We start from the raw sequence: 115,343 nt of genomic DNA on the forward strand, positions 1-115,343 counted from the left end.
TCTAGTACAATATGAGCAAGAAAGGTCTGATGCTTCTGTTCAATAGCTGTTATTCGATCACGAGTTTCCTTTTTTAATAAGAGTTCCATGCTTGCCAAGGCAGCTGCGCAGGCCAAAGGATTAGCTGTAAAGGAGTGACCATGGTAGAGAGCCTTTTTTTTATCATCGGCATAAAAAGCATCATAAATAATCGAGGAGCAAGTGGTCAGGCCTAAAGGCATGGTACCACCCGTAAGTCCTTTTGAAAAGCACATCACATCCGGATATTCGGTTAGGTGATCTGCCGCAAATAATTTACCCGTGCGCCCAAAACCGACAAAGATCTCATCTTGAATCATTAGAATACCTTTTTGACGGCAATAGTTCATGAGCATATTTAGATCTTCAGCTTTATGCATCAGCATGCCAGCCGCCCCTTGTATCAAAGGTTCGTAGATGAAACATGCGATGTCGTCAACATACTGGTCGATTTCTTCGAATAAGGATGCTATATTGTCGTGGGTCGGTATATCGATAAAAATAACATCAAAAAGAAGATGCCCAAATGGTTCGGTCCATACCCCACGTGCACTCACCGACATGGCACCAAATGTATCACCATGATAAGCATTTTGAAAGGCTAGGATTTTTGATTTCTTATGCCCCTTGTTCGCGTGGTATTGTACACACATTTTAAGTGCGACCTCCACAGCTGTCGATCCATTATCCGTGTAGAATACTTTTTCTTGATTGCTCGGAAGGAGCTTTAATAAATTTTCGGCTAGCTGTATGGCTGGTTCATGTGTAAATCCTGCAAATATCACCTGTTCAAGGGTATTGAGCTGGCGGTACACGCGGTCTGCTATGTAAGGATGGGCGTGACCATGTAGCGTCACCCACCAAGAGGAGACAGCATCGATATAGCGCTTGCCCTCGTTGTCATAGAGGTAAGTTCCTTCAGCGCGCACGATAGGTACGATCGCTGATGCCCCTTTCATTTGTGTATAAGGATGCCAATTTACTTTTTGATCCCGTGCTCTTAAATCGTCGTGCATGATCCCTCCTTGATTCCTTTGGCTAGGGGCTGGAGTCCCAATGTCTGGAACATCTTCATATCCTGAGATACACCGGGGTTGGGAGTCACCAATAATGTTTCTTGTTCACCAGTAAAAATAGAATTTGCTCCAGCCATAAAACACCATGCCTGTTCGGTTTCACTCATCTCAACGCGCCCTGCACTGAGTCTTACCATAGCCTTAGGCATGACGATACGGGCCGTCGCAATCATTCTGACCATATCCCAGATGTCGACCTTTGGATTATTTTCTAAAGGAGTGCCCTTTACTCGAGCTAGTGCATTGACAGGGACGGATTCAGGATGCTTGGGCATTGTTGCTAAGGTTAATAGCATAGAGATGCGGTCTTTGTGAGATTCTCCTAATCCAATGATGCCGCCAGAACAAACGGTGATGCCCGCTTTGCGGACATGGTTGATGGTATTGATCCGATTGTCAAATGAACGGGTCGAAATAATCTCGTCATAATAGTGTTCTGAGGTGTCCAAATTGTGATTATAAGCATATAAACCCGCTTCTTGTAGACGTATTGCTTGCTGTTCGGTCAACATCCCTAATGTACAGCACACTTCTAGCCCCAGTGCATTGACTCCCTTTACCATATCAATAATTCTGTCAAAATCACGGTTGTCACGCACTTCTCTCCAGGCAGCGGCCATGCAAAATCGAGTGGAGCCATTCTTTTTTGCCTTTTTAGCATGATCGATTACGGTTTCTGTCGGTAAGAGCGCCTGTACATGGATGTCAGTATGGTAGCGCGCCGCTTGACCACAATAGGAGCAGTCTTCAGGGCAGCCTCCGGTCTTGACAGACAGTAAGGTGCACACTTGTACTTCTGCAGGATTGTGAAATTCTCGGTGCACCGTAGCGGCTTGGTATATAAGCTCCATGAGGGGCTGATCATAGATTTGCTGTATTTCTTCTTTGGTCCAGTTGTTTCTGATCTTTGTTTTCATATTGTATTCGTTTGTGTTAAAGAGTTAAACCATGGGCAAGATTGCTGATGGCTTGTGCCGTTATTGCGCTTAAATGCGGTATATGGATCACCCGAGTATCGGATGGTATGTGCTGGCTAATCACCTTTTTTGAATCGGGGTCGATGCCACCATTAAATAGGATATATTTCAAATGCAGGTTTCGTTGTTTTATGGCATTGATTGATAGCAAGGTATGATTGATGCAACCGAGATAGTCTTTGACTACTAGGGCAACAGGAACTGCAAATGATTGTATTAAATCAATCATAAAATGGTTATCATTAATCGGGACAAACAAGCCTCCGGCACCTTCTATGACCAGATGATTGTCTGTTGTCGGGACTTCAAAGTCCGCTAGAGCAATGCTGACCGCTTCTAGTGCTGCCGACTTATGTGGTGATGCTGCAAGCTTTAGTTTATACCGTTCGCTGTGGATGACCACATCGCCTTGTAGCAGATCATAGATGCGCATACTGTCTGTTGCATGCAGTTCTCCAGATTGAATAGGTTTCCAATAGTCCGCTTTCAAATATTGTGTCAATACAGCAGCACATATTGTTTTCCCGATTTCTGTCCCGATTCCGGTGATAAATAGTTGTTCTTTCATAGCTATTTAAAATGTTATTTTTCTTTTACTAAAAATAATAGTAACATGTTGTTTTGCTCACTTCACAGCGATAGGTTTTCTTGTATAAGAGATGCCAGCAATCGGATATCTTCTTTCGTATTAAACGTATGAAGGCATATCCTCAGACGTTCTTGTCCCAATTTTACTGTTGGAGAAAAAACCGCGTAGGTCTGTAGGCCTTTGTGCAATAGGACGTCTCTTAATTGCAAGAGTTGCTCATTATTTTTTACCGCAAGTGCTTGAATAGGACTTTCTTTTGCAGATAGAATCGGGAGACCCTGTGATCGAAAAAACTGAATATTTTGTTGCAGCTGATCATCTAAAGATGGATGATTAAGGATATACTGATATCCCATTTTTAGCTGCATCCACGTCAGATCTGTTGGTGCTGTACTGTATATAAATGGTGAACCAAAATTGATCAAATAGGATTTGACGATAGCTTTACATAGTACCGCAGCTCCATGACATCCCATTGCTTTGCCATAAGTAACAAGAGTCGCGAAAACGTTGTTTTGTAAATCCGATCGATGAACCAATCCATACCCAAATACTCCAAAAGCGTGTGCTTCATCGACGATTAAAGAAGCACCATATTTTTCAGTCAACTGTATTATTTCTTTCAGCGGAGCGAAATCGCCTTCCATAGAATACAGGCTTTCAATAGCGACGTAGCAGATACCTTGGGTACGTTTGAGTTTATCTTCGAGATCTTGAAGATTATTGTGTTTGAATTTCCACTTTGTTGCGGTAGACATCATACATCCATCGTGTACAGATCGATGGATATACTCATCGACAATCACGGTTTCTCCTTTTTGTGGTAGGCATGAAAATAAAGTTAGATTTGCGATATAGCCCGATGGAAATAGTAGCGCGGACTCTGCGTGATGAGTTTGGGCAAGAAAATCCTCTGTTTCAAGTGCGACTTGGGTATGACCGCTGATGAGTCTAGATCCCGTGCTTCCGCCAATCAAAGTATGATCGTCTTGTATTGCTTGCAAAACTTCTGCATGGAACTCTTGGTTACGGGCCATACCCAGATAGTCATTGCTATAAAAGTCAGTTGCCTTAGCACGAGCTTTGAGCGCTCTTAAAAATCCTGATTCGGATCTTTGCATCAATCGGGTCGCCAATAAACGATACATCTTCTCTGTTTAATTGATGTACGATCCAATCGCCGAAATCCATTCTTTATACAAGCCTTGCTCTATAGCCTGTATATCCTCGGCATAGCGTTCCCAATTGGGCGAAAACAGTTGAAGCTGAGCAGTCATTTCTTCCAGATGCCCTTCTTCTTCGAGAATGATAGATTTTACCATTACTTTGCTTTGCTCTAGGTCGAGTGTATGTTGATAGATGGGATAAAGTTGATCAGCACGAACCTCAATAGCGTAAGTCACAAAGAGGTAAGCCGCATGCTTAAGCGCTGGTCCGCAGAGATTAAAAGTATCTTTGAGGTAACGGCAAGATTTAATATCCAACTGATGTAGGTATTGTCTGGTATATCTTGGAGCAATGAGATACTTGTCGTCATAAGTCTTGCACATATCGTTACTTAATTTTCCAATCTGTTTTTTCAGATAGTACGCATGCCGGTGTTCTTCAGCGGCATGTTTGAGCTGAATAATATCTACTTTTGTGGAGTGTTCACATTGTGATATTTTTCTAGCACCGGCATTTTCCATAAATGATAGTGTGTTCAACCACTTTGCGTGCAGTTGATCTTGTTGGACAATATGTCGGATTACTTGGTGAATATCCATAGCCTTAATTTTGAGACAAAGGTATTGCCCTAGTAAACACGTATCATGTGCCAGTTTTAATTTTTCAGCTAGTCCGGATGAAAAGCTTATTAAATTTGTTAAGAATCGAAGTTTTTTATTTTTTGTGTTATTTAATTCTGATAGTGAGTCGATTATGTCATTCAATGATCACGTGGATTCCTGCCAATTTTGCTTTGTATTTGATCTTTTCCATGAGGCCGTAGTAGCTCCAATTACGCAGTAGGAAGTCATCCTCTTTGGCTAATCGTTCTTTGTTAGATTGATTGACCAAGAGCAAGGTACCTGCTTGCGATTTGATACATATATCAATAAGTCTACGGCTGTACAGGTGTAGTCTACTATCGACATAGTTTTTTTCTTTTTCATGATAATGATCGAGACTTTTGAGTTTTCTTTTTCTTCCATTTCCACCCTTATTATAGGTGGAAGCTTTCTGTAGGCGATATCTAGCAGCCTGTATCGCTATACGTCGGTATAGAAACTCCTCTTTTGAGCCGATCTGATAGTTGTCTCTATCAATAGCCACTGAAATCGGATGTTCGATGGATAATGATGCTTCGGCGATGATATGTTTGTTTAGTGTATGTTCTTTATTGGGTATTTCTAGTGCGAGGAGTATAAATATCTTGCCTTTTACGATTTTAATGGAACTTGCACAGATTTTGAGTTGGCCGATCAATGCGCGTTGCAGAAGTACGCGTTTATCGGTTCTATCTTTTCCTAAATAAGTGCGGAATGGGATTTTAAAGAGATTCAGTTTAAAATCTCGGCTATGCTCATCATGACTTAATTTAAGTGACCGAGAAGAAAAGGGAATAGGCATATCTTTCTTATAATTGCGCAGGGAACGCTGTCCTTTCCAATATGCTAAGCGGTCAGATTGAAAATTTTTTATCAGAGAAGTATTCACCTTCGATAATATATCAGTAGGAATCTGTCCTTTAAAATAGCTTGAGAGCAGTCGGTATGTGGTATTCATACGTGACGTGTTTAGTATTCCCTCCCCATCAGTACTGCTATCGGTTAATGTTACTTTAACATCTGTTTTGAGGTAGATCAGATCTTTTATATTTTCTTGTACATATTGATGCGTAAGCACTAGATTTGCTCCCCGATACACAATATCTTGCCATTCGTATAATTTTTTGAAATATTCACTACGTTTTTCTTTATCATCGCAGTCGATAAAAATTTGAATTTTGCGAGTTAATATAGTCGTTTCACTGGCCATAATCCTTTACTTTAAGCAATTTGTTTACTAGGTTTTATTTTACTGTGCGCTTCTACAAATAACTTTTTAACGGTCGTAGGATCTAATTGTAGCTGTTGTGATATTTGCTCGAAAGACAACTGTAGTTCATAGCGCATGTGAAATATCTCGAATTGTTCATCCGTAAAATTTCCTTGCGCTATCATCTTTGGATTTTTGCTCACCTGACCTATTTTTTGATTACTGTTTAAGATCGCACGTAGCGTTCCAATTGTTTTTTCCACCTGCATATTGACTTCATAGTCCGATATGCCACCCAGATAATAAGCTATTCGTTCATAATTGAAGCTGTATTGTAGGCAAAGTTTAATGAAGAGCTGCTGTTCGATATTTAATGAAGGCAACAGGGTGTATATTTTATGTAGTTTATCCTTATTCTCATCCTCTAGTCTTTCCACATCGATCAAGTCTTCGACACACTCTTCTTTCGGCTCATATTCGTCCCTAAACTCTTGTTGATTTTTGAATGCATCTAGCTGTAAAAGACTTCTGTGAAAACGATTTCTAGACTTGTTGTAGTATGCATGGACTGCCATGCGAATCTGAGTTTTTAGAAAGTTGAAAATATCTGCTTCGCTATGTACATTTTCGCGAAATAGCCACAAGCGCAAGAAAGCTTCCTGGGTGATACTCTCTGCAATGCATGTATCCTGTATTGCACGGTTGGCTCTGCGGTAGCAATAAGGATAGAAGTGCTGGTAGAAAAAGTTAAGTCCCTTCTCTATGCCATTGTTCAGATAAGTAATTTGAATTTTGGTATTTTTTTTAATGTAAAGTTTGTTCATATTTCGATCTCTAATTGGTTGAAGATTAAAAAAAAACGTAGTCAGCTCCTATTTCGGTGGATTTTTTTATGGGTCGAAGCAGGACAAGTTGAGTGATTTATGAATGGGCAAATTGGTATTGAAGTGAAAAATGGGAATCTGATTTTTTTTAAAGGGCTGCTATTCTTTTTAAAGTCCTTTTAATTTTGAAAGGTCAACAAAAGGCTACTTAACTCAAAATTCAATGTTGTAATGACAGGCTATATAGCTATGAAAAGTCAAGCTTATATATCGCTATATTAAAACTTAAAGAAATAATTTAAGTCTTTTTTTAGGTCTTTAGTGAGTGGCTATTGCCCTCACCCTACGGCTGTACAAGCAACCTCCATACATGTTTTATAAAAATTAGATCAGGATATCTAATCGCTAACTTTCTCACCATACAATTTATATCGCTCAATCGTAGACTATATCTTCAAGCACGATCAGGGTTAGCGGTAACAGGTAAGGGCATGTGCTCTAGCCCTACCTTGCTACCGTGCTCAATTAACCCTAAAGAGTTAAGTTCGCAATATTCTTAATTAATCTTTGGTAAACCTGCAATTTTCCGGTGAGCTGCTACGATAGGAATATCTCCTCATCAGACCAGCTCCATACTCGATAAGTATAAAAGTCCTTTGTTGTATATACCAGTGAGCCTATAATTTTAACAAACATAGCAGGGTTTTATTAAAATATAGTTAGGGTACTTGATGAGGCGATTAAACACTCACCCTGCGGCTATACAAGTCGCCTCGATGCCTATGCTGTATGAGTTTGCAGACATAGGACATGTCGTTCTTCATGGTAGATGAATGTGTCATATTAAGGTGTCAAGTATAAAAATATGTCGCGCCAATATGTAATAGTAATCAATAATGAATGAGATTATTAATGCAATTATATAATGGTTGTGATAGTTTAAGTTTCATCATTAATTAAACTTAAACATAATTGTGTATCGCTTCAAAATTTGGGGTCATAAACAAGACCAATATGAGTAGACCCTAATTATATGTTTACCAATGCAATTTTGGAAAACATAAAATAGGATCAAAATCCATGATCATCTCATCTAGATGTGGCCAGTAGCTTTAACTATTGGAGTATATAACTCATGAATGGACCTGTTTAATTTTAAAGTATTTAGTGAGTGGTCATGCCCTCACCTTACGGCTCCACAAGAAGCCTCGATCTTTCAATACCAGTATGTCAAAGAACTTGCAAATGGAATCGGTCAATTTGGTAGAAAAATAACATCAGTTGTTTTTTACACAAACAAGCACATTTCCTTATTCTTACATTCTAACGCGATCGCTTAAGGATTATAATTGGTAAAGTAGTCCATAATATAGATCGGTTACTTATCTTTTTTTAATATCATCATATATTTATTCAAATTGCTGATGATGCTTGATATCGATACAAATATAATAGTAATTGGATTATTGAGCAAATAAAATTACACTTTTATTTATATTTTATTTGCGCAAATAATTATTCTATTTGTTACGTGTCAAGTAATAATGAAAATACAATTATAGATATTGGGATCCGGTTTCGTAAACGAAGAGATGATTTGCGCTACTCTCAACGAGATGTCGCACATATGACCGGACTTACTATCAATACCATTGCTGCGGTTGAAAAAGGAAAGGGTACAACCATCTTCAATTTCTTATCGATCTGCCGTGCCTTAAAGATTCAACCTAAATCAATTTTTGAAAAAGAAATAGATTTAAAACCCTTATATGATATTGAGCCAGAATCTAAACGGCGCATTGAAACAACACAAAAGCTAGATGATTTGGTTTATAATTCTGACTTTTTTGACACCCGAAGACGTGTCTCGGAAGTATTGGCCAAACTGAAATCGGATAAAAATGACAGTAATAAGTTTTCTGTTTACCTAACAGAATATTGTAAGCATGATGTGTTAGAATATGAAAAAGTAGGCAACTTTAAGCTGTATATAAAAAAACTAAAATAAGGGTAATCAAACTCCGATCTCAAGCTAGATCCATGCATTTTGTTCTACTATCTATCCAGCCATTTTTTAAAATCATTGACTTTTTCTCGGCTCACGATCATATCCGTTTGTTGATCATGATGTAAATAAACACGTAGTCTTGAATTGCTGTGAATGGCGATTTCTTTAATATGTTTGATATTGATCAACTGGCTGCGATTGATCCGGAAGAAGAGATTGGGATCTACGAGCTGCTCGATCTGATCTAAGCTTAGGTCTAATAAATAATCGTGCTGATCCGAGCAACGACAATAAGTCCCTTTGTTCGCACTATAAAAGCAACTGATCATGTTTGTTTCAATCATTTTAATTGAAGCGCCTATCTTGATCGTAAAACGCTCTTTATAGTGCTTGACCTCATTGGTCAATAGTGATTTTATCTGAGCAAAATCAAAGGTCGGACGAGACTGAAATTGTTGTAAGAACTTATTGAAAGCAAATACCAGTTCCTCATCGATAATGGGTTTTAATAGATAATCAATACTATTGAGCTTGAAAGCCTTGAGCACAAATTCATCATATGCCGTTGTGAAAATCAATGCTGAATCAACAGTTTGCCCTTCAAATATTTCAAAAGATAGCCCATCTGATAGTTGGATATCCATCAAAATTAGGTCTGGATGAACATGCGTTGCAAACCATTCTTTCGCTTCTTTAACAGTATGTAACATGGTCTGGACGGTATAACCCATTTTTTCGATCTTTCGTTTCAGTAAACGTGCAGATGGTAATTCGTCCTCAATAATGATGATGTTCATGATGCTTTATTTTCTTTTTTTATCAATGGGAGTCCTACAATAAAATGATCAGTAGTTTTGGTTACCGTTACTGGATGCTTGGTCAATAGTGCATATCGCTCTTTAATATTCTTCAGCCCTATTCCCATACCGTTTATACTTTCTTTTTCTTGCAAATTGTTTTGGATGATAAGCCTGTCGTATTCTTTAAAAATGTGGATATGCAATTGGTTATGAAGACTAAGGCTGTTGTGCTTGATCGCATTTTCAATTAAAAGCTGTAAGGCCAAGGGTACGACTTGTTCATCCTGCTGGATATCTCCATCAGCAATATGAATCTCCAGCGATCCTTCAAAGCGGATCGCCAAGAGATTTAAAAATATGCGTGCGAAACTGATTTCTTGACTGGCCTCTACAAGGCTTTTGTCTTTTTGTTCCAGTACATAACGGTATACTCTCGATAAGGAAGTCGTAAAATTAACCGCTTTTTGCGGATCTTCTTCGATTAAACTTGTGAGTACATTCAGACTGTTGAATAAGAAATGAGGGTCTAGCTGATTTTTTAAAGATTCAAATTGAGCATTGGCAGACTTGGTGAGTGCGGTCTGTTTCCTGAGCTGACTCTCTTTATAAGCTTTATAAAAATAGAAACTGAATATTAAAAGAGAAACAATAATACTGATCAGAGTCATATTAAAATAAGTCCCAATATGTTGTTTGGCTACAAAATCTAGTAAAGACTGATCGACTGCGATTTTGATGATAGCAAATCTGATGATAAAAACAACGATCGGGGTCAGTACTGCAGTTGCTGGTATAAACAATAATATTCTTTTCACATAATGTGAATTTTGTGGAAATACTTGACAGACCTGACGGTATAAAAAGGTATTTATAAGATAAAGGAAAAAACCAGTTAAGAATCCTGATAACATACCTTTGGATAAGACAAAAGATCTTAAATCGAAATTAGGATCAGAAGCAAAGTTAACAGCGGTAATGACAACACTAATGATGAGCGTAATGAGCAGGGCATTTATGCAAAGTGTTTTAAAAGGTTTCATCTTTTCCTATTTTACTGACCGCAGTTCTGAACAATCTGCTCCGCTCTTTCTTTACCCCATGCTGGAGCAAAAGGAAGTGCTGGTTTATGAGTCTCAAACAAATCTAATGCTTTCTTCACAGCTTCACACTCTTTGCTGATATCTTGTTTAAAATATTTTTTGCTTCCGATCTGAAACTCCGCAAGTCCTAATACCGCACGGGGATTGTTGGGATCCAATTGAATTGCCTTTTCATACAAAGCGTAGATGGTCGGTGCTAAGGTCTTGGATTTTGTCATTGGATCTGTCGTCAATTCTGCAACCAGGTTCATTGCTTTTAAAGTCAGCCATTCCGAATTATTGTCTTGGCTGCTTTTGTTAAGGATGATTTTGGCGTTTTGGATCAGTTTTAATTTTTCCTCCGGATCTCTTATGGAAAAGGCAGTAGTTGTCCCGATGAGTGCTTGATAATAAAGTGGAATCCAATTATCAGGCTCCGCTTGTGCAATCCGTTCAAATTGTGCTGCTGCTTCGGTTGTATTTCCAGATTTCCATAGTGCTAAGCCTTGGGACATTCCTTTCTCATAAGGGGACTGTGCATAGGTGGCGACTGAGAATAGGGCAATAAATGCAATGATTAAAGTTTTCATATTGATATTGTTTTATACTATCAAATTTCATTATTTATCTAAATGCCAACAATTTTAATGTGCTCAATTGTTGTATTTATGGGACGAACTGTCGATTATAAGTTGTCTAGTTGATTTTCTTTTTTATTTGAAGATAGGGTCCAGAAAAATCCAACAAAAACAAATCGCTTGGTACTAGGGGTGATCGCAATACGATTGTATATACCTTGCTGATTTGGCTGATCGGCATATTGATATCCGTAGATCGGACTACTGCCCAGTAGATTATTGACAGATAAGTGAATGATCTTTTGTTGCGATATAAGATAGGACCAGCTGGCAGAGAGTGTATTGTAGGCGTCTGTCTTGCGCTGTGTGTAAGACGGGAGATTAGGATCATGGTAGCTCCTTCCAGAAAGATAATTGTTTGTTAAACTGACTTGAGAGTGCAGGGCATTGATCCAATATTTTGCTACTACCGATAGGGTGTGTTTGAATACATAGGAAGGGGTGACGGAAAATGGAGCATCAGTTTCATTACGTTTGGAGTCCGTGTAAGCATAGGATATCCAATATTGTAAGTTTTTGATCGACCTATTATCTCTGAAAAACAGATCCATACCCTGCGCATACCCTGTCCCTGTATTGGTAAATATACTGCTGCTATTGATGCGCGGGGTATCGTACTTGATCAGGTGATCGTATGTTTTTCTGTATGCCTCAACACGGACTGTCCTTCCTTTTTTTTCGTAATAATAATTGAGGATGTAATGATGCGCTTGTTGCCATTTTATTTGCTTATCGTATATGAGCATCTCCTGTGGCCCCTGTTGATGAAAATCACCATAAGCAAAAGAAAGCTGGTTGTAAGGATCGATGAGGTAGCCTAAAGAAAATCGCGGCTCCAAGAGAAAGGGTTCAGCAGTGCTTGAAGTCCCCCGAATACCTAATTTTGCAATGAGGTTGTTATTCATGGCATAGGTGGTTTCAGTGTAAAGAGCAGCTATAGAAGAGGTGGAGGAGGCTTCTTTGCGTATACCTGGGCTTGTAAAATCCTGTGTAAAATCAGTATAGAAATAGTCTATCCCAAAGATGCTTTTTAACCGGTTGTTCCATGATTTTGTGAACTTTTCTTTCACATGGACAGCGATCTCTTGATGTGGCATACCCATGCTGTCTGCTTGTAGTTTTTCATTTAGATAACCGATACCCATACCTGATTGCAAGTCCCATCCGCCACCGAGATTTTGCTGGTAATCGGTATTGAAATAACTGTTGTATGCCCTCTTTTTGATCGCTATAGGATGAGTATAGTTGCTATTTTTCTGATATAAGCCCATATCTTCAAAATTGAACGAAGCATAGGAGCTGATAAATCCAGCTTTTAATTTTTGACGATAGATGAGTTCTCCAGAAGCGTTTTCATAGGGTTTAGTCCAATCAATGTTGGGTGTGATGATTTTACTGTAAGGCTTGAGGTTGGTGTAAGAAGTATTGAAAGTAAGGGATTTTGTTTTCCAGTTTTGTGTATTACTCAGACCTGCCCCAACAGAAGAGATGGAAATCTCAGTTTTGTTGGGTTCGATTTGATTCGCTGTATTGAGAATCAGTACACTGGAAAGGGCATTTCCATATTCAGCAGAGTAGCCTCCGGTAGAGAAATTGATCCCTTTAAAAAGAAACGGTGAGAATCTTCCTCTTACAGGAACATCATTGGGAGAAGACGTATAAGGCTGCGGTACTCGAATACCATTGATGTAGGTCTGTGTCTCTGCTGCACTTCCCCCATGAACCATCAATCTTCCATTTTCTCCTGCTACCTGTGCGCCGGGAAGTGTCGCTAATGCTCCAAAAATATTACCCATACTCCCTGCCGTAGTGACAATATCCAACGGGGTCATCACGGTGTTTTTGCCCTTATCTCCAGCCTGCAATAGACCCGCTTGGATAACCACTTCATCCAATTGCTTTGCTTGCTCTTGGAGTTGTATCTGCAGGGGCTTGTTTTGCGCGAGATCGAAGGGTATCGATTTAGATTCACGGCCTATTGCAGTAATTTTTAAAAGTTGATTTCCAACTTCGTACGTCATAAATGAAAAATTACCGAGGGAGTCTGTTGTGCCTCCATCATATGTCCCTACAATGAAAATATTGGCGTACTGCACCGCCTTTTTATTGCCGTCTGTGACGTTTCCATTGATTTTTATTTGACCGGAGACTTTTATAGAACAAAATAGGATGATGGATAGGATGTACTTCATGTTTTTTCTAATTTGACCTGAAAATGTGAAGCTTTAGCCAGCGGAACAAATAAGATTGGATCAGTTGTTGGATTATGGTGATGAGCTGTTTATTGGTGGATATGAACGGAATTTGGTCAGATTGTCATGTTAATTGTATTCACTAAAACTGGTTGTACTTATTTGACTGGTTTTTTTTATTTTTTTGTTTGATATAAAAAAAATCTAAGTTACATTTGAATATAGACATGACTTTGTAGCTCAGCTGGTAGAGCAATTGACTCTTAATCAATGGGTCGAGGGTTCGAGCCCCTCCGAGGTCACTTGATATAGAAAAGCTTTTCCATTTGGAGAAGCTTTTTTTATAGGACATAATTGAAGGAATCAAACCTGAAAACAAACATAAAGGTTTTTGCATTTTGCTAGAAGACTATAGGTTTGGTTGAATCTGATCATTGTAGTACTCGTCCAAGACACTTTTATAAATTTTTATTAAATTTATAATTTTAAATCAAACCTACAACTTTCTTAATTAAGTATGAAGAAGCTAATCTGTTTTACATTACTATTTATTTTGGTATGTTCCACTTATGCTCAAAACCAAGTCAAAGAAGAGTCTATCCGCTTATTTTTTAATGAACTCAAGGCAGCATCAGATGGAGCGAAACAATTATGGAATCAAGATCTGTACGGTCCTACCCTATTGATTGATCCCAGTACCCGAAAAATATATGCAAATGAATCGGATAACATGGGCACTCTAGCGCCCAAGGACAGTATTTATATTGGAATCCTACCTCAGGATGTAAATTTTTCCAACACGGCATTGGACTGGAACGGTAAACGTTGGGCGATGATCATGCTGCCTTTGCCAGAAAATAGAGACGACCGTATCAATCTGCTTGCTCATGAGTCGTTTCATCGGATACAGCCTGATCTGGGATTTGCACTGCACAATGCAGATAATAAGCATCTTGATGAGATGGAAGGAAGGATAAGCCTTCGACTTGAAATGGAGGCTTTGAAAAAGGCACTTCGTTCATCAGATCAAGATGAAATACGAAAACACTTGACCAATGCTCTGATTTTTAGGAAATATCGTTACAAACAATTTGCAGAAGGTGCAGTAAATGAAAATCTGCTTGAGATGAATGAGGGAATTGCGGAGTATACAGGAATAATTGTGACCAGTAGACAGGATGAACAAACAAAATCCTATTTAATTAATGGTATGGAGCGTTTACTGAAAAACCGAACTTTTGTGCGCTCATTTGCCTATCAAACTATTCCTTCTTATGGCTACATACTTTATAAAAAGGATCATGAATGGAATAAGCAGATTAACGCTAATACAGATTTAACAGCCTTTTTTATCAAAAAATTCGAACTTAAAATCCCAAATCCAACACAACAGATTTTCAAAAAATTAGCAACAGCTTATAATGGGAAGATCATCTTTGAAGAAGAGACAACTAGAGACATCGAAAACAAGCGAGTAGTAAAAGCGTACAAAGAAAAATTTGTCGAATCGCCTCATTTTGAAATAAAGTTTGAAAGTATGAATTACTCTTTTGACCCCAGGACCATTATTCCTATTGGAGCATATGGGACTTACTATCCTACAACTCGAATCACAGATAATTGGGGTATCCTTACTGTTGAAAAAGGAGGATTGATCAGTGCTGACTGGGGAAAAATTTCACTTTCTATTCCAATTTCGATTGATAAGAATCTAATAAAAGGAGATGGATGGATGCTTGAACTCCATGATCAATATACTGTTGAGGCGGATGAACAAAAAAGAAATTATTATCTGAAAAAAAACGTCCAAAAATAAGTTTTAAGATCCATTTTAATTCAGCATGTACCATTTCAAATGAAACACTTACCTATTGATTCGTATGATACAATCAAAAGTATGGGGTCAAAAATTGTATCCTGAATCGTTTTTTAAGTAATTTTTTCCGCTTCTTCTATTTTTCGGTAAGTAGATCGCTGTAGGTGGTACAAAAATTTTAAAATGATATGTTGTTTTTGTGACTCAAGAAAAACGTTTTTAGATATTAATTGTTCTGATGATATTGATTAATGTTTATACTTCGTATTTTAGCTACATGAATATAAAAAGATTGACCATCATTTTTATTGGATTATTATCATGTTTTGGAGTATTTGCGCAAAATAACCCATTACCAGCGCATAATAATTGGATATTTGGACCATCGGTAGGTTATCAGTACCAAAGTGGAAGTTTCTTGAAGGCATCTGCTTGGGGATTATTTGCACCGAATGAGACACAATATATGAAAATTGATGCAGGTGCAAATTTTACTTGGATGGGAGGAAAGACAACCGTTATCCCTGAATTGGGATTTACTTATTATGTCAATGACTTTATCTTACTCCCTTTTGTAAAAGCTGAATTGACACCCTATACGGTAACTCCGAAGGTTGGAATCAGCATTTTCTCTCTGCTTGACTTTGGTGTAGGCTATGGTTTTGATTATAATACAAAAAAAGATTTTAAGCAGATTAAAGGTGTCAATTTATCTTTAGGTGTCAATATTCCCTTAAACTTTCATCTTTATTAGGCTTGATTATGAAGAATTTTGTCATTAAAGTAATTTGTATTGCTTTATTCAGTATTGGCCTGCAGGCAAGGGCACAGGAGACTTTATATGGTCCTACGTTGAGTTACCAATACCAAAAAGGAAGTGCTATAAAAACAGGAGGTTATTTTGCTTTTGCCTTTTTAGGTGAAAATATTTTGAAAACAGATGTAACGGCTAATTTCACCTGGACCCAAAGTAAGTTTGCTGTAATTCCCGAACTAGCTTTTTCCTTCTATCCCCAATCTTGGGTCGTTGCACCCTTTGTGCGAACAGAAATCACTCCGTATACCATAACTCCAAAGGTGGGGATTTCGTTGGCGACTATTTTAGATCTGGATTTTGGATATGGATTTGCTACGGCTGATAAGCAAGACTACCGTCCAATAAAGGGATTTACAGCTTCTCTACGTTTTAACATTCCACTCAACTACAAACTCAATATGTAGTTTTCCGTTTATCCACGATGACGGATAAACTTGTCATGATCGCGATCAATATGCTGAGCGATTTGTATTTTAAAGTGAGCGATTAAATAATGAAAGATTTTAGAAATCTGCACCAATCGACCGGTCGGCTGATTCACCATCATCAAAAAGATTATCTTTTTTTTGGAGGGACAGCATATTTAGGGTTGTTGGTCAATGAAGCCTATATTGATATGTATAAGGAGGGCTTATCCAGATACGGATTAAATAACGGAACCTCTCGTAATAACAACATACAACTTGATATTTTTGATGTAGCGGAACATCGTGCAGCGAGTCGATTTGGTTTTGAGGCTGCCCTTTTGGTATCCAGTGGTTATTTGGCAGCGCAGTTGGCCGTAAAATCTCTTTCCTCTGTAGGAAAACTTATTTATGCACCCCATACTCATCCTGCACTGTGGCTAGATACAAATCCGCAAGTGGTGGGAAATATGGATTCTTGGCTTATTCAAACGGTACAACAGATCAATAATGCAGTTGATGATCAACAATTTGTGATTGTTAGTAACTCCATGGATAATTTGACTCCAGAACATTATGATTTCAGCCCTTTGTTGACAATAAATCCCGATAAAAAAGTGATTTTGTTAGTCGACGACTCACACGGAATTGGGGTGGTGCGTGCCAACAGAACTTCTACTGATCTATCTATATTTGAGGGTTCGGCCATTGAGGTTGTGGTTGTTGCTTCATTGGCAAAGGGTTTGGGTACGGACGCAGGAATGATTTTGTCGTCCAATAAATGGATGCAAAGATTTCGGAAATCACCCTTTTTTACTGGGGCCTCCCCTGCTTCTCCTGCTTCGATGTATGCATTTACGCATTCGCAAGATATTTACATGGACGCATTCGAAAAACTGCATCAGAATATAGATTTTTTTGCCAATTTAATAGGCGATCGTCTGAGCCATATCCCTAATTTTGCTGTTTTTAGCTCTACTGAACCTGAGTTATATGAAAAATTGGTGCAAAATGGATTTCTGATCTCTAGTTTTCCATATCCTTTGGAAACAGACCCTCCTTTGAATAGAATTGTCTTAAGCAGCTTACATCAGGAGGAAGATTTGAAAAAATTAGCCCAGATAATATGTGCTTAAAAATAAAGTCATCGGCTTATCATTTGTTTCACGTGGAATGATAAAAATAAAATTAAAGGTTTGATATTCAGTAATAAAGTGTATTTTTGTGATTCTTTGAAAAATGAGTTTAGCGATGTAAAATGGCTAAGCTGTTGTAAATGATCTCCTTTAGAATAATTTTAAAATAAAAAAAATGGTTAAATTATTTCCAAACGTCATTTTAAAGAGATACTTTTGCAACCCCAAAGTACATTGGGTTAAAGGTTGAGAAATAAATAATTACAGTAAAATTGATATGACTAAAGCAGAAATTATTGCAGAAATCTCTAACAAAACTGGCTTAGAGAAGGTAGATGTTCAAGAAACCGTAGAGGCATTCTTCAAAGTGGTTAAAAACGCAATGGTGGGTGGAGAAAATGTATACGTAAGAGGTTTTGGTAGCTTTGTTGTTAAAAAAAGAGCTGAAAAAACTGCTAGAAACATTTCTAAAAATACAGCGATCATCATCCCTGAACATTTCGTTCCTAGCTTCAAACCAGCAAAAGTATTTGTTGAGAAAGTAAAAAACGGCAATAAATAATCTTAAAAACAGATTAAAATGGCAAAAACCAAACAGATTATAGTAGTAGGCGTGGTTGCAGCATTAGTTGCGGTACTATTTGCACAACCTATCAAAGGTTTGGTAAACGAGAAGGAGGAATCTGCTGAAAAACAGCAACCTTCTTCTGAAATCAATTTGGAGAACATATCGTTAATGACAAAACAAGGATTAGATGCAAATTTAATCAAAGATATTTCCGATATTGAGACCCAAATTACAAAGTCATCTGGAGAAGAGAAAGTTTCTTTACTTCAAAAGTTGGCCGTAAAGTGGGACGATCTGGCTAAACCGGCACCTCAAGGGTTCATTTACGAAGAAATGGCTAAAATTTCTCCGAAATATGAATACTGGTTGAAAGCAGGGAATTCATATCGTACTGCTTACACAAATTTACAAGACTCTACTTTAGCTCAAGCTTTGACGCAAAATGCAATTCGTTCATACGAAGCTGCTTTGAAATTAAATGCTGCTAGTTTAGAAGCGAAAACAGGATTGGGAGCTGCAATGGTCTCGGGTACAAATAACCCAATGGCTGGAATTGCTTTACTTCGTGAAGTGGTTCAGGCAGATCCAAAAAATGTAGAAGCAAACAAAACTTTGGGATTGTTTTCATTACAATCTCGCCAGTTTGATAAAGCGATTGATCGTTTCAAAACAGTTATTGAATTGAAACCAGATGCGGAATCTTACTTTTATTTAGCCACAGGCTATGAAAATATTGGGATGAAAAGTGAGGCGGTTGCTGCTTTTAAACAAAGTAAACAATTAGCTGCTGACCCTTCCCTTTCACAATTTATCGATCGTAAGATCGCTGAGTTGAGTAAGTAATTAATTTAGTTTATAATCATTTAAAAAAAATTAGCTATGCCAAGCGGAAAAAAAAGAAAAAGACACAAAATGGCTACTCACAAACGTAAGAAACGTTTAAGAAAAAATAGACACAAGAAAAAATAGTCTTTCTTGTATAAGACTCCGATAGTATATTGCTGCATGAAAATAACGCAATTTTAGTATGGAAGTTTGATAATCTACACGTAATTTATTGCGTGTAGATTGTTTTTTTTTATAAAAAACGTTCTTTAAGGTTTAATCAGATACAATAGAATTAGCAGGGTGTGCTAATCTGTATCGTAAATATGTAGCTGTTGGTAAAGGAATTAATTATTGATTCTACTCCTGAAAAAGGAGTTACTATTGCTTTGCTACAAGATAAGCAGCTTGTTGAACTAAATAGGGAAACGGTTAACAATAATTTTTCAGTTGGAGATATTTATCTTGGGCGAATCAAAAAAATTATGCCGGGATTAAATGCAGCATTTGTAGACGTAGGTTACGAAAAAGATGCTTTTCTCCACTATTTGGACTTAGGTCCTCAGGTTCAATCTTTGCTAAAACTTACTCGGATAGTAAAGAATGGCAGTTATCAAGAGAAACTGCTAAATAGTCTAAAACTTGAAAAGGACATCGATAAGGCTGGTAAGATATCGGATATCTTAAGCAAAAACATGCTTTTACCAGTTCAAATCGCAAAAGAACCAATATCAACAAAAGGACCTCGATTGAGCTCCGATCTATCTATTGCAGGTAGATTTGTCGTACTGGTACCTTTTTCAAGCGCGGTTTCCATATCCAAGCGAATCAAAGGAAGTAATGAGCGTACACGTCTCAAGAAGATTGTCGAAGGAATAAAACCTCCAAACTTTGGAGTTATTATCCGTACGGTATCCGAAGGAAAAGGTGTAGATGAATTACAGAAGGATTTACTGGATTTAATCTCTAAGTGGGAAATATTTACCAAGCGACTTCGGACAGCTGAACCTCCTCAAAAAGTATTGGGCGAAATGGATAGAGCTTCTACCATCTTGCGCGATCTATTGACAGATGAATTTACACATATTCATGTAAATGACCCTGTGATATATGAAGAGACAAAATCTTATGTCCAAGACATCTCTCCTGATTTAGAAAAAATTGTAAAACTTTATAAACATAAAGAACCAATTTTTGACCATTTTGGCGTAGAGAAACAAATCAAAGCTGCTTTTGGAAAAACTGTTACACTACAAGGTGGTGCTTATCTCGTAATCGAGCATACTGAAGCACTTCACGTCGTTGATGTCAACAGTGGTAATCGTTCTGCTAATAAAGAGAACCAAGAGGATAATGCGCTCCTGGTTAATATGGAAGCTGCAAAAGAAATTGCGCGTCAATTGCGCTTAAGAGATATGGGAGGGATCGTTGTTATCGATTTTATCGATATGCATAAACCTACTCATCGTAAAGAGTTATACAGCTTTTTGAAAGATTGTATGGCAACGGATCGCGCCAGACACACTATACTACCTCCAAGTAAATTTGGACTAGTACAGATTACGCGTCAACGTGTCAGGCCAGAAATGAATATCGTTACAAACGAGAAATGTCCCGCTTGTGATGGTACTGGTGAAATCCGATCAAGTATTGTCCTGATGGACGATATTGAAAATAATTTAAGTTTTATTCTTCAAGAACAAAACGAAAAAGGAATATCACTATGTGTACATCCTTATATTGCCGCTTTTATTAAATCGGGCTTTATTTCAAAAAGAATAAAATGGTTTTTGAAGTTTCAAAAATGGATCAAAGTTGTTCCTGTTACTTCATATTATTTAACGGAATTCCACTTCTTTAATGCTAAAGACGAGGAAATAAAGTTATAATCGAAAGAAATTAAAAAGGGTTGATCCACAAGGTCAACCCTTTTTCTATTCATAACAATTAGAATACTAATCTATCCAATTGATCGTAATACCATCTTTTTCCATTTTGCGGAAATAAGTCATCTGCCGTTTGGCATATCGATGTATTTCTGTCTCCAATTTCTTATAAAAATCAGCATAGTTTAACTCGCCCAAAAGATATTTAGACACATACTTATATTCTAGACCGTAATATTGGAGTTCTGCATGACTAACACCTGAAACTAATAATCCTTCGACCTCTGCTATTAGTCCATCCTGTATACGCTGTTTTAGGCGGTTGGATATTTTCTCCCTTCTTAACATGACATCCGGATTTAATCCAATAACCAATGAATCAAGATTTTTATTGTTCATGGGCGCTAATGAATGATGTTTAAGCCATTCTAGAACTTCTATGCCGCGTATGATTCTTTTTTTTGTTGATAGATCTAGATAAAGATCTGGTGGTTTTTGATATTTAGATAATCGGGTAAGCAGTTCTTCGTGATCAAATTGATATAATGCTTCTTTAAATCCAGGTTGACTTGGTATTTGAGCATATTTGTTGCCTTGAAGGACACTTTGGATATAAAGTCCAGTGCCGCCGCATAAAATAATACGCTTGCCCTGAGACAACAGAGATTCATAAACGCGTTGAAAATCTTCAATAAACTGTCCTAAATGATATTTTTCTCCAGGATCGCATATATTAATAAGATGATGTGGAATATCGCCATATTCGGAAAGATCTTTACCAGTTCCGATATCCATACGGCAGTATACCTGACGAGAGTCTGCACTAATGATTTCAGCATTTAATTCTTTCGCTATTTTGACCGCTAAAGCTGTCTTTCCAGAAGCTGTAGGACCTAAAATAACAATAACCTTCTCCTTAGGCACTGTGGAAAGAGCCAGAGGAGAAAGTAATGTTTGTTGTTTATCTATCACACAACAAATTTAGTCCATTTTTCAGAACCATTATTGTTATTGACAACATTTTCTATAAAAGCCATACCTCGTACACCTTCATGCACCTGAGGGAAATCTTGCATTTCTGCAGTTGGCGTATTGCCTTCCAATTTTGCAGAAACTGTTTGAGCAAAATTACGGTAAATATTACCAAACGATTCTAGCAGTCCTTCCGGATGTCCTGCTGGGATACGGGTATTGTGACCTGTAAATGAACTCAATTGATTTGGACTATTATAGCTATTTCCTGTACGGAATACTTGACGAGGTTCGCCTAACATTTTTATGGTTAAGTTATTAGGGTCTTCATTTGCCCATTCCAAACCGCCATGCTCACCATAGATACGGATTCTTAATGCATTCTCTTCTCCGGCAGCAATCTGTGATGCCCAAAGCATGCCTTTAGCCCCATCTTCAAAACGTAATAAAACAGAACCGTCATCATCCAAATGTCTACCTTCAACGAAAGTAGTCAAGTCAGCACATAATTCAGTGATTTTTAATCCTGAAATGTATTCTGCAAGGTGAGCAGCATGTACGCCGATATCACCCATTGCTAACGATTTTCCTGATTTTGCAGGATCAGCGCGCCATGCAGCACCAGCATTTCCTTCGCGCTCTGTCAGTTTACTCAACCATCCTTGAGGATATTCGACAACGATTTTACGAATCTTACCGAAATGACCAGCCTTTACCATAGCTTTCGCTTGTTTTACCATTGGGTATCCCGAGTAAGTATGGGTTAAGCAAAGTGTTTTATTTGTGCTTTTTACAATTTCTTCCAAAGATTTTGCTTCCTCTAACGTCAGCGTCATTGGTTTTTCAATAACGACATTGAATCCATTCTCTAAAGCCATCTTAGCTGGCGGATAGTGCATGAAATTTGGGGTAACGATCGTTAGGAAATCCATACGTTCTCCTTCAGGAAGTTGACTTTCTTTTAAAATCATCTCCTCATAATTTGCATAACAACGGTTTTCTGGAATGAATAAATCTTCTGCAGACTGTTTGTTGATTTCAGGATTGATACTGAATGAACCACATACAAGTTCGATTTTACCATCCATATTTGCTGCAATACGGTGTACGGCGCCAATGAAAGCATCATTGCCACCTCCGACCATACCCATTCGTAGTTTTCTCTTCATGTGATATATTTTAATTTTTTCTGTTTAGATTAATTGACAAGATACAAAAAATGATTTTATTTTATAAATAGAATCATCTTAAGGCTACCTAAATTTTCCTTCAAATAGCCATTTGGAAATTCCTTTTGTAAATTTTGGTATTGTTCGTTATCACGAATTAAAATTCTAGAGGTACCGTTTACCCAGAATTTGAGCGGATCAAGTTCAGATTTTTTGACGAACCCAATTTTTTCCAATGTCGACTCTTGACTCCAGTCTTTATCGGTGTATGTCATAATATCTTGTGGTTCGAAATCAGTGACAAAAGCTTTGATTAATTTGCTGATCCCTCCTACTACATTATAACCAAGTTTATTGCAAAAACGTATTAATTCAAATGAACGATAATTTTCAATTTGTAATTCAGGCATCTTCCGCCCCCCACTAAATACAGCTAAGGAAATAAGTTCACCATCTAAAAATAAACCATAGCGATATTTTCCAGGCATTGCTCCTTGTAGGTGATTTTCTTCTAAAAATACGATCGTATTTTTCTTATCTACTCGAGCAACAACAGTTTTTCGAGCATAAGCTTTTTTTTGATGAAGTGCTAAAGCAAGAATTCGTTTTACAATGATATCATATTTACTGTGCAACATATCTTCATCTATATGAACTATTTTTTCATTTTGATCGCAAATTCTTTTTGTGATATTTGACCTATATAGATGAATGACAAATGGAAGATCCCCGCCTGTTATTTTGGTAAATGAAGGCGATTTTTGGGATATTACAAGTTCAGAGTCGAAGTTCTTTTGTAGTATATCACAAAAGCTTGCTAATATTTGATGGTATGGATCTGTCATTTCGAATAACAAAAATATGATTTATTGCAAACAAAGTGTGGTTTTCGATTGAATTTTAATGCTTACCTTTGTTCTTCAAAAAAAATAAAAGTATGAAACTTCCAATTGTGGCTTACGGAGATCCAGTATTACGTAAGGTAGCAGATGAAATAGATGAGGATTATCCAAACTTGAAGCAATTGATTGCTGATATGTTTGAAACCATGTATGCAGCAAATGGTGTTGGGCTGGCTGCCCCACAGGTAGGTTTGCCTATTCGTCTTTTTGTAATCGATGCAACTCCATTTGCAGAAGATGTTGAAGAAGAGAAAGAGATATTGCGCTCTTTTAAAAAGGTATTTATCAATCCGATCATGGTTGAAGAAACAGGTGAAAAATGGGCTTTTAGCGAAGGTTGTTTAAGCATTCCTGATATTAATGAAGAGGTGATGAGACATCCGAATATTAAGATTAATTATTTGGATGAGAATTTTGAGGAACATGAGATTGACTTGACTGGTTTAGCGGCACGTGTTGTACAGCATGAATATGATCATATCGAAGGTAAATTGTTTACTGATAAATTGTCAACGTTAAAGAAAACAATGTTGAAAGGTAAATTGGATACCATTTCTAAAGGTATGATTCGTGTAGGATATAAAATGAAATTCCCTCTCCAAAAGAAAAAGCGCTAACTCTATTAACGCTTTTTCTTTTATTCTCTAGTTTTATTTATCCACCGACTATGGGAAGAGAGAATTTATATTTGACAGCTAAGATGCGCACTACAAATACTAAAAGTGCACTCAGAAATGCATTTATGCTTTCATTTACACCAAAAAAAGGTAGCGTCACAAAAAGAATTGCTCCCGATAGGCAAGCTGTCGCGTATATTTCTTTTCTAAAAATTAGCGGATTTTCATTCATCAGTGTATCTCGTATCACTCCTCCCATTACGGCTGAAAACATCCCTAATATGACTGCTGCAATCGTAGAGCTTTCGTAAGTTAATGACTTTTGTACACCAACGATGGTAAAAAAGGCAATACCCATAGCATCAAAAAGGGTCAAAGTTCGAGAAAATTTATCGAGTTGATCATTGAGTATAGCAGAAAGAAATACGCCTATTAATATAGCAATTAAGTAATTGCCATCATCAACCCAAATAGGTCGAAGGTTTAGAAAAACATCTCTTAAAGACCCTCCTCCTATAGCGGTAACGAAACCGGTAAAGGTTGCTCCGAAAATATCAATTTTTCTACGATTTGCGGCCATAGCTCCTGAAATAGCAAAAAGCATCGTACCTAATAAATCAGTATAATATATATAATCGGTGCCTGTCATTTATCCGCATTGAATGATTTAACTATTTGTCTGTAAAGTTATGATTTTTTATAAAAAAAATATGTTTGTCATATTATAGTCGATTTGCCAATTAAGTTACTAATAATCAGTATGGTATAGCTGTATTGATTTCATGTTCTATACTTTCTCTTTCTCTACTCATCTATAAGGCACGCGATATCTGATTATTTATCGAGTTAATACATCTGTTATACTCTATTGGGGAGTAATTATATCTATAATAGGAAAAAGGTATTGCGGTCTTCTACAAAATTATATCAAATGATATAGGGATTCCTCCCTTAGAAGTAATACCAACTACATATCAAATTCTGACCAACTTCGTATTTAATACCGGTATAGTAGGGGGATAACAGGGGGTTTATAGGGGGTTAGTAGGGGTATACCCCTACTAACCCCCTATAAACCCTAAGTAATGTCTGGTGTATTCCCCATTTAATAGTGAAGTTGGTATCTAGTTGGTCAGAATTTGTCTTTAAGATCTGGTATATATTGTAAAGTAACGGAGGGATCGAGTGATGTGACGCATTAACCAAGTAACGAAGTGATGAAGTGACGAAGCTAAAACAGTAACGAAGTGACACATTAATTAAGTAACATAGTGATGTAGTAACCTAGTAACGCAGTAACCGAGTGATCAAGTGACCAAGTAACGGAGTGACGAAGTAACCGAGTAACGCAGTACTTGTATGATGATCCCATACCAATCAACAATGTGATCCATAGCAAAAGCTAATCCATATCCGACCCAGCATGATCATCAGGCGGCATCCAGATAAATTATCGGTCACATTTCTAGCCCTTTACCGTGTCGCGGTAAACTATTTCCGGAAAACATTAGGAAGTGAAGGATAAAAGTTCCTATCTTTGCACCACTCCGCAAGGGAGGAACGTCCGATCCGAGAGGGGAAGCACTGAAAAAAGAAGGGTTTAATTTAGTTTAAACGCAGAAACGAAAGGAAAACAAAAAAATAAATTTTCACATTTATTTTGGAGATACCAAAAAGATTTCTACCTTTGCAGTCCCAACGGAAACGAAGGGAAAACAAACAAGACCGATACCGGCGCAATGCCGACATCATATAAAGCCGAAGCGAGATGCGGGAGCGAAGAAAGTTCTTTAAAAATATAATCATGTAACGTAACGAGTAGTGTTGAGAAACAACGAAAGTTAAAAAAATCAACCTGTTCAATTTTAGAATTAGAAATAAAATACAAGACAATTCTATTTATTATAAATAGTCTTGATCTTACACTTCATTTTACAATGGAGAGTTTGATCCTGGCTCAGGATGAACGCTAGCGGCAGGCCTAATACATGCAAGTCGGACGGGATTCAGGGAGTAGCTTGCTACAAACTGATGAGAGTGGCGCACGGGTGCGTAACGCGTGAGCAACCTACCCATATCAGGGGGATAGCCTCTCGAAAGAGAGATTAACACCGCATAACATCATTTACCGGCATCGGATTATGATCAAATATTTATAGGATATGGATGGGCTCGCGTGACATTAGCTAGTTGGAGGGGTAACGGCCCACCAAGGCTACGATGTCTAGGGGCTCTGAGAGGAGAATCCCCCACACTGGTACTGAGACACGGACCAGACTCCTACGGGAGGCAGCAGTAAGGAATATTGGTCAATGGAGGGAACTCTGAACCAGCCATGCCGCGTGCAGGATGACTGCCCTATGGGTTGTAAACTGCTTTTGTCAGGGAATAAACCTTTCCACGTGTGGGAAGCTGAATGTACCTGAAGAATAAGGATCGGCTAACTCCGTGCCAGCAGCCGCGGTAATACGGAGGATCCAAGCGTTATCCGGATTTATTGGGTTTAAAGGGTGCGTAGGCGGTCCTATAAGTCAGTGGTGAAAGACGGCAGCTTAACTGTCGCAGTGCCTTTGATACTGTAGGACTTGAATCTATTTGAAGTGGGCGGAATAAGACAAGTAGCGGTGAAATGCATAGATATGTCTTAGAACTCCGATTGCGAAGGCAGCTCACTAAGTTAGTATTGACGCTGATGCACGAAAGCGTGGGGATCAAACAGGATTAGATACCCTGGTAGTCCACGCCCTAAACGATGATAACTCGATGTTTGCGATACACAGTAAGCGTCCAAGCGAAAGCGTTAAGTTATCCACCTGGGGAGTACGGTCGCAAGATTGAAACTCAAAGGAATTGACGGGGGCCCGCACAAGCGGAGGAGCATGTGGTTTAATTCGATGATACGCGAGGAACCTTACCCGGGCTTGAAAGTTAGTGAATGATCCAGAGACGGATCAGTCCTTCGGGACACGAAACTAGGTGCTGCATGGCTGTCGTCAGCTCGTGCCGTGAGGTGTTGGGTTAAGTCCCGCAACGAGCGCAACCCCTATGTTTAGTTGCCAGCACATTAAGGTGGGGACTCTAAACAGACTGCCAGCGTAAGCTGTGAGGAAGGTGGGGACGACGTCAAGTCATCATGGCCCTTACGTCCGGGGCTACACACGTGCTACAATGGATGGTACAGCGGGCAGCTACATAGCAATATGGTGCTAATCTCTAAAAGCCATTCACAGTTCGGATTGAGGTCTGCAACTCGACCTCATGAAGTTGGATTCGCTAGTAATCGCGTATCAGCAATGACGCGGTGAATACGTTCCCGGGCCTTGTACACACCGCCCGTCAAGCCATGAAAGTTGGGGGTACCTAAAGCATGTAACCGCAAGGAGCGTGTTAGGGTAAAACCGATAATTGGGGCTAAGTCGTAACAAGGTAGCCGTACCGGAAGGTGCGGCTGGAATACCTCCTTTCTAGAGCATTCAGGATTGAAGCTCGTTACGTACACACATGGTTTATATAAGAAACAAACAAGAGACAAAACATTTGAAGAAATGTGCCCATCCCTGATTGGATGGTCCAGAGAGATAGAAAGATAAGCTAGTCCCGTAGCTCAGTTGGTTAGAGCACTACACTGATAATGTAGGGGTCAGCAGTTCAAATCTGCTCGGGACTACCAAAAATACACGGGGAATTAGCTCAGCTGGCTAGAGCACCTGCCTTGCACGCAGGGGGTCATCGGTTCGACTCCGATATTCTCCACAGGTTTGCCCGGACGCTAAGATACTGCGTTCATATACAGGCATACAAAGAGTTCTTTGACATATTGAAAGAAAAAAAATTACAAGAGAAGACAACAGTAGAGACAATACTGTGGTGTGTCTGATGTATTATGAAGACCCTCGGTCAAGGCCGAACGGATTAATGCGTAGCACCATGGTTATATATATCAAAAAGCAACCCATAGTAGCAAAAGGGCTATGAGGTGAAGAAAGTAAATAAGGGCACACGGGGGATGCCTAGGCTCTCAGAGGCGATGAAGGACGTGATAAGCTGCGATAAGCTTCGGGGATTAGCAAATGTGAGATTGATCCGAAGATTTCCGAATGGGGCAACCTAGCATACTGAAGGTATGCTGTAAAATACGCGAACGCGCTGAACTGAAACATCTAAGTAGGCGTAGGAGAAGAAAATAATAATGATTTCCCAAGTAGTGGCGAGCGAACGGGAAAGAGCCCAAACCAACTTTGTTACGGCATGGTTGGGGTTGTAGGGCTGCGAAGTGGCATTAGCAAACAGAAGTGGAATGGGATGGGAAGCCCAGCGATACACGGTGATAGCCCTGTACACGTATAGAATGCTAGCCTAGCAGTACCCTGAGTACCGCGGGGTCGGAGACGCCCTGTGGGAATCTGTCAGCACCATCTGATAAGGCTAAATACTCCTGAGAGACCGATAGTGAACTAGTACCGTGAGGGAAAGGTGAAAAGAACCTCGAACAGAGGAGTGAAAAGAACCTGAAACCGTGTGCTTACAAGCGGTCGGAGCTGGCAGGTCCAGTGACGGCGTGCCTTTTGCATAATGAGCCTACGAGTTACTCTTGTCTGGCAAGGTTAAGTGGTTCAGCCACGTATCCGAAGCGAAAGCGAGTCTTAATAGGGCGCATAGTCAGATGAGGTAGACGCGAAACCTTGTGATCTACCCTTGGGCAGGTTGAAGTTGCAGTAACATGTAATGGAGGACCGAACCGATAAACGTTGAAAAGTTTCCGGATGACCTGAGGGTAGGGGTGAAAGGCTAATCAAACTGGGAAATAGCTCGTACTCCCCGAAATGTTTTTAGGAACAGCGTCGGCATGGAGTCTTATAGAGGTAGAGCTACCGATTGGGTGCGGGGGAGTCAAATCCTACCAAATCCAGACGAACTCCGAATGCTATAAGATATGGCCGGCAGTGAGGCTTTGGGTGCTAAGGTCCAAGGCCGAGAGGGAAAGAACCCAGACCATCAGCTAAGGTCCCTAAATATACGCTAAGTTGAACTAACGAGGTCCGATTGCCTAGACAGCTAGGATGTTGGCTTGGAAGCAGCCATTCATTTAAAGAGTGCGTAACAGCTCACTAGTCGAGCGATCGGGCGTGGATAATAAACGGGCATCAAGTGTATTACCGAAGCTATGGATTCATACTGAAATATGTATGTCTGGTAGGGGAGCATTCTATTTACGGCGAAGCGGTCTGGTAATGGTCCGTGGAGTGGATAGAAAAGCAAATGTAGGCATAAGTAACGATAAGGCGGGTGAGAAACCCGCCCACCGAAAGACTAAGGTTTCCTGATCAACGCTAATCGGATCAGGGTTAGTCGGGGCCTAAGGCGCATCCGAAGGGAGTAAGCCGATGGACAACTGGTTAATATTCCAGTACTTTTTATAACTGCGATGTGGTGACGGAGTAGTGACACTGCCGCGAACTGACGGAATAGTTCGTTAAAAGGCGTAGGTATAGGGACGGTAGGCAAATCCGCCGACCCTGCTGAAACCCAATAGTACAGCAAAGCTTCGGCGGCGCTGATAGAGCAGGTAAACAGACTTCCAAGAAAACCCGCTAAGCTTCAGGTTATAAAAACCCGTACCGTAAACCGACACAGGTAGTCGAGGAGAGAATCCTAAGGTGCTCGAGTGAATCATGGCTAAGGAACTCGGCAAAATGGCCCTGTAACTTCGGGAGAAGGGGCGCTTCCTCCAGCAATGGAGAAGCCGCAGTGAAAAGGCCCAGGCGACTGTTTAACAAAAACATATGGCTTTGCAAAATCGAAAGATGAAGTATAAGGCCTGACACCTGCCCGGTGCTGGAAGGTTAAGAGGGGATGTCATCGCAAGAGAAGCATTGAATCGAAGCCCCAGTAAACGGCGGCCGTAACTATAACGGTCCTAAGGTAGCGAAATTCCTTGTCGGGTAAGTTCCGACCTGCACGAATGGTGTAACGATCTGGGCGCTGTCTCAGCCATGAGCTCGGTGAAATTGTGGTATCGGTGAAGACGCCGATTACCCGCAACGGGACGGAAAGACCCCATGCACCTTCACTATAGCTTAACATTGGAATTGGGTACAGGATGTGTAGGATAGGCGGGAGATGTTGAAGTGGCTTCGCCAGGAGTCATGGAATCAACCTTGAAATACCGCCCTTTCTGTATTCGGTTTCTAACTCGGTTATGCCGAGGACATTGTTTGGTGGGTAGTTTGACTGGGGTGGTCGCCTCCAAAAAGGTAACGGAGGCTTTCAAAGGTAAGCTCAGTACGCTTGGTAACCGTACGCGGAGTGCAATGGCATAAGCTTGCTTGACTGTGAGACCAACAAGTCGAACAGGGTCGAAAGACGGACATAGTGATCCGGTGGTTCTGTATGGAAGGGCCATCGCTCAAAGGATAAAAGGTACGCTGGGGATAACAGGCTGATCTCCCCCAAGAGCTCATATCGACGGGGAGGTTTGGCACCTCGATGTCGGCTCGTCACATCCTGGGGCTGGAGAAGGTCCCAAGGGTTGGGCTGTTCGCCCATTAAAGTGGCACGCGAGCTGGGTTCAGAACGTCGCGAGACAGTTCGGTCCCTATCTGTTGTGGGCGTTGGAAGTTTGAGTGGATCTGTCCTTAGTACGAGAGGACCGGGATGGACTGACCGCTGGTAAACCAGTTATGCCGCCAGGTGTACGGCTGGGTAGCTACGTCGGGAATAGATAAGCGCTGAAAGCATCTAAGTGCGAAACTAGCCACGAGATGAGACTTCCTTATAGGGCCGTAGTAGACTACTACGTTGATAGGTTGCAGGTGTAAAGGTAGAGATATCATAGCTGAGCAATACTAATCACCCGAAGCTTTCTCAAGCAACGCAGACACTGTTGTCTTCCTCTTTTAGTTTTTCTTTCAATTGTCTATAGATTAGTATGTTGGATGGGATATTGTATATTTCATTCTTATGACTAATAAAAACATTTTAGGTGCCTATATCGGCGGTGTCTACCTCTTCCCATTCCGAACAGAGCAGTCAAGCCCGCCAGAGCCGATGGTATTGCCGTAACAGGTGGGAGAGTAGGTCGGTGCCTTTTTTTATACAGAAGCCCTTGCTAAACAGCAGGGGCTTTTTTGTGCGCTAAACTTTTTCTGTCTTTCGGAAGCAGCATATCCCAATAGCGCTGCTTCCGGAACCATGCCGATGCAGCTCCATCTCCCCCCTTTCCATATGTCCATGCCTTTGTCTGTGGAACTGTTTCTGATAAAGCTTACTTGCTATAGGATCAGTTTCGCTTCTAAGTTTTGTGGCAATCTGATATCAGATGTTGATATTTTGCTGTTAACGGATAGGATATAGGAATAGATGTGTTATCACTTATTGGGAAATTGATCTAAATTCATTATTCTCCTATATGATTTTATAAATTGCAGCTCTTCTAGTCTGCTCTAATCTGATATTACTTGAGCATATCATCGATTATTCTCTCAATAACTTCTTATGAAGACACCCTGGCGTTTATGATGAGATCTGATCATAGGGTTTGTATAGCTATCATGATTATATTATCTTGCTTCATATCGTCTATTATTTCCTCAATAATTTTAATTTGCAGGGAGAGTGTCGTAAGTAAATGGATTTTCGACTCCTTTATTGAATTGATTATCTTGTTCTATTTTTATTCAAGTTGTAAGATGCTCTTCAAGTATTATGAAATTAATTATTTGCATTCTTAATTTTAACTTTTTGCAATAGATTTACTGATTTCACTTATTGATTTTCCTCGTAGATTGGGCTGGTATTATATACGAATCATTTCCTTATTCTAGTAAAATAAAACCGATTTTAGCAATTTAAAGGGTCATTATCCTAGTTTTTAGTCGATAGTTTGCTGCTAAATTTTTATTAATAAAAATTTATTTCTCAGTTAATCAGTGATTTATTGTTTAAAGTGAAAAATAAATTTGACTTTATTAATTTTCGATGTATATTTGCATCACAGTAAAACAAAAAGGTGATACCTTTTCGGGGTGTAGCGTAGCCCGGTATCGCGCCACATTTGGGATGTGGAGGTCGTAGGTTCGAATCCTGCCACCCCGACAAAAAAGCTCTAACTTTAGTTAGAGCTTTTTTTTGTGTCTTTATTTTATACTTTCAATATGATGAAAAGCTTTGCGTAATCTATTTTCGATATAGTTGCTTTCTTCAAATTCTGTTGGAGCGTTGAATAGTTTGGAACCCATCCCTACAGCAGATACTCCAGCTTGAAACCATTCCGTCAGGTTTTGTTCTTCTAAGGATACTCCTCCGGTAGGCATAAACTTGAGTGATGGAAATAAAGGTTTAATTCCCTTTAAAAAATTTGATCCTAGTGCATCCCCTGGAAAAAGCTTTACTAGCGGGGCTCCTAGTTCTTCGGCAAGTGCAATTTCTGTAGGCGTCATACAACCGGGGATCCAAAGAATATGATGTTTTAATGTAACTTCCGCTATTTCTGGTTTAACAATGGGGCTAACAATAAATTCTGCTCCTATATCTAGGAAATCGAGGGCTTGTTGTTTTGTCTTAATTGTTCCAATTCCTAACTTTAAATCTTGGAAATGTTGATCTCGGTAGTTTAATAGTTGTTTGAAATTGTTAAAAGCTTCTGGACCTCTGTTAACGAATTCGAAAACACGTATCCCTCCGCTGTAACACGACTTTAAAATCTGGATACATTGATCGATATCGTCATGATAGTAAACGGGGATAATGGGAGAACTTTCAATCTTGGATAGGATAGTCTGCATGTTAATTATGATAAGTTGATGAAATCACCTTTGTTGAACAGTTTTTTAAAGCCTAGTTGAGTGGCTGTGTCAATAATTTCTTGTGAAGATTTATTTTCATATATAGCTGCAATTAAGCCTGCCATAAATGCATCTCCACTACCAATTCGATCGATGAGGGTATTTGTTTCTAAGATATCGCTTATTTTATTTTCTGATGGATTGTGATAAGTACCATAGAATAAATTATGATTGGCATTATCCATAAATCGAAAAGTATTAGCAACGTGCTTACATTTCGGATATTTTTCAAATATCTCTTGAGCAACTACACGAGCATAATCGAAATATTGGTCCACTGATGTTGAACGGGAAAATTGATCATTGATCGATGTTCCAAGCATTTTATTTTCAGCCCAGATATTGCCCATAATCACATCGCAATATGAAACTAAATGTGGCATAATGTCAAGAGGTTGTTTTCCATATTGCCATAATCTACTTCTATAATTTAGATCAACGGATATGGTTATTTTCTTTTCATGTGCCATTTTTAATGCTGTTAACATGAGATCTGCTAATTCGCTATTTAGTGCCGGCGTTAGGGCTGTCCAATGAAACCAGGAGCAATCCTTAAATAGATCATCCCAATCGATATCACCAGCTTTTAAAGTGGAAAAAGAGGAATGATTTCGATCATATATTACTTCTCCACTTGTTAAACCATTTGCTGATTGTAAAATGTAAGAACCTAAACGTTCCCCTCCAAATATAAATTTGGAGGTATTGACATTACGTTGATTCAAGATGTTCAGTATTTCTTTAGTTAGCGCGTGCTCAGGTGCAGCTGACACATAAGCACTAGGAATCGATAATGATGCTAGAGCAACCGCTACGTTGGCTTCAGAACCACCAGGATAAGCGTATACAACAGATTGGTCGGTATTAAAAAAATGTTGATCCTTTGCTTGCAGTCTATATAGAATCTCTCCAAAACAAAGGACTTTGTTATTATCCATAAGTTATAAGTTTATAGTTCTAAAGTAGTGTAAATAATTGTATTTATATAAGATTTATGCCCATAATTTCGAAAACGTTTTAGTAAATAAAGTTTTAAGGAAGTTTCTTTCATAATTAATTATTTCCTAAAATTGGTAACTTTAAATCTAACAATTATAAAATGGGGATATTGGATACATTTTCTTTAAGGAATCACGTCGTTGTGGTTACAGGTGCTACTGGTGTACTTGGGAAAGCTTTTGTAGATGCTTTAGCTGAAGCGGGTGCTAAGATTGCAGTACTTGGACGCAATACAGAAAAACTGCAAGAGCGGGTTGAAGCTATTGAAGCAAAAGGTGCTGAAGCTTTGGCGATACAAGTGGATGTGTTAAATGAGGAGGATGTGATAAGAGCCAAGGATGAAATATTGGCAAGATGGGGTACTATTAACGGTTTAGTAAATGCCGCTGGTGGTAATATTCCAGGCGCAACTATTCAACCAGATCAAAATCTTTTTGATCATGATGTTAAAGATACATTAAAAGCAATTGAGCTTAATTTATATGGTACAATTATACCGACACATATTTTTGGACGTGTGATTGCAGAATCGGGTAAAGGTTCTATTATTAATATTTCTTCTTTGGCTGCCAGTAGACCAATAACTAGAGTTTTAGGTTATACCGTTGCCAAACATGGTGTCGATGGATATACCAAATGGATGTCCGTTGAACTGGCTTTGCGTTATGGAGATAAAGTGCGCGTCAATGCGATCGCCCCTGGTGTCTTTTTAACGGAGCAAAATCGAAATTTATTAATGGATTCAAACGGTGCGTATTCTGATCGTGCTCAAAAGTTTATTAATGGAATGCCATTTCAAAGATTAGGGGAGCCAGATGAATTAAAAGGAACTTTAGTTTACCTCTTAAGTGATGCTTCGGCTTTAGTGACTGGTGAAACAATCTTTGTTGATGGTGGTTTTAATTCATGGTGTGGTGTTTAATAAATAGAGATGAATAAACTTGAACAAACTTGGAGATGGTATGGGCCGAATGATCCCGTTTCTTTAGTCGACATAAAACAGGCTGGTGCTACAGGTATTGTAACGGCATTACATCATATTCCACATGGTGAGATTTGGCCAGTAGCAGATATTTTAGAACGTAAAAGTGTGATTGAGGAGGCTGGATTAGTCTGGTCGGTTGTAGAGAGTCTACCTGTTCATGAGGCAATAAAAACTGCGAATCAAGAGGCTGCATACTACATGCGCAATTACATTCAGTCACTGGAAAACCTGGCGAAATGTGGAATCCAAATTATAACCTACAATTTCATGCCGGTTTTAGATTGGACGAGGACACAATTAGATCTATTGATGAAGGATGGATCCAAAGCGTTATATTTTGATTGGATAGATCTAGCCGTATTTGATATTTATATTTTAAAGCGTGTGGATGCCAGAAGGGATTATTCGGATGAAATATTAGCCGAGGTGGAACGAAAATTTGCTTCGTATTCGCCATCTGATTTAAACGCATTAACTCAAGTTGTTTTAATGGGAATTCCTGGAGAAAAAGATCTTACACTTGAAGATTTAAATAATAGCATTGCTATATATAGTGAGATTGGTCGAGAAGGTTTATTGCGCAATTTATTACATTTCTTGTCGTCAATCGCTGAAGTTTGTGAAAGTAGCGGAATAAAAATGACCATTCATCCTGATGATCCTCCATATGCAATTTTAGGTCTTCCACGAATTGTGAGTAATCAATCCGACTTGGAGGCCATCTTGGCAGGTGTTAATAAGCCTTTTAATGGAGTGTGTTTTTGCACGGGATCTCTTGGTGCAAGCCAGTCAAATGATGTCGTATCGATATTGGACAGGGTTAAAGACCGGGTTTATTTCGCTCACCTAAGAAATGTGAAAAAGGATCGTATGGGCAGTTTCTATGAAGCAGATCATTTGGATGGAGATGTCAATATGCATGCTATTATGCAGATTTTGGCTGCTGAAAATCAGAAACGGATTCGACCAATTCCGTTTAGACCTGATCATGGTCACCAAATGTTAGATGATTTAAATAAAGTAACTAATCCAGGGTATTCTGCTATAGGACGCTTAAGAGGGCTTGCAGAGCTTCGAGGTTTAGAATATGGGATTTTAGGTGAATAAAAAGAGAAGCATGTCGAACTTTATTAATGATAACTTTATTTTGCAATCGGATATCGCGCAACAACTCTATCATAATTATGCTAAAGACCTTCCGATTATAGATTACCATAATCATCTTCCTCCTGATCAAATATGCAGTAACCACCAGTTTGAAAATTTGACCCAAATTTGGTTATATGGCGATCATTATAAATGGCGAGCAATGCGAACTTTGGGAATTGAGGAGAAATATATTACTGGACAAGCTTCAGATTTTGAGAAATTTCAAAAATGGTCAGAAGTAGTTCCTCAAACAGTGAGAAACCCTTTGTATCATTGGACGCATATGGAACTTAATAATCCATTTGGTATCCATGAATTGTTAAACCCGTCTAATGCAAAGGATATTTATGCGCAAACGAAAGAGCAGCTCAAAGGTGCTAACTTCAGTACACAAAATTTGCTGACTCGATTTAATGTGGAAATGGTGGGGACAACGGATGATCCCATTGATCATCTAATCTTTCATAAGACATTAAATGCAAACGATGACTTTAAGACAAAGGTTGTCCCGACGTTTCGTCCGGATCAAGTGTTTCAATTATCAAAAGGAGATAAATTTCGATCCTATCTTCAAAAATTGTCGGACAGTTCTGGTACCCAGATATACCACATCGATTCCTTGCTCGAAGCGCTAGAACAGCGGATCAATTATTTTGACGCTTTAGGCTGTGTAGCTTCCGATCATGGATTGAAATACTTGCCAAAGAAGGGTAGCTTTAAGTTGACAGAAGTAAATGCTGTGTTTGTCGATGTACTCCATGGAGATGATACAAGGGCTTTGGAGTTTGAAGATAGCTTTACTTTTTATGTTTTGAATGAATTGTGTAAAAAATATCATGATAAACAATGGGCGCAGCAGTTCCACCTGGGACCGTTGCGTGATACAAATAGGGGAAAATTAGCTGTTTTGGGTGCTGATACGGGATATGATTCGATTGGAGACTTTAAGCAAGCGGAACGAATGGCAGATTTTTTTAATGATCTCGATACAACAGACCAGTTGGCAAAGACGATTATTTATAATATCAATCCTGCCGATAATGCTGTATTTGGTACCATGATCGGTAATTTTCAGGGAGAGGGTATAAGAGGAAAAATTCAATTTGGTTCAGGCTGGTGGTATCAAGATCAGCTGGATGGGATGACGCAACAAATCAATGCGCTTTCTAATTATGGCTTGATAAGTTGTTTTATAGGTATGCTGACAGATTCGAGAAGTTTCTTGTCTTATTCTAGACATGAATATTTTAGAAGGTTGCTCGCTAATATCTTTGCTGAAGATATTTTAAAAGGCTACTTACCTCATGATATTGATATGATCGGAAAAATTGTTGCTGATATCTCTTATTATAATGCTGCTGAATATTTTAAAAAGTAGTGTACTAATTTGTTTTAAGATCAAGCTAATAGGCTTGATCTTCTTATTTCTATTGTATTTTCCAATTCGATTGTTTCAAAATCAGTATAGTGCGGATGCTTGATTAGGTATATTAGTTTTTTCATGGCAGTATGACCGATTTCGCTAGCGGGTTGTTTAATTCTGCTTAATGCAGGGTTTAAAGAGTCTGGAATGGAAATATTGGAAAATCCAATTACGGCTATTTCTTCAGGAACTCTAATATTAAGTTCTGCTAATATTCCTAGTGTTCGCGTCGTGATGACATCGGTAGCTCCAAATATGGCATTTAATTTATGTTCAGCATTTAAAGTTTTTTGAATCGCACTTTTTATTTGTTTGTCCAGTATTTCTGTATCTTGGATATTGCATTCAATAAAATAATAAGGTTTTAATGGAATTTCAAATTCTCGTAATGCTTCTTTATATCCATTAAGTCTATCTTTTGATACCCCCAGTTGATGTCCAGTAATATGAAGGATATTGGTGCGGCCTTGTTCTAATAGATGTTTAGTAGCTTGATATGCCCCATCAAAATTATTCACTCCAACTTTATCTGTTTTTAATTGATTGACGGTCCTATCGAAGATAACGACAGGTTTTTGATTCTCTTGCAATTCCTTTAATAGATTTATATTTGATGTTTCGCTTACAGGAGAGATTAAGAGTCCGTCGATACCTCTGGAGTTTAATACTTCAATGCAAGATTTTTCCACAAGTACATCTTCCCTACTCTGCATAATGATGATATCATAGCCCGTTTCTATTGAAGCCTTTTGAATCCCATCTAATATTTCAGCGATAAAGGTGTTGTTTATAGCACATACAATAACTCCAATGGTATTGGTTTTGCCAATTTTTAGACTTTGAGCCACTTTATTGACGCTAAAATTCATCTCAGCAGCATAGTCCTGAACCATCTTTTTGGTTTTTTCACTTATTTCGTAACTATCGGATAATGCTTTGGAGACCGTGGAGATTGAAATATTGAGTGCTTTAGAGATATCTTTGAGGGTAGTCTTGGCCATTGTGCTTACTATTTTGGTTATTATGTATAGATAAAGGTATTTATAAATCTGAGATTAACCTAAATATTGTATCAATAGGTGAGGTTCTTTTTAGCTAGGATCAATCATTTTTTATTGATTATATCTTTAATGATAAATCAATCACACAATGTTACAGCAAGTTAAGATAATATGAACAAATAAGACAGAAAACATTAGGAAGTGAAGGATAAAAGTTCCTATCTTTGCACCACTCCGCAAGGGAGGAACGGCTGATCCGAGAGGGGAAGCACTGAAAAAAGAAGGGTTTAATTTAGTTTAAACGCAGAAACTTAAGGAAAACAAAAAAATAAATTTTCACATTTATTTTGGAGATACCAAAAAGATTTCTACCTTTGCAGTCCCAACGGAAACGAAGGGAAAACAAACAAGACCGATACCGGCGCAATGCCGACATCATATAAAGCCGAAGCGAGATGCGGGAGCGAAGAAAGTTCTTTAAAAATATAATCATGTAACGTAACGAGTAGTGTTGAGAAACAACGAAAGTTAAAAAAATCAACCTGTTCAATTTTAGAATTAGAAATAAAATACAAGACAATTCTATTTATTATAAATAGTCTTGATCTTACACTTCATTTTACAATGGAGAGTTTGATCCTGGCTCAGGATGAACGCTAGCGGCAGGCCTAATACATGCAAGTCGGACGGGATTGAAATTAAAGCTTGCTTTAATTTCATGAGAGTGGCGCACGGGTGCGTAACGCGTGAGCAACCTACCCATATCAGGGGGATAGCCTCTCGAAAGAGAGATTAACACCGCATAACATCATTTACCGGCATCGGATTATGATCAAATATTTATAGGATATGGATGGGCTCGCGTGACATTAGCTAGTTGGAGGGGTAACGGCCCACCAAGGCTACGATGTCTAGGGGCTCTGAGAGGAGAATCCCCCACACTGGTACTGAGACACGGACCAGACTCCTACGGGAGGCAGCAGTAAGGAATATTGGTCAATGGAGGGAACTCTGAACCAGCCATGCCGCGTGCAGGATGACTGCCCTATGGGTTGTAAACTGCTTTTGTCAGGGAATAAACCTTTCCACGTGTGGGAAGCTGAATGTACCTGAAGAATAAGGATCGGCTAACTCCGTGCCAGCAGCCGCGGTAATACGGAGGATCCAAGCGTTATCCGGATTTATTGGGTTTAAAGGGTGCGTAGGCGGTCCTATAAGTCAGTGGTGAAAGACGGCAGCTTAACTGTCGCAGTGCCTTTGATACTGTAGGACTTGAATCTATTTGAAGTGGGCGGAATAAGACAAGTAGCGGTGAAATGCATAGATATGTCTTAGAACTCCGATTGCGAAGGCAGCTCACTAAGTTAGTATTGACGCTGATGCACGAAAGCGTGGGGATCAAACAGGATTAGATACCCTGGTAGTCCACGCCCTAAACGATGATAACTCGATGTTTGCGATACACAGTAAGCGTCCAAGCGAAAGCGTTAAGTTATCCACCTGGGGAGTACGGTCGCAAGATTGAAACTCAAAGGAATTGACGGGGGCCCGCACAAGCGGAGGAGCATGTGGTTTAATTCGATGATACGCGAGGAACCTTACCCGGGCTTGAAAGTTAGTGAATGATCCAGAGACGGATCAGTCCTTCGGGACACGAAACTAGGTGCTGCATGGCTGTCGTCAGCTCGTGCCGTGAGGTGTTGGGTTAAGTCCCGCAACGAGCGCAACCCCTATGTTTAGTTGCCAGCACATTAAGGTGGGGACTCTAAACAGACTGCCAGCGTAAGCTGTGAGGAAGGTGGGGACGACGTCAAGTCATCATGGCCCTTACGTCCGGGGCTACACACGTGCTACAATGGATGGTACAGCGGGCAGCTACATAGCAATATGGTGCTAATCTCTAAAAGCCATTCACAGTTCGGATTGAGGTCTGCAACTCGACCTCATGAAGTTGGATTCGCTAGTAATCGCGTATCAGCAATGACGCGGTGAATACGTTCCCGGGCCTTGTACACACCGCCCGTCAAGCCATGAAAGTTGGGGGTACCTAAAGCATGTAACCGCAAGGAGCGTGTTAGGGTAAAACCGATAATTGGGGCTAAGTCGTAACAAGGTAGCCGTACCGGAAGGTGCGGCTGGAATACCTCCTTTCTAGAGCATTCAGGATTGAAGCTCGTTACGTACACACATGGTTTATATAAGAAACAAACAAGAGACAAAACATTTGAAGAAATGTGCCCATCCCTGATTGGATGGTCCAGAGAGATAGAAAGATAAGCTAGTCCCGTAGCTCAGTTGGTTAGAGCACTACACTGATAATGTAGGGGTCAGCAGTTCAAATCTGCTCGGGACTACCAAAAATACACGGGGAATTAGCTCAGCTGGCTAGAGCACCTGCCTTGCACGCAGGGGGTCATCGGTTCGACTCCGATATTCTCCACAGGTTTGCCCGGACGCTAAGATACTGCGTTCATATACAGGCATACAAAGAGTTCTTTGACATATTGAAAGAAAAAAAATTACAAGAGAAGACAACAGTAGAGACAATACTGTGGTGTGTCTGATGTATTATGAAGACCCTCGGTCAAGGCCGAACGGATTAATGCGTAGCACCATGGTTATATATATCAAAAAGCAACCCATAGTAGCAAAAGGGCTATGAGGTGAAGAAAGTAAATAAGGGCACACGGGGGATGCCTAGGCTCTCAGAGGCGATGAAGGACGTGATAAGCTGCGATAAGCTTCGGGGATTAGCAAATGTGAGTTTGATCCGAAGATTTCCGAATGGGGCAACCTAGCATACTGAAGGTATGCTGTAAAATACGCGAACGCGCTGAACTGAAACATCTAAGTAGGCGTAGGAGAAGAAAATAATAATGATTTCCCAAGTAGTGGCGAGCGAACGGGAAAGAGCCCAAACCAACTTTGTTACGGCATGGTTGGGGTTGTAGGGCTGCGAAGTGGCATTAGCAAACAGAAGTGGAATGGGATGGGAAGCCCAGCGATACACGGTGATAGCCCTGTACACGTATAGAATGCTAGCCTAGCAGTACCCTGAGTACCGCGGGGTCGGAGACGCCCTGTGGGAATCTGTCAGCACCATCTGATAAGGCTAAATACTCCTGAGAGACCGATAGTGAACTAGTACCGTGAGGGAAAGGTGAAAAGAACCTCGAACAGAGGAGTGAAAAGAACCTGAAACCGTGTGCTTACAAGCGGTCGGAGCTGGCAGGTCCAGTGACGGCGTGCCTTTTGCATAATGAGCCTACGAGTTACTCTTGTCTGGCAAGGTTAAGTGGTTCAGCCACGTATCCGAAGCGAAAGCGAGTCTTAATAGGGCGCATAGTCAGATGAGGTAGACGCGAAACCTTGTGATCTACCCTTGGGCAGGTTGAAGTTGCAGTAACATGTAATGGAGGACCGAACCGATAAACGTTGAAAAGTTTCCGGATGACCTGAGGGTAGGGGTGAAAGGCTAATCAAACTGGGAAATAGCTCGTACTCCCCGAAATGTTTTTAGGAACAGCGTCGGCATGGAGTCTTATAGAGGTAGAGCTACCGATTGGGTGCGGGGGAGTCAAATCCTACCAAATCCAGACGAACTCCGAATGCTATAAGATATGGCCGGCAGTGAGGCTTTGGGTGCTAAGGTCCAAGGCCGAGAGGGAAAGAACCCAGACCATCAGCTAAGGTCCCTAAATATACGCTAAGTTGAACTAACGAGGTCCGATTGCCTAGACAGCTAGGATGTTGGCTTGGAAGCAGCCATTCATTTAAAGAGTGCGTAACAGCTCACTAGTCGAGCGATCGGGCGTGGATAATAAACGGGCATCAAGTGTATTACCGAAGCTATGGATTCATACTGAAATATGTATGTCTGGTAGGGGAGCATTCTATTTACGGCGAAGCGGTCTGGTAATGGTCCGTGGAGTGGATAGAAAAGCAAATGTAGGCATAAGTAACGATAAGGCGGGTGAGAAACCCGCCCACCGAAAGACTAAGGTTTCCTGATCAACGCTAATCGGATCAGGGTTAGTCGGGGCCTAAGGCGCATCCGAAGGGAGTAAGCCGATGGACAACTGGTTAATATTCCAGTACTTTTTATAACTGCGATGTGGTGACGGAGTAGTGACACTGCCGCGAACTGACGGAATAGTTCGTTAAAAGGCGTAGGTATAGGGACGGTAGGCAAATCCGCCGACCCTGCTGAAACCCAATAGTACAGCAAAGCTTCGGCGGCGCTGATAGAGCAGGTAAACAGACTTCCAAGAAAACCCGCTAAGCTTCAGGTTATAAAAACCCGTACCGTAAACCGACACAGGTAGTCGAGGAGAGAATCCTAAGGTGCTCGAGTGAATCATGGCTAAGGAACTCGGCAAAATGGCCCTGTAACTTCGGGAGAAGGGGCGCTTCCTCCAGCAATGGAGAAGCCGCAGTGAAAAGGCCCAGGCGACTGTTTAACAAAAACATATGGCTTTGCAAAATCGAAAGATGAAGTATAAGGCCTGACACCTGCCCGGTGCTGGAAGGTTAAGAGGGGATGTCATCGCAAGAGAAGCATTGAATCGAAGCCCCAGTAAACGGCGGCCGTAACTATAACGGTCCTAAGGTAGCGAAATTCCTTGTCGGGTAAGTTCCGACCTGCACGAATGGTGTAACGATCTGGGCGCTGTCTCAGCCATGAGCTCGGTGAAATTGTGGTATCGGTGAAGACGCCGATTACCCGCAACGGGACGGAAAGACCCCATGCACCTTCACTATAGCTTAACATTGGAATTGGGTACAGGATGTGTAGGATAGGCGGGAGATGTTGAAGTGGCTTCGCCAGGAGTCATGGAATCAACCTTGAAATACCGCCCTTTCTGTATTCGGTTTCTAACTCGGTTATGCCGAGGACATTGTTTGGTGGGTAGTTTGACTGGGGTGGTCGCCTCCAAAAAGGTAACGGAGGCTTTCAAAGGTAAGCTCAGTACGCTTGGTAACCGTACGCGGAGTGCAATGGCATAAGCTTGCTTGACTGTGAGACCAACAAGTCGAACAGGGTCGAAAGACGGACATAGTGATCCGGTGGTTCTGTATGGAAGGGCCATCGCTCAAAGGATAAAAGGTACGCTGGGGATAACAGGCTGATCTCCCCCAAGAGCTCATATCGACGGGGAGGTTTGGCACCTCGATGTCGGCTCGTCACATCCTGGGGCTGGAGAAGGTCCCAAGGGTTGGGCTGTTCGCCCATTAAAGTGGCACGCGAGCTGGGTTCAGAACGTCGCGAGACAGTTCGGTCCCTATCTGTTGTGGGCGTTGGAAGTTTGAGTGGATCTGTCCTTAGTACGAGAGGACCGGGATGGACTGACCGCTGGTAAACCAGTTATGCCGCCAGGTGTACGGCTGGGTAGCTACGTCGGGAATAGATAAGCGCTGAAAGCATCTAAGTGCGAAACTAGCCACGAGATGAGACTTCCTTATAGGGCCGTAGTAGACTACTACGTTGATAGGTTGCAGGTGTAAAGGTAGAGATATCATAGCTGAGCAATACTAATCACCCGAAGCTTTCTCAAGCAACGCAGACACTGTTGTCTTCCTCTTTTAGTTTTTCTTTCAATTGTCTATAGATTAGTATGTTGGATGGGATATTGTATATTTCATTCTTATGACTAATAAAAACATTTTAGGTGCCTATATCGGCGGTGTCTACCTCTTCCCATTCCGAACAGAGCAGTCAAGCCCGCCAGAGCCGATGGTATTGCCGTAACAGGTGGGAGAGTAGGTCGGTGCCTTTTTTTATACAAATAGCCTTGTTGAAAGGCTATTTGCTTTTAAATCTGATTTGTTTATATCAACATTGTTGATTCAAAATATTTTAGGTGTCTATATCGGCGGTGTCTACCTCTTCCCATTCCGAACAGAGCAGTCAAGCCCGCCAGAGCCGATGGTATTGCCGTAACAGGTGGGAGAGTAGGTCGATGCCTTTTTTTATACGAAACCACTAGCACATAATGCTAGTGGTTTTTTGTTTTATTACACTTTTCTGAACGGTAATCTAAACCGTATCTTTTATAATAATCATATTTATTCTGTTATTATCATAACAATATTACGAAAATCTACTTTTTTAGTCGTTTAATTTTTATAAACTTGAATATTGAAATGCATTTACGCATTTTGACATGCTATACTCGATTATGAAAATTAAATATATTGTCATTGCGCTATTAGTACTTGTATTTGGATACTTGATTTGGCAACGAATTGCGACCAATAAGGAAAAGGAGGCTACTCCTAATGCAGGAAAAGGAAAGACCGGTGATATGGCTGTATATGGTACAGTTATCTTTGCTGAATCATTTGCTGATAACCTTAATCTTACAGGAACAATAGAACCGGATGAACAGGTTGAGATTCGCTCGGAAGTTTCGGGTCTGATCGATCAATTGAATTTTTCTGAGGGTAGTCGCGTCAATAAGGGGGCTGTATTGGTCAAGATTGTAGCGGCTGATTTATTGGCGCAACTGGAACAGGCTAAAACGAGGACTCAATTGACATCTGAAAATGAAAGAAGAGCAAAATTGTTATTAGAGAAAGAGGCGATCAGCCAAGAAGAGTATGATATCGCTAGTGCTGATTATAGAACAGCAAAGTCTCAAATAGCTTTTATTGAAGCTCAGTTATCTAAAACCTATATTCGTGCTCCTTTTTCTGGTACAATCGGTCTAAGATCAGTATCGAAAGGGGCATATATCACACCAACATCTCCAATTGCAAAACTGGTCAAATCTGACCGTGTTAAACTTTCTTTTGCTATTCCAGAAAAGTATGTGAATAGAGTGTCTGTAGGTCAACGAATTTCTTTTAAAATTCCGGAATCTAAGGAAACTTTTGAGGCTAAAGTTTTTGCAATAGATCCATCTGTTGATTTAACGACTAGAACTTTATTGATCAAAGCTATCGCGGAAAATACACAAAATAAATTTGTACCTGGTGTATTTGTGAATGTTATATTGCCACTGGAAAGTATTGACGATGCATTAATGGTTCCGTCGGAAGCCTTGATACCGATCCAGAATGGTAAAAAAGTTTTTGTTGTCAAAGAGGGTAAAGCAAGAGAAGTGATTGTCGAGACGGGAGGAAGAACTAAGGATAAGGTGAATGTGTTGTCGGGTTTAATGAACGGTGACACTGTTTTGACTACAGGAGTAATGTCGCTTAAGAACGATGTTAAAGTGAAGGTTACATTACGTTAGTTGTTTTTTTATGAGTTTGTCTACAACAAGTATTAAGCGTCCCGTTTTAACGATTGTATTAAATTTGATGCTCATCTTATTTGGTATCATTGGTTATACTTATCTGGGTGTTCGTGAATTTCCATCCATCGATCCTGCTCAGATATCGGTGAGAACAAGCTATGCTGGAGCAAATGCTGATATTATCGAATCACAGATAACTGAACCCTTAGAAAAAGCGATTAATTCTATTGATGGTATTCGAAATATTTCGTCTTCGAGTAATCAAGGTACGAGTAATATAACAGTTGAGTTTAATTTAGGCAAGAATTTAGAGGAAGCGGCCAATGATGTGCGTGACAAAGTCTCTCAGGCAGTGAGAAGCTTACCTCAAGATATTGATGCTCCTCCTGTGGTATCGAAAGCTGATGCCGATTCGGAACCCATCATTACGATGACTGTTCAAAGTTCTGAGAAGAATATTTTGGAATTATCGGATTATGCCGAGAATACCATTTCACAGAGGCTTCAAACAATCCCAGGTGTCAGTTCTGTCCAGATATGGGGGCAAAAGAAATACGCTATGCGATTATGGTTGGATCCCGTAAAATTAAATTCATATGGCGTCACCGTATTGGATGTGAGATCTGCTCTAAACCTTCAAAATGTTGAACTACCCTCAGGAAAATTGACAGGCTCTAATACGGAATTGACAGTAAAGACTATCGGAAATTTAGCTTCAGAGGATGAGTTTAATGATATCATCATAAAATCTACAGGAAATAGTATCATTCGGCTAAGTGATGTCGGAAAGGCTGCTCTGGAGGCTGAGAATTTTGAAACGAAAATGTCGGATTCGGGACTGCCCATGTTGAGTATGGCGGTCATTCCACAGCCGGGTACGAATTATTTAGAAATTGCGAAGAATTTCTATAAAGAATTTGATCAATTGAAAAAGGATCTCCCTGAGGATATTGTGATGAAAATAGCACTTGATAATACATTATTTGTCAAACGTGCTGTTCTGGAAGTGGCCGAAACATTACTAATTTCTGTTGTTTTGGTTGTGTTAATTATCTTCTTATTTTTTCGAAATTGGTCTATTGCATTTCGACCACTAATTGACATTCCAGTATCTTTGATTGCAACATTCTTTGTGATGTATCTTTGTGGATTTTCCATCAATGTATTAACATTATTGGCGATTGTACTGGCAACAGGTCTAGTGGTAGATGATGGAATTGTGGTAACAGAGAATATATTTAAAAAGGTAGAAGAGGGGATGTCTCCTATTCAAGCAGCAATAAAAGGATCTAATGAAATTTTCTTTGCTGTGATATCCATTTCAATTACACTTGCAGCAGTGTTTTTACCTGTTGTCTTTTTAGAAGGATTTGTAGGACGGCTCTTTCGAGAGTTTGGGATAGTTATAGGGGCAGCTGTACTTATTTCGGCTTTTGTTTCCTTAACATTGACACCGATGTTAAATGCTTATCTGATGAAAGGTGGTGAACAGAAAAAGACTAAGTTTTATGATAAAACGGAACCTTATTTTGTTGCATTAACGGATGGATATGCCAATTCTTTGGTCAAATTCTTGAAAAAGCAATGGTTAAGTTACCCCATCATATTAGCTTGTTTTGCGCTTATCTACTTATTCTTTAATTTATTACCCAAAGAGACAGCTCCTTATGATGACCGTAGTTACTTAACTATGCGTGTTACCGCTCCGGAAGGTGTATCATACGATTATATGGATCGTTTTATGACTGAATTAACGACATTGGTAAATGATTCGGTTCCTGAAAAAGATGTCAGTTTGGTTATTACTTCTCCTGGATTTGGATCTGCTGCGGCTAACAGTGGTATTATACGCCTTGGTTTAGTGCAGCAAGAAGATCGAAGCAGAACTCAAGCTGAAATTGCCCGTGATTTATCTCGATTGACGCGTTCTTCTTCGGAAGCTAAGGTCTCTATTATGGAACAGCCAACGATTTCAGTAAATCGAAGAGGTGGACTACCTGTACAATATATTATACAGGCGCCAAATTTTCAAAAATTGGAAGAAAAGATTCCTGAATTTATGGATGCTGTGAATGATGATCCTACTTTTTCGATCACTGATGTTAATTTGAAATTTAATAAACCCGAAGTATATGTGAATATAGATCGGGAAAAGGCCTTGAGTTTAGGTGTTTCTATTTTGGACGTTGCACAGACGCTGCAGATGTCTCTTTCAGGGCAGCGATTTGGTTATTTTATGATGAATGGCCGACAATACCAAGTGATAGGTCAGTTTGATAAAAAAGATACAAGTACACCATTGGATCTTGCTTCTATATTCGTTAAGAATAAAGATGGTGAGTTAATTCAATTGGATAATATTGTAAAGATTGAGGAGCAGAGCAGTCCGCCGCAGTTGTACCATAATAATCGTTATATGTCTGCTACTGTCTCTGCCGGTTTAGCACCAGGAAAGAGTTTAGGTGAGGGAATAGAAGCGATGGATCGTATTAAATCGAAAGTGCTAGATGAAACTTTTACAACAGATTTAGGTGGTGAATCAAGAGATTTTAGGGAGAGTGGCTCTAATACTATGTTTGCTTTTGGTTTAGCCCTTTTATTGATATATTTAATTCTGGCTGCACAATTTGAAAGTTTTATAGATCCTTTTGTTATTATTATTACTGTACCGCTTGCTGTTGCTGGCGCACTATTTTCGCTGTGGTTATTTGGACAATCTTGGAATATCTTTAGTCAGATTGGAACAATTATGTTAATTGGATTGGTAACAAAAAATGGTATTTTAATTGTGGAATTTGCAAATCAGTTACGTGAGGAAGGTAAATCTAAATATGAGGCTATTATTGAGGCTTCTGCTGGAAGATTGCGTCCGATCTTGATGACTTCATTAGCAATTGCACTTGGGGCCTTACCGATCGCGTTATCTCTTGGTGCGGCTTCTACAAGTCGTATAGGAATGGGAGTTGTGATCGTAGGAGGAACATTGTTTTCGCTTGTATTGACTTTATTTGTTATTCCTGCGATCTATTTAATGTGGTCTAGAATAAAGAAGCATAATCCTGAACTGTCGAATATTGAAGATTAATATGAATAAGATTTATTATTTATTAGCCCTGTTGTTGATCCCAATGAGCACTGCTTTTTCGCAAGATGTACTGACTGCTCAAGAGGCAGTAACTATCGCTATGGAAAATAATTTCGATATATTGCTTACAAAAAAGGATGTAATCATAGCGAAAGAAAATGCGACATATGGAAATGCAGGGATCTTACCCAACCTTACAGCAAATTTTACTCAAAATAATAGTAGCCAAAATTCTAAACAAACACAGATTACAGGTGAAGTTAGAGAATTGGAAAATGCAAAGAACAATAGCATGAATTATGGGGTTAGTCTAGGCTGGACCATTTTTGATGGATTTGGAATGTTTGCGCGATATGAAAAATTAAATCAATTGAAATCAAGGAGTGATCTGGAGTTGAAATCTGTTATTTTAACAACGGTGGGTGATGTGTTAAACATGTATTATACGATCGTTTTAGAAGAGAATTTATTGCATACGATAGATTCTTCTATCGCCATTTCTAACGATCGTTTAAAAACAGCTGAAAACCGTTTTCAAATTGGAAAGGCTTCAAAACTGGAAGTCTTGAATGTTCAGGTAAACTTAAATGAAGATCAATCCTTGAGGTTAAAAAAACTGGAAACAATTGCTAATTTGAAAACGGAGTTAAACCGATTAATGGCAAGGGATTTAACAATAGATTTTGATGTTGAATATCAATTTCAGTTTAATGAAAATTTGCAAATCAATGCCTTATTACAAGAAGCCAGCGATCAAAATATCGATCTTCAATTGATCAAATTGGATAAACGCTTAGCCGAATTGGAACAAAAGGATGTCCGTTCAAAACGACTACCGGTGGTTAGACTCAATTCAGGATATAACTTTTCTTCATCAGAATCGAGTTTAGGGTTTGTTTCTCAATCTAACGCTAGAGGTTTGACTTATGGTGTAACTGCATCTTTGAATATTTTTGATGGATTTAATCAACGAAGGAGTGAACGTGTCGCTAAGCAAATGGTAGAAAAAGCTTCTATACAAATTGAAAGATCGAAAGAGCTTATCAATGCGACTATTTTGAAAGCATATCAAAGTTATATGACCAATATAAGCTTAACGAAATTGGAAGAGCGAAATGAGAAAATCGCTAAACAAAATTTAAATATAACTTTAGATAAATATAAGATAGGTACGATCAGCGCCGTTGAATTTAGAGACGCTCAGGAAAACTATGTCAATGCCGTGAGTAGGCTAAAGGAGGCTAATTACCAAGCAAAGCTTTCTGAGATAGGTCTAAAAGAACTTGTTGGCAACTTAGACTTGTAAGATTTAACAAGGGCACTAAGAGCCTAAAAGGCTGCTTAGCGTCCATCTTCGGTATAGAAGTCTAGGAGAGAACTCATATAAGGATCGTCCCAGCCATCTACGATATCAGCATAGTCTTCTTCTGGTATGTTAGTATGGTTAATTTCAATGGAAGTTCCCTTCTTGTGGTCATGTAGCTTGATCGTCACTATAGATTCGGAATCCTGCTCACCAAAATACCATTGTTGAACAATTTTCTTATTCGGGTCTAATTCGATAAATTTTCCTGTAATGGCACCATCCCACATCGAAAATTCGCCGCCGACAACTGGATTGATTTCTACTAAGTCTCCTGTCCAAAGACGTATGGTAATGTCGGTCGTCAAAGCTAAGTAGATCTCTTCGGGCTCTGCAGGTATTATGTAATATTTTTTGAAATCTTTCATATGAACAAAAATACATTTATTATAATTGAGAGTATCAATCTATTTTAATCTTTTCTGTACTGATAGAGAAATGAAAAAACAAAATGGGAGCCTGATCGAGTAAGACAAGTTTTTTGTAGAGTCTATTATGGATCGTATATCAGCAATAATCACTGTTAAGGAGCTGCTACGAGAACTATTTACTAGCTATAATCCCAATGGAGCAATGGAGGATAGGACTAATTTGAACTTAAAATGGGATGATGTACGATAAGTTGACAAATATCTTTTGCCACTTCTTCTTTTGATTTTAAGGTATATTCCTGAATATGTTCAGAGCGATCGATCACTGTTACTTTATTTGTATCTGTGGCAAAACCAGCGCCTTTATCTTGCATGGAATTGAGAACGATCAGATCTAAATTTTTACGGATTAATTTGCTTTTTGCATTTTCAACTTCATGATCAGTTTCAAGTGCAAAACCGATTAAAAGTTGCTTTTCCGTCTTTCTTTTTCCAACAGTTGCTAAAATATCCGTTGTTTTTTTGAGTGATATAGAAAATTGATCTTCTTTCTTTTTAATTTTTTGAGTTGCGACTTCAATGGGAGTGTAGTCAGCAACTGCTGCGCTCATAACAATTATATCGGACTGAATGAAATATTGCTCAACAGCTTCAAGCATTTCTTGAGCAGAGGTAATTAATATGCGATGCACATTCTTTGGTGTCTTCAAAGCAGTTGGACCACTAATTAAGGTTACATGTGCTCCCAATTCTGAAAGTTGTTTTGCTAATGCATATCCCATCTTGCCACTGGAATGATTTCCGATGAATCTGACAGGGTCGATCGCCTCATGGGTTGGTCCAGCAGTTACTAAAGCCTGTCTGCCGATTAAAGGTAAATCAATGGAGAGGTTTTTTGTAATAAAATGAAGTATTTCTTCGGGCTCGGCAAGTCTTCCTTCTCCAATTAACCCGCTCGCTAGTTCTCCATTTCCAGGATGAATTAATGTGTTTCCATAAGACTGAAGTAGTCGAATGTTATTTTGAGTCGAAGGATGTTTCCACATGTCTAGGTCCATTGCGGGAGCAATAAAAACAGGACATTTAGCTGATAAATAGACTGCCGTTAATAAGCTGTTGCAGATACCATTTGCTAATTTTCCAATGGTATTAGCTGTGGCAGGAGCTACAAGTATAAGGTCAGCTTTTAGTCCGATATGGACATGATTATTCCATTCCCCAGTTTTAGGGTCGAAATAATCGATTAAAACGGGGTTATTTGAAAGTGTTGACAATGTGAGCGGGGTGATAAATTCTGCCGCCTCTTTTGTCATTATGATTTGAACATTTGCTTTTTCTTTGACTAATAATCTTGTCAGATGTGCAATTTTGTATGCGGCAATACTGCCGCATACAGCAATTACAATATTTTTATCAGCTAAGCTCATATCCATTTAGATAAGGCAAGTTATTCTTGCTCTTTTGCAGGATTTCTGAAATAAATCTTATCGTGTAAGAATTCGTCAATTGCAATAAGAGTAGCTTTTGGCATACGCTCATAGTGTTTTGAGATTTCAATTTGCTCACGGTTTTCGAATACCTCTTCTAAGTTATCATTGTTAGTAGCAAATTCTGCAAGTTTGCCATTCAATTCTTCTTTGATGTCAACCGAAATTTGATTAGCACGTTTGCTGATCACTACGATTGACTCATAAATATTGTCAGTAACGATGTCTAATTGTCTTAAATCACGTGTTACAGTTGAAGTTGCTACAGTGCTGTTATTTTTTTGACTCATTGTTTTGGGTATTATCTTTATTATCTTTATTATCTTTTTTTTCTCTCGCGGCTTTTCTTTCTTTCTCTTGCTCTGCGATTGCTTTATTTACTGTTGCCATATAGGCTGTAGCAGCTTTCATTTTCTTTTCAGCATTATCGCGAATGGATTCTGCTTCTTTCAAATATTTACTATTTGGAAATGCCATTGCCAATGAACGATAATAATCAATCACTTCAGCATAGCGATCTGCCTGTTTAAAAGGTGTACTTTGATTGGCAAAATTATACTGAGACTTTAGCGTAAGGTACTCAATTTCTTCCGCATATTTAGTATCTGGATATTCTTTCAATACATTTTGTAATGCGATTACTGCAGCTCTATAATCATCATTTAATCCCATGTCATAGAGAAGCTTAGCATTTGAAAAGGCTTTAAATTCCAATTTATCACGAAGCTTTTGAATTAAATCACCAGCTTCTTTTGCTCTATCTGACTCTGGATACAAGTTGACAAATAATTGTAATGCATCAATTGCTTTTCTTGTATTTTCTTGATCTAAACTAGATCTAGGAGAATCGAGGTAATAACAATAAGCAGACATAAAACGGCATTCTTCAGCTCTTGGACTATTCGGATAAACATCTGCGAAGTCTTTGAAATGATAGCGTGCTGATGTGTAGTCTTTCAGTCTGTAGTTTGCAAAAGCTGTGAAATAATAGAGATTCTCTGCTTCTGCTTGTCCTCTAAATTTACTTCTCAAATCTTCAAACAATATTAAAGCTTTGCTATATTTCTTATTTTCGTATAATTTGACTGCCTCTTCGTATTTCTGAGCGATGTTATTGCTTGCGCGCAACTTCTCAAATTTACTCTTACAGCTACTGAATGATACCAATAACAAAATTCCGGCACATAAAGCCGCTATACGCCTATTTAAAAACATTTTACAAAGATAAGTGAATTTGTAATACTAATCAATTAAATTTTTATGTTGCAATATAGTGCATTAATGAATGCTAAACAACGAAATACTTTCATATTAACTTTTTTTAACCTCTAGCTAAAGCGCAATTATTATTGTCATTTTCATGTTTAAAAACGATATGAATCGATTTGTCATCATTTCATTTTGGTAAATTTTGATTATATTTACATTCAAATTGTTAAAGTATGACATTAAAAGAAAGAGTTGAGCAGGCATTGGATACGATTAGACCTTATTTGGAAACTGATGGTGGCGATGTTAGTGTGGAAGAAATCACAGCAGATAATGTTGTTCGTCTAAAATTATTGGGCGCATGTGCTTCATGCTCGATGAGTATTATGACTTTTAAAGCGGGCTTAGAGCAAGCGATTAAGAAAGCTGTTCCTGAAATTACAGCGGTAGAGGCGATCAATATTACCGACATCAATGATCCTAATGCTACCTTACCAACGCCTAAAGCCTTATAATTGACGGCTTTAATTAACACAATTTAACAACAGTATTACTGTTTAAATCTTAGATTTGTGCTATGAAATTCAACTATCACTTTATTCTTGTTACATTTTTTATTTTTCTGGGATATGTTTCTTATTCCCAAGAACGTAAAATATTGCAGTTTAGTGGTATTGTACAAACAGTGAGCTCGGGCCTTCCTGTAGGGTATACGACAATTACGAATGAAAGCTTTCGGAATGAAACCTACATGGCTAATAATGAAGGCTTTTTCTCTTTTGTGGCGCATGTGGGGGATACGATCCGTTTTACTTCAGTAGGTTATGAAACCTATCAATATGTTATTCCTAATGTAGAGGGCGATCGACTCTCTACTGCTATCGTGATGACTAATCTCATTATTGAATTGCCAATGGTGACTCCTTATCCTTGGGCTAGTATTGAAGAATTTAATATCGCATTTATGAATTTGGAAGTCAATTCGGATAACGTGATTCGTGCCAAACGAAATATGTCTAAAGAATCAATTGATGCGATGGCTGCTATGATGCCGAGAACTGCTGATGAAATGCACAGCTATAATGTGAATGAAAATCATCGTGGAATGACTAATAAGGTTATCAATCAACGATACGCCAATCCATTATTAAATCCTTTTGCATGGGGAAGCTTGATTCAACAGATTTCTAAAGGAAAAAAAGGTAGTAAAAGCTCAAATTTTTAATCTGTCGCTTCCAATTTATTTAATTCCGATACACTTATTTTAGATGAAAAATAGGCAATCAGTCCTGCTATGCCGGTAATGGTAAAGAATACAATAATAAAATCGCTTAAACGCAATGCAATAGGGTAGCTGTCGATTAACATATTGGCTCCTTCTTCTACTTTTATTATGCCATAATGGATCTGTAAAAAGCAGAATATATAGCCAATTACTAATCCGGTTACGCAACCGATTAAAGAAATCATTAATCCTTCATAAAAAAATATTTTCTGAATCATAGAATTGTCTGCACCTATGTTCTTTAAAATAGTCATGTCTTCTTTTTTGTCAAGTACGAGCATGGTTAATGATCCTACAATATTAAATAGTGCAATGATGCTAATTAATGTGAGTATAAAAAAAACTGCCCAACGTTCTACTCGTACATTTTTATAAAGAGTTGGATTTTGTTCCTCTCTATTTTTCACAATAAAATCATCACCGAGTTGTGTTTGGAGATTATCTTTGAATGTTTCCAAGTTTGTTTTGTCTTTCACATAAAATTCAATCGCAGAAATACGATTAAATTCGCCTAAGACTTCTTGGGCAAAAGAGATCGGCGTGACTACTAAATTATCAAAATCTTGTTGATTTTTAAATATTCCGGTTGGTTGAATGGATCTTATATTAAATTCGTCCGCAGGATTTGCGCTATTTTTGATACCTTTCCGTGGTGAATATATGTCGATTCGACTTAGGCCTGTGTGTATTGAAACACCTAAGTTTGCTTGTACCCCTGCTCCAATTACAGCATAAGGAGTACTATCTTGCATCAGGTTGTAATCTCCATTACTGATCAAGCTATCCTTGGCCTGATGGTCGATCGAATTGCCTTCTATACCTTTTATCGTGCCAATATATTGTCGATTTTCATACTGGAGCAATACCTTTTCTTGTAGTACTTCCGTATAATTGATTACGTTTGTATCTTTTTTTAGTGCCTGAATACCGGGATGATTGGGGTCGAATAATTTACCTTGTCTTGGTTCTATTTTTATTTCTGGGGCAAATTGGCTAGACATGGATAATATTAAATTTTCCATGCCATTGAATGATGATAAAAGGATTATTAAAGCTGCACTACTTACTAAAACTCCTACGATACTGATACCTGAAATAATGTTTATTGCATTGACTGATTTTTTTGAAAACAAATATCGCTTTGCAAATAGATAAGGTAAATTCATTATTATTATGCTCTAATATATGGATTGTTCACTTTTTCCGATCCGACTGTTGTGGTTGGTCCATGTCCTGGGTAAACGGTGACCTCATTCGGAAGGGTATAAATTTTTTCTTTTATATTTTTAAGGAGTAGTTCGTGATTACCTCCTGGCAGGTCTGTTCTCCCTATACTGTTTTTAAACAATACATCTCCACCAATAAGGAATTGTTGTTTTTCATGATAGAAGCATAGGTGTGCTGGCGAATGACCGGGTGCAAATATCAATTTTAACTCATCGTTTCCTATTTTTATAATACCTTCTTCGCCAAGAAAGGTTTCTGCGATAGGGGAGATCTCGTATCTGAATCCCATTTGGGGTGCATAGTTTTGCACTTCAATCAAAACAGACAGTTCTCCCTCATGAAATTGAGGGTATAGAGCGTATTGATCAAATATAAATCTATTGCCCAGAACGTGATCAATATGACAGTGTGTATTTAATAAGATTTTGGGAATTAAACCATTTTGCTCTATGAAATCTGTTAATAGTTTTTCATCAGCCTGACCATACATTCCCGGGTCTATTATGGCACAATTGCGGTGCTCATCATAGAGTACGTAGGTATTTTCTTGGTATGGATTAAAGGTGAAAGTCTTAATATGTAACATAATTTTTTAAAGTAATTTCATGATCAAAATAGTATTTTTAGCGGGGCTGAGTGAAGGTATTATACGTGCTGCAAAATCATCACAGTTCATTCCAAATTTCCCAATTTTTTTCTGCTTGTAGTACTAACATCTCTAATCCATTTTTGATCTTAGCGCCGTTATTTTTGCCATTTTTAAGGAATGTTGTTTCTGGGGGATTATACACTAAATCATATAACAGATGCTTATTACCAATATGATCATATGGAATATCCGGTGCATCTTCGATATTTGGGAAGGTCCCCACCGGAGAACAATTGATAATGATATAATATTCATTTAATATGTGAGCATCAAGTTCGCTATAGGTCAGGTTTGTTTCTGTTTTTGATCTACTGACAACTTTGTAGGAGATATCCAAGGCATTTAATGCATATTCAACAGCTTTTGCGGCACCACCATTTCCTAGAATTAATGCTTTTTTATGATGGTCATCTAATAAGGGTTTTAATGACTCCATAAAGCCAAACACATCCGTATTGAATCCCTTTAAAAAAGGTCCAGAAGCTGTATGTTTAATTTGTATACAATTTACTGCTTGAATAGCTTGTGCTTCTGGCGATAGCTCTTGAAGATACGGAAGCACATTGATTTTATGTGGAATGGTAACATTCACACCATAGAAATCCGAATCCTTAAATATTTTTTCAAATTCCTGAATATCTGCTATACTATAGAGATCATAATTAACGTCTGTAATATGTTCTTTATCAAATTTCTCTAAATAGTATTTTTTAGAGAAGGAGTGTCCTAAAGGGAAACCGATGAGTCCTAACTTTTTCATTTACTTAGGAGAATATTTTTTAATGATTTCTGAAATGATATGATTCCCCTGTAATTGAGGTAGATAATCAAAAAGGATATAATGCTTTTCAGGATCTGTTGCAAGACCCAATTCTAAGAAGACGATTGCATCATTGTATTTACCGTTTGCAAACAAATAGGCTACCATTCTGAAATATAGTTCTGCAGCCTCTGGATTATTAGTGATAGCTTCAGATACAATTTCAATGGCTTCATCGACTTTATCTTGTTCGAAGAATATAGATGAATAGTCCAGCCAGGCGTCAATATCTAAGGGGTTCAATTCAACCACTTTGGCATATGCCTCTTCTGCTAGATCGATTTGTTTTAATTTATATCTTGCGTCGGCAATTGCAAACCAGTAATCTGGATTTGAATCATCTAACTCCAGTGCTTTCTTATAAAAGTGTAACGATTCAAAGTGGCGTTCTTCAAAATCAAGAGTTACACCAATGCCAAACCAGGCATCCGCCAGGTCGCCATCCATTTTGACTGCTTTTTTATAAAAAACACGAGCTTCTTCCATTTGCTCCAGTTTTTCTAAGCATTCTCCGATAGCACAATAGGTGTCAGCACTTGGTTTTTCATATTCAAATGTTTGCTTATAGACTTCCAATGCTTCTTGATAGCGATCAAGATTGACCAATGCATTTCCTTTGTTGAAATATGCAGATGAAAAATTTTCTTTGATTAAAATAGCGTAATCATAAGCATCTATCGCTTCCGGGTATTTGGACAATTTGTGATAAGCATTGCCTAAATTGTACCAAGCATAATAGGAATAGGGTTCCGAATCAATATATTTTTTATAAAACTCGACACTTTCTTCTTGTCTGTCCAGAATATCATAGCAATAGGCAAGTTCATACAAAGCTTCTTGGTTATCCATATTGAGCTCAAGCGTTTTTTTAAGATAATAAATCGCTTTTTCGAAATCTGCTTCACCTTGATAGACGACACTGATGTGAAAGTAGATCTCATCTTTATTATCGGACAAACTCAATGCTTGAAATAATTGTTCTTTTGCTTCTTTAAATTGTCCTTTGGCACCATAGACACCTCCTCTAATAAAGAATATATCTCCTTCAGATGGTTCTAATAACTCCGCTTTTGAAAGTGCGTTTAATGCTTTTTCGAATTGTTGGGTGGCAGAATATAACTGTGCTTGTTTTAATAAAAATGTCACATCAAAGGGGTGCTGATTAATGGCATAATCTGCAACCTGTAAGGCTTTAATAGGATCATTTTTTTCAATGTAATAATCAATAATTCCTTCAAATGCTTTAGAGTCAAAGAAGTATTGATCTTCATTTCTTATCATTTCTTCATAACGATCAACCGAGGTTTTTCTTTCCTCAGGAGATTCAAAATCAAATTCCTCTTCCATCATCCTTGTATAATCTATCAGTAACTCAACTTAGTTGAAAGTAGTGATTTTTAATAACTATGTCTAATTAATTTACAAATAAAATTAATTATTACTTAGCAAAGATACGGATTAAAGTGGGCAAAATAAAAAAGCCGATTCTTGCGAATCGGCTTTCTAAAATTATATGTTATATATAATTATTTTTTGATCTCAACACGACGGTTTTGAACACGACCTTCTTCAGTTGCATTAGATGCTACTGGATTAGCCTCACCGTAACCGTTAGCTGTAATTTTAGAAGAAGCAACACCAGCGTTAACTAAGTATTGTTTTACTGCATTAGCACGGTCTTTAGATAAAGAAAGGTTATATGCTTCAGAACCTTCAGCAGATGCATAACCATCTAAAGTAACAGATGAATTGTTATCACGTACTTCTTTAGCAACTTTGTCTAAAGTAGCATATGATTGAGTTTTCAATACTGAGCTATCAAATTCGAATTGAATTGGAGCAACATAACCGTTTGAAGAAGTTACATTGTTAACAACTGGCTCAGGGAATTTGATTTGACGACCAGATCCATCAACTACTGCACCTGCAGGAGAGTTAGGCTCTTTATCGAATTTATCAGAAACACCGTCACCATCAGAATCAGTATTTAATGCACTAACAGTACTTTCTAATGTAGATACACGTTGTTTTAATGCTTCAACTTCGTTACGTAATGAAGGATCTTTCAATTCATCATACATTGTAGCAACTGGGTTAGCAAAAGTCAAGTTTTGTTTGTCTCTTGAACCTAAAGTGAATTCTAAACCACCGTATACATTAGAGAATTTACCTTTAACATCAGAACGACCTGGGCCGAATAACATGTTGTCATCAGTAAAGTTCATTGTGTAACCTAAGTTTAAAGCAACAACTTCAGATAATTTGAATTTTGCACCAACTCCTACTGGAACGTAAGCAGCTAATTTAAAATCTCTATCTCCAACTTTGTCACGATCTCCGAAGATTTCTTCACCCCATTTACCTTTGTTAGAGAATGAAGTACCTGTGAAATCATTGTTTGCATATTGAACAGGGTTACTTGCCATAACACCTAAACCAACTTTAGCATAGAAATTAACTGAGTTTTCTCTTCTCAAGAAATCGATAGTACCTAATTGGAATACACCATTTAAGCTAGCTGCCCAGTTTACTTCAGTTTCTGCAGATTTTGCACCAGCAGCAAGCCATTTAGTACTTTCAACAGCATTATTTTTGTTGAAAGTTTTGATTTTGCCACGGTTACCTTCTAATTCTAAACCGAATAGGTGAGAGAATTGTTTACGAACTGTTAATCCGTAGTACTCACCTACTTTATTTTGGAAGTAACCAACTTTTTGACCGAAGTTATTAGATCCACCGACCAAAGCATTAGGGGTAGTGATACCACCTTGAACACCGATTGACCAAGTTCTGTATTGTGATCTTCCACCAAATACAGTTTGAGCTTGTGCTACATCAGCAAAGCCTAAAGCGGCAACTAAGGAAGCAGCAACAGCTGTTTTTTTAATTGTAGAATAGTTCATACTCTTGTTTTTAAGGTTATTATTAAATTTTAATTGTTCTAATTTGTATGTGATCTTTTGAAATGGAAACACGGTTTGGAATAATCAAACACCGTGCCGAAATTAAAAAAGCATCAATTGTTTTAATTCTAACTAGAAGAAAAACGTATTTTTCTTTGTTTTATTGCAAAGCAGTAAAACAAAAATCCGGACGAATCTACCAAATTTTTGTTTTACTTTATATTTTTTTTGTAAAATAGTGTAAATTATTACAATATGTAGTGTATAATAAACAATGTGATTGCACCAAGCAATGCAGATACAGGAATAGTTAATACCCAAGCCCATAATAGACTGATCGTAACTCCCCATCTTACTGCTGAAACGCGTTTAACAATACCCACCCCTATGATAGAACCTGTGATGGTATGTGTGGTCGAAGCAGGAATACCAAAATGCTCTGTTAGACCTAATGTTAGGGCACCAGCTGTCTCTGCAGCAACACCCTCCAAAGGGGTAACTTTCGTAATTTTAGTTCCCATCGTTTTCACAATTTTCCATCCTCCACTCATCGTTCCTAAAGAGATGGCCAAATAACAGGTCAATGGAATCCATTCCGGCATGTGCTCAGTATTGGGTAAATACCCCCCTGCTACCATCGCTACTAGGATAATACCCATCACTTTTTGTGCATCATTACCTCCATGAGCAAAACTTAATGCTGCTGAAGAAACCAATTGTAATACCTTAAACCACTTTTCTGCAACTGCAGGTCGGGAGTTTTTAGCGATATTGATAATAATGAGGGTGATAATAATGGATATGAGCATCCCAATAATGGGGGCGAGTACAATAAATGCAATGATTTTTAGAGTTGCATCAATATTGATGGCATGGATCGGATCTCCACCTATGATGAAAGCGTAAGCCATTCCTGATCCGGCAAACCCACCGATTAGAGTATGTGAAGAACTTGACGGTACACCGTAGTACCATGTGAATAGATTCCAGCCTATCGCAGCTAATAAACCTGCAAAAATGACTTCTAATGTAATATATTCTTCTAATACAGTTTTTGCAACTGTATTGGCCACTTTATGGTCTGTAAAGTAAAAGTAAGCAGCGAAATTGAAAATCGCAGCCCACAAAACAGCCATAAAAGGAGTTAATACTTTTGTTGAAACGACGGTAGCAATTGAGTTGGCAGCATCATGAAAACCATTAATGTAGTCAAAAGCAATCGCTAGTATAATTACAACAATTAATAATGTTGACATCATAATATGAATGTGTTAATGTGTTAAAATCGCGATTATGCGTTTTTAACCAATATGCTTTCTAATACGTTTGCTACGTCTTCACATTTGTCTGTAGCGTCTTCCATTGCCGATAATACTTCTTTATGTTTGATCAAAGTAATGGCATCTTTTTCAAATTCGAATAAATCAGCGACTGCTTTATCAAAGATATAATCAGCTTTATTTTCAACGCTATTGATACGAACACATGAATCTGTAATATTGCGGATGTTTTTAAGATCTTTTAATTCGAAAATTGCTTTTGCTACATGATCTGTTGCCTCAACGATTAAATCAGCCATTTCAATCATAGGTTCTGTCGCCTTTTGTACTTTATAAAGATCCATTTTGTTAGAAGCTCCATTTATAAAATCTGCAACATCATCCAATGAACTTGCTAATGCGTGAATATCTTCACGATCAAATGGAGTAATGAAATTTTTACCAAGCTCGAGGTGAATTTGGTGTGTAATATTGTCTCCTTTATGTTCTAGATCTTCGATTTTACGAACGATTTCTTTACGTTTTTCCGCGTCGCTTGCGTTAACGGCTTCTTTTAGTAATTTTGACATTTCTATCAAATTACTACCTGCTTGTTCAAATAAAGGGAAAAACTTTTTATCCTTAGGAACGAAATACTGAAAAATGCTATTTAAAGACATATCATTATTAATTATTTTTTGCGAAATTACTAAGTTAATGTTAAGTTAATGTTAAGTTTTGTGGAATGTTAAGTCGTACATCCTTGATATTATGTTTGAGAAACTTTTTCAAGGGTAAACCCAAAAGTTGTCCCGATGCCTTCTGTACTTCTTACATTTACATTTTGTTGGTGTGCTTCTATAATATGTTTGACTATTGATAAACCTAGCCCAGAACCTCCAATGCCCCTTGATCTACTTTTATCGATCCTATAAAAACGTTCAAAGACGCGGCTTAAATTTTTCTCCTCAATACCATATCCGTCATCTGTTATTTCTACTAATACCTGCTCGAATAGGGGAAAAATACGGATTTGACTTTTTCCGCCATTTTTCCCATACTTGATCGAGTTTTCAATTAAGTTGACAAGAACTTGACTGATTTTGTGCTTATCCGCCTTTACCCAATAGGGGGTACCCGGTTTTATTTTTAATTGAATTTCAATATTATTCGATTTGGCTTTATCATCCAAGGATTCCTTAGTTTCTTTAATTAGTTCTACAATATCAAACTTTTCAATATTTAAAACCATTTTTCCGGATTCTAGTTTTGATATTTCATCTAAATCTTGGATGAGATAGTTTAAGCGATCCACATTTTTAGATGCTTTATTGAGAAAAGTTTTGGCCATCTCCAGATCTTCTTCCATAAGGCCATCTTGTAAAGTTTCTATATAGCCTTGAATCGAAAAAAGCGGGGTCTTAAATTCATGAGAAACATTAGACAAGAATTCTCTTCTAAATTTTTCCTGTGATTTTAATTGTTCTATTTCTATTTTTTTTGCTTTCGCCCAAGCTTTTACTTCATTTTCAGCATCTCCTATTGGGTCTGCAGTCACATGCTCACCTAGTGCATCCTTAAGATCTTTTCCTAATTTAAGGTTATGTATAAGCTTGTACATCGTATTTATTCTTTTATAAATATAGCGTTCAAATACGAAGTTGAACATCAGAAAACTGACAAGGGTAGCGATAATAAAAATAATTAGAAAGGACTTCCAATCCGAATGGTAGTAAAAACTAACGGCAGAAATAGCCAAACCAACGGCTAATGAACAATTTAAAACGAGTTGTCTAAAATTCATGTATATAATAAAAAAGGCTTTGGTAAAATACCAAAGCCTAAGTTAGTTATTACTTGTTAATAAATTATTAAAATTTTCCGATGATGGTCTTACCTCCGACTACCTTATCACCAATATTAACATGGATTTCTGTGCCCAAAGGTAAGAATAGATCAACACGGGAACCGAATTTGATAAACCCAAATTCTGCCCCTTGTGCAACTTGATCATTTTCTTTTATATACCATACAATACGACGTGCTAATGCGCCTGCAATTTGTCTAAAAAGTACTTCTACACCATTGGCGTTTTTTACGACTACTGTCGTTCTTTCATTATCTGTGGATGATTTTGGATGCCATGCAACCAAAAACTTGCCAGGATGATATTTGAAATAGGTCACAATACCACTAATTGGATTACGATTAACATGTACATTAATAGGTGACATGAAAATAGAAACTTGTAACCTTCTGTCATGGAAATATTCATTTTCTTCCGTTTCTTCTATCACGACAACTTTTCCGTCAGCAGGACATAAAATCGTTCCTTCGTCGATAACAATTTGTTTTGTTGGACTACGGAAAAATTGAACGATTGTGATAAAAAGAAATGCTGAAAGGATATAAATAATCCATTTAATAACTTCAGGAGCATCATAATAGTCCGCAATTGCATTTATAATAAATATTACTAAAATAGTAATAGCCAGACTTGTATATCCTTCTTTGTGAAATTTCATGCCTATAATTTTTTTGCAAATATAATCAAATAGTCTTATTGTCCTTTTTCTCGATGAATTATTATTGGTAGTACAGTAATTTTTCCCTCAGAATTCGTATATATTTTACCGGTTACGGTCAGGATATCTACAACTGGCATACCGTTTTCTAATGATGGATAATAAAAGCTAATATTACTTAATAATGGTTTAAGCACATTATTGATCGCGTCTGATGAGGTTAACTTAATAAAATTTATTTTTGATGGTGTTCCAGATTTATCTAGCTTGATTTTATACTCAAACGTATCTTCTATAAATCCTTCTGAATCCATCTGGTTTAATGCACTCGTTAATTCTAAACTTGTAAACATGTTGAAATTAGAAAAATCATCAAAGTTACAGGCTTTAAAGGTCAATGACTCAGCTCTAAAAAATGTATCATACGGAATTATCCCAAATTTTGTTTTGCGGTATGAATTGTCAAAATAGTAATCGTTTCCTATGAGTAAGTTTCCATCCTGATATTTTTCTGTTGCGATTAGTGTTTCTTTGTCTCCTTTATTATAACCTAGTATTTGCCAATTGCCATCCTGTTTGCCATTGCGTATTTTTCCTTTTGCTACATAAAAATCAAATCCATACTGGTTGTAACCTTCAAACGGAATTGAAAATGAGTAGGTTCCTTCGCCATCTTTTATTTTCTGCGTGCCATTAGGTAACCAAAAGTCTTTTATATAGATGATGCTATCGGTGTACAATAGTGTCATTGCCAACTGGTTACTTGGGTAACGATGTTTGACTTCTCCTTTTGGCACATCTGCTATAAAATTAGCTTCCCATTTTAATGTGCCATTAGGGTGATAGGCTTTGAAAGGCCCATCTTTTATTCCATTTGTATAAACTCCTTCTAGAATTAAACGACCATAATTGTTGAAGTCTTTAAAAATACCATCAAATTTTTGTGTTTTCGGATTTAAAGGGACAACACGTTCAATGGACTTGAATTCACAAAATTTGTCGGAAAGAAAATAGTTCTTATCAAAGAAAAAACGAAAAGTATTATTCTCGACTTTTTCATAGTAAGTTGCTTTTTCTTGTCCTATAACCATGTTAACGATTTGAAAGTAAGCTATTAAGATAAACAGAAGTTTTCTCATAATTATCCTTGATATAGTTATTTAATGTGCTTCTAACCAATTTTTACCTTGTCCTATTTCTACGACTAGTGGGATCTCTGTTTTTATGGCGCCAGTCATTTTTGTTTGGATGATCTCTTTAAAAATGGATACTTCATTTTCAGGGACATCAAAAACAAGCTCATCATGCACCTGCATAATCATTTTACCTAATAGTCCTTGCTCTTCAATTTCTTTTTGAATACCGAGCATGGCAATTTTGATCAAATCTGCCGCCGAACCTTGAATAGGAGCATTAATGGCATTTCGCTCTGCAAACCCCCTTACGGTCATATTTGCTGAATTGATATCTCTTAGATAACGTCTTCTTTTGAGGATTGTTTCGACATAACCGTTTTCTTTTGCAAACTCTAAAACTTCACTCATGTATTTTTTGATCCCTGCATATTGAATAAAATATTGATCAATAATTTCTGCGGCTTCTTTGCGTGGAATAGCAAGACTCTGCGATAGACCAAATGCCGACTGTCCGTAGATTATACCAAAATTTACTGCTTTTGCATTTCTACGCTGATCTGATGTTACTTCTTCTAGCTCGAGCCCATAAACTCGGGCAGCTGTCGCACGGTGAATGTCATGCCCAGAAGTAAATGCTTCCATCATATTGGGATCTTTACTCAATTCGGCAATAAGGCGTAACTCGATCTGAGAATAATCGGCAGATAATATGACATTGTTTTCATGACGAGGGATGAATGCTTTTCTTACTTCGCGACCGCGCTCTGTTCGAATCGGTATATTTTGTAAATTGGGATTTGTTGAACTTAAACGACCAGTAGCTGCTACAGCTTGATTGTATGAAGTGTGGATGAGTCCTGTATCGGGATTGATCAATTCTGGAAGCGCATCTACGTAAGTCGATTTTAATTTCTGTAGCTGTCTAAAACTCAATATATCTTGGACAATATCTGATTTATAAGCTAATGCTAATAAAACATCTTCTCCTGTTTTGTATTGCCCCGTTTTTGTCTTTTTTGCCTTAGGATCTAATTTTAATTTATCAAAAAGAACTTCACCCAACTGTTTAGGTGACGCGATATTAAAATTTACTCCTGCTTTTTCGTAAATGGTCTGTTCTAATAATCGAATGTCTGTTTCCAGATTTTTTGAGAATTGTTGCAAAGCGTCAATATCGATGCGGACACCATTTCTTTCTATTTCTGCTAAAACGTACACCAATGGGAACTCGACCTCATTGGCAAGGCCTAGTGTATTTGTTTCCTCTAAGAGTGGTTTAAAGATTTCTTTAAGTTGTAGGGTAATATCAGCATCTTCGGAAGCATATTCTTTAATTAAATCAAGTTCAACATCTCTCATATTTCCTTGTTTTTTACCTTTGCTTCCTATCAACTCTGTGATGGATAGTGGTTTGTAGTTTAGGTAGTTCTCTGCCAATACATCCATGCCATGCCTTGTATCTGGATCGATTAAATAATGGGCAAGCATGGTATCAAAAATAGGACCTTTGACAGCAACTTGGTATCGAGCTAATAATAAAATATCGTATTTTATATTTTGACCAATTTTTTCAATTTGATCATTTTCCAATATGGGTTTGAAAATATTGATCACTTCTTGTGCCTGTTGTCTATCTGCTGGTGTGGGTATATAATAGGCTTTTCCCTTTTCAAAAGAGAATGATAACCCTACAATATCAGCAAGGTTGGCATCTAAGCCTGTAGATTCTGTATCAAAGCAAAAGCTTGTTCGTGTCGATAATTGTGCTGCTAGCGCTTCTTGTTTCTCTTTTGTGTTGACTAAAATATATTCGTGTGGCGTATTTTCCAGGTTGTTCACAGGGCCTGCGTAGTTCTCTTCTTCGATCATTTGAACATCTTGTGGTAAGGAAAATAAGTCCATTTGTCCAGTTGTAGTCTTTGAACTTTCTGTACTATTGGCCATCTCTCCAAATACCCGTTTCCCAAGTGTTCTAAATTCCAATTCGATGAATAGGGGCTCAAGTATATCTTTATTGGGTTCTTCTATTAATAATTTTTCTTCTTCGAGTTCTACTGGAACATCCAATAATATCGTGGCCAATTTTTTTGAAATTAAGCCCTGCTCAGCATAATTTTCGACGTTTTCACGTTGTTTGCCTTTTAATTTGTCTGCATTGGCAATAATATTCTCTATTGAACCAAATTCCTGAATCAATTTTTTGGCTGTTTTTTCACCAATTCCAGGTATTCCTGGTATATTATCAACAGCATCTCCCCAGAGTCCTAAAATATCAATGACTTGGTTGACATCCGATACTTCCCATTTTTCAAGAATTTCTTTTACACCTTGTATTTCCGCTCCATTCCCCATACGAGCTGGCTTGTATATAAAAATATTTTCTGAAACGAGTTGACCAAAATCTTTATCTGGAGTCATGCAATATACAGTAAAGCCATTTTTTTCGGCTTTTTTCGCTAGGGTTCCGATGATATCATCTGCTTCGTAACCATCTTTCGTAATGATGGGAATATTGAAACCTGTGATCAATTTGAAAATATAGGGTATGGATGCCGAAAGATCTTCTGGCATTTTCTCACGATGGGCCTTATATGCTTCAAACTCAATATGCCTAGCTGTTGGTGCTTCGGTATCAAAAACTACGGCTAAATGTGATGGTTTTTGATTTTTTAATATTTCCAATAATGTGTTTGTAAATCCCATTATTGCACCTGTATTTAAGCCATTTGAGGTAATACGAGGTGTTTTGCTTAATGCAAAATAGGCTCTATAAATAAGGGCCATTCCATCTAGAAGAAATAGTTTTTTCACGAATTCTAATTTTAAGGTGTCTCTTACAAAGGTAATAAAAACGATAAACCTTAAGTTTAATAAATTTTTCCGATTTTTGTTGGATGATATATGCACAAAAGAAACTTTTATGAGAGGACTAGTAACAAAATCTACGGGTAGTTGGTATCAGGTATTGGGTGAAGATGAGCAACGTTATGACTGTCGTATAAAAGGAAAATTTCGTACAAAAGGGATTAAAAGCACCAATCCTGTCGCTGTTGGTGATTGGGTTCATTTTGAAGTGGAGCCTGATCTTGAAAGTGCTGTCATTAATGAATTAGAACCTAGACGTAATTATATCATTCGTAAATCTGTCAACTTATCAAAGCAAACACAGATCATTGGTGCTAATTTAGATCAAGCTTTTTTGGTTGTAACATTAGCATCTCCGCCTACATCACTTGGTTTTATCGATCGTTTTTTGGTTACCACAGAAGCATATAGCATTCCTGCAGTTTTGATTTTTAATAAATTGGATTTATTTAGTGAAGACGGATTAGCTATTTTACAAGATTATAAAAGTATCTATGAACATATTGGCTATCCATGTTATGAAGTGTCGGCACTGAATGGGATGAATATAGATCAGTTAAAAGACCTTCTGAAAGATAAGACGACACTAATTTCAGGACATTCTGGTGTAGGTAAATCAACTTTAATTAATGCGATTGTGCCTGAATATGCTGTTAAGACAGGAGACATTTCGGATTGGTCTGATAAAGGGAAGCATACGACAACATTTGCTGAAATGTATGATCTCCCATTTGGTGGAAAACTTATTGATACGCCAGGTATTCGCGAATTGGGTATTGTAGACATTGAAAAGCAAGAGTTATCTCACTTTTTTCCTGAAATGCGTGATCTGATGAATCAATGCCGATTTGACAATTGTAGACATGTCAACGAACCGGGATGTGTGGTTATGGAGGCGGTTGAAGCTGGTGAGATCGAATCATCCCGTTATGATAGCTATCTCAGTATCTATCATAACGAGAATAATCGGATGTAATATTAATTTTTTGAAATAAAATCTTGTAAATAAGTACATTCTCGGACTGCTGTTTGATAAAAAACAGTCTTTTGATATTGATTTTTTAGTTGATGAAAGTATTTGTTTTGGATTGCAAATTGATAAAATGGATTGTCATGACTACTTTCGTAATAGGTCCATCGCATATCATCTTTTAATTCAAATTCTTTTTGCTCACATTTTGCTAACATAAATGTACACTTCGCTTTGAATTCGGGAGTTGAACCCAACTCTCGGGCTTTTAAGTACCATTCTTTGGCAGTTTTAGTTTGTGTGTAGTTTCGTTCCCAATATTGACTTGGTCTGGCATTATTGTCATACGATGACCACTGGTAAGATACGAGAGACCATGCATTGCCGTAAGTACTTGTTTGGTAAATGCCATTTGCTAAATGAAAATAATAATCTGCTTTTTTACTATTATTTTTTTCTTCATTTATTAAAGACTGGAACTTTAACATACGTGCTGCGTACTCGAGTTTAGTCATACCAGAAGTTCCAATTCTTTTTGGATAGTCATTGATCGTCGTAATAAATGGATCTGGAGCTATTGTCTGGTCTGTATACCAATTGCTATATTCTTTGGATTTATATGTACCAGGTAGTCTTTTTAATGTTTTTACAGCATTCTTAAAATCTAATTCTCTCAAATAGGCGGTACCGATCAATTCGGTTAAATAATTCTTATTTATTTTTTTGATATCTTCTAGTAAAAATTGAACCATTTTTGATGGTTTATCAGGCGTTAAAATATATTCCTGAATTCTTAACAATATTTGTGGAGTTAAATTGTCTTGCCAAAACTGGATAGTGCTATATTGCATATTATTTTCAAGTGTATCATTCACATGACCATAGTGATAAAAAGTATCACCTTTTACTGCAGCCAGGCTTGCTAGAGCAGTATCTCCTTTAATCAGATATTGATTGACAACGATATTTTGTATGATATTTTTAGCAATGAGGCTGTAAGAGCTATTTTCAAATGCATTCCAATAACTTGGATTTTCAGATTTATTTTCTTTACGTGCCTTTTCTTGTAGCCACTTTAAGGTTGAGATCAACTGATTTTCATTTAATGTTTTATTCGCTTCCCAGTCTTTCAGTTGGGTTAACATATCTGTTATTCGTAATTGATCTTTAAGATTTTCATTCAGAGATTTAATGTCTACCTTTTTGATGTAGTTCTTTGCTAAATCATTTTCTGCATTAAGCCAGCTTAAATAAGCTGCTGTGATTAATCCTAATTGTGGTTGAACATATTTTTTATCTTTATAGAGTGAGATAGCAAGTGCTCTAACATCTTGGAGGTGTTTTTGAATATCTTGTGTTTGTCCATCATTATACCCATTTGTGCTACTGCGACCTAGTGTATTGGGTTTGATGAAATAGTTTTCAATTTTATTGACTTCGCGCGTTAGGAGTACAGCATTAATCGTATTTGCTGGGTCTAGTTGATAACAGTTTTTAAGATATGTTAAGTTGATATTGCTGTTATTAAAACCAATAATTGCATTGATATTGAACTTGTCGGCTTTAGTTTTTGCATGTGCTAATATTTCGGAGTCTGTAGTCTGAATATAATGGAAGTTGTTATAAGCTAATATTCTTCTTTCGGGTGATTGTGTAAAAACTTTAGAAAATAAGAAAGCTGCTTTTGCTGGATCGCCATTTTTTCTGGTAGCGCCGGCATAATTAGATAGAGCCCATCCTAGGATAGGAGATTTTGACTTTGAGCGTGCTATGTATTTCTCATAAACCATCATACTTTTTTCATATTCTTTTGCAAAAAGAAATAACCTTGCAGCCTGATATGCATAGCGCAGTGCGATGAAGTGATTGTCTTTGTCGTTAGAAATTTTACTTTCAGCTTCTACTGCAAATTGATTTATTTTATCAAAATTACGTTCATCTGGACTCCATGGATCCTGAGCTATATTAGTAATAGGTTCTTGATCTTTTGTAAAGATGAAATAATCCCATTCCGACTTATTTTTTGGAAGTAGTAAGCTCTGAACAAAGGTGTTATTTTGTAGCGAATCAGGTAGATTTTTTAAGGCATCATTTTTTTTAAAAATCTGTATTGTTTCTGCGTTGTATTGATACATAAGAGCGTACACATCCTCACTTTTGACCTGGCTGCCAAGGTGATCAATCCAGTCTGCCACGTTGACCATCGCTTCAGAAATAGGTTCTTGTTCGGTATAGAGAAATTGATAAGGGATAAATTGAAAGGCTGAATAGCTATTGTCCTCCAAATTGGGGAGAAAATAGGTTTTTTGATTGTCGTATGGATCCATCTCAGGACCGCAAGCGATATTAATCGCAATCTCACTGAAATATAGGGAAAGTGTTGTGCTAAAAAGCAGCAATGACTTCTTGTAAATCTGCATAACTATAATTGGATATTACTTCTGGTGCTAAATGATAAAATATAATTCTGTTCTCTTTTCCTTGAAGTTCTTTCTTTAAAAATTTTGCTGTCGCTATCAATTGCTCTTTAGTAACAAATTCATGACGGATCACATCTCCTTTTTTAAGATTGGCTTTTTGTAGATCTTGGTTTAGAATATATAATTCAGTTTTTGGATTTCTTGTAAAAAGGCCATTATCCTGAAAATCTGATTGGTCAATATACTTGGATATTCCGATGTACTGTTGATCACGGAACGCGACATACCAATCAAAAAGTGGTAAAGCGATGTCTAATTGTAACGGATAGTTTTTTAATGTACCACTTAAATAGGTTGTTAAATCCTGCTGATTTAAAATGGAGTTATGATCACCAAATTGTCTCAAGTTGCCCATATTATAGCACATAAGTGTTGCTTTTTTAACAGGAGGGACACCATTTGTTTGAATATTTTTCACTTGGTGGAGTCGCAAAGTTGATGTTACTGTCACTTCATTTAGTTCTGGAATTGTTTGTAAGAATTCGAGTAAATAAAAAAATTTATCTCTTGAACTTTTTGTCCAATCACAGTCTATTTGGAGTTCCTTGAACGCGTCTTTTCCTCCTTGCTTTACTTTTGCAGCTATAAAAGGTATCATTTTATGGGCAAGTCCTCTTATCTCTAGACTATCGAGCTCTGTAAATATTCTTTGGTTAATAAATACTACTGGAATAAGCTCCTGATTTTGATCCACAGTTTGTTCAAAAGAAATAGGTGATATGGGTGTGGGTTCAATTCCATTATCTGTAAAATCAATATCCATAACACGTACGAACAGGGCATCGGATTTCAACTCTTGGACTATTTTTTGAGATATGGTGTCAGGTTTATAAATTGTTTTCCAGTAATAAAATCCTACAGGATGCTCTTTTTTTTGACAGGAAATGAGTAATATTATGCTAAATGCAGCGCATAAGAATATTTTTATTTTGGGAAATGCCATGGATTTTTTCTTCATGAATGAATCGTTATGAATATGATTTTATTGAAAATCAAACAAAAGTATCGATAAGTTGTTTTGTTTAAGTTTAAAATAACCAAATAATTTACACTAAGATAAGGAGAGCATTTTAATGAAGACAGTTTGGAAATGGGTTATCGGCATCGTTGTGACGCTGTTAATAATGCTTGGCGGTGTCGTTTGGTATTTTAGTGTACACTGGAAGCCTCTATTGGACCAAAAATTTAAAGAACTTGTGGTCGCTTCAACAGATAGCTTGTATACTGTTGATTATGATGATTTAGATATTAATCTGGCTTTAGGAAATGTTACGGTTAGTAATCTTGTGCTTAGGGCAGATAGTAATGTGTATAGACAATTAGAGAGTGTTAAAAAAGCGCCGGATAATCGCTTTCAAATCGAAGTGAGTAAATTAAAATTTCGAAATTTCTCGATTAAAGATATGCTCATGAATAAGGAGCTTTATCTCAAAAATGTTGTATTGGATACGCCAATTATCCATATGATCAATGAATATCACTCATACAATGATACTGCATCTACCGAAGTCAAAAAACCGTTATATGATAAAATTAAAAATACCTTAAAAAGAATTCAAATATCTGGAATAGCATTGAATGGGGTTAATTTTAAATATTCTCAACTCCAAAAAAATATCTATCAAGATTTTGAATTAAAAAAAGTCAATATAAAGATCCAAGATGTATTGGTAGACTCTACATCAATATTAGATGTGAGTCGATTTTACCACACGAAAATGGTTGATATAGAAGTTCCTGGTTTTACTTATAAAACATCGGATGGCTTTTATAAAATAAACTTTGATAAGTTAAAGATCAATACAAAAGAACGCAATATCTTATTGACAAAGGTCGCCTATCAACCACTTTTGAATAAAGCTGACTTTTATAAAGCAAAAGGAAAGGGGGGGAGTTATATTGTGATGAAGTTTGACACAGTGCGTTTCGAATCTTTCGATTTTAACGATTTGATCCGCAATAAGAAAATATATGCGGCAAAGGCACAATTAAAAAATGGTCGATTGGATATTTACTCGGATAAGCATTATAAATCCACTCCGTTGAATAAAATTGGAAGATCTCCTCATCAGGCTTTATTACATATGAAGACGCATATGGCAATAGATACAGTATTAGTTCAGAATGCTGATATAAGTTATTCAGAGCTGAGTGAAAAATATAATCAAGTCGGGAAGATCACATTTGATAACAGCTATGCAACGATTAGTAATATGACAAATGATGCAGCCAGTTTGATCAAAAATAAATGGATGCGCGTCGATGTGATTACAAAAGTGATGAATAGCGGGAGGTTGCATGTTTTATTTGGATTTGATATGACATCTAAAACAGGTTTTCATACTTATAAAGGCACTGTTGGAGCGATGAAAGCTCCTGCATTTAACCAAATTTTACGCCCGCTACTGAATGTCGAAATTACTTCTGGTAATATCAAAAAAATAGCGTTTGATATGGAAGCAACTGATCACAGAAATTGGGGGAAATTTAACTTTGATTATGATGATCTGAAAATTGCTATTTTAGAAAAGAAAGAAGATGGTACACATAAAAAGAAAGGTCTGGTTTCTTTATTGGTTAATGAGCTTCTTGTAAATGGAAGTAATCCCAACCTTTCGGGAGAATATATTATTGGAAAAGTAAATTGGCATAGACACCCTGAGCATACTTTTTTCAAGACTTTGTGGCAAAGTTTATTGGATGGTATCAAACAGTGTGTTGGATTGAGTAAACAAAGAGAAGCAAAATTAATGCGTTCTGCTGATCGAGCGCAGCATACGCTTGAAAAGGCAAATACTGTTGTTGGTAAAACAAAGAGCTTTGTCTCAAAGCTTTTCAAAAAAGATAAAGACAGCGAAGATAAAAAAGAGAAATAGAACAAAATCAAATTGATTGCAAATGAGTTTCACGTGAAATATCACTGTAATTTGATCGCTGCTCTTTTTCCTAAGTTATGAGTATGTTTGTGACAGATGGGGTCAATATTGAGTTTTTTAAAGTTCGTCTTTAAATATAAAAACGGCGTTGTGGATCAGATTATGTTGTATGTCAGCATGATCTGTGCTTTTGCTGTTATTTTTAATGTAGGATACGTGCGAGATCCTGAATTAGCAGATCTCCTAGATCGTATCATTCATGTGATGTTCTACGCTTTATTTATCATGACGGGGCTTCGTACAGCGTCGTCTATTTTTGCATTAAAGAAAATTGAAGTAGAACATTATTCGGGTTTAGTCATATTGACTTATTTCACCGTGATTATCATTGCACGATTTGCAAGTATTCCCGCTGTGGATTTATTTGGAAAAGATCAGTGGATTTATTTAGGAATATATCTTGTGTTTATTACAGAATTATCTAAGAGTACTTTATTTTTTGATAATTTCTATTTTAATCCTACGATTTTATTTGTGATCAGTTTTTTCGCATTGATTTTAATAGGTACGGTTTTATTGATGCTGCCTAGGACAACATTGCAAGCTCCTCTAAGTTTTATAGATGCCTTATTTATGGCGACAAGTGCGGTGTGTATTACTGGATTATCGGTAACTGATATTTCGACTAACTTTTCTCTTTTTGGACAAACTATTATCCTCGTTTTAATACAGATTGGTGGATTGGGCATCATGACGTTCACGGGATTTTTTGGTTATTTTTTTTCTGGTGGATTTTCTTTTAAGAATCAATTGATGTTTGGGGAAATCCTTGGTGAAAATAAAGTGGGTTCCGTTGTCAAAACACTATTAACTATTATTTTTATAACCTTATTATTTGAGCTTCTTGGTGCATTATTAATTTTTAGCACATTAGACGCAACTCTTTTTCCATCTCTAGGAAATCAAGTTTTTTTTGCTATTTTTCATTCTATATCTTCTTTTTGTAATGCTGGATTTTCCATATTAACAAACGGAATAACAAACGATGGCTATAAATACAATTATAATTTCCAGTTGGCTTTATCTGTTTTATTTATACTTGGAGGATTGGGCTTTGGAATTGTATTGAATATATATTCTTATGTTAAGGATTCTACCGTGTATTGGTACCATCGTCTTATTACAAAGAGAAATTATAAGCACAAGGCCTGGAATTTTAGTTTCAATTCTAAGTTAGTTCTACTGTGTAATGCTATTATTATTGTCGTTGCAACGGTATTCTTCTTTTTATTAGAAAGAAATAAAACACTTTCGTTGGAACATGGGCAGGTTGGAGAATGGGTGACTTCATTTTTTATGGCGAATGCTTCTCGTTCTGCGGGATATAATAGTGTTGATTTATCGTTTATATCCATGCCGACAGTTTTACTCATCATTCTGCTGATGTGGGTTGGAGCCTCACCAGGTTCTACAGGTGGAGGTGTGAAAGTAACGACCATAGCTGTATCCATTATGAATATCATAGCCTTAGCTAGAGGAAAGGAGCATATTGAGCTTTTTAAAAGGCGTATAGCGAGTGAATCGGTTCATAAGGCCTTTGCCATTATTTTATTATCCTTATTTACAATAGGTATTAGTTTTATGCTCTTGGTGTTTTCGGATCCGGATAAGAGTTTTAAAGCATTATTGTTTGAATCGGTATCAGCGTATACGACTTGCGGACTTAGTTTGGGAATTACGCCATCTTTAAGTGTTGCAGGGAAATTTATTGTGATGGTGACCATGTTTGTTGGTCGGGTGGGCACTTTGACTTTATTAGTTGCTTTTATTAAGAATATAACACGGAGGAATTATACTTTTCCTGAGGAAAAGATACTCTATTAATCAGATTGATATGAAATATATTGTTTTGGGACTTGGGCATTTCGGACGATCACTTGCTGTACATTTGACCGAATTGGGACATGAAGTGATTGGAGCGGATAAGAGTCTAATTATAGTGGAACAATTGAAGGATAAAGTGACACATACTGTTTGTTTAGATACAACAGACCGAGAAGCTGTTTCTTCTTTGCCCTTAAAAGATTGTCATGCGGTTATTGTTGCAATAGGTGAGGATGAAGGTGCATCTTTATTGACTGTAGCTTTAATGAAGCAATTAAAAGTAAAGCGGATTATTGGACGAATTGTATCTGATCTGCAGAAAACGGTACTTGAGGCTATGGAAATCGGCGAGTATATCATGCCAGAAGAAGAGGCTGCAGAAAGACTGGCTATGCGTTTGGATAATATTGATATCGTGGATTCGTTTAAGGTATCGGATAAATATAGTATTATTGAAACTAAGGTTCCAGCAAGATATATTGGTATGACCCTTCGCGAAGCTAATCTTACTAATCTATTTAAGGTTATCGTTATGACAACGCTAAAGATAACGGAGACCAAAGATCATATCAAAAAGAAGGAGGTGAAAGAGGCATCTGGAATAGCAACTTCAGAAACTTTGCTGGAAGAAGGCGATATATTGGTTCTTTTTGGCGAATTGTCCAATATTAATAAGCTTATTCAAAAAGGTGAATAGATTAAATAAGTAGTGGGTTTGGAAAATAATATAAATTGTAAAATCAAATGTATATTTTTGGTTTTCGTAAGTTTTAATAACCTAATAATATAGATGAAAAATTGGTTTAAAGAAAATTCAGCACATCTGATCGTTATAGCGATTTTTGTAGCGCTTGTATTCTTTTATTTTACTCCAGTGTGGCAGGGTCAGACCTTGGCACAAAGTGATGTCGTGCAAGCTCAAGGTGCACAGAAAGAAATGTTCGACTATAAAGCACAGGATGGCAAAGCACCTTTGTGGACAAATTCGATGTTTGGAGGTATGCCGACCTATCAGATTTGGTCAGCAAGTGAAAATAATATAGGAACTTATATTCTAGCGGCTGTTAAAACCGTTTTTCCACAACCCATTGATATCGTTTTATTTTATTTATTGGGTGGTTATTTCCTATTGAGTGTCTTACGTGTTCGCCCTTGGCTGGCAGCATTGGGTGCTATTGCTATTGCGTTTACTTCTTATAATTTTATTTATATCGAAGCGGGACACGTCACTAAAGCTTATGCTATCGCCTTTATTCCTCCCGTTATTGGAGCTGTGATCATGTGTTTTAGAGGAAGCCGATTATGGGGACCTGTGTTATTAGCCTTATTTATGGCTCTTGAAATTCGTGTCAACCACTTACAAATGACCTATTATATGCTTATTGCATTGATGGTGTATGTCATCTTTGCATTGGTATATGCGATTCGTGATAAAAAAGTCAAAGAATTTTTTATAGCTTCAGGTTTACAATTGGCTGCAGTGATTGTTGCGGTTATGGTGAATGCTTCTATTTTAATTCCAACCTATGAATATAGTAAATTAAGTACGCGTGGTCATGCCAATATAACTAAGGTAGATGCTTCGAAAGAAAAGGGGTTGGATAAACAATATGCTTACGAATGGAGCCAAGGTGTTGGAGAGACATTGACATTTTTAATTCCGAATGCCTATGGAGGCGGATCAAGTGGCGTCTTGGATGAAAAATCAAATGTCGCTAAATTTTTGATGTCTACTTTTGGGGCACAGGGAATGACCAACGTTCAGGCTGCGGAGATTGCTAGTCGAATGCCTGTCTATTGGGGGGATAAACCGTTTACATCTGGACCATGGTATTTTGGTGCTGGGGTATTGTTTTTATTTATCTTGGGTCTAGTGATTGTCAATAATAGATTAAAGTGGTGGATCTTGACAACAACAGTATTGATTTTATTGCTGTCTTTTGGAAAGAACTTTACTTTAGTTTCAGACTTATTCTTTGACTACTTCCCGATGTACAATAAGTTCAGGGCAGTGGAATCGATTCTGGTTATTGCAGCAATCTTGATTCCGCTAATGGCTGTATTAACATTGAATGAGCTGATCACAAAGGCAGATAAAATTGAAAAATTGGATAAGAAAGTATTATATACTTTTATCGGTGTTGGCGTGATTTGTTTACTTGTGGCCTTTGTTCCTGATTTATTTTTAAGCTTTAAAAATAAAGATCATGCGCAATTGATCGAGAGTTTGACTCAGCAAGTTGGTGATCAAAATGCTGCTAATCAATGGGCAAATAGCTTGATCAAAGATCGTTCTGCAGTAGCAAGTGCCGATGCATACCGTTCTTTTGCTATAGTTCTGATTACTTTTTTAGCGATTTGGTTTTATATTAAGAAAAAGCTTTCCGCAAATGTATTAATCATTGGACTAGCTGTTATTTTTCTTTTTGATCTATGGAGCGTTGATAAGCGTTTTTTAAACGATAAATCTTTTATGGAGAAACGTTTGGTTACAAGCCAAGCATTTCAGGAACGAGAAGTAGATCAATTGATCCGTATGGATAAAGATTTGAGTTATAGAGTGATTGATCTAACTACCAATCCATTTTCAGATGCGCGTGCGTCTTATTATCATAAATCTTTGGGAGGTTATCATGCGGCAAAATTGATGCGTTTTCAGGAGATTTTGGAAAATCAATTTAATGGAGCAGTCAATGAAGACGTATTGGATATGTTTAATGTTCGTTACGTCATTACTGGTGATGAGCAAAAGGGCCAGCGTATTCAACGCAGAAGCTCTGCTGCTGGTAATGCATGGTTTGTCGATCAGGTAACTTTCGTTAAGGACAATGCTCAGGAAATGCAAGCAATCAGCAGCTTCAATCCTTCCAAAGAAGCTTTCGTTAGCGAAGAGTTTAAAGATAAATTCAATGGTCAACGTCTGGGTGTGCCTGTAAATGCATCGATCAAATTGACATCGTATCATCCTGATAAAATGGTGTATGAGTATTCTACTCCTACTGAAGCATTTGCTGTATTCTCCGAAGTATATTATGAGAAAGGCTGGAAAGCTTTCGTTGATGGTAAAGAAGTTCCAATCATCCGTGCCGATTATATTTTGAGAGCTTTACAATTACCAGGTGGAAATCATAAAGTAGAATTTATATTTGATCCTGAATCTCATAAGCTTGGAGGTATGTTAACTTTAATTGCGTCAATAATCTTAGGCTTAGGTTTAGTTGCTGCAGTTTATTATTCTGTAAAAAACGATAAAACGAAAAAAGCAACAACCTAATAGGTTATTGCTTTCGATATATTTTGTGTCAAACCTTTAGAATAGCTTGAGCTGCGGATCAGTTATTCTAAAGGTTTTTCTATGATGCGGTGTTATTCCTCTTAGTAGTACTGCACTTCTGTGTTTGACTGTAGGATAGCCCTTATTATTTAACCAATCATATTCTGGATAATCCTTTGCAATATAATCCATATAATCATCACGATAGGTTTTGGCTAGGATGGATGCCGCTGCAATAGATAAATACTTGCCGTCTCCTTTGACAATACAATTATGTGGGACTTGCTGATAAGGGATAAACTTATTACCGTCAACTAAGATATACTCGGCTTTTAATTTTAATTGATCCAATGCGCGATGCATAGCGACATAGGATGCATTGTGAATATTGATCCGATCAATTTCTTCAGCAGATACACTTGCTACTGCATATGCAATTGCTTCTTGTTCAATAATACTGCGCAATTGCATTCTTTTTTTTGCACTCAGCTGCTTGGAATCATTTAAGAGCTCATGATGATAATCTTTGGGGAAAATCACTGCGGCAGCAAAGACGGGTCCTGCTAGACAGCCTCTCCCTGCTTCATCACAACCCGCTTCTATAAGTTCATCTTGAAAGTACGATAATAGCATCTTTTGTATTTTTTAAGAGACAAAAATACAATATATTATCAAATAGCCCTAGTCCGGTATCCTATATTTTGGCCTATGATTTTGTTGCTTGAAAATTATTATAGTTCGATTTTGTGAGGGTAATGTGAAAAATAAGGGTGTGTTTTACCCCATAAATATTGCCCTCATTGATTAGGATCTATTCTGCCTCTCCCTATTATTTAATGGCAATTGTTATGATCTGTATCGCAGAGGCTTTATTGTAACTATTGTGTTAAAATTCGGGATTTACATTTATTAACAATACTATTCTCGTCATTTGTATAATTATTTTAATGCATATTTCCTTGCAGCAATTTGTAGATAGATTGTTTCGAGAGAAAAGCTCGTTTTAAAAGTTAAGTGGAAAAGAAGAAATAAAAATCTTTTATGAAAGTAAGTTTAAAAACGTGTTTTATGATTTAAATAATTGGCTTTTGCTGTTAAAGTATATATGATGATCACAAAAAAGAAGAATATGATGAGGGTTACTTTCCTATTATTTTGGAGTATGCTATTGAGCTGGGGAGTTCAAGCGCAAACGAAGACTGTGCAGGGTATGTTGAAAGATGACAAGATCCGTGTTGTCGCTGGAGCGTCAGTAAAGTTGATTTCCGATCAGGATTCGCTAGTTACAAGTTCTTCGATCGCTGGAATATTTATTTTTAATAATGTAAAAGCAGATAAGTTTAAAATATCGGTTTCAAATTTGGGGTTTCAAAGGCTTGAACAAGAGTTTACCTTTCCTTTGGGAGAAACTAAATATATCATTCCAAGTTTCACTTTACAACAGTCGTCAGAGTTGTTGCAAGAGGTTGTTATTGATGGTGTCCCTACTGTTGTTGTCAAAGGGGATACTTTAGAGTATACCATGAAAGACTTAAAGTTGCGTGATGGTTCTGTTGCTGAAGATGCTTTAAAGAAATTGCAAGGAGTCGACGTGGATAAAGATGGCAATGTGACTGCGCAAGGTGAGTCTGTAAAGCGCGTTCGTATTAATGGGAAAGATTTTTTTGGTGGAGATGTGAAGACGGCTACTCAAAACTTGCCTGCCAATATCATCGAAAAAATGCAAATTGTCGATGATTACGGTGATATGGCGAATATAACAGGTAATAAAAATGGTGATTCGGAGAAAGTGTTGAATATTCAAATTGATCCGAAATATAATAAAGGTCAAATGGCCACTTTACGTGCTGGATATGGTACGGAAGATCGTTATCAAGCTACCGGTATGTGGATGGGCATGAGGGAAGGAGAGCAGATTTCCGTCTTAGGTAATCTAAATAACACGAACGCGCCATTATTTGATTTTAGCACCACTGGTGGTGGCGCTCGTCGTCAGCAAGGTGGCGGAGGACGTCGTGGAGGAGGTATGTTTGGTGGATCTGATGGTCTTACAAAATTGGGATCAATTGGACTGAATGCGAGAAAAGACTTTTCTGATAAATTGACTGTATATGGTAGCTATAGTTATAGTCATAGTAATAATGTCACTTTGTCTGAACAATTCCAAGAAAATACCTTGAGAGGAATAATTCAAGATGATAGTATAAAATCAAATGCAAATACGATTGGCGGGAGTCATCGTTTTGAAGCAAATCTAGAATGGAAACCTTCAGCTAAGGATTACATCAAGATCTCTCCTCAATTTGGATTTGACGAGGGGGATGCAAGCTCGTTGACAAATTCTATTACTTTTAGAAATGGAGAGTTTAATAATTCACAAGATCAAAATATTTTCACACAATCAACTGCTCCTCGATATGGTATTAGCGGCTTGTATAATAGGAAGCTAAGTGATCGTGGTCGAAATATCTTCTTGAATATGAATTATAATAATGCTAAAACTGATAAAGATCAGAATGCCATATTAAAACGTTTGTTAGAAGATCCAAATAATGCCAATGCTTCTTTAAATTCGATTTATGAGAAAACAATTCAAGAAGCAAGTAATAAAAGTTGGAATGCTGGTGGCTCGTTGAATTATACAGAACCTTTATCTGAGAAAGGAAGATTAGAATTTACATATGATTTCAATAAGAATAAATACGATAATTCAAATCTGCAACAGGGATTTGATCGTGATGAAAATCCAATTGCTAATGATCCGAAGTTAAACTTTGATTATAATTATGATTATTCTTTCACTACGCATAAAGTCGGAGCTAATTACTTGTATAATGGTGACAAGGTAACTTATTCCATTGGTGCTGCTGCGCAACCTTCCCAATTGCGTGGTAATGCATTGAGTTCCGATCTATTGGTACCTATTCATCGTAATAATTTAAACTGGATGCCTATTGCACGATTTGAATACAAATTTTCACGCCAATCAAATATTTCCTTAAATTATAGCGGTTCAACAACAGAACCATCTGTTACGCAAATATTACCCTTTGATATGAGTACTAATCGCACGAGCATTGTGATGGGAAATGCAGACCTAAGTCCAGAATTTAATCATCAATTGAATATTAGGTTTCGCAAAAATGATTTTCAGAAGGGAAATAACTTCTTTGCTTTTTTAAATGCAAATTTGGCCAATAATAAAATTGTGAGCCTTAATAAGTCATATTTAGGTCGTTTACAAAATAATAATACTGGCGGGGTTGATACGACTTTAATTTCAGAAACACGTTATTTAAACGAATCAGATGATCATCCTTTTGGCATCAGTTCTTTTTATCATTACGGCAAATCGTTGAAAGAAAAGACTTACAATATCATGCTGATGGGGGGTGTTTCTTACAACAAAAGAATAGGCTATTCTTCAACAGATAGTTTGGACAATATTGGATTGAAAAATATATCTAACAATATTGTGTTTAATCAGGGTTTAATGTTCAGATATAATCCTTCCGAAAATTTTGAACTCAATCCGGGCGTTAGATATCAGTATAACCATACTAAAAACTCTTTAACAAATAGAACGACAAATATTTCATCTTGGACACCTACTTTAATCGGATCTGTTAATATCACGCCTACCACCATCTTTGGAGCCGATCTATCGAAACAGTTTAATCAGGGCTATGGTGATGGGATTAATTCCAATCCGTTTATTATCAATACTTATGTGGAACAAAAGTTTTTAAAAGGGCAACGTGGAACGATACGTTTACAAGCATTTGATCTGTTAAATGAGCAGACTAATATTTCTAGAACTGTAAGTGAGTCGATGGTTATCGATAGTCGTACCAATCGTTTGGGAAGGTATTTTATGTTGTTATTTACCTATAAATTTCAAAAATTTGCGTTGGGTTCCCCAACAGGAGATGGCGGAGGCCCTGGTGGAATGCGTCCGCCTCGCATGTAATCTTGCCACCTATCTACCGAAAAATAAGTGGATTAAATGGTTCTGATAGCAATATCAGGACCATTTTTTATTTGATGCTATATCCCATCCACGTCATTTTTCCAATGTTATAGAATAGGGCTGTTTTTATTTAGTTATTTTTGCCTGTAAACAAATGCACTATGCTCACATTTGAAAAATTAACATTTGAAAATATCGATACCATTGTTTCCATGATGCAAGATTTCTATGCCATTGATGGATATGATATGGATCCTGCTGTAAGTCGAGAAAATTTTAAAACTTTTCTTGATGATCAAAACTTGGGTCAGTCTTGGCTAATTAAAGAAAATGATTTAGTGCTTGGTTATATTATTGTTGTTTATTTCTTTAGCTTTGAATTTAAGGGAAGGGTAGCTTTGTTGGACGAGTTATTTCTCAATGCTGATGCTAGAGGTAAAGGCGTAGGGAGAAAAGCTGTTGAGTTTGTCAAGGATTATGTTCAAGAGCAAGGATGTAAACTGGTATTATTAGAGGTTGAGTCTCATAATTTACCTGCGCAAAAACTGTATGAAAGTCAAGGGTTTGATTTTCACCCCAGAAATATAATGCGATACAGCATTAAGAATAATTAAAATAGAATCTCCAAATTAATATATGGAATACGAAATAATACGCTTATCCAATGGTATTCGTGTGGTTTTTCAACCACAAAATTTACCGATTACACATGCCTGCATGTTGATCAATGCTGGCTCGAGAGATGAAAAAGAAGGTAAATTTGGTGTTGCACATTTTATTGAGCACCTCCTTTTTAAAAGAACTGAACGTAGAAGCACGAACCAAATTTTGAATCACTTGGAAGCTGTTGGTGGAGATCTGAATGCCTATACAACTAAAGAATATACCTGTGTGCACGCTTCTTTTTTGACACCCTATTTGGATAGAGCATTGGACTTGTTTGAAGATATATTTTTTCATTCGACTTTTCCAGAGGAGGAATTAGAGAAAGAGAAGTCAGTTATTGTAGATGAAATGGCTTCTTACTTGGATAGTCCTGAAGAATCGATCGTAGATGATTTTGAGGATCTTTTATTTGAGAAATCGGGTTTGGGACACAATATACTAGGACTTGAAGAGCAATTGTTAGCCCTTACAAAAAATGATATTCATGATTTTATTCAATCCAATTACGACACAAACGAAATCGTAATCTCGATTACGGGAGATTATACGCTAAAGCAGGTGGAGCGATTGGCTAATAAAATATTTGCGCCCGTTGCTGAAAATAAAATTCAAAGAGAACGAAATGACGTGGTTCCTGTATTAGTCAGTCATGTGGAGTCTCCAAAACCAATCAATCAGGTACATTATATGTTGGGGGCTCATGCTTATAGTTTCCGTGATGATCGTAAGACAGGCTTATTACTGCTTAATAATATGTTAGGGGGAATGGGAATGAGTTCGATATTGAATCTTTCTATTCGTGAAAAACATGGTATCGCCTATACTATTGAATCGAACTATACGATGTTTTCTGACTCAGGCCTATTTAGTATATATCTTGGAACGGATGAAGAGAAAATAGAAAAGGCTAAAAAATTAGTTTTTAAAGAACTCAATAAATTATGCGACAGAGAGATGACATCTGGACAGCTCCAAAAAGCCAAACGTAAATTTATCGGTCAAATCGCACTATCTGAAGAAAATAGAATGAGTATGATTATTGCGGCCGCAAAAAATGTGATGGATTATAATCGTATCATAGAATTGGATGTTATCATTGAAAAGATAAAAACAATCACAGCTGTAGAATTACTGGAAATATCGAGAGATATTTTGGATCCTACGAATATGACATCGCTAAGTTTTGTACCTGAAGATTAGTTTTTCATGTATTATGATGTTGCTTTTTTAAGAATTTAAATATAAAAGATGATTTGTTATTGCTTGTAAATCATTTGTTTAAATATTTTTAAATGGCCGGGTGGTTTTTATTGTATTTGATATTCAATTCAATTTCATTGTATATAAAATACAATTTCTCTAAGTTTGTTTATTAGAATAGATAATTTTAAATATGAAAACAGCATATGTATTTCCTGGTCAAGGAGCTCAATTCGTAGGAATGGGCCAAGACTTGTATAACTTAAATGATGAAACGAAAGCTTTATTTGAAAAAGCAAATGATATCTTGGGGTTTCGCATTACAGATATCATGTTTACAGGAACTGATGATCAATTAAAACAAACAAATGTAACTCAGCCCGCTATTTTTTTGCATTCTGTCATTTTAGCTAAAGCTTTAGGAGACCAATTTAAACCCGATATGGTGGCTGGTCATTCTTTAGGAGAGTTCTCTGCATTAGTATCTGCAGGTGCACTGTCTTTTGAAGATGGCTTGAAATTAGTTTCTCAGCGCGCAAATGCGATGCAACGGGCATGTGAACTTGAACCTTCCACTATGGCTGCGATTTTAGGTCTTGAAGATGCTGTTGTGGAAGAGATTTGTTCAAAAGTAGATGATGTGGTTGTGGCCGCAAATTATAATTGTCCGGGTCAATTGGTGATTTCTGGATCAATTTCTGGAGTGGATAAGGCTTGTGCTTTATTGACAGAAGCTGGTGCGAAGCGCGCATTGAAATTAAACGTTGGTGGTGCCTTTCACTCGCCATTGATGGAGCCGGCTAAGGTTGAGCTGCAGGCGGCTATTGAAGCTGTTGAGATAAAAACACCTATTTGTCCAATTTATCAAAATGTAGATGCAAGCTCTTATACAGATGCTGAAACAATTAAGAAGAACCTGATTGCACAATTGACAGGGGCTGTGCGTTGGACGCAAACTGTTCAAAATATGCTCCATGATGGTGCAGAGGCTTTTGTAGAAGTTGGTCCTGGTAATGTATTGCAAGGATTAGTGAAAAAGGTAAATCGTCAAGTTCAAACATCAGCAGCTAGCATTGCCGAATAATATACTTAATAAGGTATTGGTTTAACTATCATAAAAAAAGGAAGTCATTTTGACTTCCTTTTTTTATGATATATTTTTTAATTATAGACCAAATGACGTCTTTACTTGATCAACATAATCTAATTTTTCCCAAGTAAATAGCTCTACTTCGACTACTTTTTTATCTCCATTTGAGTTTTCAAATTCTTTGGTAACCTTTTTAGGAGTTCTACCCATGTGACCGTAGGCAGCTGTCTCAGAGTATATCGGATTTCTTAAACCTAACCGAGTTTCAATTCCGTAAGGAGTCATGTCAAAGATCTCGGTTATTTTTGATGCAATTTGACTATCATTTAAATTCACTTTGGCTGTACCATAGGTATTTACGTAAATACCCATAGGGTCTTTTACGCCAATAGCATATGAAATTTGAACTAATATCTCATCTGCAATGCCTGCTGCAACTAAATTTTTGGCAATATGACGAGTTGCATATGCTGCCGAGCGATCAACTTTAGAAGGATCTTTACCAGAGAAAGCTCCGCCCCCATGTGCGCCTTTACCTCCATAAGTATCTACAATAATTTTACGACCAGTTAAACCTGTATCTCCATGGGGACCACCAATGACAAATTTTCCTGTTGGATTAATGTGAAATTTGATTTCATCATTAAATAAACTCTGCAACTCCGGTTTTAATTGAGCTTTGACTCTTGGTATTAAAATATTCTTAATGTCAGCAGTAATTTGGTCACGCATTTCTTCTTCTGTCGAAAAGTCATCGTGTTGTGTTGAGATTACGATGGTATCAATACGAGCAGGTTTGTGATCTTCTGTATATTCTAAGGTTACTTGTGACTTGGCATCTGGACGCAGATAGGTGATTTCTTTATTTTCACGACGCAGTACGGCTAATTCATACAGTAATCGATGCGATAGATCCAAAGCGAGAGGCATATAGTTGTCTGTTTCATTGCTAGCGTATCCAAACATAATTCCTTGGTCACCAGCTCCTTGATCTTGCTTTGCTTTACGATCTACACCCTGATTGATATCTGCAGACTGTTCATGGATTGCTGATAGTACGCCACAAGAATTTGCTTCAAACATATATTCAGATTTCGTATAACCAATACGTTCGATTACTGAACGGGTTATCTTTTGAACGTCTAAATATATTTTTGATTTCACTTCCCCAGCAAGAACAACTTGTCCAGTTGTTACTAAAGTTTCGATTGCAACGCGTGCATCTTCGTCCCAAGCTAAAAAATTGTCGATCAGCGCATCTGAAATTTGATCAGCAATTTTGTCTGGATGTCCTTCTGAAACAGATTCGGACGTAAATAAGTAAGCCATATTACCTTTTTTATTTATATAATAAGGATTTGCGTTGGAGAGGTTTTCAATAGAAAAGTACTAAATAGCCTTGCTATATGATGGTTTTAGCACTTTTTTACTGTGGTTGCAATCTCCTGTTATATTCTCATTATATTCTCATTAAGAATAAACTACGCAAATCAATCCACATTTTTTTATTGTCGACACAAAACTACAATACTTTCTGTTAAGATTAAAGATTTCTTGTATAATAGTTTTAAATTGATGGATCAAATGGATCTTAATTAAGAATTTTGACATTGTTTTAAGAAATTAGCGAATAACTGTATATTTGATTTATGGGAGAACGTAAACAGATACTGTTTGTTATCAATCCGATTTCGGGAGGTAAGCATAAGACATCATTTAAGAAGCAGGTGTTAGATGTGCTTGATTTACAAAAGTTTGATCCTACATTTCAAGAGACTTCTTATGCAAATCATGCGTATGAAATCGGTTTGCGTGCTATTGAAGAACAGTATGATGCGGTGATCGCAGTAGGGGGAGATGGAACTATTAACGAATTGGGTTCTGCGCTAGCGGAGAGTGGTATCCCGTTGGGTATTGTGCCGGAGGGTTCGGGCAATGGTCTTGCATTATATTTGGGTATACCGTTAAATGAAACTGCTGCAATTCGTCGTATTAATAGATTTGAATTTGTCGAAGTGGATTGTGGTACCATTAACGATAGAAAATTCTTTAATATCGCTGGATTAGGTTTTGATGCATCGGTCAGTGAAAATTTTGCTAATGAGAATATTCGAGGACCTTTGGGCTATTTAAAATCAGCGATCAATGTACTAAGTAAATACAAGCCATGTGAATATCGATTGAGCATTGATGGTAAGGAATATGAGCGTAAAGCTTTTATGATTTCTGTTGCTAATTCACCTCAATATGGTAATAATGCCTACATCGCACCGCAGGCATCAGTTAATGATGGGATATTAGATGTGTGTATTGTCCATCAATTTCCAATGTATATTTTACCAAAAATGTTGTTTCACTTATTCAATAAATCGGCTGACCAGTCAGATTATGTAGAAATAATACCAGGTAAAAATATTATGATCGAGACGGCAGATAAATCTGTCGTACATATTGATGGTGAGCCAGTTGACTTGGGTAATTGCCTGAATATCGGTATTATTTCGAAGGCTTTAAAAGTTATTTGTTAAATAAAGTTATGAGTAAAAATAAGAAACAACAGTATGAAGGCGTTGTATATTCAACAGACAACAGTTTTGAATATCAATTTTCTGAATTATTAGAAGATCTAGAAACACTTCCTAATCAGCAACAACAGCTTAAAGTTCAATTGGATCGTAAAATGCGAAAAGGTAAGGTCGTGACTTTGGTTAGTGGATTTAGAGGTAAGCAAGAAGATCTGGAGATGTTGGCGAAATTTTTAAAACAGAAGTGCGGAGTTGGTGGTAGTGCCAAAGATGCTCAAATCGTGATTCAAGGAGATTTTAAACAGAAAATTTCAGAGTTGTTACTTTCAGAAGGATACAAAGTGAAATTGGTCGGTGGGTAATATGGTATTATTTAGATCTAAAAAGAATGCACTTAAGCGGCTATATTCCTTGTAACCATCTGTAAATTAATTATTAATAATCGTTTTAGCATTGTTTAAAGAGGGTTGATAGGTTAGAAGGTGGTGAGTGAGCGGTTACTTGAATTTGAAATTAAATCGTTTGTTTTCTTGCATATCAAAAAAAAATGATTTTCATTGTAAAAAATTTATTGCTTTCTCCTGATAAACGATGCGAAGCACATAAATTCTAGTCGGAACCGCTGAGGTGATAACTGAATATTAAGAAATTGTAAAGGGAAATTAAAGTCTCTTTTATATTTCTAATTTATTTCGCTTTAAGATTTTAAATATGGCATAAAAGACTATATTTGCTTGACAAATTTTAAAACGAATACTTAGAAAAGCATATAATTAAAAAAAACATATTATATTTAACAACAGTAAAAAACTAAAAAATTAGAAAAATGGCAAACGCACCTAAAACAAGTCCTGCTGCAAAACAAGAGAGCAATAATTCAGGTTCTTTCTTTGCACAAGCTGCAATTATCATTTGTTTCATTCTCGGTTACCTTTTATGGAAATTTGTGATGGGTAGTCCTTCAAACTTTATTGATAATAATCCAGAAAACCAACCTTTACCAGGTAACTATTTAGGAATGGTTTATCACGCAGGTGCTGTAGTACCAGTTTTATTAGGTTTATTCTTTATGGTATGGGTATTCTCTATCGAGCGTTTCATCGTAATTGGAAAAGCTTCTGGAACAGGAAATGTTGGTAATTTCGTAAGAAAAGTACAAGTATTAATTAACGGTGGCAATTTAGATTCAGCTATTGCTGAGTGTGACAAACAAAAAGGTTCTGTTGCAAACGTAATCAAAGCTGGTTTAGTAAAATACAAAGCAGTTTCAGCTGATACTGCAGTAGATACAGAAAAAGCTACAATTGCAATTCAAAAAGAAATCGAAGAAACTACAGCATTAGAAATGCCAATGTTAGAGAAAAACTTAAACGTAATCGCTACATTAGTTTCTATCGGTACATTAACAGGTTTATTAGGTACAGTAACAGGTATGATCAAGGCCTTCAGCGCGTTAGCAACTGGTGGTACTCCTGACTCTGCTAAATTAGCAAATGGTATCTCTGAGGCCTTAATCAATACAGCAACAGGTATCGGTACTTCTACAATTGCGATTGTAATGTACAATATCTTGACTGCAAAAATTGATAAATTAACTTATTCAATCGACGAAGCTGGATTCTCTATCGTACAAACGTACGCTGCGAACCACAAATAGTAAAATATATGATTTTTGAAATTTTATTTTATGGAATATGAATTTCAAATGCATCATATAGTAAGAGATTGAATAATTAATTTATAAAGAAGTTTAAAAATGGGTAAAGCAAAAGTAAAAAGAGCCAGTACCTCCATTGATATGACCGCGATGTGTGACGTATCATTCTTGCTTCTTTCATTCTTCGTAATGACATCAACGGCAAAACAACCGGAAGCATTTCCGGTAGATACGCCAGCATCTACGACGAAAGATAAATTACCAGACTCTAATGTTGGTATCATTACCATTGGAGATAAAGGTAAAGTATTCTTTGGCGCTACAGATCGTGATGTTAGGGTTAAAACTTTAGAGAAAATGTCTTCCAGATATGGTGTGCAGTTTTCTCAACAAGATTACGACCAATTTGCGTTGATGGAAAATGTTGGCGCTCCAATGAAAGCTATTAAGCAAGTATTGGGAATGGAACCAAGCAAGCGTCTTGAAAAAGGGGTTCAAAATGGTATACCAGTTGATAGTACAGAAACATTATCAAATGAATTATACCAGTGGGTACAAACGGCACGTTTAGCTGCAGCAGAATTGAATAAGGAAAAGGAAAGTAACAAAGATTTTGTTGATCCAGGACCGTTAAAAATTGCTATTAAAGCTGATGGTGCAGAAAAGTATCCTTCAATTAATGCGGTAATCGAAACATTACGTAATCAAAAGCAAAATAAATTCAGTTTTATTACTGGTTTACGTGCTGAAGATAAATAGTGTTGATTTAATAAAAAGACATAAATGGCAGAATTAAATCAAGACAGTGGTAAGGGCGGAAAAGGTGGTAAAGTAAGATCAAAGAAAAACGGTGGTAAAGTCGATTTGACAGCCATGGTTGATTTAGCATTCTTATTGATTACTTTCTTCATGCTAACTACGTCTTTAAATAAACCACAAGCAATGGATGTTGCGATGCCTGATAAAAACAAAGTTAAAGATGAGCAATCTGAAGTATTAACAGCAGATAATCGTTCGGTAACTGTTTTGTTAGGATCTGACAACAAAGTTTCTTGGTATTACGGACAGGTTAAAGCACCTATAGAAGGTCCTACGGTTGCAGGATTCGGCGCTGATGGTATACGCAAGGTTTTAATTGAGAAAAAAGCTTACGTTCCTCGTGTTGCGGGCGGAAAAGATGTAATCGTGATTATCAGACCTAGTGATATGTCTACACAAAAAGATCTTGTTGACATCCTTGATGAGATGAAGATCGTAGATATTAAACGTTATATGATTGCGAAAATTAGTCCTGAAGAAATAGATGTTTTAAAACGTGATAATATCTATAATGACTAAGTTAGTCTTTATACAAATCACGAAAACTATAGAAATATGATTGGGTCAAAATTAGATATTTTTAAAAAGGAATGGCTTGATGTAGTATTTCAAGGCAGAAATAAGGAGTATGGAGCTTATGAGCTTCGTAAACTAGCTCCTAAAGCTACCAACGTTGGTTTGTTGGCAGTGGTAGTTGCCGTAGTACTATTAAGTCTTCTTAAATTATTCGGAGGAAGTCTATTTCCTGATAAACCTATTGAAGCCGCTCCAGTTATTACCGAAGTGACTTTAGAGGATTTGGAGGAAATTAAACCACCGGAGCCAGAAGAAGAAGAGCCACTTCCAATTGAGGAAGAGAAGCCTCAACAAGTTGCAATGGATATACCAAAAGAAGATTTGGTACGTTTTCCAGAGCCAAAAGTAGCTCCGGCTGCTCAGGTAAAAGAGGAAGTTGCTGCTCAGGAAGAGTTCAAGGATGATAAAAAATCACCAGCACGTATGACCTTAAAAGGTAGTGCGGCAGGTTCTTCAGTAGCAAGAGGTGAATTTGGTACTAAGAAGCAAGATGGTGCTATTACTGCAGGTGTTTCCAAAGGTGATCCAAATGGTGATCCAAATGGTGACCAAATCTTTAATGCTGTTGAGGTGCAACCTCAACCTCCTGGAGGAATGGCAGCATTTATGAAATGGGTAGGAGATACATATGAGTATCCTTCTGGAGCTTTGGAAAATGGAATTAATGGCGTAGTAGAGGTTTCCTTTGTCGTTGAAAAGGATGGTAGTTTAACAGATATTTCTGTAAAACGCGATCTTAAATATGGTACAGGTGAAGCTGCAGTTAGGTTGTTGAAAAAAGCTAAAAAATGGAGAGCAGGTATTCAAAATGGTCGTCCAGTACGTGTAGCTTATACATTACCTATCCGCCTAAACACAATTAATCAGTAATTAGTGGCGAATTTTAATTCAAATAATACAAATTACAGACAGAAATCGCCTATAAAGCGATTTCTGTCTATTTTAGGACTATTTATGTTCGGCCTATACTTTGGTTTAGGTCTCTTAGTTATCTTTTGGAAGGATTTACCTTTAGATATCAATCCAACATATAAAACTTTGTTTGGTATTGTACTTATTGTTTATTCCTTTCTGCGTTTTGTAAGGCTATGGCAAAGTAATTTTAATTAAGCCCTTATTACGAATCTGAAATCTTCATTATTTATTAATTGATTGCCATATGAAAAACAGCTTTAAAATAGTTTTAACATTGCTAGTCGCGATTTTAATTTTGGGAAGTTGTAATCGTTCCAAGAAACAAGAAACAACAGCTCCGACTCAGGATATTTTAAGAGGTAAAGTAAATGTCCTTGTTGATGAGACATTATATCCGATTCTTAAGGAACAAGTTGATGTTTTTCAAAGTTCTTACTCAGATGCAACTATTCAGTTACTCGCTAAGCCCGAAATTAAAGCCGTGAATGCCTTGCTTGCTGATTCATCTAGTGTTATTATTTTGACCCGTAAATTGACTCAAGCGGAAGGTAAAAATTTTAAAGATCGAAAAATTATACCCAAAGAGTATCAAATAGGAAGTGATGCAGTGGTATTGATAAATAATATTGCTGATGCAGATACTACAATTACTCTTTCTGACGTTAAATCATTGTTAAGTGGTGAGCTTAAAGGTAAGTATAAGGTGGTTTTTGATAATGCTAACTCCAGTACATTGAGATTTTTGAAGGAATACTTATCTATAAATAAGATAGATCCGGCATCGATTTCCGCATTGGAAAAGAATGAAGATGTTATTAAATATGTTAGCGAAAATAAAGGTAGTATCGGTATTGTAGGTTACAATTGGATATTGGATATGGCTCAAAAAAAATCTGATTTATTGAATAAAATTCGTACATTGAGCGTTGAAAATGCATTAGGCGCTAAGAAAGATGGTTTGTTTTATAAACCCTCGCAATCCAATATGTCTTTGGGATTGTACCCTTTTACGAGACCTATTTATGTTTTGAATTATCAACCGAATATGGGCTTGGGTCTAGGGTTTAGTGCTTTCTTAACGGGCGACAGGGGACAACGCATTATATTAAAAGCAGGTTTGCTTCCTGTGACAATGCCAGGTAGAGAGATTATCATAAGAGAAGAAAATAGTTTAAATTAGAATATAAAATAGTACAACAATAGATTATGACAAACAGTAAATTATTATTTAGTCTGTTATTAGCAGGTTCTGTTGGCACAGCAAGTGCACAAAGTTTAAAGGATGCTAGAGCGGCTATTGAAACAGAAAACTACGGTAAGGCAAAAACAATTTTGCAACAATTAGTAAGTAAACAAGCTAAAGTTGGGGATAATTACTTCTATTTAGGTCAGATTTATTTAGTTAATGATAAGCCTGATTCAGCAGCGATTATGTTTAATCAAGGTTTAGCAGCTGATCCAAAATCATTGATTAACAATGTTGGTTTGGGTTATATTGATTTATTGAAAAAGGACAAAGCATCTGCTGAGTCTAAATTTTCTGCTGCAAGTGCTAATTTAAAGAAAAAGGATTACGAAGAATTGTTGGAAATTGGACGTGCTTATATTAAAGCTCCAGAGCCAGACTATGCAAAAGCTTTAGATTACTTAACACAAGCCAAAGCAAAGAATACTAAAGATGCTGCTATTCCATTGGCATTAGGTGATGCTTATAGAGGATTGAAAGAAGCAAGTAGTGCTTATACAAGCTACAGTGATGCTGCTGAATTAGATCCTGCATCAGTTCGTGCAAAAATTGGTCTCGCTGTTATCGTTCGTGGTGCACAGGCTTATGATGAGGCGATTGCTCAATTAACGACCATTACAGAAGAAAATCCTACATATGCACCTACTTACCGTGAGTTAGCAGAGACCTACAATATGTGGTCAAAAGCTCCAGGTACATCTGATGAGAAATATGTAGAATTGAATAAAAAAGGGGTTGAGCAGTATAAAAAATACTTAGAAGTCAATGGAGATAACTCTTTGGAAGCAAAGATTCGTTACGCCGATTTCTTGGTATATGCTAGACAATATGATGAGTTAGGAACTGTTTCAGAGGAGTTAGCTAAAAATCCTGATGTAGATCCAAAAATCTATCGTTACTTAGCTTATAACGCTTTTAGAAATAAAGAATACACAAAATCTGCTGAATATTTAGAAAAAATGTTTGCTAAGATGGATGCTACACGTATCATTCCATTAGATCATATGTATGCCGGTTTATCTGATGTCGCAAACAAAAAAGTGGAGTCAGGTATCGTTCATATTCAGAAAGCAATCGATGCAGATAAAGAATTGTTAGCTGAAGTGGCAGAAACGGCCTTTGCTAAATATCAAGATCAAGAAACTGCAACTGCAGTATCTTTGTTTGAAATCATCGCCAAGTATCCTGATACTGACTACTACTATGATTCAAATTATTATGCTGGTGAGGGTAACTATTTAATTGGTTTCAAAAAAGATCAAGAAAGTAAAGATGAGGAAGGAAAAGTTATCAATCAAGCTTTAAGAGATGAAGCGATTGCTGCCTTTGTAGAATCTCAAGCCCAATTAGCTATAATTGAAAAAGCGACTAAGCCTGAAGTATTAGACAAGTATCTAATTACCGCATTGTATTACAAAGCTTTTTCAGCATTAGGAGCTGATAATTTAGAAGCACCTAAAGGAGATTTCGTAGCTCCTTTTGAAAAATTAATCCAAGTGGTTAATGAAAAAGGAACACAAGAGAAAAATAAAGCATATTTAATTGATGCGCATACTTATATTGGTTTCTATCAATATAACAAAAATGAAATTGCAAAAGCAAAAGCTAGTTTTCAAGAGGTTTTAAAATTAGATCCTGAAAATGAAAGCGCTAAATCTTATTTAGAAGGTTTAAAATAAGCTGATCAATATTTTGAAAAAAGGGTGAAACATTTGTTTCACCCTTTTTTGATTTACCCTATTTTTTTCTTAAATTTAGGTTTTACCAATATAAACATTTTGATATGGAACAAGTTAGTGCAAATGCACCAATTGATTATTTACCAATTTTATTCCAACTTATTGTTGCAGCAGGATTTGGTATTGGAACCATTATTATTACACATTTAATTGGACCCAAAGTTCGTACTGAAAACAAATTATCTTCTTTTGAATCTGGTGTAGAAGTGATAGGCAATGCTAGACAGCCCTTTTCCATCAAATATTTTTTAGTGGCCATCTTGTTTGTCATTTTTGATGTTGAAGTTATCTTTATGTATCCTTGGGCTGTTAATTTTCGAGATTTTGGTTTCGAAGGTTTGATTCAGATGTTTGTCTTTATGGGTATGTTGCTTTTAGGATTCATCTATGTCATCAAAAAGAAAGCATTGAACTGGGATTAGAATAGTTCTAAATTATGCTAACCGCTTGATTTTTATTCAGAAAATGTTAGTTTTGATATGTGCGAAGGCACACAACTATAAACCACTTTAAATTATATTTCCATGAGCGATATTAAGTTGGCCAAAGCACCTCCGGGAGTTGAGGGCGCTGGTTTTTTTGCCACGAGTTTGGATAAAGCGATTGGCTTGGCGCGTTCAAATTCTTTATGGCCATTGCCTTTTGCCACTTCTTGTTGTGGAATTGAGTTTATGGCCACGATGGGGTCAACTTATGATCTTGCTCGCTTTGGTGCAGAAAGACCAAGCTTTTCTCCTCGTCAAGCTGATATGCTATTGGTAATGGGTACAATTGCAAAAAAAATGGCACCCGTTTTAAAGCAGGTCTATACACAAATGGCGGAACCACGTTGGGTAATTGCTGTGGGTGCTTGTGCATCTAGCGGAGGTATTTTTGATACTTATTCTGTTTTGCAAGGTATTGATGAAATCATTCCAGTAGATGTATATGTGCCTGGTTGTCCACCAAGACCTGAGGCAATTTTAGATGGCGTACTACGTTTGCAGGATATTGTGAAAAGTGAGTCTTTAAATAGAAGAAATACTCCTGAATATAGAGCTTTGTTAGAAAAATATGGAATAGAAACTTATGAGTAAATTTGATAACACCTATTTATTAGATAAGTTAATTTCTCAATTTGGTACCGATGTTTCACCACTCCGTGATGAATATGATCTTTTGACTGTTCATGTAAATGTAGATGCCATTATTGATGTTTTAACTTTTCTAAAATATGATGAAGAATTACAATTTATTCATCTGACAGATATTACTGCTGTTCATTATCCACATCAAAAAAAGGCTTTTGAAATTGTATATCATGTCAATAGTTTGATTAATAATATTCGTATTCGTGTTAAAGTGGAGGTGGATGGTATAGATCCAGCAATTCCAACAGCAACTACCATTTGGAAAGGTGCAAATTGGATGGAGCGCGAAACATATGATTTTTATGGAATCCAATTTTTGGGTCATCCAGATTTAAGACGGATTTTAAATGTAGATGATATGGAAGTCTTTCCAATGCGAAAAGAATATCCATTAGAAGATCCAAATCGTGTCGATAAGAAAGATCTTTATTTCGGCCGTTAAAGTTAAAAAGCAGACCAATTATGAGCGATTTTATTACCAAGATATCCCCCAATAAACCTGTATATGAAGATAACGATCCTCAGGATGAGTTAATCACTTTAAATATTGGTCCGACGCATCCTGCTACACATGGCGTGTTTCAAAATGTTGTTCAGATTGATGGAGAGCGGATCGTAAGTGGCGTGTCAACAATCGGTTATATCCATCGTGCTTTTGAGAAGATCGCTGAGCACAGACCTTTTTATCAAATAACACCTTTAACAGACAGATTGAATTATTGTTCTGCTCCTATTAATAATATGGGCTGGCATATGACTGTTGAAAAGTTATTAAAAATAGAAATTCCCAAACGTGTACAATATATGCGTGTTATTGTGATGGAATTGGCGCGTATAGCAGACCATATTATCTGTAATGGAATTCTTGGTGTTGATACAGGAGCTTTTTCAGGCTTTTTATATGTCATGCAAGAGCGAGAGTTTATTTATGAGATTTTTGAAGAGATTTGTGGTGCGCGATTGACCACTAATATTGGAAGAATTGGCGGTTTCGAACGAGATTTCAATGATATTGCATTTGCAAAAATTGAAGAGTTTTTAAAACGATTTCCTCCTGTTTTGACCGAATTTATGGAGTTGTTTGATCGTAATCGTATTTTTATTGAGCGTACTTCCGGTATAGCTTCTGTGACAGCGGAAGAGGCTTTGGATTATAGTTGGTCCGGTCCTATTTTACGCGCTACAGGGGTGGATTATGATATTCGGGTTCAAAATCCTTACTGTTCCTATGAAGAGTTTGATTTTGAAGTCCCTGTTGGCACCAAAGGTGATGTCTATGATCGCTATATGGTGCGTAACGAAGAAATGTGGCAGTCTATGCGGATTATCGAACAGGCGCTATCTAAAATAGCAAATGAGCCAAAAGGAGTTTTCCATGCTGATGTTCCTGAGTTCTATTTACCTCCAAAAGAACAGGTATATACCAACATGGAGGCATTGATCTATCATTTCAAAATTGTTATGGGTGAGGTGGAAACTCCGAAGGCAGAAGTTTATCATGCCGTAGAGGGTGCCAATGGAGAATTAGGATTTTATTTGGTGCACGATGGTGGACGTACGCCATATCGATTACATTTCAGACGGCCTTCTTTTATCAATTATCAAATGTTTGCTCCTATGAGTGCAGGTATGTTACTTTCGGACGCAATTCTTAATATGAGTAGTCTTAACGTTATTGCAGGAGAATTAGATGCTTAGTGTCAAACATAATGAGATTGTTGAATTTTCTTCAACATTGCTAAATCAATTTGCTGAAGTAGTGGCGCGTTTCCCAGAGGGAAGGCAAAAATCGGCTTTACTTCCTATTTTACATTTAGTACAGGCTGAATTTGGATGGTTAAGTCCTGATGCCATGAATAAAGTTGCTGGCTATTTGGGTATTGAACCTATTGAGGTCTACGAGGTGGCCACCTTTTATACGATGTACTTATTACAGCCACAAGGAAAATATGTTTTGGAAGTCTGCCGTACCGGACCATGTTGTTTGGTTGGTGCCGAACGTATTATGACGCACCTGGAGAATAAATTGGGTGTGAAAGAAGGTGAAGTGACGGCTGATGGCTTATTTTCTTGGCGGGGAGTTGAATGTCTTGCCGCATGCGGATATGGACCTGTCTTGCAGATAGGCCCTGAATATACGTTTTATGAAAACTTGACAGAAGCTAGTGTCGATCAATTAATAGATGATTTAAGCTCAAAAACGAATTAAAATGGCACGTAAACTTTTGCTAACACATATTGATGTTCCGGGAATCCAAACTTTCGAAGTATATCGTCAACAAGGGGGGTATCGTGCTGTAGAAAAAGCACTTAAGACGATGTCTCCTGATGATGTTGTTGAAGAAGTTAAGAAGTCAGGTCTTCGTGGAAGAGGCGGAGCAGGATTTCCTACCGGAATGAAGTGGAGCTTCTTGGCAAAACCAGAAGGTGTGCCTCGTTATTTAGTCTGCAATGGTGATGAATCTGAACCTGGCACTTTTAAAGACCGGTTTTTGATGACCCACATTCCGCATGCACTGTTGGAAGGTATGATTGTTTCCAGCTATGCTTTGGGAGCTAAAACTTCTTATATCTATGTTAGAGGTGAGATGATGCCCCAAATCCGTATTCTGGAGCGGGCGATAGAGGAAGCAAAATCTGCTGGTTTTTTAGGTAAAAATATCTTGGGATCGGGCTATGATTTAGAAATTTATGTTCAACCGGGTGCTGGAGCTTATATATGTGGAGAAGAGACCGCTCTGTTGGAATCTTTAGAAGGTAAAAGAGGTAACCCGCGGATAAAGCCGCCATTTCCAGCAATAGCTGGCTTATACGGTTGTCCAACTGTTGTCAACAATGTTGAATCAATTGCGGCAACTGTCCCCATTATCAATGATGGAGGTGAAGAATATGCCAAAATTGGTATTGAACGGAGTACGGGTACAAAATTAATATCTGCCAGCGGTAATTTGCTGAAACCAGGTGTATATGAAATAGAATTGGGTTTGTCTGTAGAAGAATTTATCTATTCCGATGAGTATTGTGGCGGTATGGCAAATGGGAAGAAATTGAAAGCAGTTGTGGCTGGAGGTTCTTCTGTTCCCATTTTACCTGCAAATTTGATCTTAAAAACGGCGAATGGTCAAAATCGATTAATGACTTATGAATCCTTAGCTGATGGAGGCTTCCAAACGGGAACTTCGATGGGCTCTGGTGGTTTTATTGCTTTCGATGAGGATCAATGCATTGTCCGTAATACGTGGAATTTTAGTCGTTTTTATCATCATGAAAGTTGTGGACAGTGTTCTCCTTGTCGTGAAGGAACAGGATGGATGGAAAAAGTGTTGCATAAAATTGAGACGGGGCATGGTAGTTTGTCAGATATTGAATTGCTTTGGGATATCCAAAGACGTATAGAAGGAAATACCATATGTCCTTTAGGGGATGCTGCAGCATGGCCAGTTGCAGCAGCGATTCGTCATTTTAGAGATGAGTTTGAATGGCACATCAATCATCCAGAGGATGCATTGACAAGAAATTATGGATTAGCACATTATGCAGATCCTTTAGTACCGATTGTTTCTTAATTAGATTGATAAACGAGATACGAAGATGGCAGAAGAGGTAAAATTGAAAGTTATTATAGATGGTATTCCTGTAGAAGTAACACCAGGCACTACGATTTTGAACGCGGCACGTCAGATCGGTGGAGATATTGTTCCTCCAGCGATGTGTTACTATTCCAAATTGGAGGGCACTGGGGGTAAATGCCGTACCTGTCTGGTTAAGGTATCAAAAGGATCGGAAAAAGATCCTCGTCCGATGCCCAAGCTGGTTGCTTCATGTCGAACAACGGTTATGGATGGTATGGAAGTTGAAAATATCACTTCACCTGATGTTGTCGAGGCACGTAAAGCTATCGTCGAAATGTTACTTATAAATCATCCATTGGACTGCCCTATTTGTGATCAGGCTGGAGAGTGTAAATTGCAAGATTTGGGTTTTGAGCATGGTTCTGCGCAGACACGCTATGAGTTTGATCGCCGTACATTTGAACGTATTGACATTGGAGAGAAAATACAATTGCATATGAATCGATGCATTTTATGCTATCGCTGTGTATTTGTTGCGGATCAGATCACAGATAAACGTGTCCATGGTATTATAGGACGTGGAGACCATGCCGAGATTTCGACTTATATCCAAAATGTCGTTGAAAATGACTTTTCAGGAAATGTCATTGATGTATGTCCGGTAGGTGCTTTGACAGATCGAACTTTCCGATTTAAGAACCGTGTTTGGTTTACAAAGCCTGTCGATGCGCATCGTGATTGTCCCACTTGCTCAGGTAAGGTGACTTTATGGTATAAAGGGGCTGATGTCATACGTGTGACCGCAAGGAAAGATGAATTTGGTGAAGTAGAAGAATTTATCTGTAATACCTGTCGCTATGATAAAAAAGAAACTCGCGATTGGAAATTAGAGGAACCAACGCCAATTAGCGATCAATCTGTGATTGCTTCTAATCATTACACGCGTTTTAATCCACCAGCAGTTATTGAAAATGATCCTGTACTACAGGAACAAAATTTAGAACAACTGGCTAGAACTGAAAAATTGAAATAATATGGAGTGGTCATTTGTCATCGAAAAATTTGCCCTTGTCACAATTGTATTTGTTGTCACACTTGTGATCGCGATGTACTCGACATTGGCGGAGCGTAAGATTGCTGGATTTATGCAGGATCGTTACGGTCCAGACCGAGCAGGAATTTTTGGCTTATTGCAACCATTCTGTGATGGTGGGAAATTCTTTTTTAAAGAAGAAATCATTCCTGCCGGAGCACATAAGGCTTTATTTATCATCGGTCCCACTATTGCTATCATTACAGCATGCATCAGTTCTGCTGTTATTCCATGGGGCCAATCGTTAACGATCGGTGATCGTGTAATTTCACTACAAGTTGCGGATGTGAATGTCGGTATTCTTTATATGTTTGGTGTCATTGCATTGGGGGTATATGGTATTATGTTAGGGGGTTGGGCATCGAACAATAAATTTTCTCTGATGGGGGCTATTCGAGCTGCTTCACAGAGTATCAGTTATGAGATTGCGATGGGATTATCCATTATTGCTTTATTGATGATTACAGGATCACTATCCCTAAAAGAGATCGTTGCAGGCCAATCGGGATTTGTTAATTGGAATATTTGGTCTCAACCGTTAGGCTTTATCATTTTTATGGTTTGTGCTTTTGCGGAGTGTAACCGTGTTCCATTTGATTTGCCAGAATGTGAGACCGAATTGGTCGGAGGTTATCATACAGAATACTCTTCGATGAAATTGGGACTCTATATGTTCTCTGAATATATCAATATGTTTGTTTCCTCGGCATTAATGGCTTCTCTTTATTTCGGAGGGTATAATTTCCCTTTTATGAATGACTTAGGTCTTTCGGAGAATTGGATAACGATTCTAGGCGTATTGGCGTTCTTTATTAAAATATTTGCTTTTATCTTTTTCTTTATGTGGGTGCGATGGACTTTACCAAGATTCCGTTATGACCAATTAATGAATCTGGGATGGAAGATGTTAATCCCTTTAGCCATAGCAAATATCGTTTTAACAGGAATTATTACATTGATTAAGGATACATATTTTTCATAGAAAGGATCAGTTATGCAACCACTAAGTAATAGGAAAAAAGTTTTAGAACAGAAACCGATGAATTTTATGGAAAGGATTTATTTCCCAGCCATTGTAAAAGGTTTGTCCATTACGTTAAGACATTTTTTTAAAAAAATACCTACGATTAAATATCCCGAGCAACAACGACCTTTTTCTAAAAATTTTAGGGGACAACACTCTTTAAAACGAGATGAAGAAGGGCGTGAGCGTTGTACAGCTTGTGGATTATGCGCCTTGTCATGCCCAGCAGAGGCGATCACGATGATTGCTGCTGAGCGAAAAAATGATGAAAAGCATTTATACCGAGAAGAGAAATATGCCGCAGTATATGAAATCAATATGCTCCGTTGTATTTTCTGTGGTCTTTGCGAAGAAGCATGTCCTAAAGAAGCCATTTATTTGGATGGACCACATGTGACCGCCGATTATTTACGTAAAGATTTCATTTATGGAAAAGATAAGTTGGTAGAACCAAAATTTGATATTACAAAGTTGAATAGTTAATCAAAGACTTATGACCGTTTTTTATTTAGTTGCTTTCCTTTCTATTTTTTTCGCGCTGATGACCATCTTCACGAAAAACCCGGTGCATAGTGTTCTGTATCTCGTAATTACGTTTTTTACATTTACCATTCACTATATTTTATTAAATGCACAGTTTTTGGCTGTGGTGAATTTCATTGTATATATGGGTGCAATTATGGTGCTCTTTTTATTTGTACTGATGTTGTTGAATCTCAATAAAGATACAGAGCCTATGAAATCCAATCTAGTAAAAATGATGGGTGTGATTGCAGGTTGCTGTTTGGTAGTTGTTCTTTTTGGTGCATTTCGAGTTTTTGACTTGTCAAATCCTTTGATTGTAAAAGATCCTGATATCGGTTTAGTGAAAAATTTGGGAAAAGTGTTATTTAAAGAGTTCCTGCTTCCGTTTGAATTGTCTTCGATTCTATTGTTAACGGCTATGATTGGGGCAGTTTTATTGGCGAAAAAAGAAACAAGGAAAGTATAATGGAAGCAGCAATTCAACAATTACAAGGTGTTCCAATCAATCATTATTTGATTTTTTGCAGTATAATTTTCGTCATTGGTGTTATCGGTGTTCTTATTCGTCGCAATGTCATCATTATGATGATGTCGATTGAATTGATGTTGAACGCCGTTAATCTTTTATTAGCCGCATTTTCAGTACAACATGGTGATGCGTCGGGCCAAGTATTTGTATTCTTTATCATGGCGCTGGCAGCAGCAGAGGTTGCAGTCGGTTTAGCGATTATTATTATGGTATATCGAAATACGAAGTCAGTAGACATTGAGTCTTTACATAAACTTCGTTGGTAATTTAGAGCATTAAAAAAAGAAAGATAATAGCTATGCGTGATTTAATTTGGTTAATTCCTTTATTGCCCTTGATTGGATTTCTGATTAATGGGTTAGGACGACAGGTACTTTCAAAAGGTTTGGTAGGTTTTATCGGTAGTGCTACCGTATTTGTTTCCTTTCTATTGAGTTGTACCCTATTTGCATCTATTTATGAGGACCGTATAAATGGTGAAAGTGGAATTATACTGCATCATATTTTTGATTGGATCAAGATTGGGAATTTAGATATTTCTCTTTCTTTTCTGGTCGATCCTTTAAGTGCAATTATGTTACTCGTTGTAACGGGTATAGGATTTTTAATACATATCTACTCGATTGGATATATGCATCAGGATGCTGGCTTTGCCAAATATTTTGCCTATCTGAATTTGTTTATCTTTTTTATGCTGCTGCTCGTGATGGGCTCGAATTACTTGGTCATGTTTATTGGCTGGGAAGGGGTAGGACTATGTTCCTATTTATTGATTGGCTTTTGGTATAAAAATAGTGATTATGGCGCAGCAGCCAAAAAGGCTTTTGTTATGAATCGCATTGGTGATTTGGGTTTTCTCTTGGCTGTTTTCTTTATATTTAATGCATTTGGTTCTTTAGAATTTGCAACGGTTTTTCAATCTGCAAAAAACTATCCTGTAGGGGATATGACCTTATTAACGATTACACTTTTATTATTTGTTGCAGCGACGGGTAAGTCTGCTCAGATCCCTTTATTTACCTGGCTACCGGACGCTATGGCTGGACCGACACCTGTATCAGCTCTAATACACGCTGCTACCATGGTGACCGCTGGGATATATATGATCGCCCGTTCTAATATTATGTTTGTTCTTTCTCCTCTTACGCTTCAGGTCATTGCAATAGTAGGTGTCTGCACTGCACTTTTTGCAGCAGCAGTTGCACTAACACAAAATGATATCAAGAAAGTATTGGCCTATTCGACCGTGTCGCAGCTAGGTTATATGTTCTTAGGCTTAGGAGTAGGTGCATTTACTGGAGCTTTCTTTCATGTATTGACCCACGCATTCTTTAAAGCTTTATTATTTTTAGGTGCAGGATCAGTTATTCACGGGATGAGCAATGAGCAAGATATGCGTAAGATGGGCGGTTTAAAAAAAGCGTTGCCTGTCACCTATATCACGATGTTGATTGGTACTATTGCCATTTCGGGGATTCCTCCCTTTTCCGGTTTCTTCTCTAAAGACGAAATTTTAGCTCATGCTTTTGCTGCTAACCCAGTTTTTTGGATTTTGGGATTTGCCGGAGCTTTGATGACTGCTTTTTATATGTTCAGATTGATTTATCTCACGTTTTTCGGAACTTTTAGGGGTACGGAAGAGCAACAGCATCACCTACATGAGTCTCCCAAATCGATGACTTTTCCCTTAATTATTTTGGCGGTATTATCTATTTTCGGAGGCCTATTAAATCTTCCTGAAGTATTAGGAGGAAATGCATGGTTGGCTAATTTCTTATCACCGGTATTTGCAGATGGTGCTCGTCTACAACATACGCATACCATTGAGCATAGTACGGAATATATGTTAATGGGCGTATCTATTGTAGGAGTCTTGGTCATGGCCTTTGTTGCCTACAATAAATATGTCAAGCAAGGGGTTGTTCCGCAGCATGATCAAGTGGCGAGGACTGGTCTTGCAAAGCTTTCTTATCATAAATTTTATGTCGATGAAATCTACGATCAATTAATTGTGAAACCGATTAATTGGTTATCTGTATTTTTTGCCCATGTTGTAGATGCCTCAGGTATTGATGGATTAGTTAATGCAATTGGTAAATCAACATTTATGACAGGAAAGGGAGTACGTCTTTTACAAAGTGGAAATGTTGGTTTCTATCTTTTACTAATGGTAGTTGGGGCAATTGCCATTTTTATATACGGTTTGTTGAGTTTTTAACATTGTAATAGCTATTTGATAATCAATGGATAACCTATTTTTACTTATTTTAACCCCTACTATTGGCGCCATTTTTTTACTTTTTGTATGTCAACATACACTAGCGAAAAAGGGAGCGTTGATTTTGTCTCTGATCACGTTGGGTCTGACTATTCCTTTTATTTGTCAATTCAATGCTTCAGGGGACTTTAATTATGAACAATCCTATCCATGGATCGCTGCTCTTGGCGTAAATTTTCATATTGGTATTGACGGTATTAGTTTACCCTTATTGGTTTTAACAAATGTTTTAGTGCCACTGATCGTGCTCACTACTTTCAAAAAATCTTTTAAAGGAAATTTTTATGCATTGATGTTTTTCATGCAAAGTGGTTTGATGCTCGTTTTTGCCGCAATGGATGCTTTTACATTTTATGTGGGGTGGGAAGCAGCCTTAATTCCAATTTATTTTATATGTGCATTGTGGGGTGATGGAGATCGAATTCGAGTTAATTTAAAGTTCTTTGTCTACACGTTTTTTGGTAGTTTATTGATGTTGGTTGCCATATTATATCTACACCAACAGGTTGCTGCTCATGATTTTGAATGGCATTCTTTTGTATCACTCGATTTGGATGCTTCTACACAACGTTGGATATTTTGGGCATTCTTTATTGCTTTTGCTATTAAAATACCCATTTTTCCTTTTCATACTTGGCAACCCAATACGTATACTCATGCTCCTGCTGCAGGCACGATGCTATTAGCGGGGATTATGTTGAAAATGGGTGTTTACGGTTTGTTGCGTTGGTTATTGCCCGTGGTTCCGGAAGCTGTTGCCAGCTATGGTCAACTTGCTATGGGTTTATGCATTTTTGCTGTTGTATATGCTTCCATCATTGCTATCCAGCAACAGGATGCTAAGCGACTGATCGCGTATTCGTCTATTGCTCACGTCGGATTAATTAGTGCAGGTGTGTTTACCTGGAATTTAACGGGTATGAGTGGTGCTATGATGCAGATGGTTAATCATGGGATATCTGTTGTTGGTTTATTTTTCGTACTTGATATCATTCAAGATCGAACCGGTTCAAGAGATTTAAGAGATTTAGGCGGTATTGCAAAGCAAGCTCCACGATTGGCTATTGTGTTTTTAATCATTGTAATGGGCGCAATTGGCTTACCATTAACAAATGGTTTTATCGGTGAGTTTTTACTCTTAAAAGGGATTTATGACTATGGCATGTGGTACGCAGTTTTTGGAGGGCTAACATTGATTTTGGGAGCTGTCTATATGTTACGCTTATATCAAAAAACAATGCTCGGAACAACATCTGAACGGACAGCTACTTTTGCAGATATTTCTGGTGTTGAGTTATATACATTAATCATCATTTCAGGATTGATTATTTATTTGGGAATTTTTCCCAATAGCTTATTGCATATTTCTTCAGAGTCATTGGCTGTATTAACGACCTTCCTCGGAAGATAATTTTAGACTTAAACTTTACGAATAATAGATTCGATTATGGGGGCGATTATTACATTATCAATATTAGCATTATTGGTACTTTACTTAGGATTATTTAAAGCAAATAAATCATTATTACCGGTATCCTTAGTTGGACTCCTTGTCGTCATCGGTCTATTGATCAATGACTGGAAAGGAGTAGCTATACCTTTATATAACGGCATGGTCTTATTTGATCATTATGCGGTAGCATTCTCCATACTTTGTACCGTGATTACGCTCCTGGTTTTTATACTATCTAAAGGGTATTTCACGTCTTCCAGTGATCATGTGGCAGAATATTATACCTTATTATTATTCTCCTTAACTGGAGCAGTGTTGGTCAATAGTTTCCACAATTTGGCACTATTGTTTTTAGGAATAGAGATTATGTCTGTTGCCTTATATATTTTGGTAGGGATAAGAAAAAAGGATCCTGCTTCCAATGAGGCAGCCATTAAGTATTTCATTATGGGGGCGTTTTCTACCGGATTTTTGCTCTTCGGTATCACCTTATTATATGGCGCTTCAGGATCCTTTGATCTTGCCATGATTAAAGGTTATGTCACCAGTCATCCTAATGAGATCTCTCCACTTTTTTACAGCGGTATATTATTGATGATTATCGGTCTGATTTTCAAAGTCGGTGCCGCACCTTTTCATTTCTGGACTGCAGATGTTTATGATGGAGCTCCGATCTTGATTACCAGCTTTATGAGTACTGTTGTTAAGATTGCATCTTTTGCCGGATTGCTTCGTTTGTTTACTTTCTCACTTTTACCTTTACAGGATTTTTGGATACCAATCTTTTTGGGAATCGCTATAATCACGTTATTTATAGGTAATCTGTCAGCATTAATGCAATCGTCATTTAAAAGAATGTTGGTGTATTCCAGTATATCACATGCAGGGTATATGCTGTTTGCTATTATTGGTGTAGGAATAAACTCTGCCAATTCTATTTTTGTGTACGGAGCTTCCTATTCTTTAGCTACTCTAACTGCTTTTGCCGGATTGATTTTAGTGAAACGCGCTATGGGTTCAGATCATTTCGAGTCCTTCAATGGGTTAGCAAAAAAGAACCCCTATTTAGCAGCTATCCTGACTATAGCTATGCTATCGTTAGCAGGTATTCCACTTACAGCAGGCTTTATTGGAAAATTTATGATGTTCAGCGCTGTAATGGCTGATTATCATATTCTGTTATTGATTTTAGCGGTTTTGAATGCGGCAGTTGCGGTTTACTACTATTTAAAGGTGGTGGTAGCGATGTATTTTAGAGGTGGTGAAGGAAAGCATATTCCAATAAATATGAATTATGTTTTGCTCTTTATTGTGACCACCGTATTAACGATTTTAATCGGTGTCTACCCTAATTGTTTTATGGAGTTAATTTAGATGGTATAATATTTGTGAATATTGCGTGCATAGTTTATATAAGCTATGCATTTTTTATTTTTATTTCATGCTCTATAATTTATAGACAAATTGTATATTGTCAGTAGAATAAGTAATTGCAGATATTCATGATGTTTTTAATACCGATTATAACTACAATAAAAAGACTTTTTATTATTGCTGTTGTGCTGGGTATTTTGACAAGCCTAGGATTCGCACAACGAAATATTAAAGGTCGTGTCATCGATGGTAAAACTGGAAAAGGGATCCCTTTAGCTAGTATTTCTTGGAGTGGTCATCATGGTGGTACTTCTGCTGATACCCTCGGTAATTTTAATATTACCCTGCGGGATGAATTTGATCAAATTGCCTTTCGGGCAGTTGGTTATGAACTTAAGTTAATTGATCTTAATGTGGTTCAAGACTCTATTTTGAATATTTTTTTATTTGGTAAAGAAAATAAGATCGGAGAAGTAGTGGTCCACGCTAAAGGTCGTAAATATAAGGATCCTGCTTTGGCATTAATCGAAAATGTCATTGCTCATAAAGACGCAAATCATATCTCCAGATTAAACCACATTCAATACGAGGAGTATGAGAAATCACAATTCGGGACTGTAGATTTAAAAGCTAGAGTAGATAAGCTCCCTCGTAAGTTGCGGTTTTTGTTTGAGAATAAAGATACAATCAGTATACCAGGGAGTTCTATTTTACCTTTTTTCTTAGAAGAGAATGTTTCAGAAGTATATTCTACTTTTAAACCTTCTAGAAGGAAAAAAATCATTATAGGTCATAAAGTAACGGAATTAAATAAGCGTTATATCAATAATGCCAATATCCAAAGTTATTTTCAAGATCAATTTCGAAACATCGACATTTATGAGAACAACATTCAGTTGATCAGTAAATCTTTTCTCAGTCCAATAGCAGGAAATGCTCCATCATTTTACAAGTATTCCATTAAGGATACTTTAGTTCATAATGGTCTCAAGTATATTGAATTGTATTTTGAAGCCAAGTCAAAAATGGATGTATTATTTAAAGGATCTATTTGGATTTCTGATGATGATCGATATGCTGTTTATTATGCGGATATGGAACTTGGTGAAGAGGCAAATATCAATTGGGTAAATTCCATCAATATCGGTTTAGAGTTTGAAAGGCATTCTGCTGGTCAAATGATCCCTAAGCGATCTAATCTTCAGATTTTATTTGGAACGAGTAAAGCAAATGCGTTGTATGGAAAGAAAGAAACTTACTACTCAAAATATAAAGATGATCCGATCAGTGATGAAATTTTCTCCGGTATTCCTATTGAGAAACGGTATGTAGATCAAAAAGATACTGTTCAATGGGATCGTGTTCGTGTAGTGCCTTTGACACAGACAGAAGCAAATACCTATACCAATATTGATTCGCTATCCGAGATGAAATCTGTCAATCGATTGATAGCGATAGGTTATTTCCTCGTGCGAAGTTATTATAATGTTGGTAAATTTGAATTTGGCCCATTAGAGTATACTTATAGCTTTAATGAAATCGAGGGAAGTAGAATACGGTTAGGTGGAAGGACTACAGAGTTACTGTCCAATAAATTCTTTTTCGAGGGGTATACTGCTTATGGCACCAAGGATCATAAGCTGAAATATTATTTGAATGTGGCGCATACATTAAACGGTCAGTCTATTGTACAGTTTCCTGCGCATTATCTTTCAGCGACTGTTCAGCATGACGTTATGGAACCTGGTCGTGGTCTTAGCTATTTGAAAGGAGATGGGTTTTTCCAGTCTTTTAGAAGAAATAAACCGACTAAATGGTTGTGGAATGATATTTATAGATTAGAACATTTGATCGAATTTGGCAATCATTTTAGTGTCAAGTCGACCTTGACTCGTCACGAACGTAAAGCAGCTGGTGATTTGTCTTTTGTTACTTCAAACGCATCGCCAGATACTATTCCCGGTATTAATACCAATGACGTGCAGGTTACTTTGCGATGGGCTCCTGGAGAGCAGTTCTATTATCGTAATTTAGTAAGAACACAAATCCGTAATAAATTTCCGATTTTGACATTGCAGTACAATAAAGGTTTAGATGGATTCTGGAATGCAAATCAACGCTATGATGCCTTGCGATTTAAAATTTTCAAAAAGGTCTTCCTGTCTCCTGCTGGAACTGCAGATATGGAGCTGAGCGCTGGAAAGATATGGGGGTCATTATATTACCCGCTATTGGAAATGCCGGATATTCAGGCGGATAAATCAGGGCCATTACAAAATTTTGATTTGATATCAAATATGGAGTTTGTTGCAGATCGTTTCGTTAAGTTTGCATATTATCACCATTGGGATGGTTACATTTTCAATCGAATCCCTTTATTACAACGCTTAAAATGGCGTGAGGTAACAGGATTTAAGTTTTATTATGGAAAATTGAGCGATCGTAATAATCCCAATATAAATAAAGATCTCATCCAGTTTGATCGCGATGATCAAGGTATTTACAAGACACAAGTGATGGGCAATCAACCCTACATGGAAGGAATCGTAGGGATTGATAATATTTTTAAAATATTGAGAGTCGAATATAAAAGGAGGTTAACCTATTTGAATTTACCTCATGTATCTCGTGATACGTATGGCGTTTCACTTCATTTAAATTTTTAAATTTATGGAATATCAAAATCTGTTATATCAAGTTGATAGGCATATTGCTCTTATTACGATCAATAGAGCTTCTGCATTGAATGCTCTCAATCATCAAACACTAGATGATCTGGAAGCTGCTCTCATCTCTGCTCAAGGGAATATAGAGGTTAAAGGAATCATCATTACTGGCGCAGGTGAAAAAGCATTTGTTGCAGGTGCCGATATTAAAGAATTTGTTGATCTTGGTCAAGCAGCGGCCCATTCTCTTTCTAAAAAGGGGCACTATATTTTTACAGAACTGATCGAAAAATCTAAGAAACCTGTTATCGCTGCAGTAAACGGTTTTGCTTTAGGAGGTGGTTTAGAACTAGCGATGGCTTGTCATATGCGTTTTGCTTCGGATAACGCAAAATTAGGGCTTCCGGAGGTTTCTTTAGGTCTTCTCCCAGGATACGGTGGTACTCAAAGATTAACCCAATTAGTCGGGCGTGGACGGGCGTTGCAGCTGATACTTACAGCAGACATGATCAGTGCTGATGATGGATTTAGAATGGGATTGATCAATGAGGTCGTACCCCCCGAGAGTTTAATGGAACGGGTGATTCAAGTCTTGTTCCGGATTTTCTCTAGATCAGCAACGGCTGTTGCTGCCGCTATTGATGCGGTCAATGCATGTGATGATCAAGCTAAAGATGGATATCAAGTCGAAATAGACCATTTTTCAAATCTGTTTTTAACGGATGATTTTAAAGAAGGAGTGGATGCATTTTTGGCAAAGAGAAAACCTAATTTTTAATATTGCGTTTAACTTGCTAATTCGTGTTTATGAAATAAAGAAGATATGATTTAAAATAAAAAAGCGACTCTATTGAGAGTCGCTTTTGTAGCCCGTAGGGGAATCGAACCCCTGTTTCTAGAATGAAAATCTAACGTCCTAACCCCTAGACGAACGGGCCATTTTGTTTATTAATGTGATGCAAAGATAAGCGCATTTTTTACTCTTCCAAAATAAATGTCACACCTTTTTCGTAACTGTTTGAATCTGAATAAAATTATTTTTTTTTCTCTTACGTTTTGAATACAAAATTGGCCTTATTCGACCACATATGCTAATAAATAGTCATTGAACTTCTCATAGTAGACATCAAAAGAGCGATTGTGCTTTTCACTTGTTAAGTATAATCTCAATATTCCTTCTTCTTCATATTCAAAGGGGGTGATGGTCATATTGTGAAGGAAGGAAACACCGATGTTGCCCTGCAGTTTGTAGACTGCTTCTTTTGCACTCCAGCAAGCATATAGTTGTTCGATACGATTTTTATCTTTAGAAATAAAGCTAAGTTCTTGTTCTTTGAGAAATTTATGTGCGATGCGCTCTACTTTTGATTTGATCAATTCCATATCAATGCCTACTTCGCCAGTTGAACTTACAATTGCGCCTGCGTAATCAAAAGAGTGCGTAAGGGATATTTTTTCAGAAAAATTGGCTAAGTAAGGTTTTCCATTTTTATCCGAAGGGCAGTCAATGTAAGCCGTTGTATTGAGCAATGTCCGCAATAGTACACGAGTAGCGAGCCAGTGCAATCGTCGCTTACCATTGGAGAGACTCATGAGTTTCTGTTCCTCTATTTCATCCAATTGTAATTGCTCAGCTAATGTTTGTTCATCTTCTTCAATTCGCCAAATTGCAAATTTGGTATGCTGATCCAATTCTCGTAGGTATACTAAGCTCATACTCAAACTTAGATAAATTTGATTTGATAAGCAATATTATTATATGGATAAAGCAGTAAAGATTTTGTTTGAGCCTATTTATCTTCATATTCTATGTCTGGTTGTCGTATTGTTTGTGTTTTCCTTTATTTTAAAACTTTTCATGGCAGAAATTCTACTATAAACTATTATAAATCATGTAAAATTTCAATAATACTTTTCCTTTCACACTAAAATGGTTCTTGATGGAAGCGGAGAAATCGATAACTTTGTTGCTGATATAGCATATTTTAAATTGTAAATAACACAAATTTATCTAAGTTTGAAAATAAATGGTTAGTGTGGGTTCAATGGAAAAATTTGAAATTCAGCTTTAATCATATGTAATAAAGAATAATCATGATTTTATCAGATAAACGTATACTTGAAGAAATTGAAAAAGGCCATATTGTTATAGAGCCATATGACCGCAAATGCTTAGGAACAAATTCTTATGATGTTCACTTAGGAAAACATTTAGCGACCTACAAAAGTCGTGTATTGGATGCTAAGAAACATAATGAGATTGATCACTTTGAAATTCCTGAAGAAGGATTCGTTCTAGAGCCCAATACATTATATCTTGGAGTTACTTTAGAGTATACAGAAACACACCAGCATGTCCCTTTCTTGGAAGGAAAATCAAGCACCGGTCGTTTAGGTATTGATATCCATGCAACAGCAGGAAAAGGCGATGTTGGATTTTGCAATACTTGGACATTGGAGATTTCCTGTGCGCAGCCAGTACGTATCTATGCTGGCATGCCAATTGGGCAGTTGATTTATTTTGTTGTCGAAGGTGAGGTGGAAACGCTTTATAATACCAAGGGCAATGCTAAGTATAATACGAAAACGACAAAACCTGTGGAGTCGATGATGTGGAAAAATTCATTTTAAAGAAAAGGTACACGGCAATTAAAATCAATATTTCCGGTATTGCCTTCTTATAGCACATATTAAAAAAAAACACCAGCTTATCAAGCTGGTGTTTTTTTATCCTTGGATATAAATATGCAAAAAAGATTAATTTTCAAGGGTGCAAGACATAATCTTTAAAAACTTTTTTTGATCTTTTATCCTCCGAATTCCATTAAATATGATTTTAAGAATTCATCCAAATCTCCATCTAATACAGCTTGAGTATTGGACGTTTCGTGATTGGTTCTTAAATCCTTAATTAATTTATAAGGATGTAAAACATAATTTCTTATTTGGGAACCCCATTCGATTTTCTTTTTGTTGCCTTCTATTGCGTCTGTTGCTTCTTGACGTTTTCGCATTTCAATTTCATACAACTGTGACTTCAGTAATCGGAAGGCATTCTCCTTATTTTGCAACTGCGATCTAGATTCTTGATTTTTGATGATGATACCAGTCGGTTTGTGATGCAGTCGCACAGCAGTTTCGACTTTGTTCACATTTTGACCACCAGCACCACCGGCACGGAATGTATCCCATTCGATCTCAGAATCTTTTACTTCGATTTCAATATTGTTGTCGATTAGTGGGTATACATATACCGATGCAAATGACGTATGGCGCTTACCATTAGAATCAAAAGGTGAAATTCTAACCAAACGATGGACACCATTTTCTCCTTTTAAATATCCGTATGCAAAATCTCCAGAAATTTGAAGTGTTACCGTTTTTATTCCTGCAACTTCACCTTCTTGAGAATCCTGTTCAGTTACTTTGTACCCGTTTTTCTCTCCCCACATGATATACATGCGCATGAGCATAGCCGCCCAATCACAACTTTCTGTACCTCCGGCACCTGCAGTAATTTGTAGAATTGCATCGAGCTGATCTTCTTCAGCACTTAGCATATTTTTAAATTCCAACTCTTCTACTGCTTGTAGCGCAATATGATATTGTTCATTAAGTTCTGCCTCTGTAGCATCTCCAGCTTGGTAGAATTCATA

91 protein-coding genes, 7 tRNA genes and 7 rRNA genes (2 of these 105 running past the window's edge) are annotated in these 115,343 nt (G+C 37.3%); 64 read left to right on the top strand and 41 right to left on the bottom strand.

Features of this window, described 5'->3' with window-relative positions:
- The 7 genes from bioA to MUB18_RS04925 all read right to left on the bottom strand — a co-directional run.
- Nucleotides 1-1,034, bottom strand: the 5' portion of a protein-coding gene (bioA, locus tag MUB18_RS04895; protein ID WP_248755138.1) for an adenosylmethionine--8-amino-7-oxononanoate transaminase. It extends 238 nt beyond the left edge of the window; 1,034 of the gene's 1,272 nt are visible here — the first part of the coding sequence; the start codon lies at nt 1,032-1,034; its stop codon lies beyond the left edge, outside the window.
- Nucleotides 1,019-2,011 (bottom strand): biotin synthase BioB, encoded by a 993-nt coding sequence (bioB, locus tag MUB18_RS04900; RefSeq protein WP_248755139.1) that lies wholly within the window; start codon nt 2,009-2,011, stop codon nt 1,019-1,021. Before bioB ends, bioA begins: the two co-directional genes overlap by 16 nt.
- A gap of 16 nt (nt 2,012-2,027) precedes the next feature.
- Complete coding sequence (gene bioD / locus MUB18_RS04905; protein ID WP_045755812.1) at nt 2,028-2,639, bottom strand: dethiobiotin synthase; 612 nt, start codon at nt 2,637-2,639, stop codon at nt 2,028-2,030.
- Between the two features lie 62 nt (nt 2,640-2,701).
- Entirely contained in the window at nt 2,702-3,808 is a 1,107-nt protein-coding gene (locus tag MUB18_RS04910; protein ID WP_248755140.1) for an aminotransferase class I/II-fold pyridoxal phosphate-dependent enzyme, read from the bottom strand.
- 9 nt (nt 3,809-3,817) lie between these two features.
- Nucleotides 3,818-4,426, bottom strand: a complete 609-nt coding sequence (locus MUB18_RS04915; protein ID WP_045755814.1) for a hypothetical protein — start codon at nt 4,424-4,426, stop codon at nt 3,818-3,820.
- 157 nt (nt 4,427-4,583) lie between these two features.
- Nucleotides 4,584-5,678 (bottom strand): hypothetical protein, encoded by a 1,095-nt coding sequence (locus tag MUB18_RS04920; RefSeq protein WP_248755141.1) that lies wholly within the window; start codon nt 5,676-5,678, stop codon nt 4,584-4,586.
- An 11-nt stretch (nt 5,679-5,689) separates the two neighbouring features.
- Entirely contained in the window at nt 5,690-6,502 is an 813-nt protein-coding gene (locus tag MUB18_RS04925; protein WP_094771804.1) for an RNA polymerase sigma factor, read from the bottom strand.
- Nucleotides 6,503-8,033: 1,531 nt separating this feature from the next.
- Between MUB18_RS04925 and MUB18_RS04930 the strand changes: the two genes are divergently transcribed.
- Nucleotides 8,034-8,510, top strand: coding sequence for a helix-turn-helix domain-containing protein (locus MUB18_RS04930; RefSeq protein ID WP_045756244.1), 477 nt, complete (start codon nt 8,034-8,036; stop codon nt 8,508-8,510).
- 47 nt (nt 8,511-8,557) lie between these two features.
- On the opposite strand, the gene MUB18_RS04935 is transcribed toward MUB18_RS04930, so the two are convergent.
- The 4 genes from MUB18_RS04935 to MUB18_RS04950 form a co-directional block, all read right to left on the bottom strand.
- Nucleotides 8,558-9,307 (bottom strand): LytR/AlgR family response regulator transcription factor, encoded by a 750-nt coding sequence (locus MUB18_RS04935; RefSeq protein WP_045756245.1) that lies wholly within the window; start codon nt 9,305-9,307, stop codon nt 8,558-8,560.
- Nucleotides 9,304-10,350, bottom strand: coding sequence for a sensor histidine kinase (locus MUB18_RS04940; protein ID WP_248755142.1), 1,047 nt, complete (start codon nt 10,348-10,350; stop codon nt 9,304-9,306). The genes MUB18_RS04935 and MUB18_RS04940 overlap by 4 nt, the downstream gene beginning before the upstream one ends.
- 11 nt (nt 10,351-10,361) lie before the next feature.
- Nucleotides 10,362-10,979: a hypothetical protein gene (locus tag MUB18_RS04945; protein ID WP_248755143.1), complete on the bottom strand. Its 618-nt coding sequence runs from the start codon at nt 10,977-10,979 to the stop codon at nt 10,362-10,364.
- 95 nt (nt 10,980-11,074) lie between these two features.
- On the bottom strand, nt 11,075-13,219 hold the full coding sequence (locus MUB18_RS04950) for a TonB-dependent receptor (RefSeq protein ID WP_248755144.1): 2,145 nt from the start codon (nt 13,217-13,219) through the stop codon (nt 11,075-11,077).
- 229 nt (nt 13,220-13,448) lie between these two features.
- On the opposite strand from MUB18_RS04950, the gene MUB18_RS04955 reads away from it, so the two are divergent.
- From MUB18_RS04955 to MUB18_RS04995, 8 genes are all read left to right on the top strand, one after another.
- Nucleotides 13,449-13,521: transfer RNA gene (locus MUB18_RS04955), tRNA-Lys, on the top strand.
- A gap of 215 nt (nt 13,522-13,736) precedes the next feature.
- Nucleotides 13,737-15,035 carry a hypothetical protein gene (locus tag MUB18_RS04960; RefSeq protein WP_248755145.1) on the top strand — a complete coding sequence of 433 codons (1,299 nt, stop codon included), beginning with the start codon at nt 13,737-13,739 and terminating at the stop codon, nt 15,033-15,035.
- Between the two features lie 277 nt (nt 15,036-15,312).
- Complete coding sequence (locus tag MUB18_RS04965) at nt 15,313-15,789, top strand: hypothetical protein (RefSeq protein ID WP_248755146.1); 477 nt, start codon at nt 15,313-15,315, stop codon at nt 15,787-15,789.
- 8 nt (nt 15,790-15,797) lie between these two features.
- Nucleotides 15,798-16,256 carry a hypothetical protein gene (locus MUB18_RS04970; RefSeq protein WP_045754270.1) on the top strand — a complete coding sequence of 153 codons (459 nt, stop codon included), beginning with the start codon at nt 15,798-15,800 and terminating at the stop codon, nt 16,254-16,256.
- 89 nt (nt 16,257-16,345) lie between these two features.
- On the top strand, nt 16,346-17,392 hold the full coding sequence (locus MUB18_RS04975) for an aminotransferase class I/II-fold pyridoxal phosphate-dependent enzyme (protein WP_248755147.1): 1,047 nt from the start codon (nt 16,346-16,348) through the stop codon (nt 17,390-17,392).
- A gap of 277 nt (nt 17,393-17,669) precedes the next feature.
- Nucleotides 17,670-17,954, top strand: a complete 285-nt coding sequence (locus tag MUB18_RS04980; RefSeq protein ID WP_021189241.1) for an HU family DNA-binding protein — start codon at nt 17,670-17,672, stop codon at nt 17,952-17,954.
- 18 nt (nt 17,955-17,972) lie between these two features.
- Nucleotides 17,973-18,803, top strand: a complete 831-nt coding sequence (locus tag MUB18_RS04985) for a tetratricopeptide repeat protein (protein ID WP_045754268.1) — start codon at nt 17,973-17,975, stop codon at nt 18,801-18,803.
- 317 nt (nt 18,804-19,120) lie between these two features.
- The gene (locus MUB18_RS04995) at nt 19,121-20,674 is read left to right on the top strand and encodes a ribonuclease E/G (protein WP_094771799.1); all 1,554 of its coding nucleotides are present in this window, start codon (nt 19,121-19,123) and stop codon (nt 20,672-20,674) included.
- 66 nt (nt 20,675-20,740) lie between these two features.
- Here the strand turns inward: MUB18_RS04995 and miaA are convergent, their stop codons facing one another.
- From miaA to MUB18_RS05010, 3 genes are read right to left on the bottom strand one after another with little or no spacing between them, the layout of a single operon-like run.
- A complete protein-coding gene (gene miaA / locus MUB18_RS05000; protein WP_248755148.1) occupies nt 20,741-21,643 on the bottom strand; it encodes a tRNA (adenosine(37)-N6)-dimethylallyltransferase MiaA in 903 nt (300 codons plus the stop codon).
- Nucleotides 21,640-22,812, bottom strand: coding sequence for a Gfo/Idh/MocA family protein (locus tag MUB18_RS05005; RefSeq protein WP_045755167.1), 1,173 nt, complete (start codon nt 22,810-22,812; stop codon nt 21,640-21,642). The genes miaA and MUB18_RS05005 overlap by 4 nt, the downstream gene beginning before the upstream one ends.
- Nucleotides 22,813-22,868: 56 nt before the next feature.
- Complete coding sequence (locus MUB18_RS05010; RefSeq protein ID WP_248755149.1) at nt 22,869-23,450, bottom strand: hypothetical protein; 582 nt, start codon at nt 23,448-23,450, stop codon at nt 22,869-22,871.
- Nucleotides 23,451-23,749: 299 nt separating this feature from the next.
- Here MUB18_RS05010 and def point away from each other — a divergent pair, with 299 nt between their 5' ends.
- A complete protein-coding gene (gene def, locus MUB18_RS05015; protein WP_045755166.1) occupies nt 23,750-24,331 on the top strand; it encodes a peptide deformylase in 582 nt (193 codons plus the stop codon).
- 37 nt (nt 24,332-24,368) lie between these two features.
- Here def and MUB18_RS05020 read toward each other — a convergent pair whose 3' ends face one another.
- Complete coding sequence (locus tag MUB18_RS05020) at nt 24,369-24,980, bottom strand: trimeric intracellular cation channel family protein (RefSeq protein WP_045755165.1); 612 nt, start codon at nt 24,978-24,980, stop codon at nt 24,369-24,371.
- A gap of 1,285 nt (nt 24,981-26,265) precedes the next feature.
- Here MUB18_RS05020 and MUB18_RS05025 point away from each other — a divergent pair.
- From MUB18_RS05025 to rrf (MUB18_RS05045), 5 genes are all read left to right on the top strand, one after another.
- Nucleotides 26,266-27,795: ribosomal RNA gene (locus MUB18_RS05025) — 16S ribosomal RNA — on the top strand.
- A 129-nt stretch (nt 27,796-27,924) separates the two neighbouring features.
- Nucleotides 27,925-28,001: transfer RNA gene (locus MUB18_RS05030), tRNA-Ile, on the top strand.
- Nucleotides 28,002-28,010: 9 nt separating this feature from the next.
- Nucleotides 28,011-28,084, top strand: a tRNA-Ala gene (locus MUB18_RS05035).
- Between the two features lie 226 nt (nt 28,085-28,310).
- A 23S ribosomal RNA gene (locus MUB18_RS05040) occupies nt 28,311-31,199 on the top strand.
- A gap of 110 nt (nt 31,200-31,309) precedes the next feature.
- Nucleotides 31,310-31,421, top strand: a 5S ribosomal RNA gene (gene rrf, locus MUB18_RS05045).
- Together the 16S, 23S and 5S rRNA genes with 2 tRNA genes alongside form the textbook arrangement of a ribosomal RNA operon.
- A 1-nt stretch (nt 31,422) precedes the next feature.
- Here the strand turns inward: rrf (MUB18_RS05045) and MUB18_RS05050 are convergent.
- Nucleotides 31,423-31,563 carry a hypothetical protein gene (locus MUB18_RS05050; RefSeq protein WP_248755150.1) on the bottom strand — a complete coding sequence of 47 codons (141 nt, stop codon included), beginning with the start codon at nt 31,561-31,563 and terminating at the stop codon, nt 31,423-31,425.
- Between the two features lie 788 nt (nt 31,564-32,351).
- Between MUB18_RS05050 and MUB18_RS05055 the strand changes: the two genes are divergently transcribed.
- Nucleotides 32,352-32,425 (top strand) — tRNA-Pro (locus tag MUB18_RS05055).
- Nucleotides 32,426-32,466: 41 nt separating this feature from the next.
- On the opposite strand, the gene MUB18_RS05060 is transcribed toward MUB18_RS05055, so the two are convergent.
- Both MUB18_RS05060 and MUB18_RS05065 read right to left on the bottom strand, forming a co-directional pair.
- Nucleotides 32,467-33,114: a bifunctional 4-hydroxy-2-oxoglutarate aldolase/2-dehydro-3-deoxy-phosphogluconate aldolase gene (locus tag MUB18_RS05060; protein WP_248755151.1), complete on the bottom strand. Its 648-nt coding sequence runs from the start codon at nt 33,112-33,114 to the stop codon at nt 32,467-32,469.
- Nucleotides 33,115-33,119: 5 nt separating this feature from the next.
- The gene (locus tag MUB18_RS05065) at nt 33,120-34,112 is read right to left on the bottom strand and encodes a sugar kinase (RefSeq protein WP_045752113.1); all 993 of its coding nucleotides are present in this window, start codon (nt 34,110-34,112) and stop codon (nt 33,120-33,122) included.
- Between the two features lie 161 nt (nt 34,113-34,273).
- Between MUB18_RS05065 and MUB18_RS05070 the strand changes: the two genes are divergently transcribed.
- From MUB18_RS05070 to uxaC, 3 genes are read left to right on the top strand one after another with little or no spacing between them, the layout of a single operon-like run.
- The gene (locus tag MUB18_RS05070; protein ID WP_045752114.1) at nt 34,274-35,095 is read left to right on the top strand and encodes an SDR family oxidoreductase; all 822 of its coding nucleotides are present in this window, start codon (nt 34,274-34,276) and stop codon (nt 35,093-35,095) included.
- A gap of 9 nt (nt 35,096-35,104) precedes the next feature.
- Nucleotides 35,105-36,265 carry a mannonate dehydratase gene (uxuA, locus tag MUB18_RS05075; protein WP_248755152.1) on the top strand — a complete coding sequence of 387 codons (1,161 nt, stop codon included), beginning with the start codon at nt 35,105-35,107 and terminating at the stop codon, nt 36,263-36,265.
- A 10-nt stretch (nt 36,266-36,275) separates the two neighbouring features.
- Nucleotides 36,276-37,685: a glucuronate isomerase gene (gene uxaC, locus MUB18_RS05080; RefSeq protein ID WP_248755153.1), complete on the top strand. Its 1,410-nt coding sequence runs from the start codon at nt 36,276-36,278 to the stop codon at nt 37,683-37,685.
- Between the two features lie 20 nt (nt 37,686-37,705).
- Here the strand turns inward: uxaC and MUB18_RS05085 are convergent, their stop codons facing one another.
- A complete protein-coding gene (locus MUB18_RS05085) occupies nt 37,706-38,731 on the bottom strand; it encodes a LacI family DNA-binding transcriptional regulator (RefSeq protein WP_248755154.1) in 1,026 nt (341 codons plus the stop codon).
- Between the two features lie 621 nt (nt 38,732-39,352).
- Here MUB18_RS05085 and MUB18_RS05090 point away from each other — a divergent pair.
- From MUB18_RS05090 to MUB18_RS05130, 9 genes are all read left to right on the top strand, one after another.
- Nucleotides 39,353-40,882 (top strand): 16S ribosomal RNA (locus MUB18_RS05090).
- 129 nt (nt 40,883-41,011) lie between these two features.
- Nucleotides 41,012-41,088 (top strand) — tRNA-Ile (locus MUB18_RS05095).
- Nucleotides 41,089-41,097: 9 nt separating this feature from the next.
- A tRNA-Ala gene (locus MUB18_RS05100) sits at nt 41,098-41,171 on the top strand.
- Nucleotides 41,172-41,397: 226 nt separating this feature from the next.
- Nucleotides 41,398-44,286 (top strand): 23S ribosomal RNA (locus tag MUB18_RS05105).
- Nucleotides 44,287-44,396: 110 nt separating this feature from the next.
- A 5S ribosomal RNA gene (rrf, locus tag MUB18_RS05110) occupies nt 44,397-44,508 on the top strand.
- Between the two features lie 80 nt (nt 44,509-44,588).
- A 5S ribosomal RNA gene (rrf, locus tag MUB18_RS05115) occupies nt 44,589-44,700 on the top strand.
- 210 nt (nt 44,701-44,910) lie between these two features.
- Nucleotides 44,911-45,969, top strand: a complete 1,059-nt coding sequence (locus tag MUB18_RS05120; RefSeq protein WP_248755155.1) for an efflux RND transporter periplasmic adaptor subunit — start codon at nt 44,911-44,913, stop codon at nt 45,967-45,969.
- Between the two features lie 10 nt (nt 45,970-45,979).
- Complete coding sequence (locus tag MUB18_RS05125; RefSeq protein WP_248755156.1) at nt 45,980-49,057, top strand: efflux RND transporter permease subunit; 3,078 nt, start codon at nt 45,980-45,982, stop codon at nt 49,055-49,057.
- Nucleotide 49,058: 1 nt separating this feature from the next.
- Nucleotides 49,059-50,363, top strand: coding sequence for a TolC family protein (locus MUB18_RS05130; protein ID WP_248755157.1), 1,305 nt, complete (start codon nt 49,059-49,061; stop codon nt 50,361-50,363).
- A gap of 35 nt (nt 50,364-50,398) precedes the next feature.
- On the opposite strand, the gene MUB18_RS05135 is transcribed toward MUB18_RS05130, so the two are convergent.
- The 4 genes from MUB18_RS05135 to MUB18_RS05150 all read right to left on the bottom strand — a co-directional run bounded on the left by MUB18_RS05135 (nt 50,399) and on the right by MUB18_RS05150 (nt 53,493).
- Nucleotides 50,399-50,788: an SRPBCC domain-containing protein gene (locus tag MUB18_RS05135; protein ID WP_045754030.1), complete on the bottom strand. Its 390-nt coding sequence runs from the start codon at nt 50,786-50,788 to the stop codon at nt 50,399-50,401.
- 218 nt (nt 50,789-51,006) lie between these two features.
- Nucleotides 51,007-52,218, bottom strand: coding sequence for a bifunctional phosphopantothenoylcysteine decarboxylase/phosphopantothenate--cysteine ligase CoaBC (coaBC, locus tag MUB18_RS05140; RefSeq protein ID WP_248755158.1), 1,212 nt, complete (start codon nt 52,216-52,218; stop codon nt 51,007-51,009).
- Nucleotides 52,219-52,238: 20 nt separating this feature from the next.
- Complete coding sequence (locus tag MUB18_RS05145; protein ID WP_045754029.1) at nt 52,239-52,568, bottom strand: DNA-directed RNA polymerase subunit omega; 330 nt, start codon at nt 52,566-52,568, stop codon at nt 52,239-52,241.
- Nucleotides 52,552-53,493: an outer membrane protein assembly factor BamD gene (locus MUB18_RS05150; protein ID WP_045754028.1), complete on the bottom strand. Its 942-nt coding sequence runs from the start codon at nt 53,491-53,493 to the stop codon at nt 52,552-52,554. The genes MUB18_RS05145 and MUB18_RS05150 overlap by 17 nt, the downstream gene beginning before the upstream one ends.
- A gap of 227 nt (nt 53,494-53,720) precedes the next feature.
- Here MUB18_RS05150 and MUB18_RS05155 point away from each other — a divergent pair, with 227 nt between their 5' ends.
- Complete coding sequence (locus MUB18_RS05155; RefSeq protein ID WP_045754027.1) at nt 53,721-54,002, top strand: NifU family protein; 282 nt, start codon at nt 53,721-53,723, stop codon at nt 54,000-54,002.
- A gap of 62 nt (nt 54,003-54,064) precedes the next feature.
- Complete coding sequence (locus MUB18_RS05160) at nt 54,065-54,712, top strand: hypothetical protein (protein ID WP_045754026.1); 648 nt, start codon at nt 54,065-54,067, stop codon at nt 54,710-54,712.
- Here the strand turns inward: MUB18_RS05160 and MUB18_RS05165 are convergent.
- The 11 genes from MUB18_RS05165 to polA form a co-directional block, all read right to left on the bottom strand.
- A complete protein-coding gene (locus MUB18_RS05165; RefSeq protein ID WP_411028111.1) occupies nt 54,709-55,938 on the bottom strand; it encodes an ABC transporter permease in 1,230 nt (409 codons plus the stop codon). The two genes, MUB18_RS05160 and MUB18_RS05165, sit on opposite strands and share 4 nt — an antisense overlap.
- A gap of 5 nt (nt 55,939-55,943) precedes the next feature.
- Nucleotides 55,944-56,585, bottom strand: coding sequence for an MBL fold metallo-hydrolase (locus MUB18_RS05170; RefSeq protein WP_248755160.1), 642 nt, complete (start codon nt 56,583-56,585; stop codon nt 55,944-55,946).
- A 79-nt stretch (nt 56,586-56,664) separates the two neighbouring features.
- The gene (locus MUB18_RS05175) at nt 56,665-57,408 is read right to left on the bottom strand and encodes a shikimate dehydrogenase family protein (protein ID WP_045754023.1); all 744 of its coding nucleotides are present in this window, start codon (nt 57,406-57,408) and stop codon (nt 56,665-56,667) included.
- On the bottom strand, nt 57,409-58,815 hold the full coding sequence (locus MUB18_RS05180) for a tetratricopeptide repeat protein (RefSeq protein WP_248755920.1): 1,407 nt from the start codon (nt 58,813-58,815) through the stop codon (nt 57,409-57,411).
- Nucleotides 58,816-58,994: 179 nt separating this feature from the next.
- Nucleotides 58,995-60,371, bottom strand: a complete 1,377-nt coding sequence (locus MUB18_RS05185) for an OmpA family protein (protein ID WP_248755161.1) — start codon at nt 60,369-60,371, stop codon at nt 58,995-58,997.
- Nucleotides 60,372-60,619: 248 nt separating this feature from the next.
- Nucleotides 60,620-61,630 (bottom strand): inorganic phosphate transporter, encoded by a 1,011-nt coding sequence (locus MUB18_RS05190; RefSeq protein ID WP_045754021.1) that lies wholly within the window; start codon nt 61,628-61,630, stop codon nt 60,620-60,622.
- Between the two features lie 32 nt (nt 61,631-61,662).
- A complete protein-coding gene (locus tag MUB18_RS05195; RefSeq protein WP_021190730.1) occupies nt 61,663-62,310 on the bottom strand; it encodes a DUF47 domain-containing protein in 648 nt (215 codons plus the stop codon).
- An 89-nt stretch (nt 62,311-62,399) separates the two neighbouring features.
- Nucleotides 62,400-63,434, bottom strand: a complete 1,035-nt coding sequence (locus MUB18_RS05200) for a sensor histidine kinase (protein ID WP_045754020.1) — start codon at nt 63,432-63,434, stop codon at nt 62,400-62,402.
- A 67-nt stretch (nt 63,435-63,501) separates the two neighbouring features.
- Entirely contained in the window at nt 63,502-64,155 is a 654-nt protein-coding gene (locus tag MUB18_RS05205; protein ID WP_248755162.1) for a phosphatidylserine decarboxylase family protein, read from the bottom strand.
- A 35-nt stretch (nt 64,156-64,190) separates the two neighbouring features.
- Nucleotides 64,191-65,294, bottom strand: a complete 1,104-nt coding sequence (locus MUB18_RS05210) for a toxin-antitoxin system YwqK family antitoxin (RefSeq protein WP_248755163.1) — start codon at nt 65,292-65,294, stop codon at nt 64,191-64,193.
- Between the two features lie 21 nt (nt 65,295-65,315).
- Nucleotides 65,316-68,102: a DNA polymerase I gene (polA, locus tag MUB18_RS05215; protein WP_248755164.1), complete on the bottom strand. Its 2,787-nt coding sequence runs from the start codon at nt 68,100-68,102 to the stop codon at nt 65,316-65,318.
- Between the two features lie 109 nt (nt 68,103-68,211).
- On the opposite strand from polA, the gene rsgA reads away from it, so the two are divergent.
- Complete coding sequence (gene rsgA / locus MUB18_RS05220) at nt 68,212-69,132, top strand: ribosome small subunit-dependent GTPase A (protein ID WP_045754017.1); 921 nt, start codon at nt 68,212-68,214, stop codon at nt 69,130-69,132.
- Between the two features lie 2 nt (nt 69,133-69,134).
- On the opposite strand, the gene MUB18_RS05225 is transcribed toward rsgA, so the two are convergent.
- Together MUB18_RS05225 and MUB18_RS05230 are read right to left on the bottom strand one after the other, a co-directional pair.
- A complete protein-coding gene (locus tag MUB18_RS05225; protein ID WP_248755165.1) occupies nt 69,135-71,546 on the bottom strand; it encodes a hypothetical protein in 2,412 nt (803 codons plus the stop codon).
- The gene (locus MUB18_RS05230; protein WP_248755166.1) at nt 71,512-72,564 is read right to left on the bottom strand and encodes a hypothetical protein; all 1,053 of its coding nucleotides are present in this window, start codon (nt 72,562-72,564) and stop codon (nt 71,512-71,514) included. The genes MUB18_RS05225 and MUB18_RS05230 overlap by 35 nt, the downstream gene beginning before the upstream one ends.
- Nucleotides 72,565-72,679: 115 nt before the next feature.
- On the opposite strand from MUB18_RS05230, the gene MUB18_RS05235 reads away from it, so the two are divergent.
- From MUB18_RS05235 to MUB18_RS05250, 4 genes are all read left to right on the top strand, one after another.
- Nucleotides 72,680-74,482: a hypothetical protein gene (locus tag MUB18_RS05235; RefSeq protein WP_248755167.1), complete on the top strand. Its 1,803-nt coding sequence runs from the start codon at nt 72,680-72,682 to the stop codon at nt 74,480-74,482.
- Nucleotides 74,483-74,632: 150 nt separating this feature from the next.
- Nucleotides 74,633-76,366, top strand: coding sequence for a TrkH family potassium uptake protein (locus MUB18_RS05240; protein WP_248755168.1), 1,734 nt, complete (start codon nt 74,633-74,635; stop codon nt 76,364-76,366).
- 10 nt (nt 76,367-76,376) lie between these two features.
- Nucleotides 76,377-77,063: a potassium channel family protein gene (locus tag MUB18_RS05245; RefSeq protein WP_045754014.1), complete on the top strand. Its 687-nt coding sequence runs from the start codon at nt 76,377-76,379 to the stop codon at nt 77,061-77,063.
- Nucleotides 77,064-77,156: 93 nt separating this feature from the next.
- Nucleotides 77,157-79,640: a YfhO family protein gene (locus MUB18_RS05250; RefSeq protein ID WP_248755169.1), complete on the top strand. Its 2,484-nt coding sequence runs from the start codon at nt 77,157-77,159 to the stop codon at nt 79,638-79,640.
- Nucleotides 79,641-79,676: 36 nt separating this feature from the next.
- On the opposite strand, the gene MUB18_RS05255 is transcribed toward MUB18_RS05250, so the two are convergent.
- Nucleotides 79,677-80,273, bottom strand: coding sequence for a ribonuclease HII (locus MUB18_RS05255; RefSeq protein WP_248755170.1), 597 nt, complete (start codon nt 80,271-80,273; stop codon nt 79,677-79,679).
- A gap of 472 nt (nt 80,274-80,745) precedes the next feature.
- Between MUB18_RS05255 and MUB18_RS05260 the strand changes: the two genes are divergently transcribed.
- The 4 genes from MUB18_RS05260 to fabD all read left to right on the top strand — a co-directional run bounded on the left by MUB18_RS05260 (nt 80,746) and on the right by fabD (nt 86,560).
- Nucleotides 80,746-83,610, top strand: coding sequence for an outer membrane beta-barrel protein (locus MUB18_RS05260; protein WP_248755171.1), 2,865 nt, complete (start codon nt 80,746-80,748; stop codon nt 83,608-83,610).
- A 161-nt stretch (nt 83,611-83,771) separates the two neighbouring features.
- Nucleotides 83,772-84,224, top strand: coding sequence for a GNAT family N-acetyltransferase (locus MUB18_RS05265; RefSeq protein WP_045754010.1), 453 nt, complete (start codon nt 83,772-83,774; stop codon nt 84,222-84,224).
- A gap of 22 nt (nt 84,225-84,246) precedes the next feature.
- Nucleotides 84,247-85,476, top strand: coding sequence for a M16 family metallopeptidase (locus tag MUB18_RS05270; protein ID WP_045754009.1), 1,230 nt, complete (start codon nt 84,247-84,249; stop codon nt 85,474-85,476).
- 193 nt (nt 85,477-85,669) lie between these two features.
- Nucleotides 85,670-86,560: an ACP S-malonyltransferase gene (gene fabD, locus MUB18_RS05275; protein WP_094771702.1), complete on the top strand. Its 891-nt coding sequence runs from the start codon at nt 85,670-85,672 to the stop codon at nt 86,558-86,560.
- An 81-nt stretch (nt 86,561-86,641) separates the two neighbouring features.
- Here fabD and metK read toward each other — a convergent pair whose 3' ends face one another.
- Nucleotides 86,642-87,895 (bottom strand): methionine adenosyltransferase, encoded by a 1,254-nt coding sequence (gene metK, locus MUB18_RS05280; protein WP_045754007.1) that lies wholly within the window; start codon nt 87,893-87,895, stop codon nt 86,642-86,644.
- 320 nt (nt 87,896-88,215) lie between these two features.
- Between metK and MUB18_RS05285 the strand changes: the two genes are divergently transcribed.
- The 24 genes from MUB18_RS05285 (at nt 88,216) to MUB18_RS05400 (ending at nt 112,465) form a co-directional block, all read left to right on the top strand.
- Entirely contained in the window at nt 88,216-89,094 is an 879-nt protein-coding gene (locus tag MUB18_RS05285; protein WP_045754006.1) for a diacylglycerol/lipid kinase family protein, read from the top strand.
- A gap of 8 nt (nt 89,095-89,102) precedes the next feature.
- On the top strand, nt 89,103-89,453 hold the full coding sequence (locus MUB18_RS05290) for a translation initiation factor (RefSeq protein ID WP_045754005.1): 351 nt from the start codon (nt 89,103-89,105) through the stop codon (nt 89,451-89,453).
- A 464-nt stretch (nt 89,454-89,917) separates the two neighbouring features.
- Nucleotides 89,918-90,748 carry a MotA/TolQ/ExbB proton channel family protein gene (locus tag MUB18_RS05295; RefSeq protein ID WP_094771701.1) on the top strand — a complete coding sequence of 277 codons (831 nt, stop codon included), beginning with the start codon at nt 89,918-89,920 and terminating at the stop codon, nt 90,746-90,748.
- A gap of 99 nt (nt 90,749-90,847) precedes the next feature.
- A complete protein-coding gene (locus MUB18_RS05300; protein WP_045753764.1) occupies nt 90,848-91,507 on the top strand; it encodes an ExbD/TolR family protein in 660 nt (219 codons plus the stop codon).
- 24 nt (nt 91,508-91,531) lie between these two features.
- A complete protein-coding gene (locus MUB18_RS05305) occupies nt 91,532-92,086 on the top strand; it encodes an ExbD/TolR family protein (protein ID WP_045753763.1) in 555 nt (184 codons plus the stop codon).
- 36 nt (nt 92,087-92,122) lie between these two features.
- Nucleotides 92,123-93,013: an energy transducer TonB gene (locus tag MUB18_RS05310; protein ID WP_045753762.1), complete on the top strand. Its 891-nt coding sequence runs from the start codon at nt 92,123-92,125 to the stop codon at nt 93,011-93,013.
- A gap of 289 nt (nt 93,014-93,302) precedes the next feature.
- Entirely contained in the window at nt 93,303-94,238 is a 936-nt protein-coding gene (locus MUB18_RS05315) for a PstS family phosphate ABC transporter substrate-binding protein (RefSeq protein ID WP_248755172.1), read from the top strand.
- Nucleotides 94,239-94,264: 26 nt separating this feature from the next.
- The gene (locus tag MUB18_RS05320) at nt 94,265-95,983 is read left to right on the top strand and encodes a tetratricopeptide repeat protein (protein ID WP_045753760.1); all 1,719 of its coding nucleotides are present in this window, start codon (nt 94,265-94,267) and stop codon (nt 95,981-95,983) included.
- Between the two features lie 104 nt (nt 95,984-96,087).
- Nucleotides 96,088-96,465, top strand: a complete 378-nt coding sequence (locus tag MUB18_RS05325) for an NADH-quinone oxidoreductase subunit A (protein WP_045753759.1) — start codon at nt 96,088-96,090, stop codon at nt 96,463-96,465.
- A gap of 102 nt (nt 96,466-96,567) precedes the next feature.
- Nucleotides 96,568-97,119 carry an NADH-quinone oxidoreductase subunit B gene (locus MUB18_RS05330; protein ID WP_045753758.1) on the top strand — a complete coding sequence of 184 codons (552 nt, stop codon included), beginning with the start codon at nt 96,568-96,570 and terminating at the stop codon, nt 97,117-97,119.
- The gene (locus tag MUB18_RS05335) at nt 97,112-97,615 is read left to right on the top strand and encodes an NADH-quinone oxidoreductase subunit C (RefSeq protein ID WP_248755173.1); all 504 of its coding nucleotides are present in this window, start codon (nt 97,112-97,114) and stop codon (nt 97,613-97,615) included. Before MUB18_RS05330 ends, MUB18_RS05335 begins: the two co-directional genes overlap by 8 nt.
- A 20-nt stretch (nt 97,616-97,635) precedes the next feature.
- Nucleotides 97,636-98,871: an NADH-quinone oxidoreductase subunit D gene (locus tag MUB18_RS05340; protein ID WP_248755174.1), complete on the top strand. Its 1,236-nt coding sequence runs from the start codon at nt 97,636-97,638 to the stop codon at nt 98,869-98,871.
- Nucleotides 98,864-99,382, top strand: coding sequence for a complex I 24 kDa subunit family protein (gene nuoE / locus MUB18_RS05345; RefSeq protein WP_045753756.1), 519 nt, complete (start codon nt 98,864-98,866; stop codon nt 99,380-99,382). Before MUB18_RS05340 ends, nuoE begins: the two co-directional genes overlap by 8 nt.
- 1 nt (nt 99,383) lies before the next feature.
- Nucleotides 99,384-100,739 carry an NADH-quinone oxidoreductase subunit NuoF gene (gene nuoF, locus MUB18_RS05350; protein ID WP_045753755.1) on the top strand — a complete coding sequence of 452 codons (1,356 nt, stop codon included), beginning with the start codon at nt 99,384-99,386 and terminating at the stop codon, nt 100,737-100,739.
- A gap of 25 nt (nt 100,740-100,764) precedes the next feature.
- Nucleotides 100,765-101,778 (top strand): 2Fe-2S iron-sulfur cluster-binding protein, encoded by a 1,014-nt coding sequence (locus tag MUB18_RS05355; protein ID WP_045753754.1) that lies wholly within the window; start codon nt 100,765-100,767, stop codon nt 101,776-101,778.
- A 1-nt stretch (nt 101,779) separates the two neighbouring features.
- Nucleotides 101,780-102,820 carry an NADH-quinone oxidoreductase subunit NuoH gene (gene nuoH / locus MUB18_RS05360; protein ID WP_248755175.1) on the top strand — a complete coding sequence of 347 codons (1,041 nt, stop codon included), beginning with the start codon at nt 101,780-101,782 and terminating at the stop codon, nt 102,818-102,820.
- Between the two features lie 12 nt (nt 102,821-102,832).
- Nucleotides 102,833-103,345 carry a NuoI/complex I 23 kDa subunit family protein gene (locus tag MUB18_RS05365; protein ID WP_045753752.1) on the top strand — a complete coding sequence of 171 codons (513 nt, stop codon included), beginning with the start codon at nt 102,833-102,835 and terminating at the stop codon, nt 103,343-103,345.
- 10 nt (nt 103,346-103,355) lie between these two features.
- A complete protein-coding gene (locus MUB18_RS05370; RefSeq protein ID WP_094771699.1) occupies nt 103,356-103,853 on the top strand; it encodes an NADH-quinone oxidoreductase subunit J in 498 nt (165 codons plus the stop codon).
- Nucleotides 103,853-104,182, top strand: a complete 330-nt coding sequence (gene nuoK / locus MUB18_RS05375; RefSeq protein WP_045753750.1) for an NADH-quinone oxidoreductase subunit NuoK — start codon at nt 103,853-103,855, stop codon at nt 104,180-104,182. Before MUB18_RS05370 ends, nuoK begins: the two co-directional genes overlap by 1 nt.
- A 32-nt stretch (nt 104,183-104,214) precedes the next feature.
- On the top strand, nt 104,215-106,134 hold the full coding sequence (gene nuoL, locus MUB18_RS05380) for an NADH-quinone oxidoreductase subunit L (RefSeq protein WP_248755176.1): 1,920 nt from the start codon (nt 104,215-104,217) through the stop codon (nt 106,132-106,134).
- 25 nt (nt 106,135-106,159) lie between these two features.
- The gene (locus tag MUB18_RS05385; protein ID WP_248755177.1) at nt 106,160-107,605 is read left to right on the top strand and encodes a NuoM family protein; all 1,446 of its coding nucleotides are present in this window, start codon (nt 106,160-106,162) and stop codon (nt 107,603-107,605) included.
- A 36-nt stretch (nt 107,606-107,641) separates the two neighbouring features.
- Complete coding sequence (locus tag MUB18_RS05390) at nt 107,642-109,021, top strand: NADH-quinone oxidoreductase subunit N (protein WP_248755178.1); 1,380 nt, start codon at nt 107,642-107,644, stop codon at nt 109,019-109,021.
- A gap of 128 nt (nt 109,022-109,149) precedes the next feature.
- A complete protein-coding gene (locus tag MUB18_RS05395; RefSeq protein WP_248755179.1) occupies nt 109,150-111,687 on the top strand; it encodes a DUF5686 family protein in 2,538 nt (845 codons plus the stop codon).
- A gap of 4 nt (nt 111,688-111,691) precedes the next feature.
- Complete coding sequence (locus MUB18_RS05400; protein ID WP_248755180.1) at nt 111,692-112,465, top strand: enoyl-CoA hydratase/isomerase family protein; 774 nt, start codon at nt 111,692-111,694, stop codon at nt 112,463-112,465.
- Between the two features lie 88 nt (nt 112,466-112,553).
- Here MUB18_RS05400 and MUB18_RS05405 read toward each other — a convergent pair.
- Nucleotides 112,554-112,625 (bottom strand) — tRNA-Glu (locus MUB18_RS05405).
- A 136-nt stretch (nt 112,626-112,761) separates the two neighbouring features.
- Nucleotides 112,762-113,403, bottom strand: a complete 642-nt coding sequence (locus MUB18_RS05410) for a 4'-phosphopantetheinyl transferase family protein (protein ID WP_248755181.1) — start codon at nt 113,401-113,403, stop codon at nt 112,762-112,764.
- 378 nt (nt 113,404-113,781) lie between these two features.
- On the opposite strand from MUB18_RS05410, the gene dcd reads away from it, so the two are divergent.
- Nucleotides 113,782-114,318, top strand: coding sequence for a dCTP deaminase (gene dcd, locus MUB18_RS05415; RefSeq protein WP_094771694.1), 537 nt, complete (start codon nt 113,782-113,784; stop codon nt 114,316-114,318).
- 176 nt (nt 114,319-114,494) lie between these two features.
- Here the strand turns inward: dcd and prfB are convergent.
- Nucleotides 114,495-115,343 (bottom strand): peptide chain release factor 2 gene (gene prfB / locus MUB18_RS05420; protein ID WP_248755182.1) (it continues 235 nt past the right edge of the window). Within the gene, nt 114,495-115,343 belong to an annotated coding region that runs on past the window's edge; the region does not span the whole gene.

The sequence above is a fragment of the Sphingobacterium sp. PCS056 genome, assembly GCF_023273895.1.
GTDB lineage: Bacteria > Bacteroidota > Bacteroidia > Sphingobacteriales > Sphingobacteriaceae > Sphingobacterium.

Bases quoted from the DNA above. Each gene is read 5' to 3' on its own strand.
- bioB (WP_248755139.1), bottom strand. From the start codon at position 2,011: ATGAAAACAAAGATCAGAAACAACTGGACCAAAGAAGAAATACAGCAA.
- bioD (WP_045755812.1), bottom strand. From the start codon at position 2,639: ATGAAAGAACAACTATTTATCACCGGAATCGGGACAGAAATCGGGAAA.
- MUB18_RS04910 (WP_248755140.1), bottom strand. From the start codon at position 3,808: ATGTATCGTTTATTGGCGACCCGATTGATGCAAAGATCCGAATCAGGA.
- MUB18_RS04915 (WP_045755814.1), bottom strand. From the start codon at position 4,426: ATGGATATTCACCAAGTAATCCGACATATTGTCCAACAAGATCAACTG.
- MUB18_RS04920 (WP_248755141.1), bottom strand. From the start codon at position 5,678: ATGGCCAGTGAAACGACTATATTAACTCGCAAAATTCAAATTTTTATC.
- MUB18_RS04925 (WP_094771804.1), bottom strand. From the start codon at position 6,502: ATGAACAAACTTTACATTAAAAAAAATACCAAAATTCAAATTACTTAT.
- MUB18_RS04935 (WP_045756245.1), bottom strand. From the start codon at position 9,307: ATGAACATCATCATTATTGAGGACGAATTACCATCTGCACGTTTACTG.
- MUB18_RS04940 (WP_248755142.1), bottom strand. From the start codon at position 10,350: ATGAAACCTTTTAAAACACTTTGCATAAATGCCCTGCTCATTACGCTC.
- MUB18_RS04945 (WP_248755143.1), bottom strand. From the start codon at position 10,979: ATGAAAACTTTAATCATTGCATTTATTGCCCTATTCTCAGTCGCCACC.
- MUB18_RS04950 (WP_248755144.1), bottom strand. From the start codon at position 13,219: ATGAAGTACATCCTATCCATCATCCTATTTTGTTCTATAAAAGTCTCC.
- MUB18_RS04960 (WP_248755145.1), top strand. From the start codon at position 13,737: ATGAAGAAGCTAATCTGTTTTACATTACTATTTATTTTGGTATGTTCC.
- MUB18_RS04965 (WP_248755146.1), top strand. From the start codon at position 15,313: ATGAATATAAAAAGATTGACCATCATTTTTATTGGATTATTATCATGT.
- MUB18_RS04970 (WP_045754270.1), top strand. From the start codon at position 15,798: ATGAAGAATTTTGTCATTAAAGTAATTTGTATTGCTTTATTCAGTATT.
- MUB18_RS04975 (WP_248755147.1), top strand. From the start codon at position 16,346: ATGAAAGATTTTAGAAATCTGCACCAATCGACCGGTCGGCTGATTCAC.
- MUB18_RS04980 (WP_021189241.1), top strand. From the start codon at position 17,670: ATGACTAAAGCAGAAATTATTGCAGAAATCTCTAACAAAACTGGCTTA.
- MUB18_RS04985 (WP_045754268.1), top strand. From the start codon at position 17,973: ATGGCAAAAACCAAACAGATTATAGTAGTAGGCGTGGTTGCAGCATTA.
- MUB18_RS05005 (WP_045755167.1), bottom strand. From the start codon at position 22,812: ATGAAGAGAAAACTACGAATGGGTATGGTCGGAGGTGGCAATGATGCT.
- MUB18_RS05010 (WP_248755149.1), bottom strand. From the start codon at position 23,450: ATGTTGCACAGTAAATATGATATCATTGTAAAACGAATTCTTGCTTTA.
- def (WP_045755166.1), top strand. From the start codon at position 23,750: ATGAAACTTCCAATTGTGGCTTACGGAGATCCAGTATTACGTAAGGTA.
- MUB18_RS05020 (WP_045755165.1), bottom strand. From the start codon at position 24,980: ATGACAGGCACCGATTATATATATTATACTGATTTATTAGGTACGATG.
- MUB18_RS05050 (WP_248755150.1), bottom strand. From the start codon at position 31,563: ATGGACATATGGAAAGGGGGGAGATGGAGCTGCATCGGCATGGTTCCG.
- MUB18_RS05060 (WP_248755151.1), bottom strand. From the start codon at position 33,114: ATGCAGACTATCCTATCCAAGATTGAAAGTTCTCCCATTATCCCCGTT.
- MUB18_RS05065 (WP_045752113.1), bottom strand. From the start codon at position 34,112: ATGGATAATAACAAAGTCCTTTGTTTTGGAGAGATTCTATATAGACTG.
- MUB18_RS05070 (WP_045752114.1), top strand. From the start codon at position 34,274: ATGGGGATATTGGATACATTTTCTTTAAGGAATCACGTCGTTGTGGTT.
- uxuA (WP_248755152.1), top strand. From the start codon at position 35,105: ATGAATAAACTTGAACAAACTTGGAGATGGTATGGGCCGAATGATCCC.
- uxaC (WP_248755153.1), top strand. From the start codon at position 36,276: ATGTCGAACTTTATTAATGATAACTTTATTTTGCAATCGGATATCGCG.
- MUB18_RS05085 (WP_248755154.1), bottom strand. From the start codon at position 38,731: ATGGCCAAGACTACCCTCAAAGATATCTCTAAAGCACTCAATATTTCA.
- MUB18_RS05120 (WP_248755155.1), top strand. From the start codon at position 44,911: ATGAAAATTAAATATATTGTCATTGCGCTATTAGTACTTGTATTTGGA.
- MUB18_RS05125 (WP_248755156.1), top strand. From the start codon at position 45,980: ATGAGTTTGTCTACAACAAGTATTAAGCGTCCCGTTTTAACGATTGTA.
- MUB18_RS05130 (WP_248755157.1), top strand. From the start codon at position 49,059: ATGAATAAGATTTATTATTTATTAGCCCTGTTGTTGATCCCAATGAGC.
- MUB18_RS05135 (WP_045754030.1), bottom strand. From the start codon at position 50,788: ATGAAAGATTTCAAAAAATATTACATAATACCTGCAGAGCCCGAAGAG.
- coaBC (WP_248755158.1), bottom strand. From the start codon at position 52,218: ATGAGCTTAGCTGATAAAAATATTGTAATTGCTGTATGCGGCAGTATT.
- MUB18_RS05145 (WP_045754029.1), bottom strand. From the start codon at position 52,568: ATGAGTCAAAAAAATAACAGCACTGTAGCAACTTCAACTGTAACACGT.
- MUB18_RS05150 (WP_045754028.1), bottom strand. From the start codon at position 53,493: ATGTTTTTAAATAGGCGTATAGCGGCTTTATGTGCCGGAATTTTGTTA.
- MUB18_RS05155 (WP_045754027.1), top strand. From the start codon at position 53,721: ATGACATTAAAAGAAAGAGTTGAGCAGGCATTGGATACGATTAGACCT.
- MUB18_RS05160 (WP_045754026.1), top strand. From the start codon at position 54,065: ATGAAATTCAACTATCACTTTATTCTTGTTACATTTTTTATTTTTCTG.
- MUB18_RS05165 (WP_411028111.1), bottom strand. From the start codon at position 55,938: ATGAATTTACCTTATCTATTTGCAAAGCGATATTTGTTTTCAAAAAAA.
- MUB18_RS05170 (WP_248755160.1), bottom strand. From the start codon at position 56,585: ATGTTACATATTAAGACTTTCACCTTTAATCCATACCAAGAAAATACC.
- MUB18_RS05175 (WP_045754023.1), bottom strand. From the start codon at position 57,408: ATGAAAAAGTTAGGACTCATCGGTTTCCCTTTAGGACACTCCTTCTCT.
- MUB18_RS05180 (WP_248755920.1), bottom strand. From the start codon at position 58,815: ATGGAAGAGGAATTTGATTTTGAATCTCCTGAGGAAAGAAAAACCTCG.
- MUB18_RS05185 (WP_248755161.1), bottom strand. From the start codon at position 60,371: ATGAACTATTCTACAATTAAAAAAACAGCTGTTGCTGCTTCCTTAGTT.
- MUB18_RS05190 (WP_045754021.1), bottom strand. From the start codon at position 61,630: ATGATGTCAACATTATTAATTGTTGTAATTATACTAGCGATTGCTTTT.
- MUB18_RS05195 (WP_021190730.1), bottom strand. From the start codon at position 62,310: ATGTCTTTAAATAGCATTTTTCAGTATTTCGTTCCTAAGGATAAAAAG.
- MUB18_RS05200 (WP_045754020.1), bottom strand. From the start codon at position 63,434: ATGAATTTTAGACAACTCGTTTTAAATTGTTCATTAGCCGTTGGTTTG.
- MUB18_RS05205 (WP_248755162.1), bottom strand. From the start codon at position 64,155: ATGAAATTTCACAAAGAAGGATATACAAGTCTGGCTATTACTATTTTA.
- MUB18_RS05210 (WP_248755163.1), bottom strand. From the start codon at position 65,294: ATGAGAAAACTTCTGTTTATCTTAATAGCTTACTTTCAAATCGTTAAC.
- rsgA (WP_045754017.1), top strand. From the start codon at position 68,212: ATGAGAGGACTAGTAACAAAATCTACGGGTAGTTGGTATCAGGTATTG.
- MUB18_RS05225 (WP_248755165.1), bottom strand. From the start codon at position 71,546: ATGCAGATTTACAAGAAGTCATTGCTGCTTTTTAGCACAACACTTTCC.
- MUB18_RS05230 (WP_248755166.1), bottom strand. From the start codon at position 72,564: ATGAAGAAAAAATCCATGGCATTTCCCAAAATAAAAATATTCTTATGC.
- MUB18_RS05235 (WP_248755167.1), top strand. From the start codon at position 72,680: ATGAAGACAGTTTGGAAATGGGTTATCGGCATCGTTGTGACGCTGTTA.
- MUB18_RS05245 (WP_045754014.1), top strand. From the start codon at position 76,377: ATGAAATATATTGTTTTGGGACTTGGGCATTTCGGACGATCACTTGCT.
- MUB18_RS05250 (WP_248755169.1), top strand. From the start codon at position 77,157: ATGAAAAATTGGTTTAAAGAAAATTCAGCACATCTGATCGTTATAGCG.
- MUB18_RS05255 (WP_248755170.1), bottom strand. From the start codon at position 80,273: ATGCTATTATCGTACTTTCAAGATGAACTTATAGAAGCGGGTTGTGAT.
- MUB18_RS05260 (WP_248755171.1), top strand. From the start codon at position 80,746: ATGATGATCACAAAAAAGAAGAATATGATGAGGGTTACTTTCCTATTA.
- MUB18_RS05265 (WP_045754010.1), top strand. From the start codon at position 83,772: ATGCTCACATTTGAAAAATTAACATTTGAAAATATCGATACCATTGTT.
- MUB18_RS05270 (WP_045754009.1), top strand. From the start codon at position 84,247: ATGGAATACGAAATAATACGCTTATCCAATGGTATTCGTGTGGTTTTT.
- fabD (WP_094771702.1), top strand. From the start codon at position 85,670: ATGAAAACAGCATATGTATTTCCTGGTCAAGGAGCTCAATTCGTAGGA.
- metK (WP_045754007.1), bottom strand. From the start codon at position 87,895: ATGGCTTACTTATTTACGTCCGAATCTGTTTCAGAAGGACATCCAGAC.
- MUB18_RS05285 (WP_045754006.1), top strand. From the start codon at position 88,216: ATGGGAGAACGTAAACAGATACTGTTTGTTATCAATCCGATTTCGGGA.
- MUB18_RS05290 (WP_045754005.1), top strand. From the start codon at position 89,103: ATGAGTAAAAATAAGAAACAACAGTATGAAGGCGTTGTATATTCAACA.
- MUB18_RS05295 (WP_094771701.1), top strand. From the start codon at position 89,918: ATGGCAAACGCACCTAAAACAAGTCCTGCTGCAAAACAAGAGAGCAAT.
- MUB18_RS05300 (WP_045753764.1), top strand. From the start codon at position 90,848: ATGGGTAAAGCAAAAGTAAAAAGAGCCAGTACCTCCATTGATATGACC.
- MUB18_RS05305 (WP_045753763.1), top strand. From the start codon at position 91,532: ATGGCAGAATTAAATCAAGACAGTGGTAAGGGCGGAAAAGGTGGTAAA.
- MUB18_RS05310 (WP_045753762.1), top strand. From the start codon at position 92,123: ATGATTGGGTCAAAATTAGATATTTTTAAAAAGGAATGGCTTGATGTA.
- MUB18_RS05315 (WP_248755172.1), top strand. From the start codon at position 93,303: ATGAAAAACAGCTTTAAAATAGTTTTAACATTGCTAGTCGCGATTTTA.
- MUB18_RS05320 (WP_045753760.1), top strand. From the start codon at position 94,265: ATGACAAACAGTAAATTATTATTTAGTCTGTTATTAGCAGGTTCTGTT.
- MUB18_RS05325 (WP_045753759.1), top strand. From the start codon at position 96,088: ATGGAACAAGTTAGTGCAAATGCACCAATTGATTATTTACCAATTTTA.
- MUB18_RS05330 (WP_045753758.1), top strand. From the start codon at position 96,568: ATGAGCGATATTAAGTTGGCCAAAGCACCTCCGGGAGTTGAGGGCGCT.
- MUB18_RS05335 (WP_248755173.1), top strand. From the start codon at position 97,112: ATGAGTAAATTTGATAACACCTATTTATTAGATAAGTTAATTTCTCAA.
- MUB18_RS05340 (WP_248755174.1), top strand. From the start codon at position 97,636: ATGAGCGATTTTATTACCAAGATATCCCCCAATAAACCTGTATATGAA.
- nuoE (WP_045753756.1), top strand. From the start codon at position 98,864: ATGCTTAGTGTCAAACATAATGAGATTGTTGAATTTTCTTCAACATTG.
- nuoF (WP_045753755.1), top strand. From the start codon at position 99,384: ATGGCACGTAAACTTTTGCTAACACATATTGATGTTCCGGGAATCCAA.
- MUB18_RS05355 (WP_045753754.1), top strand. From the start codon at position 100,765: ATGGCAGAAGAGGTAAAATTGAAAGTTATTATAGATGGTATTCCTGTA.
- nuoH (WP_248755175.1), top strand. From the start codon at position 101,780: ATGGAGTGGTCATTTGTCATCGAAAAATTTGCCCTTGTCACAATTGTA.
- MUB18_RS05365 (WP_045753752.1), top strand. From the start codon at position 102,833: ATGCAACCACTAAGTAATAGGAAAAAAGTTTTAGAACAGAAACCGATG.
- MUB18_RS05370 (WP_094771699.1), top strand. From the start codon at position 103,356: ATGACCGTTTTTTATTTAGTTGCTTTCCTTTCTATTTTTTTCGCGCTG.
- nuoK (WP_045753750.1), top strand. From the start codon at position 103,853: ATGGAAGCAGCAATTCAACAATTACAAGGTGTTCCAATCAATCATTAT.
- nuoL (WP_248755176.1), top strand. From the start codon at position 104,215: ATGCGTGATTTAATTTGGTTAATTCCTTTATTGCCCTTGATTGGATTT.
- MUB18_RS05385 (WP_248755177.1), top strand. From the start codon at position 106,160: ATGGATAACCTATTTTTACTTATTTTAACCCCTACTATTGGCGCCATT.
- MUB18_RS05390 (WP_248755178.1), top strand. From the start codon at position 107,642: ATGGGGGCGATTATTACATTATCAATATTAGCATTATTGGTACTTTAC.
- MUB18_RS05395 (WP_248755179.1), top strand. From the start codon at position 109,150: ATGATGTTTTTAATACCGATTATAACTACAATAAAAAGACTTTTTATT.
- MUB18_RS05400 (WP_248755180.1), top strand. From the start codon at position 111,692: ATGGAATATCAAAATCTGTTATATCAAGTTGATAGGCATATTGCTCTT.
- MUB18_RS05410 (WP_248755181.1), bottom strand. From the start codon at position 113,403: ATGAGCTTAGTATACCTACGAGAATTGGATCAGCATACCAAATTTGCA.
- dcd (WP_094771694.1), top strand. From the start codon at position 113,782: ATGATTTTATCAGATAAACGTATACTTGAAGAAATTGAAAAAGGCCAT.